Genomic DNA, 114560 nt, shown 5'->3' on the forward strand with positions numbered 1-114560 from the left:
GGAGGCGTACCAGCGGGCGATGTGCATCCCGTCGACCGCGCACTGCTCGATCGAGCCGTACCGGTGGATGGTGCGGTCCCTGGCCCGCCCGGACGGCATCCAGTTCAACCGCCGGATGAAGCGGCCGGTCCGGGTGCCCACCCTCCATCTGCACGGTTCGCTCGACCCGGTGATGCGCACGCGCAGCGCGGCCGGATCCGGGGAGTACGTCGAAGCGCCGTACCGTTGGCGGCTGTTCGACGGTCTGGGACACTTCCCGCACGAGGAGGACCCGGTGGCGTTCTCGACCGAACTCATCAACTGGCTGAAGGACCCCGAGCCCGACCGGTGAGTCGGCCGGGCCGCCCGCTATCCGAACGTGAACACCTGTTCCACGAACAGCCACTTGCCCGGCGCATAGGCCAATTGGGGGGCGTGGGGGCGGTTATCGACCTTGGGGCGGGGGCACACGTCGGGGTATGGGCTGGACGCACGACTACAGTGACGCAGCACGCAACCGCCGCTCGGCCTCGGGCCTGAGCTCCCACCAGAGGGGCGGCCCGCAACTGCAGGGCACCGATCCCCGGCTGGGCATTCCGCGCATCCTGCGCCGCCGGGCCCGCTGGGTCTCGGCCCGGCTGCGCCATCCTCGTCCCTGACCCCTGCGGGGCGACCCGCACAGGACCTCACACCACCGGCCCTGCCCGGCCTCAGAGCGCGCAGCTGTCGCTGTCCACCTGCTGGTTGGCCGTACGGCCCTTGGCGATGTCCTCCTCGACCTCGTCCGCGGTGAGGGCGTAGCCCGTCTCCGGGTCGTCGAGGGACTTCGCGAAGACCACGCCGTAGACCTTGCCTTCGGGCGTGAGCAGCGGGCCGCCGGAGTTGCCCTGACGGACGGTCGCGTACAGCGAGTAGACGTCACGGTGGACGGTGCCGCGCTTGTAGATGTCGGCGCCGTTGGCCGTGATGCGACCGCGCACGCGCGCGGGCCGGATGTCGTACGCGCCGTTCTCCGGGAAGCCCGCCACGATCGCGTCGTCGCTGCTGACGGCGTCCTTGGTGGTGAACTTCAGCGCGGGCGCCTTGAGGCTGGGCACGTCCAGTACGGCGATGTCGCGCTCCCAGTCGTAGAGGACGACCTTGGCGTCGTACTTGCGGCCCTCACCGCCGATCTGGACGGTGGGTTCGTCGACTCCACCGACCACGTGCGCGTTGGTCATGACCCGGCGCTCGCCGAAGACGAAGCCGGTGCCTTCGAGGACCTTGCCGCAACTCTGGGCGGTGCCCATGACCTTGACGATGGATCGCTTGGCGCGCTGGGCGACCGGGCTGCTCGCGAGCGCCGGGTCGGGGGGCTGGACCTCGGTGATCGGCTCGTTCGAGAACGGGCTGAAGACCTGCGGGAAGCCGTTCTGCGTGAGGACCGAGGAGAAGTCCGCGAACCAGGTGTCCGCCTGGGTGGGCAGGGCGCCGGCCACGCCCTGGAGCACCTTGGAGTTGCGGACCTCCTTGCCGAGCGTCGGCAGGGTCGTTCCGGCGAGTGCGGAACCGATCAGCCAGGCGACCAGGAGCATGGCGACGACGTTGACCAGGGCGCCGCCGGTGGCGTCCAGGGCTCGGGCCGGGGACCAAGTGATGTAGCGGCGCAGTTTGTTGCCGAGGTGGGTGGTCAGGGCCTGGCCGACGGAGGCGCAGACGATCACGATGACCACGGCGACGACCGCGGCGGCCGTGCTGACCTCGGAGTTGTCGGTCATCCAGTCCCAGATGAAGGGCAGGGCGTAGACCGCGACGAGACCGCCGCCGAGGAAGCCGATCACCGAGAGGATGCCGACGACGAAGCCCTGTCGGTAGCCCACGATCGCGAACCAGACAGCGGCGACCAGCAACAGGATGTCCAGCACGTTCACCGCTTCAAGCCTCGCCTCGTCACTACGCGATCACTACAGGCCGACCGGGGCACCGGTCCGCCGCGCGGCGACAGGGGGCCGCAACCGGCCCCAAAAGACGCAGCACGGCAGACACCCTGTCATGAGCGCCAGTCGAGCGGGACCTGCTTCTCGCGGTCCCACGGGCGTTCCCAGCCCGAGTAGTGCAGCAGACGGTCGATCACTCCGGCCGTGAAACCCCACACCAGGGCTGATTCGACCAGAAATGCCGGACCCGCGTAGCCGCGGGGGTGCACGGCGGTGGCTCTGTTGGCGGGATCCGTGAGATCCGCCACGGGGACGGTGAAGACGCGGGCGGTCTCGTTCGGATCGACCACCCGCACCGGGGTGGGGCGGCGCCACCAGCCCAGGACGGGGGTCACGACGAAGCCGCTGACCGGGATGTAGAGCTTGGGCAGCACACCGAAGAGCTGGACACCGGCGGGGTCGAGGCCGGTCTCCTCCTCGGCCTCGCGCAGGGCGGCGCGCAGCGGGCCGTCGGTCCCCGGGTCGCCGTCCTCGGGGTCGAGGGCGCCGCCCGGGAACGACGGCTGGCCCGCGTGCGATCTGAGCGAGCCGGCGCGCTCCATGAGCAGCAACTCGGGCCCTTCGGGGCCGTCACCGAACAGGATCAGGACCGCCGACTGCCGCCCCGAGCCGTTCTCCGGGGGCAGGAAGCGGCTCAGCTGGAGCGGCTCGACCGTCTCGGCGGCGCGCACCACCGGGTCCAGCCAGGTGGGCAGGCCGGTCTTGTCCAGGGCGACGGGCCCGGCCCACGCGTGGTGCCCCGTCTGGTGTCCGTTGTCGGTGTCCGTGCCGCCGTCCGTCCGGCTCGCGCGTGTCATAGCCACCCCCGTCGTTCTTCCGGTCCCAACGCCCGGAGGACCCCTGATCGTTCCACTTGGCCCCCGCGTCCCTCGTGTGGGTGCCGGCGGCCGGGGTGGGGAAGACACACGGCGGGCGCGGTGGGGTGTGGGTTCGGGTGGGCGGTGCAGGGTGTCATCCGGCGGCTCCGAGGGGCGGGGCCGGGATGCCGCCCGCGTCCAGGTAGGACTGCGGAGGCTTGAGACGCTGTCCGGGGAAGCCGCCCTTCTCGTACTTCAGGAGCTTCCTGGCCTTCTCCGGGTCCGTCTCGCCCTCGCCGAACGCCGGGCAGAGCGGAGCGATGGGGCATGCCCCGCAGGCCGGCTTGCGGGCGTGGCAGATGCGGCGGCCGTGGAAGATCACGTGGTGCGACAGCATCGTCCACTCGCTCTTGGGGAAGAGCGCGCCGATGGCCGCTTCGATCTTGTCCGGGTCGGTCGCCTCGGTCCATCGCCAGCGCCGTACGAGTCGCTGAAAGTGGGTGTCCACGGTGATGCCGGGCCTGCCGAACGCGTTGCCCAGCACCACGAAGGCCGTCTTGCGGCCGACGCCGGGCAGCTTGACGAGGTCTTCGAGACGGCCGGGAACCTCGCCCCCGTGGTTCTCCACCAGGGCCTTCGACAGCCCCATCACCGACTTCGTCTTGGCCCGGAAGAACCCGCAGGGCCGCAGGATCTCCTCGACCTCCTGCGGGTCGGCCGCGGCCAGGTCCTCGGGGGTGGGGTACTTCGCGAAGAGCGCCGGTGTCGTCTGGTTGACCCGCAGGTCGGTCGTCTGCGCGGACAGGACCGTCGCCACGATCAGCTGGAAGGAGTTCTCGAAGTCCAGCTCCGGGTGCGCGTACGGGTACACCTCGGCGAGCTCGCGGTTGATGCGACGGGCACGGCGGACGAGGGCGGTCCGGGACTCGGGCTTGGCCGCCGCGGGCGTCCTGCGGGCCGGGGCAGCCCCTTGCGTCTCGGCCGCCTTCTTCGCGCCTGTCGTCCTCGGGGCAGCGGCGGCCTTCTTCACCGGGGCCGCTCTTTTCACCGGGCCCGCTTTCGCCGGGGCCGTGGTCTTCCGGGCGGGGTTCTCCGCCGCTGATGGATCGGACACCTTCGTCGCCTTTGCCGTTTTGTTCGCTCCCGTGGGGCCCTGTTCGCCCACAGCGGAATCACGCCGCACAACCACCCGCCCAGCCCCCTCGGCCTGCGCTCTCACCGGCGATTTGGACACCCGGCCAGCCTAAAGCCCGGCACCGACATCCGCCCCGGGCCCAGAAGATCGGCCCCCAATTGGACCCCTGACGCTTACCCCGGGACATGTGTGCGGCATCCTTGTGACAGATCACACTGTTTGGACCGTCCGGCAAGATGGGGAACACGGTCCCCTGGTAGTACGGGGAGCAAGATCCCCTGAGCAGGTCGACAAGGAGAGAACTCGTGGACGACGTTCTGCGGCGCGCCCCGCTCTTCGCGGCGCTCGATGACGAGCAGGCCGCGGAGCTCCGCGCCTCCATGAGTGAGGTGACCCTCGCGCGCGGTGACGCTCTCTTCCACGAGGGCGACCCGGGTGACCGCCTGTACGTGGTCACCGAGGGCAAGGTGAAGCTGCACCGCGCGTCGCCCGACGGCCGCGAGAACATGCTGGCCGTGCTCGGCCCCGGTGAGCTGATCGGCGAGCTGTCGCTGTTCGACCCGGGCCCGCGCACCGCGACGGCCACCGCGCTGACCGAGGTCAAGCTCCTGGGCCTCGGCCACGGCGACCTCCAGCCCTGGCTGAACGCGCGGCCCGAGGTGGCGGCGGCGCTGCTGCGCGCGGTCGCGCGGCGTCTGCGCAAGACCAACGACCAGATGTCCGACCTGGTCTTCTCGGACGTGCCCGGGCGGGTCGCCCGTGCGCTCCTGGACCTCTCCCGCCGCTTCGGCGTGCAGTCGGAGGAAGGCATCCACGTGGTGCACGACCTCACGCAGGAGGAGCTGGCGCAGCTCGTCGGCGCCTCCCGGGAGACCGTGAACAAGGCGCTGGCGGACTTCGCGCAGCGCGGATGGCTGCGCCTGGAGGCTCGCGCGGTGATCCTGCTGGACGTGGAGCGACTGGCCAAGCGGTCTCGCTGACGCGGGGGTTGCGGTACGCCGGTGGGGTTCGTCTCGTTTCTCGGGACGGGCCCCGTTGTCGCGTTCAGGGACCCGGGGGCGCCCCCTCGAACCCCCCTGGACGCGCCTGGGAGGGGCCTGTGGGGCCTGAGAGGGTCCTGAGGTCCGGTGTGACGCCCCGGACGTCCGTGAAGCCCGGAGGCGGGCACTCAGGCTCGGGGATCGGCCAGACCAGGGGCACGTTCGATCAGGGCGCGCCATATTCGGTCAGATCAGGCCGTGTTCGGTGAGGTACTCCAGCTGTGCCCGTACCGAGAGTTCCGCGGCGGGCCACAGGGAGCGGTCGACGTCCGCGTAGACGTGGGCGACCACCTCGCCCGGAGTGCGGTAGCCGTTCTCGACGGCCGTCTCGACCTGGGCGAGCCGGTGGGCGCGGTGGGCGAGGTAGAACTCGACGGCGCCCTGGGCGTCCTCCAGGACGGGGCCGTGGCCGGGGAGGACGGTGTGGACGCCGTCGTCGACCGTGAGGGACCTGAGGCGGCGCAGGGAGTCGAGGTAGTCGCCGAGGCGGCCGTCGGGGTGGGCCACCACGGTCGTGCCGCGCCCGAGGACGGTGTCCCCGGTCAGGACGGCCCGGTCGGCCGGGATGTGGAAGCAGAGCGAGTCGGCGGTGTGGCCGGGGGTCGGGACGACACGGAGTTCGAGGCCGCCGAGCGAGACGACGTCGCCCGCGCCCAGTCCTTCGTCGCCGAGCCGCAGCGCCGGGTCCAGGGCCCGCACGTTCGTCCCGGTCAGCTCGGCGAAGCGGGCGGCGCCCTCCGCGTGGTCGGGGTGCCCGTGTGTGAGCAGGGTCAGCGCGATGCGTCGGCCGGCCTTCTCGGCCGTGTCGACGACGTTGCGCAGATGAGCGTCGTCCAGCGGACCGGGGTCGATCACGACGGCGAGCTCGGAGTCCGGTTCGGAGACGATCCAGGTGTTGGTGCCGTCCAGCGTCATCACTGAGGCGTTCGGCGCGAGCACGTTGACGGCACGCGCGGTGGCGGGGCCGGACAGGACACCGCCCCTGGGCTGGCCGGGAAGGGCTGCTGCGTCGGTCATGCGGAGGTGCCTTCCAGCGGGACGGTGGGAGTGTCACGGTGTCGGTCGCGGGCCCGTACGGCGCCCCGGCGGCCGCGCGGCGCTGCGGGGGACATGTGCGTAGACCCGGGCCCAGCGCCCGAGCGGCCCGGGAGGGCCGTCGCCGACGGGAGGGCTGTCGCCTGCGGGAGGGCTGTCGCCGCGGTCATGCGGGGTCTCCGGCGGCCGGAACGCGCTTGGTGAACTCGTCGTGGCCCGGCCAGAAGAGGACCACGTCGTCGTTCTCCAGGCGGGCCCGGGCGAGGACGGGTGTCAGGTCGCGTGCGGGTGCGGCGGCGAGCGCGGCGGCGGCCGAGTCGTACTCCGCGAGTCCGCGCAGGGTCGCGATGGTGGGCGGCATCATCATCAGCTCGCCCTTGTCGTAGCCGTCCGCCGCGTCCCGGGGGCGGATCCACACCGTGCGGTCGGCCTCCGTGGAGGCGTTGCGGGTGCGCTGGCCCTGTGGGAGGGCCGCCACGAAGAACCAGGTGTCGTAGCGGCGGGCCTCGAACTCGGGGGTGATCCAGCGCGCCCAGGCGCCGAGGAGATCGGAGCGCAGGACCAGTCCCCGGCGCTCCAGGAACTCGGCGAAGGACAGCTCCCTCGCGGCCACCGCCGCGCGGTCGGCCTCCCAGTCGTCGCCCGTGGTGTCGTCGATCACGGTGTCGGGGCTCGGCCCGGCGAGCAGGACGCCCGCCTCCTCGTACGTCTCCCGGACGGCCGCGCAGACGATCGCCTGCGCGTCGTTCTCGTCGACGCCGAGCCGGGACGCCCACCACGCGCGCGTGGGGCCCGCCCAGCGGATGTGCCGGTCGTCGTCGCGCGGGTCCACGCCGCCGCCCGGATACGCGTACGCGCCCCCGGCGAAGGCCATCGAGGCGCGTCTGCGCAGCATGTGCACGACCGGGGTGTCGGCCGTGTCCTTGAGCAGCATGACGGTGGCGGCCCGCCTGGGGATCGCCGGTGTCAGCGTGCCGGCCGCCAGTGCGCGGATACGGTCCGGCCACTCGGCTGGGTACCACTGCCCGTTTGCCATGGGCGGAGGCTAACTCGTCACGGGCTGATGTTCGAGTGAGCCTCCGCGATCCTGGCGGGCCTAGGCGGTGGCCAGCTCCACCTGGAGTTCCACCTCGACCGGCGCGTCCAGCGGCAGGACCGCCACGCCGACCGCGCTGCGCGCGTGGACGCCCTTGTCGCCGAAGACGGCACCCAGGAGTTCGCTCGCGCCGTTCAGTACGGCGGGCTGGCCGGTGAAGTCGGAGGCCGAGGCCACGAAGCCGACGACCTTCACCACGCGCGCGACGCGGTCCAGGTCGCCCGCCACCGACTTGACGGCGGCGAGGGCGTTCAGCGCGCAGGTGCGGGCGAGTTCCTTGGCCTCCTCGGGGGTGACCTCGGCGCCGACCTTGCCGGTGACGGGCAGCTTGCCGTCCACCATGGGCAGCTGCCCGGCGGTGTAGACGTACACCCCGCTGCGCACGGCCGGCTGGTACGCGGCGAGCGGCGGGACGACCTCGGGCAGCCTCAGCCCGAGTTCCGCGAGCTTCGCCTCGACGGCGCTCACGGCTTGGGCCGCTTCAGGTAGGCCACCAGCTGCTCGGGGTTGTTCGGCCCGGGCACGACCTGGACGAGCTCCCAGCCGTCCTCGCCCCAGGTGTCCAGAATCTGCTTCGTGGCGTGGACGAGCAGCGGCACGGTTGCGTATTCCCACTTGGTCATGTGGCCGACTTTATCCGCTGCCCGGCCGGCGTCCGGCACGGGTTCCGTCGCCGTCCGGGCACGGGTCGCGCGGGGGCCGACAGACGGCAGGGGCACAAGTTGTCCACAGCCTCCCGCGTATGCCGCGTGCGGACTGGTTAGGCTCGAATACGTGAGCAGGCTCCAGGTCGTCAGTGGCAAGGGCGGGACCGGAAAGACCACGGTCGCCGCCGCACTCGCGCTCGCCCTCGCGACCGAGGGGAAGCGCACCCTCCTGGTCGAGGTCGAGGGCAGACAGGGCATCGCACAGCTCTTCGAGGCGGAGGCACTGCCGTACGAGGAGCGGAAGATCGCGGTGGCCCCCGGGGGCGGGGAGGTGTACGCGCTGGCCATCGACCCCGAACTGGCCCTGTTGGACTACCTCCAGATGTTCTACAAGCTCGGCGGGGCGGGCCGGGCGCTGAAGAAGCTCGGCGCCATCGACTTCGCGACCACCATCGCGCCCGGCCTCCGGGACGTGCTGCTGACGGGCAAGGCCTGCGAGGCGGTGCGCCGCAAGGAGAAGAGCGGGCGGTTCACGTACGACTACGTGGTCATGGACGCGCCGCCCACCGGGCGCATCACCCGCTTCCTGAACGTCAACGACGAGGTGGCGGGTCTCGCGAAGATCGGCCCGATACACAATCAGGCCCAGGCCGTCATGCGGGTCCTGAAGTCCCCCGAGACGGCCGTGCACCTGGTGACGCTGCTGGAGGAGATGCCCGTCCAGGAGACGGCGGACGGCATCGCCGAGCTGCGGGCCGCGAAGCTGCCGGTGGGACGGATCATCGTCAACATGGTGCGGCCCGAAATGCTGGACGCCGACGAGCTGGAGTTCGCGCGCGCGGTGCCGCGTACGGCCGTCGCCAAGTCCCTGTCCACGGCGGGCCTGGGCGGCGCGCGGCGCGGCGGCAACGCCGAGCGGCTGGTGGAGCCGCTGCTCGCGCAGGCCGAGGAGTACGCCGAGCGGTACACGCTGGAGCACGAACAGCGGGGCGTCCTGGGTGAACTGGGCCTGCCGCTGCACGAACTGCCGCTGCTCGCCGAGGGTATGGACCTCGCGGGCCTGTACGAGCTCGCCACGGAACTGCGTCAGCAAGGGATCTCATGACTCCGGACCCGGCCGCCGCACGCGACGCGGCGCACGCCCACGCATCGGACCCCACTCACGCCCCGTCCCAGGGGCCCGACGGACATCGCGTGATCGACTCGACCCGGCCCCTGGCCGTCGATCCCCTGCTGGACGACCCGGGCACCCGCATCGTGGTGTGCTGCGGCGCGGGCGGTGTGGGCAAGACGACCACGGCGGCGGCCCTCGGACTGCGTGCCGCCGAGCGCGGCCGCAAGGTGGTCGTGCTGACCATCGACCCGGCCCGGCGGCTCGCCCAGTCCATGGGCATCGACTCGCTGGACAACACCCCGCGCCGGGTGAAGGGCGTCGACGGGGACGGCGAACTGCACGCCATGATGCTCGACATGAAGCGCACGTTCGACGAGATCGTCGAGGCGCACGCGGACCCCGACCGGGCGTCCGCGATCCTGAACAACCCCTTCTACCAGTCGCTCTCGGCGGGCTTCGCGGGCACGCAGGAGTACATGGCGATGGAGAAGCTGGGCCAGCTGCGGTCCCGGGACGAGTGGGACCTGATCATCGTCGACACGCCGCCGTCCCGTTCGGCACTGGACTTCCTGGACGCGCCGAAGCGGCTGGGGTCGTTCCTCGACGGCAAGCTGATCAGGGTGCTGCTGGCGCCCGCGAAGGTCGGCGGGCGGGCCGGGATGAAGTTCCTGAACGTCGGCATGTCGATGATGACGGGCGTCCTGGGCAAGCTGCTCGGCGGCCAACTGCTCAAGGACGTGCAGACGTTCGTGGCCGCCATGGACTCCATGTTCGGCGGTTTCCGTACGCGCGCCGATGCCACGTACAAGCTGCTCCAGGCGCCCGGCACGGCCTTCCTGGTGGTGGCGGCGCCGGAGCGGGACGCGCTGCGTGAGGCGGCGTACTTCGTGGAGCGGTTGGCGGCCGAGGACATGCCGCTGGCCGGGCTGGTGCTCAACCGTGTCCATGGCAGCGGCGCGGCCCAGCTGTCCGCCGAGCGCGCGCTCGCCGCCGCGGAAAATCTTGACGACCCCCGCATTGTGGATCAGATGGACGGGAAAGCAGTTCGTAACTCTCCCGACACGTACGACAGTTCAGCCAGCCCAGCCAGTTCAGCCAATCCGGCCAGTTCGGACAGTCCAGCCAGTCCAGTCAGTTCGGACTCTCCCGCAACGACCGGTCACCAGGACGGCTCCCCCGCCCCGGACCTGACGGTGGAACAACTCACGGTCGGCCTGCTGAGGCTGCATGCCGAGCGGATGCGTCTGCTCTCGCGCGAGCAGCGCACGCGTGACCGCTTCACCGCACTTCATCCCGAGGTGGCCGTGGCCGAAGTGGCCGCGCTGCCCGGAGATGTCCACGACCTGGCGGGTCTGCGGGACATCGGAGCCCGGCTCGCGGCCATAAGGCCGGAACTGCCCACCTCCGACGACTGACGGAAAGCCGACCTGACGGAAGGCCGATGAGCCGTCCGTGGCCCGCAGGCCGATGAACTGTCCGTTGCCCGAAGGCCGATCCACGTCTCGGGGCACCCGAGAGCCGGCACACCTGCCCGACGCGCCGACACCTCAAGGGCGCCCTCGACCGACGTGGCCCGGAAGGGGCCTCGCCCTCAGCTCACCGCCGCGTAGTTCTCGTACATCTCGTCATCGTCGAGCGGCAGAATCCCCGCGCCACGCTCGTACTCCGTGCGCGCGGTCTCAAGGAGCCGGCGCCATGAAGTGACAGTGGGTCGCCTGCGCAGCAGTGCGCGGCGCTCGCGCTCCGTCATTCCTCCCCACACGCCGAACTCGACGCGGTTGTCCAACGCGTCCGCCAGGCACTCCGTCCGCACCGGGCATCCGGTGCACACCGCCTTGGCCCTGTTCTGCGCTGCTCCTTGAACGAACAGTTCATCCGGATCGGTAGTGCGGCAGGCAGCCTGCGCACTCCAGTCGGTTACCCAGCCCATACCGGCGCCGTCCTCTCCCGAATCGAGGCTCCCCCACGGCGGCAGCGGCATATTCACCGCCGCCAGTTGAGGACGTTACGGAAGGTGGGCACAGCGCAACACCCCCTTCGGGCCCAATCTTGAATGGCCCGAACGGACTATGCGTAAGCGGCAGATCACCCGCGGGAGTGACCTGAGGACATACGTGACTATCCCGTCATAGCGGGATAGTTGACATGCGTCACAACGGACACCGAATGACACACGAGGTGGATTCGGACACGGCACCGGAAAAAAAATCGGAAGAACGTCAGAACGATTCGGGCTCGCTGGACGTACTTGATACAAGGGCCTATGGCTGTGACAGTTGAGAGCAGCTTAGGCCAAGGCCTGCGCGCGTGTCCGGCAAATGAGAACGTAGACAACTGCTCATGTTCTCTTCACGCCCCGGCGCCGGCCGCGTCCTGGGCGACAGATGTCACGATCCGGCACCCGTACCCCGCCGGACCCACCTGCTCCTTCGGAACGGTCATGGGTACGGATTAGGCTGCCTCCATGCCAAACAAGCGCTCGGGTGGTGGTCTGTCCGCCACGCAGCAGGCCGCCAAGTTCCTAGGTGTCAGCGTGCTCGCCGGTGCCGTCATGGCGGGCATCGCGCTGCCCGCGGTCGGCGCCCTGGGGCTGGCGGCCAAGGGTTCCGTCGAGGGGTTCGACGAGCTCCCCGCGAACCTCAAGCAGCCACCGCTGAGCCAGCGCACGACGATCCTCGACAGCAAGGGCGACTCGATCGCCACGGTGTACAGCCGCGACCGTACGGTGGTCGATCTCAAGGAGATCTCGCCGTACATGCAGCAGGCGATCATCGCCATCGAGGACGCCCGGTTCTACCAGCACGGCGCGGTCGACCTGAAGGGCGTCCTGCGCGCGCTGAACCGCAACGCGCGGGAGGGCGGCGTCGCCCAGGGCGCGTCCACGCTGACGCAGCAGCTGGTGAAGAACGTGGCGGTGGAGGAGGCCGGTGACGACCCGACGCTGGTCGCCCAGGCCACCCAGCAGACCCTCGGCCGGAAGATCAACGAGCTGAAGAAGGCGATCCAGCTCGAGGAGGAGCTCAGCAAGAAGAAGATCCTCGAGAACTACCTGAACATCACGTTCTTCGGCCAGCAGGCCTACGGCGTCGAGGCCGCCTCCCAGCGCTACTTCTCCAAGTCCGCCAAGGACCTGGACGTCGAGGAGGCCGCGCTCCTCGCCGGCATCGTGCAGTCGCCCAGCCGGTACGACCCGGTGAACGACCCGCAGGAGGCCACCAAGCGGCGCAACACCGTGCTGCAGCGCATGGCCGATGTCGGCGACATCTCGCAGACGGACGCCGACAAGGCCAAGGAGAAGCCGCTCGGCCTCGACATCAGCAAGCCGAAGAACGGCTGCATCACCGCCGTGAAGGGCGCGGGCTTCTTCTGCGACTACGTCCGCGAGATCTTCCTGAACGACCCGATCTTCGGCAAGACCAAGGAGAAGCGGGCCAAGATCTGGAACCAGGGCGGTCTGACGATCCGAACGACGATGGACCCGCAGGCCCAGAAGTCGGTCCAGGCCTCCGTCAAGGCACACGTCCGGCAGAAGGACGAGGTGGCCACCGCCGCCACCATCGTGGAGCCGGGCACCGGCAAGATCCTCGCCATGGGCCAGTCCAGGCCGTACGGCCTGGACACCAAGAAGAACGAGACGTCGATCAACCTCTCGGTCGACGAGTCGATGGGTGGCGGAGCGGGCTACCAGCCGGGGTCGACGTTCAAGCCGATCGTCGCCGCGGCGGCCATCGAGGACGGCATGTCCCCGGGGAAGATCTACTCCGCCCCGTACGAGATGGCGTACCCGAGCCCGATCTCCACCTGCGACGGCGGCACCTGGCGCAACGGCACCGGGAGTAACGCCGCGAAGCTCGAGAACGAGAGCGCGAGCGAGGTCGGCCCGTACTCGATGCAGAAGGCGACCGCGCTGTCGGTCAACACGTACTTCGTGCAGATGATCGCGGACATCGGCATCTGCCCGGTGACGAAGATGGCCAAGCAGATGGGCGTGGAGCGGGCCGACGGCCGCAAGATCGACCAGGCCCCGTCGATCGCGCTCGGCACGCAGGAGATGTCCCCGCTGACCATGGCGAACGCGTACGCCACCTTCGCCGCGCGCGGCATGTACTGCACGCCGGTCGCCATCGATTCGATCACCCAGCGGATCGGGGACAAGTCGAAGTCGCTGGAAGTTCCGAAGTCGACGTGTTCGCGTGCCATGTCGGAGAAGACGGCCGACACGATCAACACGCTGCTGGAGGGCGTGGTCGAGGACGGTACGGGCAGGGAGGCCGGTCTCAGCAGCCGGCCCAGCGCCGGTAAGACCGGTACGACCGACTTCCGGTACGCGGCCTGGTTCGTGGGCTACACCCCGAACATGGCCGGTGCCGTCTGGGTCGGCGACCCCGCGCACAAGCGCCGCATGGTGAACATCACCATCGGCGGCGAATGGCACGACAAGGTCTTCGGTGGCAAGGTCCCCGGCCCGATCTGGCGCGACATGATGTCCGGCGCGCTGGAGGGCAAGCCGACCCCCAGCTTCAACCGCGTCTTCATCCCCGACGAGCGGCCGGACCGCGGCCGCGGGGACGACGACGACGGCAATGGGAACGGAAACGGGAACGGCGACGACAACGGCAACGGTGACGGTGACGGCGACGACGACGGCTTCGTCGGCGGCACCGACGGCGGGACGACGTTCCCGAACCCGGGTTTCAGCATCCCGGAGAACTGGATCCAGGGTCAGTCCAACGGCGGGAACAACGGGAACGGCAACGGCGGCGGCGGCTTCGGGTGACGGGCGGCACGCGGGACGGGGCTGGGGTCAGCTGACGGCCATGGCTGTGGACCGGTAGATACGGCGGTGGGGGCGTCCCTGAAGAAGGGGCGCCCCCACCGCCGTCGTGTGGGAGGGCTGGAGGAAGCCGTTGGGGTGGGCTGGGTGGGCGGGGGCCGCTCGGGCCCCGGTGGGCCGGGCGGTCGACCGGAGGAGGCGGTGGGCCTGACCGTCGACCGGAGGCGGCTGGTGGGCCTGGCGGTCAGCTGAGCCGGAGGGCCGGGTGGGGCCGATCGGGCGCCGGAGGCCGGGCGGACGCCGGAGAGTAAGGCGGACGCCGGAGGGTCAGGTGGGCGCCGGAGGCCGGGCGGACGCCGGAGAGTAAGGCGGACGCCGGAAGGGTTGGGCGGGGGTTAGCGGAACCGGCGGGCCCACCGGACGTCTGTGGGCCCGGCAGTTGACGGCGGCGACCGACGTGAGCCGGTGGGGTGATCAGCCGCCCGCGAGCTGCTGCTTGACGATGGCGGCGACTCGGCCGCCCTCCGCGAGCCCGGCCACCTTCGGGTTGACGATCTTCATGACCTGGCCCATCGCGCGCGGCCCCTCGGCGCCGGCGGCCCGCACCTCCTCGACGGCCTGCACGACAATCTGCCGCAGCTCCTCGTCGGACAGCTGCTTGGGCAGGTACTCGGCGAGGAGCTCGCCCTCCGCCTTCTCCCGCTCGGCCGACTCGGTCCGACCACCCTGGGCGAAGGCATCCGCGGCCTCACGGCGCTTCTTCGCCTCCTTGGTGATCACCTTGAGCACCTCGTCGTCGGAGAGCTCACGCTTCTCCTTACCCGCGACCTCTTCCTTCGTGATCGCGGTGAGGGTCAGCCGGAGCGTCGAGGAGCGGAGCTCGTCGCGCTCCTTGATGGCGGCGTTGAGGTCTTCCTGCAGCTTCGACTTGAGCGTGGTCATGGCGTCGATTGTCGCAGGTGCGGCGCGAGAAGCGCGCCTCGTTTTCGCTGGTGCGTGCGGATCGGGTACGGAAGCCGGAGTGGGTTGTCCACAGGGCGAGTTGACGATCGGTGACGATCGGCGGTGGTGGGCGATGGTTATCCACAGGCGGGCGCTCGGGCTCGGCGGTGTCTGACACGATGGACACATGCGAGCGCGATACGGAGTACCTCTGGGGATCGCGGCGGTCGGTGCCGCCGGTGTGGTGTACGCGGCGGGTTTCGAGGCCCGCTCCTTCCGACTGCGGCGGGTGACGGTGCCGGTGCTGCCACCGGGCATGCGTCCGCTGCGCATACTCCAGGTGTCCGACATCCACATGGTGAGCGGGCAGCGCAAAAAGCAGCGTTGGCTGCGGTCCCTGGCCGGGCTGCGCCCCGACTTCGTGATCAACACCGGGGACAACCTCTCCGACCCCGAGGGCGTCCCCGAGGTGCTGGACGCGCTGGGCCCGCTGATGGAGTTCCCCGGCGCCTATGTCTTCGGCTCCAACGACTACTACGGCCCGAAGCTGCGCAACCCCGCGCGCTACCTCCTGGAGAAGGTCCAGGGCCGACACGGTCTGAACGGCAACAAGCCGGTGGTGGGCGCCATCCACAACCCGTGGGAGGACCTGCGGGACGGCTTCGACGGGGCGGGCTGGCTCAACCTCACCAACACCCGCGGCACGCTGAAGATCGAGGGCATGTCGGTCGAGCTGACCGGCCTGGACGACCCGCACATCAAGCGGGACCGGTACGCGCGGGTGGCCGGTGGTCCGTCGGACTCCGCCGACCTCTCCCTGGGCGTCGTCCACGCCCCCTACCTCCGCAGCCTCGACGCCTTCACCGCCGACGGATACCCCCTCATCCTCGCCGGCCACACGCATGGCGGACAGCTCTGCGTCCCCTTCTACGGCGCCCTCGTCACCAACTGCGATCTCGACACGGACCGCGTCAAGGGCCTCTCCACCCACACGGCCGACGGTCACACCGCCTACATGCACGTCTCCGCCGGCTGCGGCACGAACCGCTACACCCCGGTGAGGTTCGCGTGCCCGCCGGAGGCTTCGCTGCTGACATTGGTGGGACGGGAGGGGTAGCCCGGGGTTTGGGCCGCCCAGCCGAGGAACCACCTGGCAGGCGAGGAACCACCTGGTGGTGCTTGACGTGCAGAACACCTCTGGGCCTGACGCCACCCGTACGGATCGCCCCGGATAGCCCGTTTGGTCCGGTCGACTTAGCGTGAGCGCATGACCGCACCGATACCCAGGGACATCCCCGACCTGCCCGCGATCTCGGGCATCCCCGCTCCAGTGACGTCCGTCGTCCCGGCGACGGCGGTGGTGGCACCGTCACGACGCCCCCTCGCGGGGACGTTCCGCGCCCTGGTCGCACTGGCGGCGGCAGCGGCTGTGGTGACCGAGATGGTGCTGGGCAGCCCGCTGCGCGCACTCAGCCACTTCGCGGTCCAGAGCACGGTCCTGGTGGCACTGGTCTTCGCCGCCTCGGCCCGCCGCGACTGGTCGGCCCGCCGCCCCCTGCCGTCCGCGGTGACGGGCGGCACGGTCCTCTACGCCGTGATCACGGCGTTGGTGTACCACCTGCTCCTGGCGAACGACCCGGCGACGTTCTCCATGACGATGACGTCGACGGGCGCCCCGGTCACCCCCACCGGCTGGCTGGCCCTGACCAACCTCGCTTTCCACACGGTGATCCCCCTCGCGGTGGTGGCGGACTGGCTGCTGCTGACCCGCCCGTCCCCGCCGCGCCTGATCCAGGCGGCGTCCTGGCTGCTCTACCCGATGGTGTACCTGGCGTGCACGCTCGGCCGTGCGTCCCTGGTGACCACCGACTGGCCGGCCCCGTACCTCTACCCGTTCCTGGACGTCGACCGCCACGGCTACAAGGGCGCCCTCGGCAACGCCCTCCTCCTAGGCCTCGCCTTCTGCGCCGTCGCCCTCCTGCTCGTCGTCGTCGACCACCTCCGCCCCGACCCCGTACACCCCCGCCGAGGGCGCCCCGACCGCCCTGACCGCCACCCCGAAAACCGGATTTCGTCTCCGGCCACCGGTGGGCTAAAGTAAACGACGTCGCCGCGACAAGCAGCGACAATCGGGGTGTAGCGCAGCTTGGCAGCGCGCTTCGTTCGGGACGAAGAGGTCGTGGGTTCAAATCCCGCCACCCCGACAGTGAAACACCAGGTCAGGGCCGACTACTCATGTGAGTAGCCGGCCCTGATTTGTGTTGCGTGTCTAACTGCGTGACTAACGCTTCGGGTCGCGCTTGAAGATGCTGTTCATGACGACGGCGCAAGTCTGGATCTCGGGCCGAATCTGCTTCCGGTAGACCTCCTCGGTGACGCGTAGACAGCAGCGAGGGCTTGCCAACGGGACGGCGAAGCCGAAACTTCCGAGTCTTGATGTCCGAAGTCGGGACGCCCTTCAGGAAGACGTGATCCCAGGCGAGGGCCCTGAGGCCGGGACAAGGGTGTCGGCCGTCAGCCGAGCGGCCCCTTACCGGGCAAAGCTGCGCCGTCTTTGGGCCGTCCAAGGCCGATCAATATGTCTTGCCTCAACCATCGAGACTCCGACGACCTGTCTTCACGCAGGGCCGCCCGTGGACCACCAGGTCACAAGTCTGTTCGCCAGTTGGTCGACTTCTTGTGGCTGAGGGTCGAGAGCAAAGTGATCTTCCAGCTCGGACCCCAGGAACTCGCCAATCACTGCCGGTCCGGATCCCGCGTGCAGACGGGTGAGGAGGGGAGCGATGAGGCAGTCGTACTCGTCCTGGACCTGATCAGCGACGCCAATCGGATCCCACTCGTTGAGCAGGGAGCGCAGATTGCTGTGCACGTCTACGGGCTGCATGCCCTCATCCTGACATGGAGGCGGTCCAGCCAACTGGGGCTTCCGTGCGGGCCGTTCTGCGCCGAGGGAGCGAGACTGCCCATGGAAGCAGCCGTTGGTGGTCAGGCGGGGATCCAGTTGGGCCATTGGGGTGGGATGTTGCTTGTGGGGCAGAGGCCCGAGTCGGCGGGGTAGCCGTCCATCGTTCCTCGGGTTGCGAAGAGCCACCATGCCAGGGCCGTGGTCGCGATGACCACCAGCAGCGTCGGCAGTACGGCGCGGACCGTCCTTGGCGCGTGTAGCGACAGGCGTCGGCCGATGGCCCACGTCGCGAGGCCCACGAGTGCTTCGGTGCCCACCATGAGAGGGAGCAGGAAGTTGAGTTCGAAGCGGCCGCCTGCGTCGTAGCCCGCGTCGCAGTACGCGCGCGCCCAGACGGTCAGCGACCAGGCGACGCCACCCATCGTGGCTCCGAGGAATGCGGAACCCGCCCAGGGGAGGCAGGAGGTGGATCTCGGCTCAGCTGTGTGCACGACAGGACACGACAGTGGTTGTGCCGTGCGCGGTTCCCAGGTGGGGAGGGAGTGGGGGCGTGGGAGGTCGTGCCTCGTCGATGGTTGCTTTCGGCGGTGCGTGGCCGTCGTCGCCTGTCCGTTTGGGCCACGGTGCGGACGTTCTGGTCGCGCATGGCGGCGGGACAGCGATCTCCGGCCGGGTGCCGCGGGGGTGGGCCCGGCGCCCTGGGGCCCCGTGCCACTTGCCGTGCGGATGGCCCGGTAGCACCCATTCCTCGACTGCGCCTTGATGCCGCTTCGTTCGGCACCGGTCCCTCCCCACGTGGGGACCGGTGCCGAACGATGCGGGGGTGTCGATCCGCGCTTGGGGACGTGGATCGAGGGGGTTGTGGCTGGGGGCGTCGCTGAGGGTGGCCGGAAGCGTGCGGCATGATGGATCGGATTTGCGGGCGCTACGCCGGTGGGCCCTGAGGGCCGTGCACCGGCGTGGGCGGCTTGGGCCTGATCCTGCCAGTCGGGGGTGGTGGGAGAGGAGGGCTCCGGTGTCCGGTGACGGCATTTCCGCAGGTCAGACCAGCAAGGTGAGTTTTCCGGTCCGGATGTCCACGTAGCGGGGGAAGGTAAGGGGTAGATGCCTTGAGTCACGACTCAGAGGCACGCACGGCCTTCGCGGAACGTCTCGCGCTGTTGTACAAGGAAGCGGGCAATCCTCCCCTCAAGAGCGTCTCGGAGTCGGTCGTCCGACTCCAGCGGGTCGATGAGCGCGGGCGCCCCGTGCGGGTCTCGGCCCAGCGGATCAGTGACTGGCGACGGGCCCGGAACGTGCCCGCGCAGTTCGCCGCCCTCGCCGCCGTCCTGCAGGTGCTGATCCCCGAGGCCCGGCGGGCGCGGCCCGTTCCGGTGTCCAAGGGGCTGTACGACATGGCCCAGTGGCAGCGGCTCTGGGAGCGGGCCCTGGCCGATCCCGCCGGGGAGCGCCCGGCGGACTCCGCGTTCGGTACCTCGACCGCCGGGGCCTCCGCGTCCGGCGCCGCCATGGACGAGCAACCTCCCGGCGAGGGGTCGCCCCTCCCCGGTGGCGTCTGCCCCTACCGGGGGCTGGCCTCGTACCGACAGCAGGACGCCCGCTGGTTCTTCGGGCGGGAGCGGAGCACCGACGCGCTCGTCGAGCAGTTGCGCGCTGCGGGGCGCACCGGCGGCCTGGTGATGCTCGTGGGTGCCTCGGGCGCCGGGAAATCCTCCCTGCTCAATGCCGGGCTCGTGCCCGCCCTGCGCAGCGGCGCCCTGGAAGTCGACAGCGGCCAGGGGAGCGCGAGGCTCGGGAGCGCGGGGCCGGCCGGTGTGCGGAGGGGCGGCGAGGTGCTCCAACTCGTGCCGGGGGCCGATCCTGTCGGCGAGCTGACCCGGCACATACCCGAGCTGCGGCAGGTCGTGTCCGCCGCGTACGAGCCCGGTACGCCCATGTTCGCCGAGGCGGTACGGGAGGCCTTCGCCGCGTGGGCCCGGCGACGCGACAGCGAACGCCACGGCGGCGAGACCAGGGGCGGCGGCAGCCGGAGCGACGGCAGCGGCGGGGGTGCCCCAACCGGGGGCAGCACGACCGAGGACAGCACGAGCGGGAACAGCAGCGGCGGTGGCAGCACGATCGGGAGCGGCAAGACCGAGAGCGCCAGCGACAGCAGCCGCCGCAGCCGCAGCGGCGACTACAGCGCCGGCCCGGTCGACGGCAGTCTGCCCCAGGGCACCCCGCCCCCCACGCCCACCCCAGCCCTCGCCCTCACCTCGACCCCCAACCCCACCCGCCCCGTCCTGATCGTCGACCAGTTCGAAGAAACCTTCACGCTCTCCTCCGACGAGGCCGACCGGCGGACGTTCGTGCAGGTGCTCAGTGCGGCGTGCACGCCGGGGGCGCGGGGCGGGGCGGCGCCCGTGGTCGTCGTACTGGGTGTGCGGGCCGACTTCTACGAGCAGTGCCTCGGCTATCCGGAACTGGCGGACGCCCTGCAGCACCGGCACATGGTGCTGGGGCCGTTGACCACGGCGGAGCTGCGGGAGGCGGTGACCGGTCCGGCCAAGGCCGTGGGGCTGGAGCTGGAACCGGGGCTGGCGGAGCTGATCGTGCGCGAGGTGAGCGCGGACGGGCCGCGCGGGGCGCACGACGCGGGCGTGCTGCCGTTGCTGTCGCACGCCCTGCTCGTGACATGGCAGCGGCGGAAGGCGGGCCGGTTGACGCTGGCCGGTTATCGGGCGGCCGGCGGTATCCAGGGCGCGGTGGCGGCCACCGCCGAGCGGGCCTGGTCGGGGCTGGACCCGGCGGCCCGTTCGGCGGCTCGGCTGCTGTTGCTGCGGCTGGTCCGGCTGGGCGAGGACACCCAGGCCACCCGGCGCCGTGGCACCCGGCGGCAGCTCGCGGACGGCTCGGCGGACCCGGCCAAGACCGAGGAGTCGCTGGAGGCGATGGCCCGCGCCCGGCTGCTGACGCTGGACGCGGAGACCGTGGAGATCACCCACGAGGCGCTGCTGCACGCCTGGCCGCGCCTGCGGGGGTGGATCGACGAGGGCCGCAACGACCATCTGCTGCGGCAGCGGTTGGAGGAGGACGGCCGCGCGTGGGAGGACTCCGGGCGCGATTCCTCGCTGCTCTACCGGGGTTCGCGGCTCGAACAGGCGCACACCTGGGCCAAGTCCACCGTGGACGCCGGGGGTAGCGGCGGTAAGGGGGGCACCAGAGGTACCGGGGGCAAGGCAGGCACCGGAGAAGCGGCGAAGAGCGGCGCCGGGGGAAAGAACGGCACCGGCGACCCCAGAAACTCCGGCGGCACCCCCGCAGACCCCGGCGACCCCGGCGACTCCGGCGGCGTCTTCCTCACCCGTAGCGCCGTGGAATTCCTTGCCGCCTCCGTCCGGCTGCGCCGGCGTACCGTCCGGATCCGGCGGAGTGCCGTGGCGGCGCTGGTGGCGTTCGCCCTGGTGGCCGTCGGCTCGGCGGTGGTCGCCTGGCAGCAGCGCAACGACGCGGTGTTCGAGCAGGTGGTCGCCCAGGCCGATCGGGTCCAGTACTCGGATCCGTCGCTGTCGGCCCAGCTCGACCTGGTGGCGCACGATCTGCGGCCCGACGACGAGGGCACCGGCAACCGGCTCGTCTCCATCGTCAACGCGCCCCTGGCCACCCCGCTTCTCGGCCACGGCGGTGCCGTCTACCTCACCTCCTTCAGCCCCGACGGGAAGTACCTCGCCACCGCCAGCTACGACCGTTCCGTACGGCTGTGGGACGTGGCGGACCCGTCCCGGGCCAAGGCCCTGGGCAGGCCCCTCACCGGGCACACCAGCTGGGTGAGCAGCGCCGTCTTCGCGCCGGACGGCCGTACGCTCGCCAGCGCCGGTGACGACGGCACGATCCGTATGTGGGACGTACGGGACCCGCGTGCGCCGCGCGCGCTGGGCGCACCACTGGACGGGCACGACGGCACGATCTTTTTGATCGCCTTCAGCCCGGACGGGGAGACCCTGGCGTCCGTGGGCGAGGACCACACCGTACGGCTGTGGGACGTGAGCGACCCGGCGCACGTGACGGCGCTCGGCGAGCCGCTCACCGGGCACAGCGCTCCCGTACGCGCCGTCGCGTTCGGGCCCGACGGGAAGACGCTGGCGACCGGGGGCGACGACAACACGATCCGCCTGTGGGACGTGGCCGATCCGCGTGCGCCCCGCACGGTGGGCCCCGTGCTCAAGGGCCATACGAGCCTGGTGCACTCGCTGGCCTTCAGTCCGGACGGGCGGACGCTGGCCAGCGGCAGTTCGGACAACACCGTCCGGCTCTGGGACGTGGCCGAGCCGCGCCGGGCGCGTGCGCTGGGCGCGCCGCTCACCGGGCACACCGGCCCCATCTGGTCCGTGGCCTTCAGCCCGGACGGCAGCACGCTCGCCGCCGCCAGCGCGGACAGCACGGCGAGTCTGTGGAACGTGGCGGACCCCGCGTACCCGTCGCAGGTCGGCGAGCCGCTGGCCGGGGCGAGCGGGGAGATGTTCGCCCTGGGGTTCAGCCCGGACGGCCGGACCCTCGCCACCGGCAGCGGCGACAGCAAGGTGCGGCTGTGGTCGGTGCCGACCTCGGACATGGTCGGCCGGAACGGGGTGTTCCGGCCGGACGGGCGGGTGCTGGCCACCGCCGGGCGGGACGGGCGGATCCGGCTGTGGAACGTGGCGGAGCCCGGCCGGCCCGTGCTGTTGGGGAAGGCGTTCACGCTCAAGGACAGCGGCAACCGTTCCCTGTCGTTCTCCCCCGACGGGCGCATCCTCTCGATCGTGGCCGGGAACCGGGCGCTGTATCTGTGGGACGTCAGCGACCCGGCGCGCCCGCTCCTGCGGGGGTCGCCGCTGCCGCTGCGGATCCGGTACACGGACGCGCAGGCGTACAGCCCGGACGGGCGGGTCCTGGCCACCTCCTACGGCGACCACGACGTGCAGTTGTGGGACGTCCGCGACCCCTCCCGGGTGGTCCCGCTCGGCAAGCCCCTCACCGGGCACAAGGGCTACATCCTCGCCCTGGTCTTCAGCCCGGACGGCAGGACGCTCGCCAGCGGCAGCGCGGACGGCACCATCCGGCTGTGGGACGTGGCGGACCCGGCCCGGTCCCGGCGTCTCGACGGGCCGCTCACCGCTCACCGCGGCGCGGTCAGCGACCTCGTCTACAGTCCGGACGGCAGGACGCTGGCCAGTGGCGGTGGTGACGACACGGTCCGGCTCTGGGACGTCTCCGACCCGCGCGAGGCGACACGCCTGGGCGCCCCGCTCGTCGGCCACACCGAGGCGATCGTCTCGCTGACCTTCAGCCCGGACGGCGAGACCCTGGCCAGCGGCGGCAACGACAGCACCGTCCACCTCTGGGACGTGTCCAGCCCCGCCGAGGCCTCCCCCATCGGCCGGGCGATGAGCCCCAACGCCAAGACGGGCCAGTTCCTGTCCTTCAGCCCGGACAGCGACATGCTCGGGGTCTCCAGCGGCGCCGACACCGTACGGCTGTGGAACCTGGACGTCGACGACGCCGTACGGCACATCTGCTCGACGACGCGCGGGGTGCTCACGCGGGAGAAGTGGGACGAGTACTTGCCGCGGCTGTCGTACGAGCCGCCGTGCGAGGGTGCCTGACAGGCCGCTGAACAGGGAGTTCGCGGATATCCCCCGGTCGGTTCCGGCCATCCGCAGGGGACCGGGGGCGAGGTGGACGGGCCCGTGGACCCGCGTGATCCCGATCACAACTTGTCAACGCTATCGACCAGTCGGCTCCCGTCCCGCGAACAGCCTTGTTAGCCTTGGCCATAGCCCGGTCGCTGGTGCATCCCCCGTCGCCAGCGACCGGGCCCTTTCATGCCCTCGGCTTCATGCCCTCGGCGCGTTCCCCCGCCGCCTCCCCCCGCCTCCCCCGGTCTCAGCCGTTCCAGGCCTCGTCGTACGGGTCCTGCGGTGCCTTCACCGGCTTGGTCGCGGTGACGCTGAGATAGGGGACGGCGGTGCCGTTGAGGGGGTCCTCGGTCCGCTTCGGCGTGTAGGTGCCGGTGACCTCGATCCAGGTGTCCGGCTGGAGCACGGCGGGGAGTTCGCCGGTGAGGGCGATCTTGACGGGCTGGGCGTCCGCGGCACAGCAGTTGAGGGCCATGCGGACCAGGTACGGCGTGCCGGAGTCGTCGAAGGCGAGGAAGCCCGTGACCTTGAGCGGGCGGCCCGCGAGGGCGCGTCCCTTGTCGTAGACCGCGCGGCCCGCGTAGTCGGCGACGCTCAGGCGGAGGGTGCCGTCGGCGGGGAGCTTCGGATAGCCCCAGGGCTGTTCCTGGAGGGCCGTGCCGGTGCGCATCGCGGTGTAGGAGCCGGCGGCGGGCGGGGCGACCAGGACGAGGGCGAGGAGGGGGAGGACGAGGAGCCAGGAGACCCGGGGTTCGCGGTGGGGGTGCGGCTCGTCGGCATGGGCGCGCGACTCGTCGGGATGGGCGTGCGGTGCGTCGGCGGGGGCGTGCGGCTCGGCCTGGCGCTCCTGGGGGCGCGCCCGGCGTTCGTACCAGAGCGTGGCGACGGCGGCGGTGATGAGGACGATGCCCGCGCCGATGAGGAGGGGGCGCAGGCCGGCCTTGACGTAGCGGAGGTAGAGGTCGGTGAAGCCGGCGTGCAGCAGGGCTCCGCCGGTGAGGAAGAGGACAACCGTCTGGGCCTGGCGGTTCACAGCAGCACCGCCCCGACGAGGGCCGACACCAGGATCGCGAGGGCGAAGGTGGCGGGGGCGAAGCGGAGCGCGAAGGCGCGGCCGAAGGTGGCGGTCTGCATGGCGAAGAGTTTCAGGTCGATCATCGGACCGACGACCAGGAAGGCCAGCCGGGAGGTCAGGGAGAACTGGGTCAGGGAGGCCGCCACGAACGCGTCCGCCTCCGAACAGATCGACAGCAGTACGGCCAGGACGGCGAGAGCGACGATCGCGATCACCGGGTTGTCAGCGGCGGCGTTCAGCCAGGTCGCCGGGACGACCGCCTTGAGCGTGGCCGCCGCCATCGCGCCGACGACCAGGAAGCCGCCCGCGTGCATCACGTCGTGCCGCACCGAGCCCCAGAAGGCCGCGCCCTTGCCCTGGCCCTCGTAGGACGGCCGCTCCGGCGGACGCATCCACTCGCCGCGGCCCAGCCGTAGCCACAGCCAGCCCATCGCGCAGGCCACCAGCAGGCTCGCGACCAGCCTGGCCAGCACCATCTCGGGGTTTCCGGGGAAGGCCACGGCGGTCGCGGTCAGCACGATCGGGTTGATCGCGGGGGCGGAGAGGAGGAAGGCGAGCGCCGCCGCGGGCGTCACACCCCGGCGTACGAGGGCGCCCGCGACCGGCACGGAGGCGCACTCGCAGCCCGGCAGCACCACCCCGGCCACGCCCGCCGCCGGCACCGCGAGGGCGGGCCGCTTCGGCAGCGCGCGGACGAAGAACGACGCGGGCACGAACACCGCGATGGCCGCCGACAGCAGCACCCCGATGACCAGGAACGGCAGGGCCTGCACGACCACCGCGACGAACACGGTCATCCAGCTCTGCGTCACGGGCGCGGACAGCAGGCCCCGCAGCGGGGCCTGCGCCACCACCGCGAGGACCAGCAGCATGGTGAGCAGGAGGGGTGGGTCGAGATGCCGCCCGCGGTGGGGGGCTTCTTCCTTGGTTGTGGCCACGGGGGACGGTACCTCCGTAGGGAACGGCTGCGCTGAGCGGGCCTGTTCGACCCTTTCCTCCCATACGGCGCCCGGCCCGGGGTTGCTCACGGCCCCTGGACCGCATTTTTAGTAATGGGATCCATTTTCATGTAGCGTTCCGGTCCATCACCCTGTGGAGGAGGACCCCATGGCCGTACCCAAGCGGAAGATGTCCCGCAGCAACACCCGCCACCGTCGCGCCCAGTGGAAGGCGAGCACACCGCAGTTGGTGCCGTTCACGGTCGACGGCACCACGCATCTCGTACCGCAGCGGCTGCTGAAGGCGTACGAGCGCGGGCTCATCCACCCCGAGGGCTGAGGCCGTGACCACGCTCCGGGAGCGGCTGCCCGTCACCGTCCTGTCCGGGTTCCTCGGCGCGGGCAAGACCACCCTGCTCAACCATGTCCTCGGCAACCGTGAGGGGTTGCGGGTGGCGGTGATCGTCAACGACATGAGCGAGGTCAACATCGACGCCGCGCTCGTGCGCGGGGGCGAGGCGGCGCTGTCCCGCACCGAGGAGCGGCTCGTCGAGATGACCAACGGGTGCATCTGCTGCACCCTGCGCGACGATCTGCTGGAGGAGGTGGACCGGCTCGCGCGGGAGGGACGTTTCGACTACCTGCTGATCGAGAGCTCCGGGATTTCGGAACCCATGCCGGTCGCGGCCACGTTCGCCTTCGCGCGCGACGACGGGGCCACGCTCGGGGATCTCGCCCGGCTCGACACCATGGTCACGGTCGTCGACGCGGTGAACTTCCTGCCGGAGCTCGCGGGCGGGGACGAGTTGGTGGCGCGGGGGCTCGACCAGTACGAGGACGACGAGCGCACCGTGAGCGATCTGCTCATGGACCAGGTGGAGTTCGCCGACGTGATCGTGCTGAACAAGCTCGACCTCGTCGACACGGCGACCGCCGAGCGGCTCGCGGCGACCCTGGCGCGGCTCAATCCGGCGGCGCGGGTCGTGCCGGTCAGCCATGGGCGGGTGCGGGTCGAGGAGGTGCTCGGTACGGGGGCGTTCGATCTCGAGCGGGCCCAGCAGGCGCCGGGGTGGGTGCGGGAGCTGAACGGGGAGCATGTGCCGGAGACCGAGGAGTACGGCATCTCGTCGACGGTCTTCCGCGCCGAACGGCCCTTTCATCCCGGGCGGTTGTGGGAGTTCGTGACCGAGGGGCTCGACAGCGGTGCGTTCGGGCAGGTGCTGCGGTCCAAGGGGTTCTTCACGCTCGCCGGGCGGCCGGGGGTCGTCGGGCTGTGGTCCCAGGCGGGGTCGGTGGCCCGCTTCGAACCGACGGCGGCGCAGGATGAGGAGGCCCCGTTCGCGCAGGAGTTGGTGTTCATCGGGACGGGGTTGCGGGGGGATGCGCTGCGGGCGGCTCTCGCCGGGTGTCTGGTGACGGGGGACGAGGGCGAGTGCGAGGGCGAGGGCGGGTGTGGGGTGGCCCTGGATGATCCGTTCCCGGCTTGGGATGTGCACGGGGTTGTCTGCGGGTGAGGTCGTCCGCGGGCCGGTGGGGCTTCTCGCGCAGTTCCCCGCGCCCCTAAAAGACCAGGCCCCTGCGGGCCTGGAAGACCACGGTCCTGCGGGCCTGGAAAGCGACGGGGCTGCGGGGTGAAAAGCATGGGGCGCAGCCCCTGTTTTTCAGGGGCTGCGGGGAACTGCGCGAGAAGCCCCACCGGGGCGGCAGCCGACCGACGGCCAAAAAAACTACGCCTCCGCCCGTCTCCCCAGCAGCTCCGCCAGCCCCCGTCGCGTCGCCGCCAGCACCACGCGGTCCTCGGCCCGGAGGACGTATGTGGGTGGGAGGTCCCAGATCAGTCCCGAACCCGGCGGCGGCCCGGGCGCCCGTTCCGGACCCGGATCTCCGGACGCCGCCGTGTCGAGGGCCAGCACACGCCACGCCCCCGCCCGGAACGCCTCCGCGACGGTCCGCCCCTCCAGGCGCCGATGACCTCGGACCTCCACGGCCGCGAAGAGGAGCACTCGGCGCTCGACGGGGATCGCGCCCAGGATCTGGCGCCCCATCATCGCCCCGGCGAACGCGGGCGCGGCCAGGTGCGTGACACTGCGGCTGCGCGTGAGGGCGCCCGGGTGGGCGGCGCGCAGGGTGCGGTAGACGGCGGTGGCGAAGTCGTCGTCGTAGAGGCGCAGGACGACGCGCAGGTCGGGGCGTACGGAACGGGCGTACAGGCCGGCTTCGAGGTTCGTCGTGTCGGAGCTGGTGACCGCGAGGAGGGCGTGGGCGCGGTGGATCTTGGCGGCCTCCAGGACGCCCTCCTGGGTCACGTCGCCCAGGATGACCGGCACCCGTAGCCGCCGGGCTTCGGCCAGACCGCGCGCCTCGGGGTCCTCCTCGACGCAGACGACCGGGATGTGCAGCTCGCGCAGGCGGGCGAGCACACGGGTGCCGATCTTGCCGAGGCCGAGGAGGACGACGTGCCCGGACAGGCCGCGCGGCGGCTTGCGCAGGGCGGTGCCGCTGCGGAACGTGCCGAGGGCCTCCAGGACGGCGGCCAGGAGCACGGGCAGCAGGAGTAAGCCCATGAGGCCGGAGAGAAGCTGGAGGATCTGCCGGGAGTCGCTCTGGTCGGTCGCGGGGTCGGCGATCCCGAAGAGGTCCAGGAGGGTCGCGTACGTCGCCTGGAGCGGATGCTCCCCGGTGATCACCATCTGGGCGACGGCCAGGGCGAACACGCACCCGATCATCCCCGCGAGGGACCACCGCAGCCGCCGCGAGAGCAGCGACCCGAAGGCGCCGAGCGGACCGCCGCCGGAACGGCCGGGCGGCAGCGCGGGTCCCGCGTAGCGCACGGTGTCCAGGACGACGGTGCCGCGCCCGGTGGCCTCCGCCACCGCCCGCTCGTCGGGCAGGAGTTGGGGGCCGCGTTCCCCGCTGCCCTCGGAACCCTCGGTTCCGGCGGGGTCGTTGGTGGTGGCCGACAGCAGCGCGAGGGTGCACAGCCCTCCGGAGCTCTGGCCTCCCGAGCCCTGGCCCGCCGCGCCCTGACCCGCCCGGCCCGGCGGGCGTTCCACGGCCCTGAGCATCAGCCCGTCCGTCTGGACGACCTTGCTGGTTCCGGCCACGGCGGTCGCCGCCAGCGCGGGCGCGGCCGTGTCGGCGTCGGACAGGACGGTCGTCGAGGCGCCGAAGCCGTCGACCCCGTCGGCGGCGGTGCCTGCCGTCGCCAACGCCGAGGCCTGGTCGAGGAGTTCCTCGATGTGCTGGCCCAACCGGCGGTTGTAGAGCCGCAGGACGAGTCGCAGGCGCGGGTTGAGGCGGCGCGCGGTGAGGGCCGCGCGGATGTTGGTCTCGTCGTCGTCGTACACCAGGGCCAGCGCGGCGGCCCGCTCCACACCGGCCTCGGCGAGCACCGCCTCGGTGGCTTCCCCGGCCTCCAGGACCCGCTCACCGCCGTCCCGGGGGCTGTTCCTGCCGCCGCCCCGGTCGCCCCGGTCGCCTCTTTCCCCCCGGTCGCCCCGCTCTCCGGTTGCGCCGCCGGTCCGCTCCCCGGTCCCGCCGGTGCGGTCGCCGGTCCGGTCGCCGGGGGTCGGATCGCCGTTGCCCGCCGCCCTGTTGACGACCGCCGTCACTCGGTCGAGGAGCGCGGCGGCGGTGCGGGCGCGCCCGACGACGGGCCGCTGGGCGATCCTCGCGGTGGGCGGCACGACGAGGGTCACCTGCTCCCGGTACACGGTCCGCAGTTCGGCGGCGAGCCGGTGCGCCAGCCCGTCGTCCCCGCAGACGACCATGTGCGCGCCGGGGTCGGCAGGGCCCGGCTGTCGGCCTGGACCGTTACGGCTGTTGTGCTGCGAAGGGCTCCCCACGAGGCAGAAGACTGCCGCATGGACGCGGCCGGTTCCTCAGTGATCTGGATCACAGTTGCTGGTGTGAGTGCGACCACGGGTGGACATCCGTACTCAAGGGGGACGGGATGACGGCGGTGTCCGGATGCGAGGATGGGGCGCCATGACCGCAGGGTGGGGTACGCGCACGACGCGCGCCGCGATGTTCGCGGCCGTCTGTGTGCTGCTCGCGGCCCTGGGCCACGTGCTGATGTCCGGTGGTCATGTCCCCTGGTGGGCCCTGGCCGTCGGGGTCGCCGCGACCGGTGCGGTCGGCTGGTGCCTGGCCGGACGCGAGCGCGGCCTCCCGTTGATCACCTCCGTGGTGGTCGCCGCGCAGACGGCCCTCCACCGGGGCTTCGAACTGGCACAGCCGCCGGTCTCCGCGAGCACGGCCTCCGCGGGCACGGCCCCGGTGAGCGGTGCCACGGACGGCTCCATGAGCGGTGCCATGGACATGGGCTCCGCCCATATGAATCACACCGTCCACATGGGCCCTGCCGGTCACATGGACCATGTGGACCTCACCGGTTACCTCCTGGACGGCACGTCCGCGTCCTCGTCCGGCATGTTCGCCGCGCATCTGCTGGCCGCGCTGCTGTGCGGTCTCTGGCTGGCGCACGGCGAGCGCGCCGCCTTCGCCCTGCTGCGGGCCGTGGCCGGCTGGCTGGCCGCACCGTTGCGGCTGTCGCTCGCGCTGCCCGTCGCGGCGGAGCGACCGCGCCCCCGGGTACGGCGCGGCCATACGGACCGCGCGCCCCGTTCGCTCCTTCTCGTCCATGCGATCACCTCTCGGGGTCCGCCCGCCGGGACCGCTGTCAGCTGACGACAGCCGGTGACCCGGGGCAGCCACCACGGCTCGCTCCCCGGGCTTCGGCCGTACGCCGCCACCCGCGTGCCGTACGGCCGGCTTCCCACCCCCGCCGGACCACCAGACGCGTTCCCACGCATCGCGCACGTCCGCACGGCCCCGTACGCCTGCCTGCCCGGCCGCGCGCAGGGCGGCTGTGCGGAGAGCAGCCGCCCCGGAGGCGACTGTGCGGCCCTGTGCCTTCCACGTGCCCGCGTCGACGGACGGTCCTGGTCCCGGACGACCCTAGAAGGACACCAGGTGATCACCCTTACTCCCCCGCCCGCGTCGATCCCGCGAGCCTCCCGGGCCACGCCCGACGAGTCCATAACCGCCTGGGCGCTCGCCGCCCGAGGTGGTGACCCGGAGGCCGTCGAACGGTTCGTCGGCGCGCTCCACCGAGACGTCCAGCGGTTCGTCGCCCACCTCTGCGCGGACCCGCAGGCCGTGGACGACCTCGCGCAGGACACATTCCTGCGGGCCCTCGGCAGCCTGCACCGGTTCGAGGGCCGCTGCTCCGCCCGTACGTGGCTGCTGTCCATCGCCCGCCGGGCGGTGACCGACAGCTTCCGGTACGCGGCGGCCCGGCCCCGGCTGTCGGACGTACCGGACTGGCGGCTGGCTGTCGAGCATGCCCAGCCGCGCGGTCTGCCCGGCTTCGACGACGGCATCGCGCTCACCGATCTGCTGGGCGCGCTGCCCGAGGAACGGCGTGAGGCGTTCGTCCTCACACAGATGCTGGGGCTGTCCTACGAGGACGCGGCGGAGCTGGCCGGGTGTCCGGTAGGGACGGTGCGGTCACGGGTGGCACGGGCGCGGACCACGCTCGTGGAGTTGCTGGCGGCGGCGGAGGGGGCGTGTGAGGAGGGCGTGTTGGTGGCGGCTTGAGGTGGGTCCGTCCTGGTCCTCGCCCCCCGCCGCCCCTACCCGTCCCATCCCCAGGGGCTGCGCCCCTTCGACCCCCTGGGGTGTGTGGTCGGGCGGGTGCGCGGGGGGTCTCGCGCAGTTCCCCGCGCCCCTACGGGCGCGGGGGTGCCGGTGGTCTCAGGGGCGGCCTCCCAGATGGCGTTCGGCGAAGTCGAGTTCCAGGCGGAGTTGTTTGATGCGTTCGTCGACGACCAGGGAGCCGTGGCCGGCGTCGTAGCGGTAGACCTCGTGGACGGCGGAGCGGGCGGCGAGCCGGTCGACGTAGTTGTCGATCTGGCGGATGGGGCAGCGGGGGTCGTTGACACCGGCGGAGATGTAGACCGGGGCCTTCACCGCGTCGACGTAGGTCAGCGGCGACGAGGCCTCGAAGCGCTCGGGGACCTCCTCGGGCGTGCCGCCGAGGAGCGTGCGGTCCATCGCCTTGAGCGCCTCCATCTCGTCGTGGTACGCCGTGACGTAGTCCGCGACGGGCACCGCGGCGATGCCGAGCGCCCAGGCGTCCGGCTGGACGCCGAGGCCCAGCAGGGTGAGGTAACCGCCCCAGGAGCCGCCGGTGAGGATGAGGCGCTCGGGGTCGGCGAACCCGGAGTCCACCGCCCACTCCCGCACCGCCGCGATGTCCTCCAGCTCGATCAGGCCGACCCGGTGCTTGAGGGCATCGGTCCAGGCGCGGCCGTACCCGGTGGAGCCCCGGTAGTTGATGCGGATCACGGCGTACCCGTGGTCCAGCCAGGCGGCCGGGCCCGCAGCGAAGGAGTCGCTGTCGTGCCAGGTCGGGCCGCCGTGGATGTCGAACAGGGTGGCGTACGGGCCGGACACGCCGGGCGGACGCTGGACGAGCGCGTGGACGCGGCCGCCGGGGGTGTCCACCCAGACGTCCTCCACCGGCACCGACCCGGGCGACTTCATGCCCGGCGGGTCGAGGACCGCCTCGCCCGTCGTGGAGCGGACGACCGGCGGTACGGCGGCCGAGGACCACAGGTACTCGATGCTGCCGTCGGGGCGGGCCGTGGCCCCGGACACCGTGCCTCGCGGGGTCTCCACCCGCTCCAGGGCACGGGACGCCAGGTCGTAGCGGAAGAGCTCGACGCGGGCCTCGAAGCTGTGGGCGAGCAGCAGCGCGGAGCCGTCCGGATACCACTCGGCGCTCATGTCGCCCTGCAGCCGGTCGGCGAGGCCGAGGTCGGTCTCCTCGCCGGAGACCACGTCCCAGACGAGCGGCTCCCAGCGGCCGCCGCGCTGGTGGCCGACGAGCAGCCGGGTGTCGCCGACGACGGGGGCGAAGCCCAGCACGTCCAGGCCCAGCTCGACGGTGCCGGCCTTGGTGTCGTCGAGTTCGGCGACCGTCGTGCCGTCCGGCCGGAGGACACGCACCGCCGCGTGCATGGCGTCACCGTGCTCGGTGTGTTCGATCGCGATCAGCGAACCGTCGTGCGAGAGGTCTCCGACGCCGGCCGACTCACGGTGGCGGTAGATCTCGACGGGGGCCTCGCCCCGCCGGAACAGATGGATCGTGGAGCCGTCCTCGTCGGTGGAGCGGCCGACGATCGCCGTACGGCCGTCGCGGCCGATGGCCAGGCCCGCCGGGTACGACGGCTCCAGGCCCGGAACCGCCTCCTCGTCCGGGCCGCCGTGGAAGGGTTGGCGGCGCCAGACGCCGAACTCGTCCCCGTCCTTGTCGTCGAACCACCAGATCCACTCGCCGTCCGGCGAGAGCACACCGTCCGTCGTGCCGTTGGCCCTGTTCGTGGCCTGGCGCTGCTCGCCGGTGGCGCGGTCCCACGCGTAGAGCTCGTACGTGCCCGTGGCGTTGGAGACGAACAGCGAGCGGTGCGGCGCGTCCTCCGCCCAGTCCGGCAGGGACACCCTCGGTGCCCGGAACCTCTTCTCCCAGTCGGGCATGGAGCCGCTCTGCTGCTGCGGGGTGGACCCGTTGCTCTCAGTCATGGCCCCATATTGCCCCGACCGCACGACAATGTGCCGACGAGGTCCCCAGCCTGTGGATAACTTCGGCCGCCGCGGGTTCCGGGCCGGGCCGATTGTCAGTGGTCGGGTGCAGACTCGCCGCATGACCTCAACGACACCGGGGACGACCACGGGGACTACCGACAGAGCGACCTCGAGGACCGATCTCCGCGCGACCGTCGAGCGCTTCTGGGCCGGCGCCGAGCGGCGGGACTGGGCCGCGTTCGCCGAGACGCTGGCCTCGGACGTCGTGTACGAGCTGCCGCAGACGCGGGAGCGGATCCGCGGCCGGGAGCGGTACGTGGAGTTCAACCGGAAGTACCCGGGTGACTGGCACGCCCGGGTGGAGCGGATCGTCGCGGAGCCGCGAGAGCCTGGTCGGCCGGGGCAGGTGGTGAGCTGGACGCATGTCACGGTGGGGCTGGAGGAGATGTACGCGATCTCCTTCTTCACGGTGGACGAGGACGGCCTGATAGCCGCGGTCACCGACTTCTGGCCCGAGCCGTACGAGCCACCGGCCGGGCGTGAGCACCTCGTCGAGCGGTACTGAGGGGGCGACCCCGGGGCCGGGGGCCCCGCTCCGGCACCGTACGGTGGAGGGCGTGTACCGGTTCCTGCTGACGCCCCGATGGTGGGGGATCAACGTCTTCGTGCTGCTCGCCATCCCGTTCTGCGTGTTCATGGGGTCGTGGCAGCTGAGCCGGTTCGAGGACCGGATGCGGGACCACCGCGCGGCGACCGAGCGGATCGACCCGGCGGACCGGGCCCCGGCGCGCCCGCTGGACGAGCTGCTGCCCGTGGACAAGGAGACCTCCGGCGAACTGGCCACCGTGAGCGGGCGGTACGGCGAGCAACTCCTCGTGCCCAACCGTGAGGTGGACGGCAAGAGCGGGTTCTACGTGCTCACACTGCTGCGCACCGACGAGGGCAAGGCCCTGCCGGTCGTACGGGGCTGGCTGCCCGGCGCCGCGGACGCGGGCCGGGCCCCGGCGGCGCCCTCCGGCGAGGTCACCGTGACCGGTTCGCTGCAGGCGTCCGAGACCCCGGGGTCGAACGGGGTGCCCGTCCAGGGTGGGCTGCCCGCCGGGCAGACCTCGGCGATCAGCGCGGCGGCGCTGGTGAACCTCGTGCCGGAGGATCTGTACGACGCCTGGATCACCCTCGACAAGGGCGACTCGGGCATGAAGGCCGTCCCGGCGACCGCGCCGCAGGACACCGGGCTCGACCTCAAGGCCTTCCAGAACCTCGGCTACACCGGGGAGTGGTTCGTCTTCGCCGGCTTCGTCGTCTTCATGTGGTTCCGCCTGCTGCGCCGCGAGGTCGAGTTCATCCGCGACGCGGAACTGGGACTGCTGCCCGACACGGCCGAACCTGACGCCGACGAGCCGCCGGGCGGCGGCGACCACACCACCGAGCACCGCTCCCGCGAAGCCGAGCCGGCCCCGTAGGACCGCCGGGCCACGCGACCGCGCAACTGCTCCGCAGAGGCGTAGCCCCCCGCGCGCCGAGGCGAGCCATTCCGTCAGGTGCCCGTCGGCGGTTCTACCGTTCGTTCCCTCCGGAAGGCCCCGCCGCTCCCCGTCAGGTGGCTGCCAGCAGGCCCGTTCGGTAGATGACGCCGGCGCAGGCGTTGGAGACGGCTGTGGTGAAGCCGGCGATGCCGCCCTCGGTGGTGTGGGAGACGAGGACGCTGCCGTCGACGACGCCGTCCTCGGTGAAGAGCTGGGTGGAGACGGAGTTGGAGCCGTCGGTGGTGGTGCCGGGGGTCGCCTCGCCCGTCGGCGTCGGGTCCGGTGACGGATCCGTGCCGCCGGTGCCTCCGCCGGTCGTCCCGCCGGTGGTCGGGCAGGGCTCCGACGGCACCCACGCGAACCGCACCTCGTAGGCCGCTCCCGGCGCCAGCACCAGCTGGGTCAGGGACAGCGAGGGGTCGGGCAGGCCTGCCGCCGCGTCACCGGCGACATGGGTCGCCACGGTGATCTTCGACCCGTCCGCGGCACCCTGCGGGGTGGCGCTCACGGCGCCCCCGCCGGTGACCGTACAGCTCGTGCCGGAGATGTTGGAGACGCGGAACGAGCCGTAGACGGCTCCGCCGGAGTCCGGCGCGCCGACGCTCCCGCCCCCGCCGAGCTGGGCCGCCGTGCACAGGGTGGAGGCGGCAGCCGTCGGCATCGGCCGGGTGCCGCCCGTGGAGCTGCTGGTCTCGCCCTTGCCCTTGTCGCCCTTGTTCTTGTCCTTGTTCTTGCCGGGCGCCTTGGCCCCGCCGGAGGAGCTCCCCGACGAACCGTTCCCGCCGGTCTGACCCTTGGTCTGGCCCGTGGTCTCCTGCTTGTGCGAGCCGTTGCCCATGATGGAGGGGTTGACGTCGGAGCCGGTGGAGTTGGAGACGTGCACGAGGGCCGGGATCGCCGTGCCGATGAAGAGCGCGGCGGCGGCCATGCCGACGACGGCCTGGCGCTTGCGGGTCCGCCGCGCCGGTACCGCCCGCCGCAGATGGTCCAGGGTGCCGTCCCTGGGCTCGATCTCGGACACCGCCTGATGCAGCAGATTGCGCAGCGCCAGTTCGTCGGAGTCGAACCCGCCGATGCCCTTCGCGGCGGAGCCGTTCAGCTCGGTGCCCTTGCGCGCGGTGCCGTTCAGAGCCGGAAACTTCGCTGTCTGGCCGTTCGATGCCGAGGGGCTCGTACCCGTGTCGGCCGTGTCCGGGCCGGCCAAGTCCGGGTCTGCCGTGTCCGGGTCTGCCGTGTCCGCGTCGGCCGTGTCCGGGTCTGCCGTGTCCGCGTCGGCCGTGTCCGCGTCGGCCGAGTCCTGCGGAGCGTGGCCTTCGAGATCCTGGCCCTCGGGGTGGGGGCCTTGTTCTTCGGGGCCGTGATTCACAGTTCCGTTCCCAGGGTGCGATTGCGTTTCTTCGTGCTCCTCGAGCCCGCGCCCCCCGACGCGCCCGTCCTGACCGCGCTGTTCCGCGCGTTCGTCGCCGCGCTCCTCGGCGCGTTCGTCGTCGTCCCGGCGCCCCCAGGAGGCACGCCTCCGGGCACCGAGCTCGTCCCGGCCCTCACGGCCGCCCCGACCGTCGTGCCTGTCGGGTCCGTCGTGCCTGTCGGGTCCGTCGTGCCTGTCGGGTCCGTCGTGCCTGTCGGGTCCGTCCTTGCTGCCGTGCGTGCTCATGCGGGCGCCTCCATGGCGACGCGCAGTGCCGCGATACCCCGGGAGCCGTACGCCTTCACCGAGCCCAGCGATATGCCGAGCGTCTCGGCGACCTGGGCCTCGGTCATGTCGGCGAAGTAGCGCAGCACGAGGACCTCGCGCTGCCGCCGCTGGAGCCCCTTCATCGCCTTGATGAGGGAGTCGCGCTCCAGCTGGTCGTACGCGCCCTCCTCCGCGCTCGCCATGTCGGGCATCGGCTTCGACAGCAGCTTCAGGCCGAGGATGCGGCGGCGCAGGGCGGAGCGCGAGAGGTTCACGACCGTCTGGCGCAGATAGGCGAGCGTCTTCTCCGGGTCACGGACACGCTTGCGCGCCGAGTGCACCCGGATGAACGCCTCCTGCACGACGTCCTCGCAGGAGGCGGTGTCGTCGAGGAGGAGCGCCGCGAGACCCAGCAGCGACCGGTAGTGCGCGCGGTAGGTCTCGGTGAGGTGGTCGACCGTCGTACCGGAGGCCGGCACCGTCGACGTGTCGTCCGCGCCGTCGCGCTGGTTGGGTATGCGGGTCGGCCGCGCCGCGGGCATCGGCGCGATCACCGGCATGCCGCCGGCCGAACCGGGCATGCGGGGACGGCGGGGTGGACGGAGGGCGGTGCCCCTCGTCTGTACCGCGGTGAAATCGAGTACCTCTGCCACGCCTGTTGGACCCGCGTCCCCCCGTCGAGGTTGTACGGGACAGGCATCTCTTTTGCGTCAGACCGCACACGTCTCCGTAGGGAACGTGCGCGGGTCGGTACGGCGGACGCGTCCGTCGGCGCGCAGCGCGCAGCCATCGGTACGACCCACCGAACACCGGACAGCGCGTCGAACGCCCTCATGCGTACCAGCTCTTCCCCTATGCCCCAAGTGTTGGCGCCCAGCCCCGCCGAAGGGCGCCCGGTAAAGACGCTCCCCGTGCACCGCTCGGTTGCGGCGGACGGGGAGAAAAAACCCTCGATCACCGGGAGGCCTGAATCAACCCGGAGATCCAGCGACGGCGCGGCCGGAAATCCTCCGCGCGTGGTGCCGCCGACTCGAAGAACTTACACGCCACGACCGACAAGGGCCGAGGCGGTGGGGTTCCGGGGGTGCCGGGTGCGTGGTCGGTGCGGGTGCGTTGTCGGGTGCGGCTCCGGGGGGCTTCTCGCGCAGTTCCCCGCGCCCCTAAAAGACCACGCCCTGCGGGCCTGAAAGGCCATCCCCTGCAGGCCTGAAAGGCCACGGCCCTGCGGGCCTAAAAGACCAGTGCCTGCGGGCCTGAAAGACCATGGCCCTGCGGGCCTGAGAGGCGAAGGTCGGGTGGGCCCGAAAAGCACGGGGCGCAGCCCCTGCTTTTCAGGGGCGCGGGGAACTGCGCGAGAAGCCCCACCGGGCCGGCAGCCGCCGACGCACCCGCACCCCCGAGCTCACAGGCGCCCCCGCCAACCCCCTACGCCGCCTTCATCACCAGCTCCGCCACCTGCACCGCGTTCAAGGCGGAGCCCTTCCGCAGGTTGTCGCCGCAGACGAAGAGTTCCAGGGCCGTCGGATCGTCGAGGGCCCGCCGTACGCGCCCCACCCACGTGGGGTCCGTGCCGACCACGTCGGCCGGCGTCGGGAACTCCCCCGCGCCCGGATCGTCGTAGAGGACGACCCCGGGGGCGGTGGCGAGGATCTCCCGCGCCTTGGCGACGGTGACCTCGCCCTCGAAGCGAGCGTGCAGGGTGAGGGAGTGCGCGGTGACCACCGGCACCCGTACGCAGGTCACGGCCACCGGCAGCTTCGGCAGCCCGAGGATCTTGCGGGACTCGTCCCGAATCTTCATCTCCTCCGAGGACCAGCCGTCCGCGCGGAGGTCACCGGCCCACGGCACCACGTTGAGCGCCACCGGCTCCGGGAACGGCCCGGTGTCGTCGCCCACGGCCCGCCGTACGTCACCGGGGGTGGTCCCCAGTTCCGTACCGGCGACCAGGGAGATCTGCCGGCGCAGGATGTCCACGCCGGCCCGCCCCGCGCCGCTGACCGCCTGGTACGAGGAGGCCACCAGTGAGCGCAGCCCGAACTCGGCGTGCAGCGCGCCGAGCGCCACGATCATGGAGAGGGTCGTGCAGTGCGGGTTGGCGATGATCCCGCGCGGCCGGTTGCGGGCGGTGTGGGGGTTGACCTCGGGGACGACGAGGGGCACCTCCGGGTCCATCCGGAAGGCGCCCGAGTTGTCCACCACGACCGCGCCCTTGGCGGCCGCGATGGGCGCCCAGCGCTCCGCGATCTCGTCCGGCACGTCGAACAGCGCGACGTCGACCCCGTCGAAGACCTCCTCGGCGCCTTCGACCAGGGCCGTCACCTCGACCTGCTCCCCGCGCACGGCCAGCTTGCGGCCGGCCGAGCGCGGGGAGGCGATCAGACGGATCTCGCCCCAGATGTCCGCGCGGTGGGACAGGATCTGGAGCATGACGGTGCCGACGGCCCCGGTCGCGCCCACGACCGCCAGCGTCGGCCTGCCGGCGCGCCCGGCATCGACAGCCATCAACGACCGCCGCCTCCGTGGATGAGGGCCATCAGCGCCCGGTACCCCCGTAGACGACGGCCTCGTCGCTGTCGGAGTCGAGCCCGAAGGCGGTGTGCACGGCGCGCACGGCCTCGGGAACGTCGTCGGCGCGGGTGACGACCGAGATACGGATCTCGGAGGTCGAGATCAGCTCGATGTTCACACCCGCGTCGGACAGCGCCTCGAAGAAGGAGGCGGTGACGCCCGGGTTGGTCTTCATCCCCGCGCCGACCAGGGAGATCTTGCCGATCTGGTCGTCGTAGCGCAGCGAGTCGAAGCCGATGCCGGCCTTGTTCTTCTCCAGGGCGTCGATGGCCTTGCGGCCCTCGGTCTTGGGGAGGGTGAAGGAGATGTCCGTCAGGCCGGTCGTCACGGCGGAGACGTTCTGCACCACCATGTCGATGTTGACCTCGGCGTCCGCGATGGCGCGGAAGATCGCGGCGGCCTCGCCCGGCTTGTCCGGGACGCCGACGACCGTGACCTTGGCCTCGGAGACGTCGTGGGCGACTCCGGAGATGATGGCGTGCTCCACCTTGTGGTCCCCTTGCGACTCAGGCTTCTCGTTGCTGACCCAGGTGCCCGGCAGTCCGGAGAAGGACGAGCGGACGTGGATCGGGATGTTGTAGCGGCGGGCGTACTCGACACAGCGGTGCAGCAGCACCTTCGAACCGGACGCGGCCAGTTCGAGCATGTCCTCGGAGGAGATCCAGTCGATCTTCCGCGCCTTCTGCACGACCCGCGGGTCGGCGGTGAAGACGCCGTCGACGTCGGTGTAGATCTCACAGACCTCGGCGTCCAGCGCGGCGGCCAGCGCGACGGCGGTCGTGTCCGACCCACCGCGGCCGAGCGTGGTGATGTCCTTCTTGTCCGCGCTGACACCCTGGAACCCGGCGACGATGGCGATGTTGCCCTCGTCCAGCGCGGTCCGGATGCGGCCGGGCGTGACGTCGATGATCCGGGCTTTGTTGTGGACCGAGTCGGTGATGACGCCTGCCTGGCTGCCGGTGAACGACTGGGCCTCGTGGCCCAGGTTTTTGATCGCCATGGCCAGCAGCGCCATGGAGATACGCTCTCCGGCGGTCAGCAGCATGTCGAACTCACGCCCGGCAGGCATGGGTGACACCTGCTCGGCGAGATCGATCAGCTCGTCCGTCGTGTCGCCCATCGCGGAAACGACGACGACCACCTGGTGGCCGTTCTTCTTCGCTTCCACGATCCGCTTGGCGACGCGCTTGATGCCCTCGGCATCGGCTACGGAGGAGCCTCCGTACTTCTGCACGACAAGGCCCACGTGCGCTCCTCGCTCCGTTTCAGTCCCTTATCCGCACATGCGCACGCGCTCACACGTGCTGCGGCGGTCGGCTCAGTCTATCGAGCGGTCGAATATCGCTTCCCTGGTACCGCATGGTGAGATGTCCCGCTCACCCTTTGATCACCTGGGTTTTCTCCGGGCCTTCCACCGGTTTCACCCGGCTTCTCACCGCGGAGCCTCGACCGCTCCGGGAACGTCCCTGCCCAGGTCGCCGCCGAACAGTCGGCGCGGACGGCCAAAAGTGCCTGGGGTCACATCGCGGGGCCCCGCGACGACGGAACCCCAACTTTCAAGCACTAAGGTCATGGCCGTGCGCGTACTTCTGGTGGAAGACGACGAGCCGGTCGCCGAGTCCCTGCGACGAGGACTCCTGCGATACGGCTTCGAGGTGCAGTGGGTCAACACGGGCGGGGCGGCGCTGTCGTACGACGGCCCGTACGACGTCGTCCTCCTGGACCTCGGGCTGCCCGACACCGACGGCCTCGACGTCTGCAAAGCGCTGCGGGACCGCAGCCAGGTGCCGATCATCGTGATCAGCGCCCGCAGCGACGAGACGGACCGGGTGGTCGGGCTGGAGCTGGGCGCCGACGACTACGTCTCCAAGCCGTTCGGCGTCCGCGAGGTGATCGCCCGCATAAGGGCGGTGATGCGCCGCGTCCAGCCGCGCGCCGCCGACGCGCCCCCCGCCGGCCCCGACCGCTACGGCCCCCACCTGACCGTCGACCGCAAGGCCGCGCGCGTCCACCTCGACGGTACGGAGGTGTCGCTCGCGCCCAAGGAGTACGACCTCCTCGCCTTCCTCACCGAGGAGCCGGGCGCCCTGATGTCGCGCGAGCAGATCATGGAGGCGGTCTGGGACGCGAACTGGTTCGGCCCGACGAAGACGCTCGACGTCCATGTGGCCGCGCTGCGGCGCAAGCTCGCCGGGGCGATCACCATCGAGGCGGTACGGGGCGTGGGGTTCCGGCTCATCGTGAACGAGGGCGCGAGCGCAGTCGGCAGTGAGGGCCCGGGCACGTCATGATCCGTCAGCTCATCCGCAGCTACGTGCTCCTCGTGGCTGTGGCGATCGCCCTGTTCACCGTGCCCGTGGCGTTCACGCTCACGGATCAGCTGCGGGAGGACACCAGCGAGGCCGTGGAGCGCGAGGCCGAGACGATGGCCCGGCTGCTGGGTGTGGGCGACACGGCCTCCTGCGAGGCCCTGGCGCAGCTGGCCGGGGCGTACCCGAGCAAGGAGAAGGTCGAGGTCACCGCGACCGACAGGTGTGCGCCGGAGCGGCTGCGCGAACCGAAGGCGGACGCGGCGCTGGCCAAGGCTCTGGAGCACGGTGAGAACACGATCGACTGGGGCTCCGACTTCATCTGGGGCCGCAATCTGGTGGTCACCGTCCCCGCCTTCGAGCGTTCGCCGGACGGGAGGACCGACGCGGAGAAGGTCGTCGGCGCCGTCCGCGTCAAGTTCGCCACCGATGACCTCACGGCCCGGCTCTGGCAGATCTGGGGTTTCCGGGCGGGCCTGGCCGTACTCGTCCTCCTGGCCGCCGCGGGCATCGGTGTCTTCGCCGCCCGGCGCCTGACCGCCCCCCTCCGCCAGCTCAACGAGATGGCCAGCAAGATGAGCGACGGCGACCTGACGGCCCGCTCCCCTGTCACCGGTCCCCAGGAGACGCAGACCCTGGCGCGCACGCTGAACCAGGCAGGCGAACGCCTGGACACCCTGATCGCCTCGCAGCGCATCTTCGTCGCCGACGCCTCCCACCAACTCCGCACCCCCCTCACGGCGTTGCGGCTGTCGCTGGACAACATCGCGGACGGGGTGGACGACGAGTTCGTACGGGAGGACGTGGAGCAGGCGACGGCCGAGGTGGTCCGGATGAGCCGTCTGGTCAACGGTCTGCTGGTGCTGGCGCGGGCCGAGGCGAAGGTGACAGCGGCGGAACCGCTGTCCCTGCGGGACCTTATCCAGGAGCGCCTGGATGTGTGGAGACCGGCCGCCGACGAGCGCGGAGTCACCATCACGCTCAGGGGGAGTGCCGACGGCCGGCCGCTTGTGCTGGCCAGTCCCGGTCATCTGGACCAGGTCCTGGACAACGTGCTCTCCAACGCCCTGGAGGTCTCGCCGGACGGTGCGACGATCACGGTCTCGGTGGAGACCCGGGGCGACGAGGTGGTGCTGTCGGTGCTGGACGAGGGGCCCGGTATGTCGGACGCCGAGAAGTCCCGCGCCTTCGACCGCTTCTGGCGCGGTCAGGGCCTCACCGGGAAGTCCGGGTCGGGCCTCGGCCTCGCAGTCGTCAAGCAGCTCGTCACCGACGACAACGGGACCGTGGCCCTCAAGGACGCGCCCGGGGGCGGGTTGTGCGTCGCGCTCACGCTGCGCGCGGCGCGGCACGGGGGTGGCTGAGCCGGGGGGTGGCCCAGCCGGCCTTGGGGTGGCTGGGCCGGGGGGTATGGCCCAGCCACGACTGGGGATGGCTGCTGATCAGCCCTCGGGCATCGCCGACGAGTGGTGGTTCACGATCTTCCACACGCCGTTCCGCTTCTCGTACTCGTAGGTGTAGCGGGCGTCGACGCGCCGCTTCTCGCCGGTCTTGGGGTCGGTGAGGATGAAGTAGTAGGAGCCGGTGTCGATGGCGGAGTTGGCGTCCAGGACGTTGATGATCGTCTTGGTCTTCGTGCCGACCGGCTTGTTCTTCAGGAAGTGGTCGAAGTAGTCGACGAGGCCCGCGCGGTCCGTGCGGATCTTGTTGGAGACGGTCGGCAGGAGGACCGCGTCCTTCGCGTACCGGTCCGCGACCTTCTCGGAGCTACCGGTCTGCAGCGCCTTGTTCCAGCCGTCGAAGAGCGCCGCGATCTCCTTCTTGGAGGGCTTCTTCGGCGCGGCCTCGGCCCCGGCCATGCTGACACCGGCGGTGACCGTGCCGGCGGTGACCAGAGCGGTGGCGGTGACGATGGCGGCGCGTATCCGGTTCTTGCGGGTCATCGCGATCTCCCGTGCGAATGTGGGGTGTTACTGCCTCCGCTTCCTGTGCGGTGGAAGTGACTCAAGATTCGCGCGACGCCGGTTAGGGGCCGTGCAGGAGACGTACAGGGGGCGGCCAGGGCTCACCCAAAGCACGGAGGGTGACAGCAAGGTCACTCGGCGATACTGGCGAGCAGGGCTCGGGCCCGGCCGGTGAGGTCACGCAGCCGCACACTGACCGGCACGGACGCCAGGCGTGGTGTGGCACGCGTGGCTGCCGGGCGTGCAGCGGTTCGGGCTGGACTCGACGAACATGCGCAGGGTGACGTACGTCGGCATCCCGGCCCTCGACGGCAACACGTATCCGCTGCGCTGGTACTCCGAGCCGACGCCCCAAGTTCCGTACGTGGAACCGGAGTCACTGCTCACCGCTGTGACGACGGCGTTCCGTGGGGTAACCGACAGCCATGAGCGAAGTGCTGCTGACTGAGACTTTCCGTAGTGCGTCGGGGGCCGTGCGGTGGGGCACGATCGGGGAGGCCGGGCAGGAACCGGTCGTGCTCTGCCACGGCACCCCCTTCTCCTCCTACGTCTGGCGCGGCATCGCCCAGGCGCTGGCCGACACCGACCGGTACCAGGTGTACGTGTGGGACATGCCCGGGTACGGGGAGTCGGACATGCACACCGGTCAGGACGTGTCCCTGGCCGCGCAGGGACGGGTCTTCGCCGAGTTGCTGGCGCACTGGGGGCTGGACGAGCCCTTCGTGGTCGCGCACGACTTCGGTGGGGCGGTGTCCCTGCGGGCCCATCTGCTGCACGGGGCCCGCTACCGCGCGCTCGCCCTCGTCGACCCCGTGGCGCTCGCCCCGTGGGGTTCCCCCTCCTTCCGGCTGCTCGGCCGGCACGCGGAGGTGTTCGAGCAGCTGCCGCCCTCCCTGCACCGGGCCCTCGTACGGGAGTACGTCAGCTCCGCCAGCGGGCCGGGGCTGCACCCCACCGTGCTCGACCGGCTCGTCGAGCCGTGGCTCGGCGAGCACGGGCAGTCGGCCTTCTACCGGCAGATCGCCCAGGCGAACCAGGCCCACACCGACGAGATCCAGGACCGGTACGGGCAGATCGGCATCCCGGCGCTGGTGTGCTGGGGCGAGGACGACGGCTGGATCCCACTGGCGAAGGGACGCGAACTGGCCGACCGTATCCCGGGGGCGCGATTCGAGCCGATCTCGGGCGCGGGACACCTCGTCCAGGAGGACACCCCCGCCGAACTCACCGCCGTACTGATGGACTTCCTACAGGAACAGTCGGCCGACCAGTCGGACGGCTAGAGCGTTCCCAGCGCCGGGGCGAAGGCGATGAGGAGCGGGAGGAGGGCGAGGAGCGCGGCGGCGGTCGTGGTGGCCGCGCGGCGGGTGCGGTCCAGGCGGGGCGGGGGCTCCAGCAGGCGCTCCACCCGGTCGCCCAGCAGTCGGCGGGTGTTGGAGCAGCTCAACACGCCCCGGTGCTGGTTGAGTTCGATGAGGGCCAGGGCGGTGGTGAGGTGGCCGCAGCGACGGGAGGCCGTGTCGTCGGCGGCGAGTTCGACCAGGCGGTGGGTCTGGTCGGCGAAGTGGGCGAAGAGGGGGATGCGCGGGAAGCCCGTGGCGAGGGCGGTGGACAGGTGGAGCAGCCAGTCGTGGCGGGCGCGGGCGTGGCCGAGTTCATGGGCGAGCACGGCGTCCAGCTGACGGTCGCTCAGCTTGGCCAACGCGCCGGTGGTGACGACCAGTTGGGGCGGGGTGCCCGGCATGAGCCACGCGTCCGGGTACTCGTCCTCCAGGACCAGCAGCGGCCCGTTCGCCTGCGGCAGCCCGGCCGGGAGGTCGGGGGCGCGCTCCCGCAGATGCGCGCGGCGCAGCTGCCGCCGGCGCCGGGCCTCGACCAGCTCCCGCGCCAGCATCGCGCCGCTCCACGCCGCTCCGAGGGCCAGCGCCAGCGTCAGGACGGCCGTCCAGGGCGGGGCCGCCGTGAGGTCGTACGCGGCGGTCACGGCGGGGGGCGCGGGCGCGAAGGCATGCGTACGTACCGTCTCGAACACGGCCGCCGCCCCGAGCACGAGCGCCGCGAGACAGCTCAGCAGGGCCGCCGCCACCAGGCACTGCCACGCCCACAGCGCGACCACGGGTTCCCGCTCGGGCCACACGGACTTCACCAGGGCGCGGGGGCCCAGCACGGCGGCGGTCAGAGCCACGGCGACGAGGAGGAGCAGGAGAACGGTCACGTCATTGGTCCGGTTCCTGGTCGGGGGCGGGCGGGCCGTACACGGGACCGGCAGGTGGGACGCACCGATGGGTGGTGTCACGACCTCCACGGCCTCCGGGGCCGGGTGACACGCTACCGGTGAACGGCTCGCCTGCCATCCCCGAAGCCACCGGCTCCACACCGATCACGGGCCGGTCGACGCCGGTCAGGGGCCGGTCGACGCCGATCCGATGTCTCCGCCCGCCCCTCGCCTCGCCCGGAGGAGCCCGGCTACTTGACCTTCCTGCCCAGGCCCAGCGGGCCCGCGATCTCCTCCGCCATGACCTGGCCCGCCTCGAACTCCAGGGTCTCGTCGCCCATCAGTTCCTGGTCGGTGTCGAGGCCGTCCAGTTCGGCGAGGGGCTGGTTGAGGCGGACGTGGGCGACGAGGGACTGCAGGGCGCGCAGGGTCGCCGAGGCGGTGGAGCCCCAGTTGGAGAAGTAGGAGAACTGCCACCACCACAGGGCCTCGGTGGTGCGGCCCGCGCGGTAGTGGACCATGCCGTGGCGCAGGTCGGCGATGACGTCGGCGAGGTCGTCGGAGATCCGGGCCGGGACCGGCGCCTTGCGGGGCTCGTAGGGGTCGAAGACCTCGGAGTAGACGTCGACCGGGTCGAGCATCACGGCGAGGCGTTCGCGCAGCTCGTCCACGTCCGGCTCGAAACCCGGGTCGGGCTCGTAGCGCTCGTCCGGCACGATGTCCTCGTGCGCGCCGAGGCGACCGCCCGCCAGCAGCAGCTGGGAGACCTCCAGCAGGAGGAAGGGGACGGCCGAGTCCGGCTCGTCGCCCTTGGCGACCTCGGTGACGGCGACCAGGAAGCTCTCGATCTGGTCCGCGATCTGGACCGCGAAGTCGTCCGGGTCCAGGTCCGTCGCGTGCAGCGTGGCGTCAGACATCCAGCAATCGTCTCCCCTCGAAGGCGCGGCCGAGGGTCACCTCGTCCGCGTATTCCAGGTCGCCGCCCACCGGGAGGCCGCTGGCCAGGCGGGTGACCTTGAGGCCCATGGGTTTGATCATGCGGGCGAGGTACGTGGCCGTGGCCTCGCCCTCCAGATTCGGGTCCGTGGCGAGGATCAGCTCCGTCACCGTGCCGTCGGCCAGGCGGGCCAGCAGTTCTCGTATGCGCAGGTCGTCGGGGCCGACACCCTCGATCGGGCTGATCGCGCCGCCGAGGACGTGGTACTTGCCCCGGAACTCGCGGGTGCGCTCGATCGCGACGACGTCCTTCGGCTCCTCGACGACGCAGATGACGGACAGGTCGCGGCGCGGGTCGCGGCAGATGTTGCACAGCTCCTCCTGCGCCACGTTGCCGCAGGTCGCGCAGAAACGGACCTTCGCCTTCACTTCGAGGAGGGCCTGCGCGAGCCGCCGTACGTCCGTGGGCTCCGCCTGCAGGATGTGGAAGGCGATCCGCTGCGCGCTCTTGGGACCGACGCCGGGCAGCCGCCCCAGCTCGTCGATGAGGTCCTGGACCACGCCTTCGTACACGGACTGCCGTCCTTCCTGGTGTCTTTCAGTACGTACCGTAGTCGGCCGCCGCCGCTCCGAGGAAGGCGGTACCGGGCACGGATGGGCTCGCTCGGGGTTGCGGAGGAGTCCGGAGGGGGTTGCTGGAGGGAGCGGGGTCAGAAGGGCAGGCCCGGGATGCCCATGCCACCGCCGCCGAGGCCCTGGGCGAGGGGGCCCAGTTTCTGCTGCTGGAGGGTCTGGGCGTTCTCGTTGGCCGCCTGGACGGCCGCGACGATCAGGTCGGCGAGGGTCTCGGTGTCCTCCGGGTCCACCGCCTTGGGGTCGATCTTCAGGGCGCGCAGTTCGCCGGAGCCGTTGACAGTGGCCTGCACCAGGCCGCCGCCCGCCTGACCGTCGACCTCCGTGTGCGCGAGCTCCTCCTGGGCCCTCGCCAGGTCCTGCTGCATCTTCTGGGCCTGCTGGAGCAGCTGCTGCATGTTGGGCTGGCCACCACCGGGGATCACGTTCAGCTCCCTCGCACGAGTACTTGCGGAGGTCCGCGGGGACGGTTCTACGGACGCCCCCGTGGACGTTCTTGCGGTCGCAACGAGCCTACGTGGTCGGCACGGCCTCTGCCGCGCCACTCTTTCGAGTGAGTCGGCCGGGGATTCGTATATCCGATCAAGGGCATCTTCCAGGGGATAAGCGGCGAAAACACCATCTTCGCCACCCATTGGGCGGTAGGAAGGGTCCGGCCGCGTCAGGGTGTGGTGCGTGAGCGCCGTACGTACGTAGGGAGTGCCGGGTGAGCCAGCCGGAGATGCAGCCCGAGGGGGGACCCCAGGACGGGCGGGGTGAGGGGCCCGGGCTGTGGGCGGAGCCGTGGACGGCGGCGACCGGACCGTGGGTGGGGGATCTGGCCGGGCGGCCGTTCCCGCAGGGGGACTGGGGGGCGCCGGCGGAGCGGCTGGAGGAGTTGTACCACTGGGTCGAGCGGGCGGCGCTGGAGACCGCCGCGTGGTATCTCACGGACCGGGTGTGGAAACGGCTCGCGGCCCGGGTCTTGCGGATCGGGGCGGCCACGGGCGCGCTCGTCGGGGCGGCACTGCCGTTGCTCGACCTCACCGGGGCGGTGGGCGGGGTGGCTCCCTGGGGGTATCTCGCGCTGCTGACCTGTGTGGCGTGCGTGGCGGTGGATCGGTTCTTCGGTGTCACCTCCGGGTGGATGCGGGACGTCGCCACGGCCCAGGCGGTGCAGCGGCGGCTGCAGGTGCTGCGGTTCGACTGGGCGTCCGAGAGTGCGCGTGAGGTGCTGGGGCCGGCGGAGGGGACGGCCGGGGAGGCCGCCGAGCGGTGCCTCGGGGTGCTGCGGCGGTTCTCCGAGGACATCACGGAGTTGGTGCGGGCGGAGACGGCGGACTGGATGGTGGAGTTTCGGGCGGGGGCGGCGCCGGTGGGGTTGCGGGCGTTGGGGGGCGGTGCTCGGCCGGAGGGGGTGGTGAACGGGCGGGTGCCGTTGCCTCCGGGGGCTCGGCCTAACATGCCTCGGCAGCGGCCGCCGGAGGCTCGGTAGGGGTTTCTTCGCCCCCGCCGCCCCTACCCGTCCCATCCTGAAGGGGCTGCGCCCCTTTGAACCCCCAGGCGTCCGTCCGGTGGGGGCTGGTCGCGCAGTTCCCCGCGCCCCTGAAAAGCAGGGGCTGCGCCCCGTGCTTTCAGGCCCGCAGGGCCTGGCGCTTTTAGGGGCGCGGGGAACTGCGCGAGCGGCCACGGCCTACCCGCGGCCGCCTACGAAACCCGTACCCCCGAGTCGGTGGGCGCATGGCTCAGCCCGCCGTGTCCTCCCGCGCCCGCTCGTCGCACAGCCGTGCACCCGTCGCCGTCTCGCACGGCACGTGCCCGTGGTTGCGGATGACGCTCTGGGCAGTGCCGCGGCGGATGTGGGCGAGGAAGCTGTCGGCGAGGGAGTTGGCCAGGGGACGCAGGTAGGTGTAGGCGTACTCGGCGCCGTAGTACGGGTAGGTGGCGTCGCCCTTCTCCAGCGCCTCGACGGAGGCGGTGCGGCCGTCGAGGGCGAGGCGGCGCAGGCCGGGGCGGCGGGTCGTGAGGTTGAGTTCGCTGTAGCCGATGGCGCCGGGGAGCTCGGCGACCTTGGCGAGGATCTGCTCGGTGGAGTCGAGTTCGCAGCGGGTGACGCGGGCGGTCGAGAGGTCGTCCCGGCGGCAGTCGAGCGAGGTGCTGGCGACCTGCTCCCAGCCGCCCAGCACGGTCCGCTGGAACACCTGGCGGGTCCCGGAGTCGGCGTCCCGGCTGACGAGGACGACGGGGATGTCAGGGAGGGAGGGGTCCAACTGTCTCCAGCGGGTGATCTCGCCCCGGTAGACGCGCCGTACGTCATCGATCGTCAGGCTGTCTCCACGGGGACGGATGCCGTCGTTCACGACCAGGGTGAAGACGGACAACGCGACCCGGTGGCCGATGAGTTCGGCATCGGCGCTCGTGCTGGGGCCGTCGGAGAACGCGATGACCGCCGGTGAGCCCTTCTTGGACTCGGCGCCCAGCGTGGCGAGTTCGTTCACACCCGCCGAACTCCCCCGCGCGTCCACCCGGATCTCGGCGCCCGCGCAGTCCTTCTCGTACTCCTCCGCGAGCCCGCGCAGCACCGGCGCGAACGCGGTCGACCCAGTGAGCGTCAGCTCGCCCGTCGCGCACTCGATGGGCGGTGGGGTGTCGTCCCGTACGACGACGATCGCGGCCAGGGCGATCACGCACAGCGTCAGCATCACGGTGATCAGCCGGGCCGCGCGGCTGAACAACGGCGGCTTCTCGTCGGGCGTCGCGCTGCGGTTGGGGTGCACCTCGCCGTCCCGGATGCCGCCGATGAGCCGGATCGGACTGTCGACGTCACCGCCGGCGAGGAGCACGAGCAGCTTGAAGTGGTCGCCCCAGTTGAGCGGGACGCGGGGGATGCGGAGCACGCCGTCGCGGTAGCCGAAGCCGGCGGCCGGGGTGAAGTGGTCCATCAGATGGTCGGTGCCGGGCGGCTGGGTGACCGAGACGCCCCGGATGACGCGGCCGCTGAACACGGCGGTGAGGCCGTGCAGTTCACGTCCGGTGTAGTCGTTGTCGGCGATGCTCTGGGAGCCGTCGTTCTCGACGCGCAGCAGGACCAGGGTGGCGTCGGACATGTCCGGGGCCTCGTCGAACAGCCCGAGCCGGACGTTGGCCCGCCCCGAACGCACGTCGTGGCCTATGGGGTTGTCCATCTGCACCCGGTAGCCGATCCGCTTGCGTCTGGGCACCCTGCGCTCGTACCAGACCATCACGGCCGACGCCACGACACCGGCCACGGCGGTCGCCACCGCCACCACGTTCTCCGCGCTCAGCCAATCCTGCATCCGAGCCACTCCCCCGAGCCTCACGCTCCGCAGTCAAGCGGGGACACGGTACGGCCGGGTGCGGGAACGAGGCGCGGACAATCCGGGTACGGCGCCGGAAGTTCAGCGGAAATTCGCCGGGCGGCCCCGTCCGCTCAGTCGGCCTTCGCGTACGTCACCGACTTGCCCGTCGAGTCGACGCGGCGGAGTTGTCCGTCGGGCAGGAGGGTGACGGTGGTGGCGGCGCCGGGGGAACAGGACTCGGCCGGTTCACCGGTGGTGACGGTGGAGGGGCCGATGCTGAGCGGACCGCCGTCGTCCGGTTCGTCCGTCAGCGCCGCCTCGAACACGCAGTGGTACGTGCCGCCGCCTTCGAGCGGACCGTCCGCCGTGAGCGAGAGCACCGTGTCGCCGACCTCGCCCTGCTGGATGACGAGTTGACGGGTGTCCCCGCCGTCGGAGCCGTCGAGGGTGGCGTTCCAGGTGCCGAGGAAGTCCTCCGGGATCGTGCCGGCGTCGGGAGACTCGGTGGTCGGGTCCGGCGACGTCTCGGGGGTCGTGGGTCCGTCGGTCGTCGGCTCCAGCGTCTCGGGCGCGCTCGTCCTCGTACCGCCCTTCGCGTCGTTGTGCTCGCCGCCGTCGCCCCCTTTCTTCATCAGCGCGTACACCGAACCGCCCGCCCCGAGGGCGACCACCAGAGCGACGATGACCAGCAGCACGGACGAGCGCCGGCTTCCGCGCTCCGGGTCGGGGCGACCGCCGGGGCCCACGCCCGCCCCGGGGCCGTAGAGGGGCTCCGGCCCGTACGGCGGGGTCGCGCCCAGGCCCGCCCCGCCGGCACCTGCGGGCCCCTGCCCACCGGCGTACGGCCCCTGCCCGTACGCCCCGTACGACGCCTGGGGTCCGCTGTGCGGGTAGCCGTAAGCGGGGCCGGGGCCGGGGACCGCGCCGGGCTGCTGCCCGTAGCCGGGTGCGGATTGCTGGCCGTACCCACCGGCGGGCTGCTGGGTGTACGGCTGCGGGAAGCCGTACCCGGAGGGCGCGGGCGGCGTGTGCGGCGGGGCGCCCGGCGGAGGGGGCTGCGCTCCCGCCGACCCCGCGATCTGCGTCGGCATCCGGTCGAACGGCGCCCCCGGGGGAGGCGGTACGGCACCCCGGGGCGAGGCGGCGGGGTGCTCGACCGGGGAGCCGGGGGCACCGGGAGTCGTCGCCGGCTCCCCGGTCGCCCCGTCCGAGCCCGGGGCCCCGGAGCCACCGGAGCCACCGGAGCCACCGTACGGAGAATGGGGATCGCCCAGCGGATACACGGGCGGAGCCGACGGCGGCGGCCCCGCGGGACCGGCCGGAGGCGTGGACGCGGGACCGGCCGACGGCGGACCCTGGGCAGCGGCACCGGCCGCGATACCCGCGGCGGCGGCCCCCGACGGACTCACCGACGGAGGCGCCGAGGGCGGAGCGGCCGGCGGAGTCGAGGGCGGGGCCGAGGGCGGAGCCGGGAACTGGCCCGCCGCACCCGGGCTCTGCCCCGCTGCGGGCCCGGTCGAGGCCGAGGATGCCGTCGACCGACCGCCGCCCTCGGAACCTCCCGGCGCCTCGGGGCCGCCCCCCGCAGCCGCCGCACCCCCAGCGCTCCCCGGGTCCACCTCCCCACCAGGTTCTCCCGCGGCTCCCGAGCCCCCCGCAGCACCCGAGTCCGCTCCGGCACCCGGAACTCCCGTCGCCCCCGTCTCCTCCGGGTCCTCCGTGTCCAGCAAGCGCACCGCGTGCCGGCCCAGTTGGGCCACCAGGGCGCTCGGGAGCCACGGGTCGCGGGAGCGGCCGGCGAAGACCGTGTCCTCGGCGCCGGTGCGCTGGAGGATCTGGGCCAGGGTGGGGCGGGCGGCGGGGTCCTTGCGCAGGCAGTCGCGGACGAGGTCGTACAGCCCCTCCGGCACCCCCTCCAGATCCGGCTCCTCCTGGGCGATGCGGAACATCAGGGCGTGGACACCGGAGTTGGCCGCGCCGAACGGCAGGTTGCCGGTGGCCGCGTAGGCGAGGACGGAGCCGAGGCAGAAGACGTCGCAGGCGGGGGTGATGCGGTCACCGCGCACCTGCTCGGGCGCCATGAAACCCGGCGACCCGACGAGCGCGCCGGTGCGCGTCAGCCCGCCGTCCGTGACGGTCTCCAGCGCCCGCGCGATCCCGAAGTCGATGACGCGCGGCCCGTCGATGGTCACCAGCACGTTGGACGGCTTGAGGTCGCGGTGGATGAGCCCGGCCGCGTGGATGTCCTCCAGCGCGTGTGCGAGCCCCGCCGCGAGGATCCGTACCGAGCGCTCGGGCAGCGCCCCGTGGTCGCGGCCGACGACGGCATGGAGGGAGGGCCCGGCGACGTACCCGGTGGCGACCCACGGGATGCCGGCCTCGGTGTCCGCGTCCAGCACCGGCGCGGTCCAGTACCCGCCGACCTGCCGCGCGGCCCGCACCTCCTGCCGGAACCGCGCCCGGAACTCCTCCTGCTCCGCCAACTCCTGCCGGACCAGCTTGACGGCGACGGTACGGCCGCGCTCGGACCGGGCCAGGTACACGTTCCCCATGCCGCCGGCGCCCAGCCGCGCGAGCAGCCGGTACGCCCCGATCCGCTGTGGATCCCCAGGCCCGAGCTTCTCCATGGCCACCGTCCCCCTGATTCCCCGTGCCGCCCCGACGCGTCCGCGGACGCGTACGTATCCGTGTACATGTACGTACGGGTACGTCGCCTACGTCGGCAACCTCATCAACGTCGTCTACGTCGCGTACGTGCGCAACGGACCGATCGTAGTGCGGCCGTACGGGGAGGCGGATGGGGCGGTGTCTACGGTTCCGTAACAGCGTCCGGCGCCGCCGCGAGGTCGTCCAGGACGCCCGACAGCCGTTCGAGCGCCCGCACGGTCGCCGCGAACTCCTCCTCCCCCAGCGCCTGGGCGAGGCGAGCGGCCAGGTCCGCGTGGCCCGGGTCGATCCGCTCGATCGCCGCGCGGCCGGCGGGGGTCGGCGTGAGGAGCTTGGCGCGACGGTGGGCCGGGTTCGGCACGTACACGGCGAGCCCCCGGTCGACGAGGAGATCGGCGACCCGCTGGACGCTCTGCCGGGTGATGCCCATGGTCCGGGCGACCCCGGCGACGGGCAGCGGCTCGGGCAGCACCGCGCCGAGCACCTGCCACCAGGCGGCCGTGAGCCCCGCCGGGCGCGCCAGTTCGTCGGCGACGGAGAGGAACTGGCCGTTGAGGCGGAAGACGCCGAGGGCGGCGCGGCTGAGGAGGTCCTGCTGCGCTCGGCTCACCGTCCCGCCGCCTCCAGCACGGCGTACGCCTCCGCGTCGGAGTCGTGGAAGAGGCGGTACCAGGCGTCGAGGACCTCGCCCTCGTAGATGCCGAGGAGGCGGAGGACCTCGCGGGCGAAGGCGACGGGTTCGGTGGGACCGGCGGTGACGAGGAGCCCGGACGCGTCGGTGACGGCGTCCGCCTCCACGTACCGCTGGGCGCCCTCGTAGCCGGTGGCCGCCAGGTAGAAGGGGGCCGCGCTGGTGTGGGCGCGGTCGTCCAGCAGCCCTTCCCGGGCGAGCCCGGCGGTCGCGCCGCAGATCGCGGCGACGGGGACGCCGGCCGCGAGGAACTCGCGCGCCTTGCGGGCGAACGGGGCGAGTTCGTCGCCCGTGTCCCACAGATCGGCGCCGGTGAGGACGAGCAACGAGCTGTCCTCGGGCCGCAGCTGCCCCAGAACCTCGTCCGGCTGGATCCGCACCCCCGCGACGGTCCGCACGGCGTCGGTCCCCGCGGCGACCGTCCGGACCTCGTACCCACCCCGGGCGAGCCACGCGGTGGTGTGTCCCGTCTCCCAGTCGGCGTAGGTGTCGTACACGGCGAGATGAACAGGCTTCCGATTACTCATGACAGCATCCTGACATTACGACAGTTTACTGTCAATGGGAGGTGAGGTGAGGGACGGGCTGCGTGTCGGCTGCGGGTGAGTGGGGCTTCTCGCGCAGTTCCCACCGGACGGACAGCCGACGGTTCAAGCCGGGCGCAGCCCTCACGCGGGGCGACACACTGTCGCGCGTAACCGACCCCACACAGACACAAAGCCGATGTCCCCCGCCCACGCAACGCCCCTAGCCTCACCCCATGACCCCTCGCCCCAACCCCCAGGCCGGCGCCCAGGTGAAGGCCACGGACCGCGCACACGTGTTCCACTCCTGGTCCGCGCAGGAACTCATCGACCCCCTCCCCATCGCCGGCGCGGAGGGGTCCTACTTCTGGGACTACGACGGCAACCGCTACCTCGACTTCACCAGCGGCCTCGTCTACACCAACATCGGCTACCAGCACCCCAAGGTCGTCGCCGCCATCCAGCAGCAGGCCGCCACGATGACGACCTTCGCCCCGGCGTTCGCGATCGAGGCCCGCTCCGAGGCCGCCCGCCTCATCGCGGAACGCACCCCCGGCGACCTGGACAAGATCTTCTTCACCAACGGCGGCGCCGACGCGGTCGAGCACACCACCCGCATGGCCCGCCTGCACACCGGCCGCCCCAAGGTCCTCGCCGCGTACCGCTCGTACCACGGCGGCACCCAGCAGGCCGTGAACCTCACGGGCGACCCCCGCCGCTGGGCCTCCGACACCGGCACGGCGGGCGTGGTGCACTTCTGGGCCCCGTTCCTCTACCGCACCCGCTTCCACGCGGAGACGGAGGAGCAGGAGTGCGCCCGCGCGCTGGAGCACCTGGAGACGACGATCACCTTCGAGGGGCCGTCGACGATCGCCGCGATCATCCTGGAGACCGTCCCGGGCACGGCCGGGATCATGGTCCCGCCGCCGGGCTATCTGGCCGGGGTCAGGGAGCTGTGCGACAAGTACGGGATCGTGTTCGTCCTCGACGAGGTCATGGCCGGCTTCGGGCGGACCGGCACCTGGTTCGCGGCGGACCTCTTCGACGTCGTGCCGGACCTGATGACCTTCGCGAAGGGCGTGAACTCCGGCTACGTCCCCCTCGGCGGCGTCGCCATCTCCCCCGCGATCGCCGAGACCTTCGCCCGCCGCCCCTACCCCGGCGGCCTCACGTACTCCGGCCACCCGCTGGCCTGCGCCGCCGCCGTGGCGACGATCGGCGTCATGGCGGAGGAGGGCGTGGTCACGAACGCCGCCGCCCTCGGCGCCTCCCTCATCGGCCCGGCGCTGCGCGAACTGGCCGAGCGGCACCCCTCGGTGGGCGAGGTGCGCGGCACCGGCATGTTCTGGGCACTGGAGCTGGTGCGGAACAAGGAGACCCGCGAACCCCTCGTCCCCTACAACGCGACCGGCGAGGCCAACGCCCCCATGCTCGCCTTCGGCGCCGCCGCGAAGGCGAACGGCCTGTGGCCCTTCATCAACATGAACCGCACCCACGTGGTGCCCCCGTGCACCATCACGGAGGCCGAGGCCAAGGAGGGCCTCGCCGCCCTCGACGCGGCCCTGTCCGTGGCGGACGAACACACCGTGTGAGGCCGTGGCAGCCCTCGGTGCCGGGCAGAAGGGCGAAAACTCCTCCGCCGAACCCGAACGCGTAAGGTGACGTGCTCGTAAGAGAACTCGGAGAGCACGCACAGGATGCGTACGCGTACGCGGATGGGGGACCCAGACCACGATGCCCGGCACCGGCGGCGGCAATGGCGCCGTGACCCGCAGCACCCTGCGGCAGCAGCTCGCGGACGCGCTCCGTGACGAGGTGCTGGCCGGCAGACTCAAGCCCGGGCAGGAGTTCACGGTCAAGGAGATCGCCGAGCAGTACGGCGTCTCGGCGACGCCCGTGCGCGAGGCGCTGGTGGATCTGTCCGCGCAGGGGCTGCTGGACGCCGTGCAGCACCGGGGTTTCGAGGTCCACGCGTACTCGGTGGCCGACTACCGGAACATGGTCGAGGCCCGCATCCTGGTCACCGCCGGCATGTTCCGGCGGCTCGGCGACCGCGAGGTCGACCCCCGTACGGCCGCCGCGCTCGCCGGGATCAGACGACGCGGCGAGGAGGCGCGGCGGGCCGCGACCGCCGGGGACGTGGACATCCTCATCGGCTACGACCTGCGCTTCTGGCGTGAGTTGAGCGCCCTGTTCGGCAACCCGTACCTCACCGACTTCCTGCACCGGCTGCGCGTGCAGTCCTGGGCGTGCGCGGTCCAGTACCTGCGACAGGCGAGCCACGGGACGGACGACCTCAAGGGCCGACTGTGGGCCGACCACACCGATCTCGTCGACGCCCTCACCCGCCGGGACGGGCTGAGCGCGCAGGAGATCATCGCCGGTTACGACGAGCAGTCCCTGCGGCTGGTGGAACGACTGGCGGACGGATGAGCATCACCCCGAAGACGGGCGGCGGGCAGCTGAGCGTCGACCTCTCCGTGGTCGTCCCCGCCTACAACGAGCAGGACCGCCTCGCCCCCACCCTCGACGCGATCATCGGTCATCTCTCGGCCACCGAGGCCGCCGCCCGCTGGGAGATCATCGTCGTCGACGACGGGTCGACGGACGCGACGGCCGAGGTCGTGGCCGCCGTCACCGCCCGCGACGCACGGGTGCAGTTGGTCTCCGGCGGGGACCGCAACCGGGGCAAGGGCCACGCCCTGCGGCTCGGTGTCCTCGCCTCGCACGGCCGCCGGGTCCTGCTCACGGACGCCGATCTCTCCGCGCCCATCGACGAGTTGGAGCGGCTCGACAAGGCGCTCTCCGACGGCCACACAGCCGCGATTGGCTCACGCGAGGCGCCTGGCGCAAGCATCGAGCGCCATCAGCACCGGATGCGCGAGACGCTCGGCCGGGCTGGCAACTTCCTGATACGCGGCGTCGCGGTGCCCGGCATCCGCGACACCCAGTGCGGCTTCAAGCTGTTCGACGGCGACCGTGCCCGCGAGGCCTTCGCCGCGTCCCGACTCGACGGGTTCGGGATCGACGTGGAGATCCTGCGGTACTTCCACCGCAGCGGCTGGCCCGTCGCCGAGGTCCCCGTCCGCTGGTCCCACCAGCCCGGTTCGAAGATCCGCCCCAGCGACTACGCCCGGGTCCTCGGCGAACTCGCCGTCCTGCGGGCCCGTTCCGTCCGCCGGGCCGACGTCCTCGCGGTCCTGGGTTTCCTCCTGATGGCGGTGGCCCTCTACGGCGGCCGCTGGATCGATCCGAACGGCCGCTACCTCCCCGACTCCCTCCAGGACCAGAACCAGTGGGAGTGGTTCTTCGCGGTGACGGCCGACAACCTGGTCCACTTCCGCAACCCGCTCTTCACCACCTTCCAGGGCTTCCCCGACGGCGTGAACCTGATGGCCAACACGGTCATGCTGGGCCTGTCGGTGCCCTTCGCGCCTGTCACGCTCCTCCTCGGCCCGGCGGTCTCGCTCGCCCTGGTCATGACGCTGGGCCTCGCCGCCACGGCCGCCGCCTGGTACTGGCTGATCGTCAAACGGGTCGTACGGCACCGGGGCGCGGCCTTCGCCGGAGCGGCCCTCGCCGCGTTCGCGCCGCCGATGGTCAGCCACGCCAACGCGCACCCCAACTTCGTCGTCCTGTTCATGATCCCGCTGATCGTCGACCGGGCGCTGCGCCTGTGCACGGGCGCGCGGACCCGGCGGGACGGGATCGTCCTCGGCCTGATGGCCACCTACCAGATATTCCTCGGCGAGGAGCCCCTCCTCCTCGCCGCCATGGGCATGCTGCTGTTCGCCGGCGCCTACGGCCTGGTCCGCCGGGACGTGGCCCGCGACTCCTGGCGCCCGCTGCTGAAGGGCCTCGGCGTCGCGCTCCTCGTGGCCCTTCCCCTCGTCACCTTCCCGCTCTCCTGGCAGTTCTTCGGCCCGCAGAGCTACGGCAACATCGCGCACGGCGCGAACTCCGGCAACAGCCCGCTCGCGCTCCTCTCCTTCGCCGAACGTTCCCTCCTCGCGGGCGACCGCGACCGCGCGGACGCGCTCTCCCTCAACATCACCGAGCAGAACGCCTTCTACGGCTGGCCCCTGGTCCTGCTGGCCCTCGGCATCGTCGTACGGCTGTGGGAGCGCCCCCTGGTGAAGGCGCTGGCCTGGACGGCCTTATCCGCGGCCGTGCTCTCCCTCGGCCCCGAGATCCGCCTCCCGCAGACGGATCTCGTCCTGCCGGGCCCATGGGCGCTGCTGGCCGAGAAACCCCTCTTCGAGTCGGTCATCGAGGGCCGGGTGGCGATGATCTGCGCCCCGGTGCTGGGCATGCTGCTGGCGATCGCCTGCGCACGCCTCGCGGCGACCCCGGCCCTCGGCACGCGCTACGTCGGCTTCCTGGCGGTGACCCTCGCCCTGCTGCCGATCGTCCCGGCGCCGCTGAGGTCCGTGGAACGCGCCGAGGTCCCGGCGTTCATCACGGACGGCACGTGGCGGTCGTACGTCGACACCGGGGCCGGCGAGACCCTGGTGCCGGTGCCGCTGCCGGACCCGGGCAACGCGGAGGCGCTGCGCTGGCAGACCACGGCGGACTTCGGGTTCCGGATGCCCGGCGGCTACTTCAACGGCCCCTTCGGCGAGGACCGCGTCGGCATCTACGGCGCCGCCCCCCGCCACACCTCCAACCTGCTGCGTGACGTCCGCTACAGCGGCAAGGTCCCGGTGATCGGGGAGAACTGGCAGGCGCAGGCCCGCAGGGACTTCGCGTACTGGCACGCGGGCGCGCTGGTCCTGCGTCCGCAGCCGTACGACGATCAGTTGCGGGAGGCGGTGGACAAGCTCGTCGGCCGACCGGGGAGGTGGGTGGCCGGAGTGTGGGTATGGGACCTGCACGCAGGGGACTGAAGACGCGTCCAGCGACTACGCTTCCCTGACCACTGTGTGCCGTACGCGAACGTATCCCTACCGTGCGTGTGCGTGCCGGATGACCGAGGAGCTCTCTTTTGGCCTGTGACCTCTGGTTGGTCCCGCTCGTCGACGTGCTCTGCCACACGCCCGACAACCCCTTCGCCGAGGAACTCGCGCTCTACAACAAGCTGCTGGGCGAGGCCGGGCTGCCACCGGTACCGGTGTACCAGTACATGCCGGGGCTGACCGGGGAGGTCGCCCCCGTCGCGGGTTTCGACTACGACGCGCTGCATTTCCTGCGCCGCGCCTATCTGCTCCAGGTCTGCGGGCTCGCGGTGACGCCGGTGGACGCGCTGGGCGGCGACTACGAACAGCTCCTGGAGATGTTCGAGGGCACGGCCCAGCAGTCGCACCTGGTCTGGCACTACGACCACGCGGGCGCCTATGTCCCCGTCGACTTCCCGCAGCCTCTCTCCAGCGACGAGCTGCTCGCCGGGGGCGGCCCCCTGGGCTCCTCCCAGGGCCTGCTGAGGGAACTGGAGTTTGTCGCCCCGGCCATCGGCATCGACCCGGCGAACCCACCGGCGCCGCCCGAGGCACCGCTCGCGCCCACGGAGTTGGAGGAGCCGGCCGTCCCGGCGCCCTACGACCCGAGCCCGTTCGCCCGTGAACGGCACGTCTGGCTGGGCCTGCACGCGGCGACGACCCGCAGCCTGGCGCAGGGTTCGATGATCGTGTTCAGCTGAGGGCCTTCGCGCTCACAGTGCCTCAGTGTCCCAGTGCCGCGAGGCCCTTCTGCATGTCCTCCGCGTTCATGACCGGGGTGTACGTGACCTCGGCGCCCATTTCGAGGAAGAACGGCTCGGCGATGGCGGGCATCTGCGAGCTGTCCTGCATGTCGAAGACCAGGTAACAGGTGCGCTGCCCGCCGTCGGCGGTGAAGTACGCGGCCTCCGGCTTCACCTGCTCCATGGAGGCCTGCATCTGCTTCGCCAGCGTGCCGTTCCGAATGGCTTCGTTGGACTTCTCGGTGTCGAGCCGAGCCTTGAGCATCATGCGCATCGCAGTCACTTCCTCCGGTCGCCCGATATGCGCCATATGCACGATTGGCGCACTTCCCAGAATAGGCCCGGCCGGGCACGCCTGCGCGTGCCCGGCCGGTACGGACGCCTCGTGCGAGGAACGGGGGTGGCTAGATGAACGAGTTGATCTCGATCGTCTCGTCGCGGCCCGGGCCGACGCCGATCGCGGAGATCGGGGCGCCGGACATCTCCTCCAGTGCCTTGACGTACGCCTGGGCGTTCTTGGGCAGGTCGGAGAAGGACTTGGCCGAGGTGATGTCCTCGGACCAGCCCGGCAGGGTCTCGTAGACCGGCTTCGCGTGGTGGAAGTCGGACTGCGAGTACGGGAGTTCCTCGACACGCTTGCCGTCGATCTCGTAGGCGACGCAGACCGGGATCTGCTCCCAGCCCGTGAGGACGTCGAGCTTGGTGAGGAAGAAGTCCGTCAGGCCGTTCACGCGGGTCGCGTAGCGGGCGATGACCGCGTCGAACCAGCCGCAGCGGCGGTCGCGGCCGGTGGTCACACCCCGCTCGTGGCCGATGCGGCGCAACGCCTCGCCGTCCTCGTCGAACAGCTCGGTGGGGAACGGACCGGCGCCGACCCGGGTGGTGTACGCCTTGAGGATGCCGATGACCCGGCTGATCTTCGTCGGGCCCACGCCCGCGCCCGTGCAGGCGCCACCGGCGGTCGGGTTCGACGAGGTCACGAAGGGATACGTGCCGTGGTCGATGTCGAGGAGCGTGCCCTGGCCGCCCTCGAACAGGACGACCTTGTCCTCCTCCAGGGCCTGGTTCAGGACCAGCACCGTGTCGGCGACGAACGGGGCCAGCTTCTCGGCGTAGCCCAGCAGCTCCTCGACGACCTGGTCCACGGCGATCGCGCGGCGGTTGTAGAGCTTGGTGAGCAGCTGGTTCTTGACGTCGAGGGCCGCCTCGACCTTCTGCGTCAGGATCGACTCGTCGTACAGGTCCTGGACCCGGATGCCCACGCGGTTGATCTTGTCGGCGTAGGTCGGGCCGATGCCCCGCCCCGTCGTACCGATCTTGCGCTTACCGAGGAAACGTTCCGTGACCTTGTCCACGGTCACGTTGTACGGCGTGATGATGTGAGCGTTGCCGCTGATCAGGAGCTTGGACGTGTCGACGCCGCGCTCGTTCAGACCGCTCAGCTCGGAGAGCAGGACCGACGGGTCGACGACGACTCCGTTGCCGATGACCGGCGTGCAGCCGGGGGAGAGAATCCCGGAAGGGAGCAGGTGGAGGGCGTACTTCTGGTCACCCACGACTACCGTGTGGCCGGCGTTGTTGCCGCCCTGGTAGCGCACCACATAGTCGACGGACCCACCTAGCAGGTCCGTCGCCTTTCCCTTGCCTTCGTCACCCCACTGAGCACCGAGCAGCACAAGTGCGGGCACGCGCGTACACCCCTTCCGGGCGGGGCATGTCCAAGGTCGGGGGCGTACGCGATGGCTCATTACCGTCGCGTGCGCCGCGACCGTCGTTGGCCGCACACTGTGGACCCGGATGCCCCGGAATAGACGAAGCCCCTGGCGCAATAGCGCAAGGGGCTCTTGCACAAAGATGCTACCCGAGGAAGCGAGGCAGGACCGAGGTGGCGACTGACGACCAGCTCCTCGTGGTGATCGATCCTCTCGCCCGTCGCACGGACGGCGAGGCCGTACGGATCGCGAAAGACGTGCTCAGCGCGGGTGCGGCGAGCACGAAGGTGTGCCTTCCCGAAGGGCCCGAGGAATTCGCGCGGGCGCTCTCCCGGCGCGGTTCCCGGCGCCCGGTGGTGGTCGGCGACGACCGCGCGCTGCTGCGGGCGGTGGCTCATCTGCATCGCCGGCGGGAGCTGGGGGCGTGCGCTCTCTCCCTGGTTCCCGTGGGCTCCGCCCTGGGTCTCGCCCACTCCCTGGGTGTGCCCACCGGCGCGGTCGCGGCGGCCCGCGCCGCCCTCGACGGTGTCGAGCGGCGGCTGGATCTGCTCGTCGACGACAGCGACGGCGTGGTCCTGGGCGCCCTGCGCATCCCGGCCCTGCCGGGCGTGCCGCCACGGGACCCGCCGGGGGCGGGCGGGGCCACAACGGGCGGGCGGACCGCGGGTGGGGCGCGCGCAGGGGGCCCGGAGCCCGGCAGGAACGGGGACCCGGGATCCGGCAGGGAGGCGGACCCGGGGGCAGCCTCGCAAACGGGCTCGGGAACTGGTGGGGGTGCGGGAACGGGCGCGGGAACGGATGCGGGGGCGGGACCGGAGGCGGGCAGCGGCACGGGGTCGGGCCGGGGGTCGCGGTCCGGGGACGGATCGGCCGACGGGTGTGCGTCGCCGTCGTCCGGCCATCACTCCTGGCTGCGCGCCTGGCCGCAGTCCCTCGCCCGTACGTTGTCGACGCGGCCGGCGATACCCGCCCGGATGTCCCGTCCGCTGCGGCCCTCGCGCATACGGGTCGCCGCCGGGGGCGGGGCCGGGCCCGCGCGGCTGCGGGTGGAGGTGGACGGGGTGATCATCATCGACCTGGACCAGCCCGTGGAGGCCGTGTCCATCACGCCTTACGCCCACGGCGGCGCCGCCGTCGAGATCCGGCCGGTGTCGGTGGGCGCCGAGGCGGGCCCGCTGCACGCGACCGGCCACCGGGTGACCGTGTCCGGCGCGGACTTCCGCTACCGGGCGGATTCCCTGGTGGCGGGCCCGGTACGGACGCGGACGTGGACGGTACGGGAGGCGGCGTGGGGGCTGACGCTGCCGGGGTGAGGATCTGGAGGGGGCGCCCGGTGGGTGCCGGGCGCCCCCTGGGTCAGCGGGTCAGCGGGTCAGCGGGTCAGCGGGTCAGCGGGTCAGCGGGGCAGCAGCTCATCGCCCAGGTGTGGGAGTCGCCGTTGTCGTTCGCGGCGCCGTTGTAGCCGACCCAGGAGGAGTCCTCGTCGGCGATGTCGCTCTCCCACCAGCGGTCGTCGTCGGTCAGCCGCTGGGTCGCGGCCCTGATGACGTCGTCCGGGGAGAGCCGGGGCGGGGCGGGCGGCGGGGCGGTCGAGCAGGCGGTACCTGCCGTGAGGAGCAGCCCACAGACGAGGAGCGCGGCGAAGGGCGTGGCGGGAATGGGACGGGGGATGCCGGGTCGGCGCATGGGAGGGGGTTTCCGGAAACGGTCGTTCGGTCGACAGGGGCCAGCCACAGCGGACACGGCGACCTGCCCACCGCGCACACCGATATGCCCGTTTCCACCCGTACCGGCGAGCGCACGCGGGGCGCGTGTTGCCGACGTCGCGCCTTTCGCCGGAGGGCCGATGACGATATGCGCCGCGAGGCCCGTACGAGCACGCGACACGCCGCCGCGATCGCTTTTCGGCGATGAAGTTCACGCGGCAGGGCGCAGCGCCTTTTCCTGCACGGTCACGCACTTTTGAGGAGCCGTCAGGTATGGGCCACCGGGCGACCTGACGCGAAATCAGGGAACGGGGTACACCCCGGAGCCTCCAAGAGGGTGACGATATGTCAGCGCGCGCGGGTGTAGGCCGCACTCGGATTCGAAATACCAGCTCATTGCCATATTTTGACGGTACGTCAGGCACGCCGGTCGTCACTCGTCAGAGCGACAATTCATGCGGCCGTTCAGCCCCTTTTCCGACCCCACCTCGACCTCTCTCGAAATGACAGCCGAAATGGCCGTCATTACGTTCGTTCTCGTCGGCAGGTCCTGTCGACGAGAACGAAGAGAAGGGGAAGTGCATTGCGCACTCGTAAGATCACAGTGATCGCCGCCTCCGTCGGCGTGGCAGTCGCGGCCGCCACCGGTGTCACCTACGCCAGCTCCGCCCTGGAGTCGGCCCCCAAGTCCGCCTCGGCCATCACCGACGCCGCCCCGGCGCCGCGCGGCGGCAACGGCACGGGCACCAGCGCCGGCTCGAACGCGGCCACCGCCCCGGCCGACGCGGGTTCGTCGGACAACTACAACGGTCCCCGGAAGGGCAACGAAGGCCGCGTCGAGGGTCGGGGCGAAGGCCGTGGCGAGGGTCGCGGCGAGGGTCGCGGCGACCACCGTCGGGACGACGAGGGTCAGATCCAGATCAACGAACGCGTGTACGGCGCCGAGCCGGGGTCCTGCATCGCCGTGGTCAACGTGCGCGCCACGCAGGCGGGCGCCGACACCTTCAACATCCGCAACGACAGCGACAAGACCGTCGAATTCTTCAACGGGATCACCTGTGACAACGGGGCGCCCGTGGCCACGGTCGGCCCGCACAGCTCCAGCAGCGCGATCGAAGGGGACCGGGCGGGCAACCTCATCATCGGCAGCTTCCGCGTCTTCGAAAACGACCACCACTCGTGATAGCCGAGAGGGCAAGCGCACGCCCCGGAATACCCAGTATCGGAAGCCCCGGCTCGCCGTAATCGAGCCGGGGTTCCGGCACGGGGGTATCCCTACGGGATGACCTTGGCCATGTTAGTCAGCACGGCACGGCCGCCCCGGAGACGGCGCCGATAAAAGCGTGCCATCCGGTGCGCGAGATATGCAGGAGGGGGCCGCGGGGGTTCTTGCTGTCGCGGATGACTCGGCCGCCGGTGATTGTTGCGCCGACCTCGACGCAGTCACCTTGCTGTCCGGAGTACGAAGACTTCCGAAACGGGCCTATGAGCTCAGGAGTCACGACGCGTCGTCCTTGCTTCTCTGCAGTGCGCGCCGAATGAGCTGCGCGCTCGCGTCCGGTGTCAACGCGGCCGATCGTAGTTGGTCGAAGGCAAGGGTGTAAGCGGCGAGATCCTCGGGCGCTTCGAGGATCGACGTGCCCCGCAGGTTCTCCGGCCAGCGTTCCCGCACTCAAGGGAAGGACCTGAACGGTCACGTTCTTCCGCCGCCCGACCTCAAGGATCTGTTCGAGCTGCTCCCGGTGGATTTCGGCGCGCACCAAGGGGTGGATGACCACGGGCTCCCAAATGATGGCCGTGTACGCCGCTCCACCCTCCTGGATCTTCGCCTGCCGCGCCTCACGCACTTTGACCATCTGCCCGACGCGATCCGGCGCGACGTAACTGGGGCTGGCCGTGATGACGGCCTCCGCGTAGGCGGGCGTCTGCAACAAGCCCGGCACCAGCGCCTGCGCCCACACCCGGATGTGGGTCGCGTCGTCCTTCAGCGAGATGTGGTCGAGGTAGTCCGGGCGCAAGTGCGCCGCATGTTCGAGCCACCGACCCCGGTGCTTCGACCTCTTGGCCAAGTCCTCCAGCTTGCTGCGTACTTCCGGATCTTCCTCGCCGTAGGCATTCAGCAGCACGCGGATCTCCAGGATGCGCGCCGTGATGAGTCCGCTCTCTATGCGGCTGACGCGGGCCGGATCCACCCCGAGCACCTCGGCTGCCGCCAACTGGTCGAGCTTGGCGGCCTGTCGGTACCGCTTGAGCGCTGGTCGAGGTGTCGGACCCGGACAAGGGCAAGGTGCCGACCCAGCGGAGCGGGGACGTGGAACGGGACGGCGGGCGCGGCCTCGTACTCGTCGCCGCGCTCTCCGAGCGGTGGGGGCACGAGGCGCGGCCGTTCACCAAGTGCGTGTGGGCGTACTTCGTGCTGCCGGGGCGGGAAGGGTGAGCGCGGCGGCACTGAGCCCGTACCGCGGGCGGTGGCGGCGGTGGGCGGCCCGGGCGGAACGTTATCGGGCCATGTATGGCCGGTGGTTGCCGTTCCCGGCGCGCGAACCCTGCTGGGAAAGGCGGCCGATGAGAGCGGCGCCCGTGCGGGACGTACTCATGGATGGTCCATATGTGGGCGAAGAAGACGAGGGAGGCCTCGTGCGGGCGTATGTCACGGCGTACCTGAGTGAGGGGCGTACGGCATGACCGACGAAACGACGAACCGAGCAGGGGGCTCCGCCCCGCCCGCCGACCCCGTCCTGGCCACGTTCAGCGACTGGTTGGACCATGCCGTGGCCTGCGTGGACGCGTGCCGGAGGGACGGTGTGTCATGCCTGCACTCGATGCGGCTGGCCAAGCGGCACCGCGCGGCGAGGAAGGCGGCGGGAGCGGCGCGGCGGAACAGTACGGACTGAGCGCGTACGGCCCGCCGTCCGGTGCCCGTCGCCTCACCTCCCGATGGCGCGGGACAATAAAGCGTTGACAACAAGTTGTTTACCCTCGACGCTGGCTGCATGACGACGTCGTCGAACACTCCTCAACCCACCGACACCCCCGACCCCTTCACGCCGCCGAGCGCGGACGAGGCGCGGGCGCGGCGGGCCCCCGAGTCCCTGTTCCGTATCGCGGAGCGACACGCTGCGACGGACGGGCAGCGCCGGCGCCAGACCCATCCGCATGTGCTCGGGCCGCACGAGGCGATCCGGCTGGTGTCGTTCCTGCTCAGCGGCGCCGCGCTCCTCGACGACGGGGAGGAGGAGGTCGACCGCGCGGACATCACCGCCGCCCTCACCCTCATCCCCCTCGCCCGTGGCGAGATGGACGAACTGGAGGTCGGCCTGCTGGAGATGGCCCGGGGCAGGGGTATGACCTGGCCCGAGATCGCCTTCGGGCTGGGACTCCAGACCCCCCAGGCGGCACGGCAACGCTACGAACGCCTGGCCAGCCGTACGGAGAGGACGGACAGCCAGGACTTGTCCGGGTGATCGGAGGCAACGGCGCCCAACACCCGTGAATCTCGTTGTCGACCTCGCCGAGTGAGATAGAAGGGCGGCATGGATACCGCCGTACTCGAGCACATGCTGGACGAGACCTTCGATCACGCCGTCGTGCACCACGGATACACCAACTACATGCGCGACTACGAGGTCTTCGTCTACGCGGCAGCTGATCCCCGTACTGGCATCGCGCCGTCCCACCTGCGGTATCTCTTCCGGTATTGCGTCGAGGCCCGGTGCGAGACCTCAGTGCCGGCGGAGACCTGGCGGGTCTCCTTGGATGACCGGCTCATCGACCACGAAGCCGGTGCCGACCTCGACGGATACGTCTGGGGCGTGAAGTGGCACGCCCTGTACCCGGGAGCCAAACTCCTTCCCGAGTCGGAGGCGGCCCGCCGCTGGTCGGAGGCCCTCGGGATCGACTTTCACGAGGTGCTCATGGAAACCAACGCACACAACGTGACCTTGCTCTTCTCGGACCTTCAGGTGAGCGAGGTCCCGGTCGGACACGCACCCTTCGTCACGGAATAGGGATCAGGGTTCGCGTGACCTTGTGACTGCAGTCTGTCCGGGTGGGCACCGAGCCGTGGCCACCCGCTACGACAAGCGCCGGTACCTGGAGAACGGCCAGGTCCGCGCTGACATCTCCTCCGGTCGGTCGTCGGCCTCGTCCGTCAGTCCCGGCCGAATAGTTCGTCGCGGTGGGTGCGCCAGCGGTCCATCATCGCCTCGACCTCGGTCTCGATGAACTCGAAGAAGGCGAGGGTCTCGGAGAGTCGGCGGCCCGCCGGGCTGTCGGCCCCCAGGCTGGCGACCCCCTCGCGCAACGCCTCCTCCCAACGCTTGATGATGGCCTCGCGGTTGGTGAGGGCCTCGTACCACTGCTCGCTGTGGACGCGGTAGCGCTCGCGGCGCGAACCGGGCTCGCGTTCGCGTGAGACCAGGTGCACCTGGGCGAGGTAGCGGACCGCGCCGGAGACGGCGGCGGGGCTGATCCGCAGCTGTTCGCCCAGTTCGACCGAGGTCAGCGCGCCGGTGTCGGAGGCCAGGAGCGCGGCGAAGACCCGGGCCGGCATACGCGGCATCCCGGCCTCGACGAGCTGCGCCGCGAAGTGTTCGACGAACCGGGAGACCGACTCCGGGTCCCGCTCCGGCACGTCCACCTCGGCCTTCGACTCCACCATCCCTGGATCATCTCCCCTGGTCGGACAGCACTCCCAGCCTACCGGCGATTCATACGTTTCCTTAACTTCACAAATTTCTGAAGTAAGCGTACGTTCTGAAGCATGACGAAGGCCTACCCCGCCAATCCCGCCGTTCCCGCCCTGGAGGTCACCGGACTGCACAAGTCCTTCGGGCGCACCCACGCCCTGGCCGGCCTCGACCTGACCGTCGCGACCGGCGAGGTCCACGGCTTCCTCGGCCCCAACGGTGCCGGAAAGTCCACCGCCATCCGCGTCCTGCTCGGCCTGCTGCGCGCCGACTCGGGCGCCGCGCGGGTGCTGGGCCGCGACCCGTGGGCCGACGCGGTGGAGGTGCACCGCAGGATCGCGTACGTACCGGGTGACGTGACCTTGTGGCGAAATCTGTCCGGCGGCGAGGTCATCGACCTCTACGGACGGCTCCGGGGCGGGCTGGACGCCCGGCGTCGGGCCGACCTCGTCGAACGGTTCGAGCTCGACCCCACGAAGAAGGGGCGCACGTACTCCAAGGGCAACCGCCAGAAGGTCGCCCTCGTCGCCGCCTTCGCCTCCGACGTCGACCTCCTCATCCTGGACGAGCCGACCTCGGGCCTGGACCCCCTGATGGAGGAGGTCTTCCAGCGCTGTGTACGGGAGGAGCGCGACCGGGGCCGTACGGTGCTGCTGTCGTCCCACATCCTCAGCGAGGTCGAGGAGTTGTGCGACCGGGTGAGCATCATCCGCAAGGGCGTCACCGTCGAGAGCGGCTCGCTCGCCGACCTGCGCCATCTGACCCGGACCACCGTCACCGCCGAACTGGCCGGCCCCCCGAACGGCCTGGCGCACCTCCCCGGCGTCCACGACCTCGACGTCCAGGGCAACCGCGTCCGCCTCCAGGTCGACACCGCCGAACTCAACGCCGTCCTCCGCTCCCTGACCGAGTCCGGCGTACGGTCCCTGACCTCGACGCCGCCGACCCTCGAAGAGCTGTTTCTGCGGCACTACCAGGCGGAGGGGGCGGAAGAGGTGGCCGCGCGATGACCACGACCGCCAACAGTACGAGTGGCGCCGACAGCATGGGCGGCGCCGACACCACTCTCGCCGGGCCGCCCGCCGCACGGTCCCGCAGCGGGCGTCAACTCGCCGGTACGGGAACGCTGTTGCGGTTCGCCCTGCGCCGCGACCGCGTGATGGTGCCGGTCTGGGTCGCGGTGACCGGGCTGATGGTCCTCTCCATGCCGAACAGTCTCGACGCGCTCTACGGCACCGCCGCCGAACGCGCCGACCTCATGCGCCAGTTGGCCACCAACTCCTCGCTGCGCGCCCTGGTCGGCCCGGTCTTCGACGACTCCCTCGGCGCCCTGACCGCCTGGCGCGTCGGCGTCTACGCCGGTCTCCTCGCCGCCGTCATGAGCCTGCTCGTCGTCATCCGCCACACCCGCGACGAGGAGGAGAGCGGCCGCCAGGAGCTGATCGCCTCGGGCATGGTCGGCCGCCGGGCCTCGCTGACGGCCGCCCTGCTCACGGCGGCCGTCGCCAACGGTGGGCTCGCGCTGCTCGTCACGGTCGGGCTGGCCGGGCAGGGCGCGGCGGGGGCACTGGCCTTCGGGCTGGGGATCGCGGGCGTCGGGATGGTGTTCGCGACGATGGCGGCGGTCGTGGCGCAACTGACGGAGAGCGCGCGGCTGGCTCGGGGGCTGACGGCAGGTGTGCTGGGGGCGGCGTTCGTGCTGCGGGCGGCGGGCGACGCTTCCGAGAACGAAGGTTCGTCTTTCTTGACGTGGGTGTCGCCGCTGGGGTGGCTGGAAAACGAGCGTTCGTTCGCGGATGAGCGCTGGTGGGTGCTGCTGCTGTTTGTCGCGGCGGTGATGGTCCAGGGCGCGGTGGCGTACGGGCTCGCCGGGCGCCGCGACGTCGGCATGAGCTTCCTGCCGACCCGGCCGGGGCCGGCGAACGGCAGGCTGGGTACCGCCGGTGCGCTGGCCTGGCGGCTCCAGCGCGGCAGCGTCCTCGGCTGGAGCATCGGCTTCTTCCTCGCCGGCCTCGTCTACGGCGGGCTGACCGAGGGCACGGCCGAGTTCGTCGGCGACAACGAGGGGGCCCGCGAGATCTTCGAACGCATGGGCGGGCAGTCCGGTCTGACCAACGCGTTCCTCGCGTCGATGATCGGCATGCTCGGGCTGATCGCCGCGCTGTACATCGTCGGCGCGGTGCTCCGGCTGCACGGCGAGGAGACCTCCGGGCGCGCCGAACCGCTCCTCGCGAACCGGGTGAGCCGGGTCCGCTGGGCCGCCGGGCATCTGGTCGTCGCCTTCGGCGGAAGCGTCTGGATCATGCTCCTCGCCGGTCTCGGCTTCACCCTCGGCTACGGCAAGGAGGCCGGTCCGATCCTGGGCGCCTGCCTCGTCCAGGTCGCCGGGGTCTGGGTCGTCGGCGGCGCCGCCGTACTGCTCCACGGGCTCACTCCCCGGGCGGCGCCGGCGGCCTGGGTCCTCGCCGGCGCCGTCCTCCTCATCGGCTGGATCGGCCCCGCGCTCGACGCCCCCGACGTCCTCCTCGACCTCTCCCCCTTCGGCCACCTCCCGAAGCTGCCGGGCGCCGCGATGGCCTGGACACCGGTGCTGACCCTGACCGGGCTCGCGGTGGTATTGGTCGCGGGGGGTCTGGCGGGGTTGCGGCGACGGGATGTGAGCGGCTGAGGGGCGGGGGTGGCACGCGGCGCGGGCAGCGCGGCGGTGTGGGCGGCTGAGGGGCAGGGGCGGCGCGTGGTGCGAGGGCGCGCGCCGGTGGGCTGTTGCCCTCGGCCGGGACTGCGGCAGGCTGCGGGGCGGTTCGGGCCTGCGTGTCAGAGGCGGACCGCGTCGACGAGGGGGCCGGGGTGCCATGGCCGTGGCGGGTGCCGCCGTCGGCAGAACCGTGGCGGAGGGGGACGCGTCTTGCGGGGCGGCGGCCGACGGAGCGGGCCGGAGCGGAGCCGGGGCCGGGGCCAGGTGGGGCGAGGGGGGCGGGGTTGGATCGGCAGAGTGTTTTCGGGTGTGGTGGGTGTGCGTTGTCGGCGGTGGGTGCGGTGGCGGCGACCCTCGTCTGGGGGACGTCGGACCGGACGCGGCGGCATCTGGGCGGTGGCTTCGAGGGTGAGGACATGGACTACACCGTCCTCGCCACCGAACTCCCCTTCGTCGCCCTGGCCGGCGCCGCCCTCCCCGCCGCCGTCTGCCTACTGATCGCGCTCCTGCTGGCTCGACGACGGAGGTCGGGGGCCCGTGCCGGGCCAGAGTCCGGCACCGGGGCGCCCTCAGACCTCGACGGCTAGGCCGTCCAGGCCCCGGATCACGAAGTTCGGCTTGCGGGTCGGCTCGGTGGCGAGGGCGAGGGTCGGGGCCTGCTCCAGGAGGGCCGTCATCGAGGCCGCCAGTTCGATACGGGCGAGCGGCGCGCCGATGCAGTAGTGGATGCCCGCGCTGAACGAGATGTGCGGGTTCTCCCGGCGGGTGAGGTCCAGCTTCTCCGGGTCGGCGAACACGGCCGGGTCATGGTTCGCCGAGCCGAACAGCATCGCGATCTCCGCGCCCCGGGGGACCGTCGTCCCGTCGATCTCGATGTCGTCCAGCACCCAGCGCTCGAAGAGCTGGAGCGGGGTGTCGTACCGCATCAGCTCCTCCACCGCGGCCGGCACCAGCGAGTGGTCCGCGCGCAGGGCCGCCAGCTGCCCGGGGTTCCGGAACAACGCCCACCAGCCGTTCACCGTGGCGTTCACCGTTGCCTCGTGGCCCGCGTTCAGCAGCAGCACACAGGTCGAGATCATCTCCTGCTCGGTGAGCCGGTCGCCCTCGTCGTACGCGGCGATCAGACCCGAGATCAGGTCCTCGGCCGGCTCCGCCCTGCGGTGCGCGATCAGCTCCCGCAGGTACTCCGAGAACTCCACCGACGCCCGTACCGCCCGCTTCGCCGTCTCCTCCGACGGGCTCAGCTCGTACATCCCGCAGATGTCGGCCGACCAGGGCCGCAGCTGCGCCCGGTCCGACTCGGGGATGCCCAGCATCTCGGCGATCACCGCCACCGGCAGGGGTTCCGCGACGTCCGCCAGCAGGTCGCCCCCGCCGGCCTCCACCAGTCCGGCCACCAGCTCACCGGCCAGCTGCCGCACATACGGGTTCAGCTGCTCCACCGTGCGCGGGGTGAACGCCTTCGAGACCAGCCGCCGGATCCGGGTGTGGTCCGGGGGCTCCAGGTCGAGCATCCCGTGGTCGTTCAGGGTGTGGAACGGCTCGTGTTCCGCCGGCGGGGCGGTGCGGCCGAAGTCCTCGTGCGTGAACCGGTGCTGGTACGTCCGCCCGAGCCGCCGGTCCCGCAGCAGTGCCGATACGTCCGCGTGGTGCGGGACGAGCCACTGGTTCGTGGGCTCGAAGTACCGCACCCGGCCCGCGGCCCGCAGCTCCGCGTACGCCGGGTACGGGTCGGCCAGGAAGTCGGGGTCCCACGGGTCGAAAGCGAGGTCGGAAGCAGCTGCCATGGAGCGACGCTAGCCCGGTTCCCCCGTTCTGACCAGGGGTGTCCTGCCGACCAGGGTCGCTCAACCCGGCGTGACGAGTCTCGCCTCGTAGGCGAAGACCGCCGCCTGCGTCCGGTCGCGCAGGCCCAGCTTGACCAGGACCCGGCTCACATGGGTCTTGATCGTGGACTCGGCGACCACCAGACGCTCCGCGATCTCCAAGTTCGACAGGCCCTGGGCAATCAGGACCAGGACCTCCGTCTCGCGGTCCGTGAGTTCGCCGTACGCCAGCTGGGTGGCCGCCGAGGGGCGGGGGGCCTGGGCCAGCTTGGAGAACTCCGTGATCAGCCGCTTGGTGACGGACGGCGCGAGGAGGGCCTCCCCGGCGGCCACCACCCGTACCCCGTCGGCCAGTTGGCGGGCGGAGGCGTCCTTGAGGAGGAAGCCGGAGGCGCCCGCGCGCAGCGCCTGGTACACGTACTCGTCCAGGTCGAACGTCGTCAGCACCAGCACCTTCGCCCCGCCGTCCGACGCCACGATCTGCCGGGTGGCCTCGATGCCGTTCAGCTCGGGCATCCGGATGTCCATCAGGACGACGTCCGGCGACAGCTCCCGGACGCGGTCGACCGCGTCCCGGCCGTTCACCGCCTCGCCGACCACCTCGATGTCCGGCATCGCGCCGAGCAGCACGGAGAAGCCCTCGCGGACCATCATCTGGTCGTCGGCGATCAGCACGCGGATCGTCATGCGTCGGCCTCGCTCGCACCGGACACCGGCAGGAACACCGTCACCTCGTAGCCGCCGTCCTCCGTCTCGCCCGTCGTCATCTCGCCGTTCAGCATGGTGACGCGCTCCCGCATGCCGGTGAGGCCGTGACCCGTGCCGTGGGTGGACTTCACCAGGGTCACCTCGGGGGACGGACCGTTGACCACGCGCAGCCCGAGGCCGCCCAGGACATAGCCGATCTCCACCCGGGCCGACGCTCCCGGCGCGTGCCGCAGGGTGTTGCTGAGGGCCTCCTGCACGATGCGGTACGCCGACAGCTCCACGCCCTGCGGGAGTTCACGGACCGCGCCGGTGACCGCCTTGTCGACCGTGAGACCGGCCTCCCGCACATTGGCGAGCAGGTGGTCGAGGTCGGCGAGGGTGGGCTGGGGGGCGTCCGGGGCCTCGTAGTCCTCGGCGCGGACCACCCCGAGGACGCGGCGCAGCTCGGTGAGCGCGGCCACCGCGTTCTCCCGGATGGTGGCGAAGGCCTGCTCCAGCTCCGGCGGCGGGTTCTCCACGCGGTACGGCGCGGCCTCGGCCTGGATGGCGACCACGGACATGTGGTGGGCCACCACGTCGTGCAGCTCGCGGGCGATGGTGGTGCGCTCCTCCAGGAGGGTGCGCCGGGAGCGCTCGTGCTCGGTCACCGTCTGCTGGGCGGTCACCTCCCGCTGGGCCGACCGGCGTATGTTCACGACGGAAGCGGCCAGCAGTGCCATCGCGGAGATGACCAGGAACGGCCCTGTGTTCGACGAGTAGTGGCCCCCGCCGATGGTGCTTTCGAGGAGCATTCCGTACGCCGCGGTCAGGGCCCACATCCACGCGGCCGTGCGCGGCCGGGTGCGCAGCGCCACCACCGTCAGCACCACGAGATGGCAGGCGAAGCTACCGGCCACCCAGGGCCAGTCGCTCCACGAGTCGCTGAACGCCCCGGTGACGGCGGTGGCGGCCATGGACATCCAGAAGGCTCCGATGGGCCGGATCAGCGTCAGCAGCACCGGGCACAGCGCGAGGAGGGCGGACAGGATGATGGCGACCTCGCCGCCGCCCTGGCTGGCGGATGCCGAGATGGACAGCGACAGCAGACCGGCCGTCACCACCATCGCGTGCGGGGTCCACCGCGCGTACTCCCGTGAGTGGCCGGAGAGCCGGCTGGTGAGCAGGCCGTCCAACTTCAGGGGCGGCAGCGGTCGGTAGGCGAACGCGTCGTGGAACAGGTCCTGTCGCAGCCTGCGCCACGCGTCCATCGCCACCCGGAACTCCGGGCTGCTCGGCCTGCCCCCGCCGCGCGAGGGCATCGTCTGCGTCTGGGTCGTCTCGGTCACGGGGAAAACGGTAGGCGGAGGGCGGGTGCGCCGTCGTCAGCAGTGAGGAGGGTCTGTCCGGGTCCGTCTCAGGTACTACGGGCGGGTGCGGGGCCCCGCCGGACCCGTCGGGGCGGCTCTCACCAGGCCAGCTGGGCGATCTCCTCCACCACCACCGCGCAGGCGTCCGCCGCCGGGTCGATGAGGGGGAAGTGGCCCACGTCCTCCAGCAGGGTCAGGCCGACGACCTCGCCCGCCTTGGCCGCGGCGTCGGCGTACGCCTCGGCGACGGCCTGGGGGACGACGATGTCGGAGCGGCCCTGTACGAGGGTGGTGGCGATGCCGGTCGGGAGAAGGAGGGCCGGGTCGGCGTAGGGGCGGCGGTCGGTGAACTTGTCCTGGCCGCCGAGGAGTTGAGCGGGCGCGCCGCCGCAGACGTCGAGCTTCTCGGCCACGGCGAAGTCGGCGATGGGGGCGAGGGCGACGACGCCGCGCAGGGGGGCGGGGCGGGGGGTGCGCCACGGGGTGTCCGGCGGCAGTACGTGGCGGCCGGCGGCCCACAGGGCGAGGTGGCCGCCCGCGGAGTGGCCGGTGAGGACCGTGCGGCGGGGGTCCGCCTGGGGCAGGGCCTCGCGTACGAGGTCGGGGAGGGCGTCGAGGGCGGCGGCGATGTCGTCGAACGTCTCCGGCCAGCGGCCCGCGACGGGGGTGGGTGTGCCGGTGGGGCCGGTCTGGGCCGGGAGTGAACTGCCCCTTCTGTACTCGACGTTGGCCACCGCGAAACCGTGGCGGGCGAGGAAGTCCGCGAACGGGGTGATGTGGTGGCGGTCGTACGGGGCTCGCCATGCGCCGCCGTGCAGGATGACGACGAGGGGGGCGGTGGCTGTGGCCGCGTCGCCGGGGTCGGTGGGCGTGCGGGGGGCGTAGAAGTCGATCACCTGGTCCGGGTGGTCGCCGTAGGGGGCGGTGGCGTCGGGGGCGATCGGGGGGTGCGAGAAGGCGGATGCCTCTTCGGCGGCATCGCGGGCTGCGGCGTCGTCGTCCGGCATGCGGCAACCTCTCGGGGTGGACTGGATTTGGAAGGGTTTGGGTGGGCGGGTACCGGGGAATAGGCGCCTGCCGTTGGCGGGGACGGTATCAGGCCGGTGACGTGGGCGGACACGGGGATGTGACGGGGGGTCAGGGGGTCCGCCCCGGGGAGGGGGAGAGCGGGCGGGGTGGACTCCAGCGGGGTGGGATGGCGCCCGGGGTCGGGGCTGGGCGGGGGCGGGTTTCACTCACCGGCGCTCGCCGGGCGCCGCCTGCGCCCACCCTCCCCCACTCTCGGCTTCGCTCGAGCGGGAGGTGCCCCCATCGCCCCAGCGGCACGACTGCCCGCAGCCAATACAGGCTCCCCCTCCCCCCGCTCTACCCCACCCCCTCCAGCGTCTCCGCCAGTACCCGTGCTGCTCGTTCCACGTCCGTGAAGGTGACGTAGAGCGGGGTGAAGCCGAAGCGGAGGATGTCCGGGTGGCGGAAGTCGCCTATGACGTTCTGGGAGATGAGGCGCTTCATGATGTCGCCGGCGTCGTCGCAGCGGAGGGCGACCTGGCTGCCGCGTTCCGCGTGGGCGGTCGGCGTGAGGGACTCGACGCGGCCGTCGGGGACGTACGCCGCCACACAGCGCAGGAAGAAGTCCGTCAGGGCGAGGGACTTCGCGCGGACCGACTCGATCATCGCCGCGGCCTCACCGGCCGGGCACGCCTCACCCCCGCCGCCCCAGCCGTACCAGACGTCGAGCGCCGCCTCCAGAGCCAGCATCGACAGGATGTCCGGCGTGCCGACCCGCCCCCGTACCGCGCCCGGCGCTGGCTCGTGGGCCGGGCGCATGGCGAAGGGGGCGGCGTGGGAGGTCCAGCCGGGCAGAGGCGAGTCGAAGCGGGGCTGGAGGTCCCGGCGGACGTAGAGGTACGCCGGGGAGCCGGGGCCGCCGTTGAGGTACTTGTAGGTGCAGCCGACCGCCAGGTCGACCCTGTGTGCGTCGAGGCCGACGGGCAGCGCGCCCGCGCTGTGGCAGAGGTCCCAGACGGCGTAGGCGCCCACCTCGTGGATCGCCGCCGTCAGACCGGGGAGGTCGTGGAGGCGGCCCGTGCGGTAGTCCACGTGGTTGAGCAGGACCGCTGCCGTACGGTCGCTCAGCGCGGCCGGGACCTCCGCCGGGGTCACCGGACGGAGCGTGCGGCCGGTCATACGGGCCGCGGACTCGGCCATGTAGCCGTCGGTGGGGAACGTCGTCGCGTCGACCAGGATCTCGTCGCGCCGCCCCGCACCGTCCTCCTCGGCCATCCGTACCGCCGCCACGACCGCCTTGAAGACGTTGACGCTCGTGGAGTCGCCCACCACGATCTGGCCCGGCGCCGCGCCCACCAGCGGGGCGATACGGTCGCCTATGCGTTCGGGCGCGGTCCACCAGCCGCTCTCGTCCCAGGAACGGATGCGCAGCTCGCCCCACTCGCGGTACACGACGTCCGCGAGCCGGCCGGGAACCGACACCGGCAGCGCGCCGAGCGAGTTGCCGTCGAGGTACACCGCGTCGTCGAGAACGAAACGGCTGCGCAGGCACGCCAGTTCGTCGGCTTCGTCCAACTCCCTTGCTGCACCGATGAGTTCAGACATGGGAGCGCGCCGTCCACAGCTCGGGGAAGACGTTCTTGCGGGCGCGCTTCTCCAGCCAGGCCACCCCGGCGGAGCCGCCCGTGCCGGCCTTGGCGCCCATCGCGCGGCGCGTGGCGACGAGGTGGTCGTTGCGCCAGCGCCACACCAGTTCGGCGACATCGGTCAACGCCTCGCCGAGACGGGCGAGTTCATGGTCCGGGTCGCCGGAGTACAGCGCGGTCCACGCCTCCTCGACCTCGGGGGACGGCTCGTAGCGCTGGGAGACGTCACGGCGTACGACGGACTCGGGGATCGCGTGACCGCGCCGGGCCAGCAGCCGCAGGACCTCGTCGTAGAGGCTCGGCTCGTGCAGCGCCTTCTCCAACTCGGCGTGGACGCGCGGGGCGCCCCGGTGCGGGACGAGCATGGAGGCGGACTTCTCGCCGAGCAGGAACTCCATCCGGCGGTACATCGCCGACTGGAAGCCGGAGCCCTCTCCGAGGGCGGCGCGGTAGGAGTTGAACTGCGCGGGGGTGAGCTGGGAGAGCGGGCGCCAGGAGGCGTTCAGCGCCTCCAGTTCGCGCACGGAACGCTTCAGCGCGTCCCTGGCCCGCGCCACGTCGTCGTTCCGGATCGCGCTGGTCGCGGTCTCCCACTCGTGCACGATGACGGTGAACCACAACTCCATGACCTGGGTCGTCACCAGGAAGACCATCTCGCCGGGGTCGTCGGAGAGGGGATGCTGGAGGTGGGTGAGGACGTCCGCCTGGACGTAGTCCTCGTACGGCGTCGTGCCCTGGAAGTCGAGATGCGGAGTCTCGGGCTCCGAAGCCTCATGGGGCTGAGCCTGCTGGGACATCGCTGTCTCCTGATGTGTACTCCGGGTAGCGGTCCGCCCCTGCCGAATTCCGACACGGGGGCCCCGGTCCCCACCGGCATGTTCGGCGATAGCGCCGCGCACCGCAAGGTCCGCCTGGTCACACCGGGCGGACCTGCGGGAATGTGCCGCTGCGGGTCAGCTCAGCGTCTGCGCCGCCGTCGGCGAGGAGTCCTTCAGGAACTGGGAGCAGCGCTCATACTCCTCCTGCTCACCGATGTCACCCGCGGCGCGGGCGAGGGCGTGCAGGGCGCGCAGGAAGCCACGGTTGGGCTCGTGCTCCCACGGGACGGGGCCGTGGCCCTTCCAGCCGCTGCGGCGCAGGGCGTCCAGGCCGCGGTGGTAGCCCGTACGGGCGTAGGCGTACGACTCCACGACACTGCCCCGCTCGTAGGCCTCGTCGGCGAGCTGGGCCCAGGCGAGGGAGGAGGTGGGGTACTTGGCGGCGACGTCGGCCGGGGGTGCGCCGTTCGCGAGGAGTTCGCGGGGCTCCGGGTCGTCGGGGAGGTGCGTCGGGGGCGGGCCCCCGAGGAGGTTCTCGTGAATCGTCATGGGTTCCAGTCTGGCTCATGAGGGGGTGGGGAGTGGCACGGGCCGGGGGTAGTTCAGTGACCCGATCCGAGGTCGCCCGGTCCCCTGTCCCCCGCCTCCAGTGGCGGCGACACCACCCCGCAGTGCGTCCGGCACTCGGGATGGCGGCAGTCCGGCTGCGGCCGGCGGATCGTGGCGAAGGACAGCGCCGCGCCCACCACCAGCGTCGCCGCGCAGACGATCATCGCCGTGCCGAACGCGTCGTCGAACTGGCTCGCCGACCGGTACGACTCCGGTCCCATCCCCGCGATCAGCGGCAACGCGGCCACGGCGACCAGGCCGGCCGCGCGGGCCGCCGCGTTGTTGATGCCGCTCGCCAGGCCCGCGTGCTCGGTGTCCACGGAGGCCAGGACCGTCGCGGTCAGGGGCGCGACCAGGGTGACCATGCCCAGGCCGAGCACGAGCAGCGCGGGCAGGACGTCGAGGACGTACGACGCGTCCGGACCCACCCGCAGGGCCAGCAGCATGCCCGCCGCGCACAGCAGCGGGCCGACGGTGAGCGGGATCCGGGGGCCGATCCGTTCGCCGAGCGCGCCCGCGCGGGAGGAGAGCAGGAGCATCAGGACCGTGATGGGGAGCAGGGCCGTGCCCGCGCCCAGTGCGGAGTATCCCGACACCACCTGGAGCTGGAGCGCGGCGAGGAAGAAGAAGCCGCCGAAGGCCGCGTACACGCACAGCGTGACCAGGTTGACCGTCGTGAACTGGCGGGAGGCGAAGATCTCCGGCGGCATCATCGGGTCCGGGCGAGCTCGTTCGACGTACACGAAGGCGACGCCCGCCGCGACACCGGCGACGGCCGAGACGGTCACCACCACCGAGCCCTCCGCCGCCTCGATCAGGGCGTACGTCACCAGCGCCAGCGACGACGCGCCGAGGAACGCGCCGAGCACGTCGAAGCGGTTCTCGTGGGCCCGACCGTCCCCCGACTCGGGCACGTGCCGGGTGGCCACGGGCACACAGACCAGCGCGAGGGGGACGTTCAGCAGGAAGACCCAGCGCCAGCCGGGGCCGTCCACCAGCCAGCCGCCCAGGAACGGGCCGACGGCCGCGCCGATGCCGCCGAAGCCGGACCACAGGCCGACGGCCCGCGCCCGGTCGTCGGGGTGGAACGAGGCCTGGATGAGCGCGAGCGAGCCCGGGGTGAGCAGTGCCCCGCCCACGCCCTGCAGCGCGCGGGCCGCGATCAGGACGCCGACGTTCGGCGCGAGACCGCACAGCAGGGACGCCACGGCGAACCACACCACGCCGATCACGAACACCTTGCGCCGGCCGAAGCGGTCGCCGAGCGCGCCGCCCAGCAGGATCAGACCGGCGAGGGTGAGCATGTACGCGTTGACGGTCCACTGCAGGGCCGCGAGGTCCGCGTCCAGGTCGTCGCCCATCCGGGGCAGGGCGACATTGACGACCGTGGAGTCCAGCAGCGCCATGCTGGAGCCGAGGATCGTGGTGAACAGGATCCACTTGCCCTGGGGCGAGGCGAGCCGGATGTCGGGCATGGACCAGGTATACAGCCGCCCCCGCACGCACGGCGAGCCCGCCCCCGCACGCACGGCGAGCGCGTCCCGCACGCACGGCGAGCCCGGCGCCGTCGTGGCACCGGGCTCGCCGCACGCGACAGGACGTACGGGCTGGGCTTACTTGATCTTCTGGCCCGCCGAGCGCAGGTTCTGCGTCGCCTCGACGACACGCGCGGCCATGCTCGCCTCGGCCAGCTTGCCCCAGGTGCGGGGGTCGTAGGTCTTCTTGTTGCCGACCTCGCCGTCGACCTTCAGGACGCCGTCGTAGTTCTGGAACATGTGGGCCGCCACCGGACGCGTGAACGCGTACTGGGTGTCGGTGTCGATGTTCATCTTGACGACGCCGTTCTCCAGGGCCGTACGGATCTCGTCCTCCGTCGAGCCCGAGCCGCCGTGGAAGACGAAGTCGAACGGGGACTCCTTGCCGAAGCGGGCGGCCACGCCCTCGTTCAGCTCCTTGAGGAGGTCGGGGCGCAGGACGACGTTGCCCGGCTTGTAGACGCCGTGGACGTTGCCGAAGGACGCGGCGAGCAGGTAGCGGCCCTTCTCGCCGAGACCGAGCGCTTCGGCGGTGCGGATCGCGTCGTCGACCGTGGTGTAGAGGGAGTCGTTGATCTCGTGGGAGACGCCGTCCTCCTCGCCACCGGTCGGGGTGATCTCGACCTCCAGGATGATCTTCGCGGCGGCGGCGCGGGCGAGGAGCTCCTGGGCGATGGAGAGGTTGTCGGCGAGGGTCTCCGCCGAGCCGTCCCACATGTGGGACTGGAACAGCGGGTTGCGACCGGCCTTGACCCGCTCCTCCGACACGGCCAGCAGCGGACGTACGTACCCGTCGAGCTTGTCCTTCGGGCAGTGGTCGGTGTGCAGGGCGACCGTGACGGGGTACTTCTCGGCCACGATGTGCGCGAACTCGGCGAGGGCGACGGATCCCGTCACCATGTCCTTGCTGTACTGACCGCCCAGGAACTCGGCTCCGCCGGTCGAGATCTGGACGATGCCGTCGCTCTCCGCCTCCGCGAAGCCCCGCAGCGCGGCGTGCAGCGTCTGGGTCGAGGTCACGTTGATGGCCGGGTAGGCGAACTTGCCTGCCTTCGCCCGGTCGAGCATCTCGTTGTAGACCTCGGGGGTTGCGATGGGCATGGTCCGCTCCTTGTATGTGCGGGTGGCGTTGTGCTTACGGTCCCTGACCTAGGGTTGCGACGTCATCGTCGGCCCCATCCTTCCAGACGGGACCCGATGCTCCGGCCAGGGTGTCCGGAACTGGTCGGTAACCGCTGACCTTGGTGTTCTCGACCGTGCCGACAGTCGTACGAACGTCGGCCGGGACCTCAGTCGAGGCCCAACTCGTCCTTCGAGAACGCGAACCGGTACGGGACGCCGGCGCCCGCCTCGATCTTCTCGGCGGCGCCGGTGGCGCGGTCGACGATGGTGGCGACGGCGACGACCTCGGCGCCCGCCTCGCGGACGGCCTCGACGGCGGTGAGCGGGGAGCCACCGGTGGTGGAGGTGTCCTCGACGACGAGGACCCGACGGCCGCTGATGTCCGGCCCCTCCACCCGGCGCTGCATCCCGTGTGCCTTGGCCGCCTTGCGGACGACGAACGCGTCCAGCCTGCGGCCCCGGGCGGCGGCCGCGTGCAGCATCGCGCCGGCGACCGGGTCGGCGCCCATCGTGAGACCGCCGACCGCGTCGAAGTCGAGGTCGGCGGTCAGGTCGAGGAGCACCTGCCCGACCAGCGGGGCGGCCTCGCCGTCGAGGGTGACGCGGCGCAGGTCGACGTAGTAGTCCGCCTCCAGACCCGACGACAGGGTCACCTTGCCGTGCACCACGGCCTTGTCCTTGATCTGCTGCAGCAGGGATCCACGTACGTCCACGTCAGTCATGGCAGTCAGCTTAAGGGGGCCCTTATGTCCGCTTACAGGCGTGTCCGCTTACAGGCGACGCCAGGTCCAGCTCGTGGACGCCTCCAGCGGGTCGATGGGGGTGACCAGGCGGGGGTGCGTGTTGAGGCCGTTGGGCGGGCCGGTCTGCGGTTCGACGCACACGGCTTCGGCCTGCTCGTCGTAGACCACGACCCACTCCTCGCGCGAGGCCACCTTCAACTCCAGCCGGTCGGGCCAGGTGAGGGTGACGTCGACGCCGTCGGGCATGCCGAAGCAGTCGTCCCAGGGGCCGGGGCGGGGATCGACGCGGTTGCCGGTGGGGAGGTGGTCCGCGCCGCGCTCCTCCTGCCAGGCGGGCCGGAAGTCGATGCGTACGTCCTCGCCGCCGTCCGTCAGGGTGCGGTTGAACCAGGGGTGCCAGCCGACCTGCGCCGGGAAGGAGGAGTCGTGCGCCTCCACGGACATGGTGAGGGTGAGGGCGTCCGGGGTGAGGCTGAACACCTGGGTGACGCGGCCGGGGTAGGGCCAGGGCTCGACCAGGTCGTACGTGAGGACGGCCTCGGTGGCGTCGTGGCGGGCGACGCGCCAGGCGCCCTCACGGGTGGTGCCGTGGATGGCGTGGGGCGGGGCGTTGAGGGGCATCTGCTGCACGCTGCCGCCGCTGAGGAACTGTCCGTCGCGGACACGTCCGCACCACGGCACCATCGGGAAGCAGCCGAACCGCTCGCCCTGCCGCAGCAGTTCGACCCCACCGACCCGCAGCCCCGCGACCCGGCCACCGTTCCCCGGCGCCAACACGACCTCCGCGTCACCCGCGGCCAACCCGATCTCTTCACTACTCACCCCTCGACCCTACTGGTCGACCCCACGGGGGAGTTAGAGGACAGCCCCGGGGGGTGGGGGTGAGTGCCGACCGGGGGGCGGGGGTTGGGGCTGGAGCGGGACAGCCGGGGACGCGAGCACGGTGGCGGGAGTGGGGCCGGGCGCGGGGGCGTGTCGGGTCAGCGGCGTTTGCGTAGGGCTCGGCTGACGATGATGGCCGAGGCGACGGCCAAGGCCGCTGCCGGGGCCGCCCAGCGGAGCGTGGCGCTCGCGGAGACCGGTTCGGGCGCCGGGACGGGGGCGTACCGGCCGCGGGGCGGGGCGTGGTCGACCTCCTCCGCGCTGCGGCCGATCATCGTCCGGCGTGCGTGCGCCGCCTCGGCCGGTGGTTCCTCCCCGGCGACGAGGCCGCCCTCGCCGAAGGGGTCCAGCGCCGACGGCGGGACCTCGGTCTCGAAGACGGAGGCGGACGGCTCGTCCTCACCCGAAGTCGAAGCCGAAGGCGAAGCCGACGTCGAGGGTTCCTCGTCAGCGGCAGCCTCGGGCTCGGTGGGGGCCTGGGGTTCGGTCCTCGAGGGAGCCGTCGGTTTTGGTTCGGGGTCCGGTCCGGTCGGCAGGTTCTCCGCGAACCTGCTCAGCAGGCGGGTGGCGGCCGAGGTCACCTGGTCGGCGGGGAGTTCGGTGATGCGGCCGGTGGCCGTGGCCGTGCCGGAGCAGGCCAGCGTCGTGCCCTCGGCGCCCGGGAGAAGGCGGAGGGTGAGCGTGAGTTTCACGGTCCCGGAGCCCCGCGCCTCGGCGGCGTCCCCCTCCACGAGGTAGGAACCGTCCTCCTGGGGGGCCACACGCAGGGTGCCCCGGTAGGTGATGGTGTGCCCAGCGACCCGTACCTTCAGACGCCCCGCGACCGGCGGCGTACCCGCGTCCTGCTGGAGCCCGGGGACCGCTCGGGCCACCCGCTCAGGGTCGGCGAGCGCCTCCCGAAGGCGGCCGACGGGAACCGGAACGAACACCTCATGCTCCATGGCAGTGGAGCCTACCCACGAGGCACCGCACCGCACCCGTACATACGCGTTATCGCTCGTGTTCCGCCCACGCGGCCCCACACGCCCCCACCCCACCACCTACGGGGCACCCGCCCGGCCACCGCTCAGCCCCCGTACCTCGGGTGCACCAGCGTCGACGGCGGCAGGTCCCGCACCCCGCCGCCGGCGCTGAGCCGGGTGGCCCCGGCGCCGAGCGCCGGCGCTGGGCGACGGCCGCCGTCGGGTCGGGTCGCCAGGACGAAACCCCAGTCGTGGGGCGCACGGGAGGTGCGGGCCGTACGGTCGGGTCCGGTGACGAAACCGGGGTCGGCGGCGCTCACACCGTAGGGCGTGGTGCGCAGCCCGGCGGCGCGGACGGTCGCGTCGACCGTCCAGAACACCTGCCGCCGGGACGCCACCGGCCCGGCGTGCACCACCATGCGGCCGTCGACCGCGAGGACCTCACGGGCCAGCCCGTAGAACTCCTGCGAGTAGAGCTTCGTGCTCGCCGTGATCCCGGGGTCGGGAAGGTTCGAGATCACGACGTCGTACGGCTCGGCCGGCCGCGCGCCGCGCAGCCAGGCGAAGGAGTCCTCCGTGTGGACGCGGACCCGGGCGTCGTCGTGGGCGTGCCCGTTGAGCGCGGAGAGCGCCGTATCGGTGCGGGCCAGGCGCACCACACCCGGGTCGATCTCGACGATGTCCACCTGCCGTACGCCGTCGTGGCGGAGCACCTCGCGGGCGGCGAGGCCGTCACCGCCGCCGAGGACGAGGACGCGGGCGTGCGGTCCGGCGTCCATGGCGGGGTGGACGAGGGCCCGGTGGTAGCGCTGTTCGTCGCTGCCGCTGATCCGCAGCCGGCCGTCGAGGAAGAGGGAGAGCGGACGGCCGTCCCGGCCGCCGGTCAGGACGACCTCCTGCCGGCCGGTCTGCAACGCGACCCGTACGTCCTGGCCGTACACCGCGCGCCGGGCGGCGCGCTCGAAGTCGTCGACGTGTACGGCGGCGGTGGCGAGGAGGGCGAGGACGGCGAGGTTGGTGACCAGCAGCAGCCAGCGGGCGCGGCGGGTCAGGTCGCGGTGGAACAGGCCGAGGACGAGGGCACCGCCGACGAGGGCGTTGACCGTGCCGGTGAGCAGGGCGCCGGTCAACTGGCCCAGCCAGGGCAGCAGGAGGAAGGGGAAGGCGAGGCCGCCGACGAGCGCGCCCACGTAGTCGGCCGCGAACAGGTCGGCGACCGCGCCGCCCGCGTCCTGGCGGCGGATGCGCTGGATCAGCTCCATCAGCAGGGGGACCTCGGCGCCGATGAGCAGGCCGATGGCCAGGGAGAAGGCGACGAGGAGATAGCGGGAGCCGCTCGCCCACATACCGCCCCAGTCGCCGGTCCAGGCGAACGCCGCGTACAGCGCGAGGGCGCTGCAGCCGCCGACGAGGGCGAGGGCGGCCTCGATGGCGCCGAAACCGAGGGCCGCGCGGGGGCGGAGGCGTTTGGCGGCAAGGGAACCGATGCCCATGGCGAAGACCATGACGGAGAGGACCACGGAGGCCTGGGTGACGGAGTCGCCGATCAAGTACGAGGCGAGGGCGACGAGTTCGAGTTCGTACACGAGTCCGCAGGCGGCGCAGACGAAGACGCCGGCGAGGACGAGGAACCGGCCGATCCCCGGGCGGACCGGGAGCCACGCGTGGGCGCCGGGGCCGCCATGGCCGCCGGGACCGCCAGGACCGCCGGGGCCGCGCCAGGGGGGAGGGGCGCCGGGGGGTGCGGGGGCGTGCGGCTCGATCACTCCTGGCACGCTACCGTCACGGTCACGCTGCGCTGGGTCACCCACACGGGTGGTCTGCGACGCTTGGCCGGGTGCCTAATAGCTCGGGGGTTCGGGTGGTTGGGCGGCTGCGGGTGCGTGGGGCTTCTCGCGCAGTTCCCCGCGCCCCTGAAAAGCCGGGGCTACGCCCCATGCTTTCAGGCCCGCAGGGCCCTGAAGCTTTTAGGGGCGCGGGGAACTGCGCGAGAAGCCCTACCGGGCCCGCACCCGCCCACTCACCACAGCCACCCCACCCCTGACCACACCCACATACCCAAACCGCCCCCGCTCCCCCCACTCCGCCCCGAGTCACAACCGCACCGACACCCGCACCCCCACCCTCGTTCTCGTGGCCACCAGTTGCCCGTCCTGCGGATACGCGTGCCAGGTACGCCAGTGCACTTGTCCCTCGTACCGCTGCGCGAGCATCGCCGTGAAGGCGTGCGGGCTGCCGGGGAACACCCCGGCCAGCCCATGCGGATGGTCGGACACGAGCGCCAGCAGTTCCTGCGCACGCCCCGCGAAGGACCCCGGCGACAACACCTCGACGCGCGCGGCGAATTCGTACTCCCAGTCGCCCACACGTTTGGCCACCCCGAGCGGGAGAGGCGTGCTGGATCCCGGGATGCACGCGACCGTCTCCGAACAGTGGCTCCCCCGCTCCTCCTCCAGGAGCACCTGGTGGGACGCGCCGAGCAGCCTCAACTGCAGCTTCGCACCGTCGAGTTCGAGGTCGAGCGTGGCGAGCGCGGGCAGCGGCTCGCGCCCCAGGGCCCAGGCGAGGTCTGCCGCGCGCGTGTCGGTGTAGGCGGTGTTCAGGGTCGTGAGCATGGATCGGCTCCGCAGCGACGCAAAGAGAAAGAGAAGAGGAGTGGGTCCGGCGCACCCCGGTCGGCACCGGGAGTTGTGGCCCGGTCAGCCAGGTCGCGTGAGGACGACGTCCCGGTCGGTCCGGTCAGCCAGGTCAGGCCTGCCGGGAGGGACGTCCGGGGGCTGCGTTGGCGATTTATAGGGAATCATGAACTGTGGCGTAACCACAGCGTTTTTACCCAACTTGACGTGCTTTCCATCCCCCCGAGGGCAGCCCAGCTCAACTGTTCAACCAGGCGTACGCCCCGTCGGCCGACGCGCTCCCCGCGCGCCCACCGAGCCGGGCGCGCGAACTACGGGGAGCGCCTGCCGGACAACCGGGCCCACCCGGCGTACTCAGGCGTGAAGACGCACCACACCGGTGCGCCTGCCCCGTCACGGCGGAGCTACACACGCGAACTGCACACGCGCGAACTACACACGCGAGCGCCCGCCGGGAACTCCGTCCCGGCGGGCGCTCGTGTCGTGGAGCTCGGCTGCCCCGTGTCAGCTGCCTCCACCGCATCCGCCCCCGCCGCCGCAGGAGGACCCGCCACCGCAGGACGAGCCACTGCTGCTGCCGCACGAGGATCCACTGCCGCTGCCGCAGGACGAGCCCCCGCCGCCGGACGACGAACCGCGGTCGTCGTTCGACGAGGAGTGGGACGATCCCGAGTCGCCGACGGCCGCCGCCCCGATCACCCACCAGCTGTTGTCGGAGCCGCTGTTGCCGGCACCGCTGTCGCCCCGGCTGCTGCGGTACGCGCTGCCGCCCCGGCCGGCCGGCTGACGGCGCCGTGCAGCCGCGCGCGCCGCGTTCGCCCTGCCGCGGTTGACGGCCACGACGACCACCGTCACCACACAGACCACCGCCAGGATGATGCCGATCACCGCGATCGCGTTCATGACGTCACCCCTCCCCTCTTGTCCTGAGTCCCCCGAAGCGACCCCCCGTGGGTGCCTCGTTCACTTGTGTGTCGCGAGGATGCCCCCGCCGATGACCACGGTCACTGCGTGCGTGCGGTCAGCTGCCGCCGCCGCAGCCGCCTCCCCCACCGCAGGAGGACCCGCCGCCGCACGACGAGCCGCTCCCGCAGGACGAATTGCTGGACGCCGAACCGCTGGACGACGAACCCCCGCCCGCCCACCAGCTGCCGCGCCGGCCGCGTCGCCTGGAACTCCTGACGACCGCGACGACGATGGCCAGACCTATGACGCCGAGCACCAGGATGAAGCCGACTTCCGCCATGGCCCACCCTCCCCTCTTCCTTGCGCGTGTCCCCCGAAGCGACCCCCCGTGGGTGCCTCGCTCACTTGCGTGTCGCGGGGATGCCCCCGCCGATGACCGCTCAAAGCCGAGTTGAGCAAGTCCAGAGCTTCGTTCGCGGACGCGCGACCTCAGCTGCCCCCGCCGCAACCGCCGCCACCGCAGGAGGACCCGCCGCCGCACGACGAGCCACCGCCGCAGGAGAACCAACCGCCGCCCCCGTGGGACGACCTGTGGGACGACCCACCGTCCGCCCACCAACTGCGCCGACGCCTCCGCCGCGAGCCTCGGCCGAGCGACGACAGCACACCGATCAGGGCCACCGCGCCCAGGAAGAGAATGAAGAAGCCATCCATGACGGCACCCGCCTTTCGTTCCCCCGTGCAGACCCCCCGTGGGCCGTACGTGACGTGGGGATGCCCTGGCGTCTCATCGGTCAAAGCGGAGTTGAGCAAGTTCAGAGGGTTCTCTGCGGTCAACACCTCCTGACCTGTACGAACATGCAGGTCGGCGCCGCCCGAAACCCACCGGGCCGGCTGTGGGCCGGGGGTTTCGGCGCGACGGACGGGGGCCGCCTCCTGCCGCCGGGACCCCGACTTGCGATTCCGTGTGGCCACACGAACGCTGGATCCGAGGGGAGGGCCGTGAACGCCTGTCCGGGCGTTGGAGAAGGAGACGGATCACATGTCTGTTCGAAGCATGGCATCGGCGCGGCTCACGGACGGTCGTCCGCAGGTGTTCGCGGGGAGCAACCACGGGTTGTTCACCCGCTGGAAGGTCAGCGAGCACCCGGATGCCGACTGGACCGACTGGCAACAGTTCGACTTCGACCACGGCCGCGTGGTGTCACTCGCCGCGGCCCCGCTCACGGACGAACGGCCGCAGATCTTCGCCGTGTCCGAAGGCGGCGAGCTGTGGAGCACCTGGAAGGTGAGCACCGACCCGAGCGCCGCCTGGGCCGACTGGACGAAGTTCAACGGCCTGCCGGGATCGGCCCGCAGTGTGGGTGTGGCCACCCTGACGGACGGCCGCCCGCAGATCGTGGTCGGCACCGACAACGGTTCGGTGTCCTCGTGGAAGGTGAGTACCCACCCCGACGACGCCTGGTCCGAGTGGTCCTCCTTCGACGGTCCGCCCGCCTGATCCCGGGGCGGACGGCGCCCGGCCGGGCTTTCCCGGCCGGGCGGCGCATGGGACGGCACCTCCGCCGCCACACTCCGAACGCGGGTTGAGGAAGTCCGGAGCTTCGGCGCAGGATGACGGCCATGACCTCCAGCGCAAGCCCCGACCGCACCCCTCGTCCCGCGCTCAACCGGCGGCTCGCCGAGTTCGGGACGACGATCTTCGCCGAGATGTCGGCGCTCGCCCTGCAGACCGGCTCGATCAACCTCGGGCAGGGCTTCCCGGACACGGACGGCCCCGAGGAGATCCGCGAGGCCGCCGTACGGGCGCTGCGCGACGGCCGGGGCAATCAGTACCCGCCGGGTCCCGGTGTGCCCGAGCTGCGCGCCGCGATCGTCGACCACCAGCGGCGACGGTACGGACTGACGTTCGACCCGGATAGCGAGGTGCTGGTCACGGCCGGTGCCACGGAGGCCATCGCGGCGGCCCTGCTCGGGCTGCTGGAGCCGGGCGACGAGGTGGTGGCCCTGGAGCCGTACTACGACTCGTACGCGGCCTGCATCGCGATGGCGGGCGGCACGCGCGTACCGGTGACGCTGCGGCCGTCCGAGGGCTCGGGCGACGCGGGCGGGGACCGGCGGTTCCGGCTGGACCTGGACGAGCTGCGGGACGCGGTCACCGACCGGACGCGGCTGCTGCTGATCAACACACCGCACAACCCGACCGGCACGGTCCTCACCCGCGAGGAGCTGACGGCGATCGCCGAGCTGGCGGTGGAGCGGGACCTGCTGGTGGTGACGGACGAGGTCTACGAGCACCTGGTCTTCGACGACGCCGAGCATCTGCCGCTGGCGTCGTTCCCGGGGATGCGGGAGCGGACGGTCACCATCGGGTCCGCGGGCAAGACGTTCTCGTTCACCGGGTGGAAGGTGGGCTGGGTGACGGCCGCGCCCGCGCTGGTGACGGCGGTGCGCTCGGCGAAGCAGTACCTCACCTATGTGGCGTCGGGGCCGTTCCAGTACGCGGTCGCCGAGGCCCTCGCGCTGCCGGACAGCTACTTCGAGGCGTTCCGCGCGGACATGCTGGCCAAGCGGGACCTGCTGGCGGCGGGCCTGAAGGACGCCGGCTTCGGGGTGTTCCGCACGGCGGGCACGTACTTCCTCACCACCGACATCCGCCCGCTCGGCGAGACCGACGGCTTCGCCTTCTGCCGCGCCCTGCCCGAGCGCGCGGGGGTGGTGGCCATCCCCAACGCCGTCTTCTACGACCACCGCGAGGCCGGCGCCCCGTTCGTACGGTTCGCGTTCTGCAAGCGCCTCGACGTCCTCGCCGAGGCGACCGAGCGCCTGCGCAACCTGAGCTGACCCACCACCAGGGGCACCCGCTGTCACCGCCTCCGACCAGAGCTTCGCCCAGCGCCTGGACGGCCTCCGCGTTCCAGGCCGTCGTCGTCCCGGTCCGTGACAGCAAGGTCCCGCACGGTCCGGCGCTGTGCTTCGACGCGGCCTCCTGGGCCGTCTTCACAGGCGAGTCGAAGGCCGGGCAGCACCACCGCCGCTGAGGCGGCCGGGCCCCGGCCGCCGTCCGTCTTCCGGGCTCACCGAGCCCTTGTCCACGAGGGTCCGGCGGGCCGCTGACCTCCTGAAAGAACCGGGGGAAAGAAAAGGCGGCCCGGCGGTCTACGCCGTGCGGTACGACCGCATCGAGCGCACCTGGCCGTGAGGGGCCGGCGATGCCGGCCACATGTCACCTTGGATCACGGCGGATTGGTCGAACCACAAGACCTGTGGTTCCCGCGCCACCCTGCGTCGCAGCACCCTCGCCCCGGACGACGAGAGCCCGGCAGGAGCGCGCCGCTGTGGTGGCAGGCGCTTCGGCCGGGCTCTTGTGGGTCTGTCTGCGGGCTTGTCTGCGGGGCTGTCCGGCCGTCGTGGGCCAGGCCTCCCCTCGTCCCCGGGGTGGATGGCCACCGGGGGCCGCGGAGGGGTGCGGAGCGGTTACACGTCGCCCTGGTCGCCCTCGTCGTCCTTGGGCTTTTCGGCCTCGTCGACGTCCTCGGCCAGGCCGAGCTGCTCGACGAGCCACTTGTCGAACTCGATGGCCGCGCGTACCCAGCTCACCGTCGACGAGACGAAGTGCTCCAGGCTGACGCCGGTGCCGATCAGCAGCTGGGCCTCGCCGATGAGACGGACCGTGCCGTCGTCGTGGGTGTGGCTGTAGACCTTGGGCCACAGCGTGCGGCGGTTCCAGTCGTCGATGGTCTCCAGCAGGGCCGGCTTCTCGTCGATCTGGTGCGGGCGGTCGTAGAACGTACGCACCGAGAAGACCTGCTGGTCACCCTCGCCACGGAACATGAAGTACGTACGGAATTCCTCCCACGGCGCCGCGAGGTCACCCTCGTCGTCGACGACGTACTTCAGCTCCATCTGGTCCAGGAGCTGCTTCACGAGGTCCTGATCCGGGACCACGGGGCCGGGCGGCGGGCCGGGCTGCGGCTCGGGCTGGCCCCCGAAGTTCGGAATCGAGGACGGGTCGATGCTCACCGTGATTTTCCCTTCGTACGGATTCCGCCATCCTCCCCCATGCGGGGGCGGGAGTGGCAACCCCCGCCCCGCGTGGTTCGTCGCCCTTGGCCGGATCCGGGAGGGGATTCAGCTACGAGCGTGGCCGGGAACCTTTCGGGTACCCCCGGTCCATCACTTTCTGCCCTGCATGAGGAGAATCGGCGGGTGCGGCGCGGTCAGCCTTCCTCCATACGTGCCACCAGCCGCCATACGCCCGTCGACGGGTTCCGCATGTGGGCTTCACCGGTCGGATCGAGCTTCCGCGCATGCTCCACCGCATGGGCGCGACCTTCGCGGTAGACCGCGAAGTCGACCCGTGTCTTGTCGTATCCCGGCACATGTTTCTGGAGCAGTGGCAGCAGCTTCTTGTACGTCGCCACGTGCGCTGTCTGCGATGCGAAGTGCAGCAGCAGCCACAATTCGAAGCACGGGTTGGAGACCGCCACCATGATGCCCGCCTTGCGCGCGGCCGCGGCCGCCTCGGCGACATCCACGAACTGATCCACGTCGAAGACGCACCACACCTCGTCGAAGCTGCCCTTGCTGAGGCCGCGCTGTTTCTTGGCGTAGTCGACGAGCTGGGTCGGCGAGCAGGCCTTGCCGCGGACGACGACGGAGACGGCGGGGTTGCGGAGGTGTTCCCTCAGCCCCTGGAGGTACTGACGTTCGGTCTCCTTGCTGCCGCAGACGACGAGCATCGTCCGCGCGGACCTGCGGGTGGGGCCACGCCTGCGGCCCGACCCCTCACGCGGAAACGGCCTTGCCATGAGCCCCCCAGTACGCCCTGACCACGTCCTCCAGTGCCGTGTCCGGCAGGACGGGCACCGCGCCGTAGCTGCCGGCCAGATACCGGCGCTCGAAGTTCTCCCCCTTGCGGGGCTTGAAGTCGCTGAGCGGATACAGCTCGGACGCGCCGGTCTCCGCGCTCTTCTCGACGAACCAGATCTGGTCCCGGCGCAGGACCTCCTCGCCGAGCATGGTGCCGAGGAGTGTGGCGCTGTGCGTGGTGAAGATCAGCTGTGCGCCGCGGGGGTTGAGTTCCGGGCTCTGGAAGAGCTTCAGGAGCTTCGCGGTGAGGAGGGGATGCAGGCTGACGTCCACCTCGTCGATCCACAGCTGCTGGCCTTGGTGCACCGCCATCAACGCCCAGCTCATCAGGTTCAACCAGGTCTTGGTGCCCGCCGACTCGTCCTGCGCCGGGAGCAGGAACTCCTCGTCCCCCACGGTGTGCACGAACGCCATCTTCTTGCCAATGGCAGCCCTGGTGTCGGTCGACAAGTTCTCCCAGTCCTGGTGACGCCGGAGGATCTTGCTGATCGGGTCCTCGTCGCTGGTCTCGCGCACCCCCTGCACCCCGAGGTCGGCCGCCGTGAGCACGTCGGCCCCTCGTGCGAGTCCCGCCTCCTCGAAGACGGCGAGAACCCTGGCGAGCAAGGCACCTCCCTGAGTGATCGCGTGCCGAATGTCGTCCGAGACGACCGCGGCCCCCTTGATGGCCCGCCAAACCCTGCTCAGCTCCACGTGCGCGTTCTGCGCGGCGGCGGAGAGGTACAAGCTGTTCGGTCGCATCACGCGCTCGGCGGCGACCCGCTCACCGGACAGTGTCGTCCCGAAGGTCACGTCCATCGCCCGGCGTTCGAAGAGGACGCGCTTGCGGCCCCTGGGATAGGAGTAGAGCCACTCCTCCTCGACGCTGCGGTCCGAGACCGCGAACCCGTACACGTAGCGGACCTGGTCCACCAGCACGTCCACGGCGTACCTGGAGGGTTCGCGCCTGCTGTCGTGGTCCAGAAGGAACGGCCGCCGCTCGACAGGAGCATCGGGAAGCCACTGCGCCTGCGATTCCTCCACGGCTGCCAGGAAGAACCGGTACGCGTCCAGCACCGTCGACTTCCCCGACGCGTTCGCCCCGTAGATCGCCGCCACCGTCAGCGCGGGCCGCTCGTCCTCGTAGACGGGTACGAGATTCAGCTCCTGCGGCTCGCGCAGTGAGCCGTGATTGGCCACCCGGAAGCTGAGCAGCACGGCGGGTACACCTCACTTCCCGAGCTTGTGAACAAGTGATTCGCGCGATTGACCCTGTGTTCCCCATGCTAGTCCTCGTTCGCGAACGGATATAGGCCCGCCACCCACGAGGGTGACGGGCCTGCTTCGGCACAGGCGACTACAGCGTCTTGCCCGAAGTCTGCGCCGGTACCGGACCCACGATCAGGCCCTCTCCCTCGCCGAACGTGTCCACGCGGACCGTGTCGCCGTCCTTGATCTCGCCGGAGAGGATCTCCTTGGCGAGGCGGTCGCCGATGGCGGTCTGGACGAGGCGGCGCAGGGGGCGGGCGCCGTAGGCCGGATCGTTGCCCTCGTCGGCGAGCCAGGCCAGGGCCGCGGGGGTGATCTCCAGGGTGAGGCGGCGCTCGGCGAGACGCTTGGCGAGGCGGTCGATCTGGAGCTTCGCGATGCGCTCCAGCTCCGCCTTGTCCAGCGCGGAGAAGACGACCAGGTCGTCCAGGCGGTTGAGGAACTCCGGCTTGAAGGAGGCCCGCACCACGTCCATGACCTGCTGCTTCTTCACCACCTCGGTGGTGAGCGGGTCGACCAGGTACTGGCTGCCCAGGTTCGAGGTGAGGATCAGGATGGTGTTGCGGAAGTCGACCGTGCGGCCCTGGCCGTCGGTGAGGCGGCCGTCGTCGAGGACCTGGAGGAGGATGTCGAAGACCTCCGGGTGGGCCTTCTCCACCTCGTCGAGCAGGACCACGGAGTACGGGCGCCTGCGGACGGACTCCGTCAGCTGGCCGCCCTCCTCGTAGCCGATGTAGCCGGGGGGCGCGCCGACCAGCCGGGCCACGCTGTGCTTCTCGCTGTACTCCGACATGTCGATGCGGATCATGGCCCGCTCGTCGTCGAAGAGGAAGTCGGCCAGCGCCTTCGCCAGCTCCGTCTTGCCGACGCCCGTCGGGCCCAGGAAGACGAAGGAGCCGGTCGGGCGGTCCGGGTCGGCGATACCGGCCCGGCTGCGGCGTACGGCGTCGGACACCGCGCGTACGGCCTCGGTCTGGCCGATGAGGCGGCGGCCCAGCTCGTCCTCCATGCGGAGCAGCTTCTGGGTCTCGCCCTCCAGCAGCCGGCCCGCCGGGATGCCGGTCCAGGAGGCGACGACGTCCGCGATGTCGTCGGCGCCGACCTCGTCCTTGACCATGGTGTTCTTGGACGCGGCGGCCTCCTCCTCGGCCTCGGATGCCTCCTCCAACGCCCGCTCCAGCGTGGGGATCTCGCCGTAGAGGAGCTTGGAGGCGGTGTCGAAGTCGCCGTCGCGCTGGGCGCGTTCGGCCTGGCCGCGCAACTCGTCCAGTTTCTCCTTGAGTTCACCGACGGCGTTGAGGGACTGCTTCTCCTTCTCCCAGCGGGCGGTGAGGCCGCGCAGCTCCTCCTCCTTGTCGGCGAGGTCGCGGCGCAGGCGCTCCAGGCGCTCGCGGGAGGCGGCGTCGGTCTCCTTGTCGAGGGCCATCTCCTCCATGCGCAGCCGGTCCACGGACCGCTGGAGCTCGTCGATCTCGACGGGCGAGGAGTCGATCTCCATCCGGAGCCGTGAGGCGGACTCGTCGACGAGGTCGATGGCCTTGTCGGGGAGGAAGCGGGAGGTGATGTAGCGGTCGGAGAGGGTGGCGGCGGCGACCAGCGCCGCGTCCGCGATGACGACCTTGTGGTGGGCCTCGTAGCGGCCCTTGAGTCCGCGCAGGATGGCGATGGTGTCCTCGACGGTCGGCTCGGCGACCAGCACCTGCTGGAAGCGGCGCTCCAGCGCCGGGTCCTTCTCGATGCGCTCGCGGTACTCGTCGAGGGTGGTGGCGCCGACCATGCGCAGCTCACCGCGGGCCAGCATCGGCTTCAGCATGTTGCCGGCGTCCATCGCGGAGTCGCCGCCGGCGCCCGCGCCGACGACTGTGTGCAGCTCGTCGATGAAGGTGATGATCTGCCCGTCGGAGTCCTTGATCTCCGCGAGCACGGTCTTCAGTCGCTCCTCGAACTCGCCTCGGTACTTCGCGCCGGCGACCATCGCGCCCAGGTCGAGCGCGACCAGGCGCTTGTTCTTCAGCGACTCGGGCACGTCGCCCTTGACGATCCGCTGGGCGAGCCCCTCGACGACGGCGGTCTTGCCGACACCGGGCTCACCGATCAGCACCGGGTTGTTCTTCGTACGGCGGCTGAGCACCTGGACGACCCGCCGGATCTCCTGGTCCCGGCCGATGACGGGATCGAGCTTGCCCTCCCGCGCGGCGGCAGTGAAGTCGGTCCCGAACTTCTCCAGGGCCTTGTACTGGCCCTCCGGATCGGCGGTGGTCACCCGGCGTCCTCCCCTTGCCTTCTGGAACGCCTCCTGCAACTTCCTGGCGTTCGCCCCCTGCCGGGAGAGTACGTCCCCGGCCTGGCCGCCCTTCTCCGCGATCCCGATCAGGAGGTGCTCGGTGGAGACGTACTCGTCGCCCAGTTCCTTCGCCTTGGCCTGGGCCTCGGCGACGACGCTCAGCAGCTCGCGGTTGGGCTGGGGCGGCGAGACGGTGGAGCCGGTCACGCTGGGCAGGCCGGCCAGGATCTTCTCGGCGCCCGCGCGCACGGCCGCCTGATCGGCGTCGACGGCGGCGAGCAGGTCCGTGATGTTCTCGTTGTCCTGGCCCTGGAGCAGAGCCAGCAGCAGGTGGGCGGGGGTGAAGTCGGGGTGTCCCTCGGACACGGCCCGGTTGCTGGCCGCGTTGATCGCGTCCCGGCTCCTGTTGGTCAGCTCGGCGTCCACGTTCGCGTTTCCCTCCTTGCGTCAGCCGTTGCGTCGGTCGTCGGTGACAGTGACAGTGACAGTGACTTGGGCAACGTACACAAAGTTGAGTCTATTCCACTCAAGGTGGAGCCGGGAGTGTTCCCGCTAGATTCCAGGACGTGAGCACATACCGAGTGGATCCGGGTGATCCCGACGCCGCGTATCTCGCCTTCTGGCAGGAGCGCCATCTCTGCACCCTCACCACCCTCCGCGCCGACGGCAGCCCCCACGTGGTGCCGGTCGGGGTTACATACGAGCCCGGGGCGCGCCTCGCTCGGGTGATCACCAGCTCGACGAGCGCGAAGGCGCGGCATGTGCGCCTGGCCGGGGAGGAGGGCGCCCGGGTCGCCGTGTGCCAGATGGAGGGCAAGCGCTGGGCCACGCTGGAGGGGCGCGCGTTCGTCCGTACGGACCGCGAGCGGATCGCGGACGCCGAGCGGCGCTACGCCGAGCGGTACGGCAGGCAGCCGCGGGAGAACCCGCTGCGCGTGGTGATCGAGATCGAGCTGACGAGGGCGCTGGGGCGCGGCTGACGGGCGGCGGACGGACGGTGACCGCCCGCTTCCGGTTGGCCTTTTTCAGGACAGCTGAGCGGGCGGCGGGCCTGTGCCGATATCCGGGGACATCCTGAAATGTCCCCCGAACCTGCAGCGGCGTCACCGTGTTCAGGTCACGGTGACGCCGCTGCTGGGGGGAAGCGCCTGAGCGATTTGAAACGACGGGGGAATCGCTTCAGGCACTGCGGGGGGTGGCTGAGACGGCCGTGGAGGCCGGGGCCTCCGGCTCGGCGAGCCGGTGGTCGCGCTGGTCGAGATTGACGAAGACCATCCCGTACCGAACGGCACACCGTACTGGCTGCGGCGCGCCGCGCGGTCGCCGCAGACACCGGTACGCCCGGATGTCCTCGTCCTCGTCCCGGGTCACCACCACCGGTTCGCCGAACACGGTCACCATCAACGAGTCACCGCTGTGGGGGATGGCGGTGGCCAGGTCGATGAAGTGCCAGCCGGAGCGATAGGCGGTCGCCATCTCGCGCCGGAAGGAACGGTCGTCGGGAGGAGTCGTCATCGGTCAGCCCCAGCTACTGTCGGCCGGCAGCGCGGGCGTCACACCCCAGCTGCTGTCGCTCTCGTCGCTGGCAGCAGCGGAAATGTGCACCGAACCCCGGCTACCGTCGGTCCGGTCATCACCCTTCGCACCAGCAAGGCCACTCAGAGTCCCGAAGGCCACAACGGCGGAGAAGGCGGCGACAAGCACCGAGCGAAGCATTCTGTTACGCATAGTCGGCTTCGTCCTCACTTGAAGGTCCCCTCTTCCCCCGTCGGATACGACGATGGCGCATTCGGGCACGTCATGGCCACACAATCGATGCATCATGTTCCTGCATGTTCAGGACCCTGGGGGGTGGAGATTTGGTGATAAATGGGATTAACGCGACACATCCCCATGCGGTGACCGAACTGTGCGAGGAGGGCAGCCGTGTCTACTCCACCGCCCTGCGCGCAGGGCGCATAGCGCGCGTCGATGTCGAAGCCGCCCCCTGTCTGATGGAGTTCGGACTGCTGCACCCCGACATCGACGACGTGAATTGGCTACGTCCCGTTCCACCCTCGGTCGCACTGGCTCAACGGCTCAACCCCATCGAGCAGGAGATCACCGACCGCAGACGGCTCTCCATCCAGTTGGCCGACGCATTCGAGCCGTTCATGGCCATGAGCGCCCAGGCGACCGCCGCCACCCACGCGATCACGGTGCTGGAGGGGCTCGACCGCATCAACGCGGCCCTCGACCTGGCCACGGTCCAATGCCGGGTGGAAATGCTCACGGTGCAACCGAGCGGGCGTCGCCTCGAACACATCCTCAAACAAGGACTCGAACGCGACAGAGCCCTGACGGATCGAGGCGTGCGGATCCGGACCCTCTACCAGCACACGGCCCGGTACAGCCCCGAGACACAGGCCTACGTAGATCAGTTCTCCAACGACAAGGTGGAGTACCGCACCATCGACGAACTCGTCGAGAGACTCATCATCTGCGACGAGACCGTGGCCTTCATCCCGACTCGTGACGACCGGCAAGTGGCGCTGGAACTGCGCCATCCCGGCCTCGTCCGCTACCTGATCAAGGTCTTCGAGTTCATGTGGGGTCGCTCGATCCCACTGAACGCCGGCGCCCCCTATGAGACAGCGCCCGACGGCATCACGGACATCCAGCACTCCATCGCCAAGCTGCTCGTCGAAGGCCACGTGGACGAGGCCATAGCCCGCCGCCTGGGCATGAACGTCCGCACCTGCCGGGCCCACATTGCCAAGCTGGCGACGGCGTTGGGCAGCGGGAGCAGGGCGCAACTCGGCTATCTGATAGCGCAGTCGGGGATTTTGGAGCAGGAGAACTGAACAACATGGGACAGGGGTTGCACAACGTCACCGAGGGGCACGATCACGGGCCGGCGGAGCTGTGTGAGGCGGGTCTGGCCCTGTACGGGCGGGCGCTACGCGAAGAGAGGGTCCCGGTGGAGGACTCCGCTCACTCTCCCTGCCTGCTCCGCTTAGGGCTCCTGCGTCCGGATGACCACGATCCCCGGTGGCTACGTCCGCTGGCGCCGGCCCTGGCACTCCCTCGGCTGCTGCAAGAAAGCGCCCGGGACATCGCCAGGCGACGGCTCGAGGAGGCTCGACTGACAGAGGCGTTCGAACCGTTGCTGGCTCTCGACAGCCATTCCGCATCGGTTGCGGACGTTCCTGGCATCGGCCTGCTCACCGGCTTCGACCGGATCAACGAGGCTATCGGCCTGGCCATGGACGAAGCCCATGAAGAACTGCTCACCATCCAGCCCGGGGGCAGACGCTCCGCCGTGCGTCTGCGCGATGTGGGCCTCCCCCGCGAACAGCGGATGCTCGCCCGGGGCTGCCGCATCCGCACGCTCTACCAGGACACCACACGCCACGACCTCGAAGTCGTCGCCCACTTCGAACGGCTGGTGGGCGATGTCCAGGTCCGTACCCTCAGCGAGGTCACGAAGCGCCTTCTGATCGTCGACAGGGCCGTGGCCTTCGTCCCCGCCGGTGAGGACCGGACACACGCTCTGGAGATCCGCCACCCCGGCTTGGTCTCCTTCCTCGCCACGGTCTTCGACCGCTTCTGGAACCTGGCCACCCCCATGTACCCCGAAGCCGTCCGGATCCCGCCCACCGACGGCATCACCCCGCGCCAGCGCGCCATAGCCCATCTGCTCGTAGACGGCCACACCGACACCGTCATCGCCCAACGCCTCGGCCTCAACATCCGAACCGCCCGCACCCATATCGCCAGGCTCGCCGCCACCCTCGGCAGCGAGAGCCGCGCCCAACTCGGCTATCGCATAGCCGAGTCGGGCATTCTCAAGCAGGAGGACACGGACCAGTGAGCACGGAAGGACACCGGGCCCACACGGTGGACGACCCGTGCGAGGCCGGCGCTGACCGTGCGAGGCCGGCGCCGAGGTGTACGCGCGCGCCCTGCGGGAGGGACGGGTGCGCGATGCGGATGCCGAGGCCGTGCCCTGTCTGATCGATAACGGACTGCTGCACCCCGTGATCGGGGACCCGTCCTGGCTGGAGCCGGCAGCCCCAGCGACCGCCCTGCACAGACTGCTGCGCGACATCGAGGACAGGGTTGCTGAGGAACGGCGCCGTGAGGCGCGGTTGGTGACAGCCTTCGAGCCACCGCTGCGAATCGCGGAGCGGCTGACCGCCCCGGGGGGGCAGCCCCCTGTAATCAGCGCCCGTATCCGCACCCTCCATCCGCACACGCTCCGCCACGCTCCCATGGCCATCGCCCGCTACGAACAGTCGCGGGGCGACGTCAAGGCCCGCACCCTCGACGAAGTCACCCGAGTCACCCCTCGGCAACGCGCCATTGCCCGCCTCCTCGTCCTGGGTCACACCGACACCGCCATAGCAGACCGTCTCGGTCGCAACGTCCGTACCGCCCGCCTCGACATCGCCAGGCTCGCCGCCCAGCTCGGCAGTGAGAGCCGGGCGCAACTGGGCTATCTCATCGGGCAGTCGGGGATTCTGGAGCGGGGAGAGGAACCGTAGGGGAGGGCATGGCGGGAAGGTCGTCCGGGGCCGAGCGTGGGGGGCCGTCGAGGCCCGCCTCCGCGATGCGGACGCCCAGTTGCGTGCGGCTGGCTGCGCCGAGGCGTTCGGAGAGGCGGGCAATGTGGGCGCGGCAGGTGCGCACGCTGATGCCGAGCCGCTCCGCGACCACCGCGTCCTGGTGGCCCTCCGCCAGCAGCGCGGCGATGGACCGTTCCCGGTGGGTGATGCCGGCGACACCGGTCGAGGGGAGGGACGCGGCCAGCGGCACCCCGAGGCGCCACAGGCGTTCGAAGACCGTGACCAGGTACTCCACCAGCGCGGGGTGGCGGATCTCCAGGGCCATGGTGCGGTCGGAGTTCGCGGGGATGAAGGCGACCGTGCGGTCGAAGACGATGAGGCGTTCCACGACCTCGTCGAGGGTGCGGGCCTCCGCCGACTCCCCCATCAGCTCCATGTAGTTGTGCAGGCCCTGCCCGTGCCGGGCCACATGCGTGTACAGGTCCCGCATCCGCACACCCCGCCGGCACATCGCCAGCGCCCGGTGCAGCCCCTCGCGCAGCTCGTCCTCGCGCCGGATGCCGCCGGGCTGCACGGTCAGCACCTCGGTCGTACAGCGGTCGGTGGCCTCGTCGATCGCCGCGCGGATCCGGGACAGTCCGTCGAGCACCCGGATCGCCGTGCTCTCCGCCGCGTGCCGGGCCCGGGAGCCACCGAGGCCCGCGTACCACTCGACGGCGTCCACCGCCGCGCCCATCCGGGCCTGACTGGCGCTGACCTCGGCGTGGACACTGCGCAGCAGCCGGGTCATGACCTCCTGCGGCGAGGTGGGCACCAGCCAGCCCATGTCGTCGGGGTCGGGGTGCAGCAGGGCGAGTTCGAGCAGACAGGGAACGGGGTCGGCGTCCGCGCGCGGGACCCGGCCCCGCCGTACGGCTCGGGAGTACACGCGGTCCCCGGCCGCGCAGAGCCGGTCGGCACCGTGCGGATGCTCCTCGGTCGCGTGCCCGGCCATCGCCCAATTCACCCCCGGTTCCAGCCCCCCTCGCAGCGCAACTATGCGCGGCCCGCACCGGCTCCGCAACACGGCTGCGTCATGGTTATGCCCCCTTGGGAGGGGTTGTGTTCGTGTTTCTCCACCCCTCAGGCAGTGCGCTCTGCAACAAACTGAAGTCGACGACGGAAGCACCCCGCGCACGACTCGGTCCGGCACGCCCGCGCTGCGCCGGGTCCGTCACGCCCGCGCTGCGCCGGGCCTGTTGCGCCCCCGCGCGGCCGCACCGCGCATCCCCCGCCCGGCCGTACTTCAAACCCTCCGTTTCCGCAGGTCGTGGCCGTCTCCGCAAGACGGCGGAAACGCTCCGGTGATCGCGGCGTTACGGAGCGCGCTTACCGTCGGGCCATGGCGGACATATTTGACGCGTACGCGTTGGCCGACGCGTGGGACGAGATGTTCGAGCGGCCGGGTGAGGTCAGGGCCGCCTACGAACCGGTGCTGGCGGCGCTCCAGCCGATCGAGCCGGCCGAACTGCGGTTCAGGGCGGACCAGATGGCCCGCGCGTTCACCGACCGGGGCGTCACGTACGCCTTCGCGGGCGAGGAGAGACCCTGGCCGCTGGATCTGGTGCCGCGCATCCTGGACGCCCTGGAGTGGGATCTGATCCAGCGCGGAGTGGCCCAGCGTGTACGCGCGCTGGAGGCGTACCTCGCCGACGCGTACGGGCCCTGCCGGGCCTTCGAGGACGGCGTGGTGCCCTGGCGGCTGCTCCTCAACTCCGCCCATTTCCACCGGGCCGCGCACGGCGTGGAGCCCCCGGGAGGGGTCCGTATCCATGTCGCCGGCATCGACCTCGTACGGGACGAGGCGGGCGACTTCCGGGTGCTGGAGGACAACGTCCGGGTGCCGTCCGGGGTCTCGTATGTCATCGAGAACCGGCGCGCGATGACCCGGGTCTTCCCGTCGCTCTTCGCCGAGCAGCACGTGGTGCCGGTGGACGGGTACGCGCAGCGGCTGCTCGCCGCGCTGCGGGCCGCCGCGCCCGGCGGGATCGGCGACCCGCGCGTCGTCGTCCTCACCCCCGGCCCCAGCAACGCCGCCTACTTCGAACACGCCCTGCTGGCCCGGCTGATGGGCGTGCAGTTGGTGGAGGGACACGATCTCGTCTGCCGGGGCAATCGGGTGTGGATGCGGACGACCCGCGGGGAGATGCCGGTCCATGTCGTATACCGGCGCCTGGACGACGACTTCCTCGATCCCCTCCACTTCCGGCCCGACTCGGTGATCGGCTGCCCCGGCATCATGGGCGCCGCGATGGCGGGGAACGTGACGCTGGCGAACGCGGTCGGCAACGGCATCGCGGACGACAAGCTCCTCTACACCTACGTCCCGGACCTCATCCGCTACTACCTCTCCGAGGAACCGATTCTCCCGAATGTGGAGTCCTTCCGACCGGACGAGCCCGGACAGCTGGAGGCGGTCCTCGACCAGCTCGACCAGCTGGTGATCAAGCCGGTCGACGGGGCCGGCGGGCAGGGCATCGTCATCGGGCCGAAGGCGGACCGGGAGACGCTGGAGCGCACCCGGCAGGCCGTGGCGGCCGATCCGCGCGGCTGGATCGCGCAGCGGCCGGTCGCCCTGTCCACCTCCCCCACCCTCGCCGGTGAACGGATGGCCCCGCGCCACATCGACCTGCGGCCCTTCGCCGTCAACGACGGAAACGACGTGTGGGTCCTGCCGGGCGGGCTGACCCGGGTCGCCCTCCAGGAGGGCAACCTCATCGTCAACTCCAGCCAGGGCGGCGGCTCCAAGGACACCTGGGTGCTCACCGAGGGCCCCGCCGAGCAGCGCCCCGAGGAGCCCGGCGGCCCGCTCCCGCAGAAGGCACCGCGCCAGCTCGGACCCGACGGCAGGCATGTGGTCGCCCAGGAAGGGGCGCAGCAGCAGTGAACGACGTGATCCTCTCCCGGATAGCCGAGGCCCTGACCTGGACGGGACGGTACGTGGAACGGGCCGACGCGACCGGCCGCATCCTCGACGCCTACCTCCACCGCCTCCTCGAAGACCCCTGGCGCGACGAGGACGCGGCCTGCCGCTCGCTCTACGCGATCCTCGGCGTCGACGCGCCCGACCACCACTGCGACATGCAGCAGGTGCTGGACCGGCTGGCCTTCGACGCCCGCTCGACGGGGTCGATCGAGGGTGCGCTCGGGGCGGCGCGGCTGAACGCCCGCAGCGCCCGCGAGGCGGTGTCGTCGGAGATGTGGGAGTGCCTGAACTCCACCTGGCACGCGCTCGCCGACCAGCGCACGGCCGCGCGCCGCACGGGCGGCCCGTACGCGTATCTGGAGCTGGTACGGCGTCGCGCGGCGCTCTTCTTCGGGCTCGCGGACTCCACGATGAGCCGGGACGACAGCTGGCGTTTCGTGGTCCTCGGCCGCAGCCTGGAGCGGGTGGACATGACGGTGCGGCTGCTGTCGGTACGGGTGCTGGACGCGGCGCACGCGCCGGACTGGCCGACCCTGCTGAGCGCGAGCGGCGCCGACGAGGCGTACGCGCGGCTGCACGGCGGCTTCGGCGACAGCCCCAAGGTGGCGGAGTTCCTGCTCCTGGACCGCGACTTCCCGCGCTCGGCGCTGCACGCCCTCACCACGGCGGAGGAGTGCCTGTCGGCGCTCGGCCGCCCCCGCCAGGACCCGGCCCGGCGTCCGATCGGCGCCCTGCGCACCCACCTCGAATACCTCGACTCCGAGTCGCTGGAGGCCGGGCTGCCGGCGCTGCTGCGCGACCTCCAGCAGGCGTGCATGGCCTCGGCGGAGGCGGTCGCCGAGAAGTTCTTCCCGTACCAGGGCCCCGTCGAGTGGGCCCAGGAAGGCGCGTGAGCACGATGAACCCGCCCGCAACGGCTCCCCGGGCGACCCGGCGCCTGCGCATCCGGCACACCACCCGCGTCGCGTACGCCCAGCCCGCGGCCTCCTCCCACAACGAGGTCCGCATGACGCCGCTGACGCTGCCCGGCCAGACGACCCTGGACGCCCGGGTCCTGGTCAACCCCTCCACGCCCACCTGGTCGTACTGGGACTACTGGGGCACCCAGGTCACCGGCTTCGACCTCATCGAGCCGCACTCCGATCTGACGATCACCGCGACGAGCCTGGTGGAGACGTCCCCGCCCGAGCCGCTGCCGGACGCGCCGGATTGGGCGGAGATCCGCCGGGCGAGCGCCGACTCCCGGCTCCTGGAGTACCTGACGGCGACGGGCCGTACGACGCTGCCGCGGGACCTGGTGGACCGGGCCCGGGAGGCGTCGGAGGGGCTCTCCGCGCACGGGACGGCGGTGGCGGTCTCGGCCCTGGTCGCCGACCGTGTCGCGTACGTGCCGGGCGCGACCGGTGTGCACACCAGCGCGGCCGAGGCGTGGGAGCAGGGGGCCGGCGTCTGCCAGGACATCGCCCACCTCACCCTCGGCATGCTCCGCGCCCTCGGCCTGCCCACCCGCTATGTCTCCGGCTACCTCCACCCGGAACGCGAGGCCGAACTCCACCGCCCCGTCGCCGGCCAGAGCCACGCCTGGATCGAGTACTGGGCAGGCGACTGGACCGGCTACGACCCCACCAACCGCGTCCCCGCCGACGAGTCCCACGTCATCGTCGGCCGAGGCCGCGACTACGACGACGTGACCCCTCACAAGGGCATCTACCGGGGGGTGGCAGGAGGCCCTCCGGAGGTGACGATCGAGTTCACGCGGGTGGCTTGAGGGGGGACGGGGGCGGGTGCGTGGGGGCTGCGGGCGACCGCCGGAGGAGTGAGTGGCGGAGAGGCTCGACGAGGCGGCTCAGTACTCCTCCTCCGGCTCCTCGCGGGCGTAGTCGGTCAGGACGCAGCCGGCCTCGCCCTCGTCCTGTCGGTAGGTGCTCGGTATCTCGACGCCCGGATCGCAGACGAGGTAGAGCAGGCCCGCGTCGAGGAGGGTCTTGGCGGTCTCGTCGTCGTCGGCGTCGACGGCGAAGTTCATGCCGACCATCAGGCCGGCGTCATTCACGATGTCGGACTTCACCACGTCCTTCTGGAAGTCACCCATGCTGCCGAAGTGCACGAAGTCCATGTCGGTGTTCTCGCTGACGTCGCACTCGCCCGCGCTGTCGACCGCATAGCTGATCTCGGCACGGAATTCCTGCAGGTCGTCACCCACGTAGTAGTCGGTGTCCTCACACCCGACGTGCTCGTCCAGGAAGCCCGCGACCGCCGTCGCGTCCTTGGCCATGGGAAGCATCTCGCCGTCCCCACCACAGGCGGAGACCGTGAGGGTGAGCAGCAGGGCACAGGCGGACGCGGCCAGGACGGCAGGCGTACGGGGGGTGGGTGCGTGGGTGCGCAAGGAAGGTCCTCTGAGGATCTGAGTGAGCGGAGCGTGGGGGTGGGGGGGACGGCGCTCAGGAGACCGGCGAGGGCGTGGAGGCCCTGCCGGTGGGCCGCGTGGCGACAGGCGCCGTAGCGGCGCGGCCCGCGGCGGCGGTGCGCTCACGTGGCATGCGGGTGTTCCCGTTGCTCTGAGGCATGCGACAGTCGTCCCCCGTGATCACGACATGACAAGGCGTAACCCTAGACCATGGAGATCATCCGCCCGCCACAGTGGTGCGGCCCGGCGGGTCCACCGCGCGGCCGAGTGCCGACGGTGGCCCTGCCGGGCCGTGGGAGTGCGGGGGAGCCCCGCAGGGCTCGGTCGTTACTTCAGGTTGACCGCGTCGCACTCGGACTTGTAGGCGGCGGTGCAGATCTGCTTGACGGTGTAGATGTCGTCGGCGACGACCGTGTCCTGGATGTTGTTCTTGGTGAGCGCGACCGGGGGCACCAGCTGGGCCGGGATGTTCTTGGTGGTCGGTGAGTCGACGCTGTCCTTGGCGAGGGCGTCGAACTCGATGGAGCGGCCCTGGACCTTGGCGACGGCCATCTCGGCGGCGGCCGCCGCCTGCGTCGGGAACGACTTGTACACGGTCATGTACTGGTCGCCCGCGAGGATCCGCTGCACCGCGTCCAGGTCCGCGTCCTGCCCGGTGACCGGCGGCACCTTGGCCACACCGGCGGTCTTCAGCACGTCGATGACGGCGCCGGCGATACCGTCGTTGGCCGCGTAGACGGCGTCGATGTTGTCGACACCGAGCTTGGCGACCGCCTGCTCCATGTTGACCTTGGCGACCTTCGGGTCCCAGTCCTTGGTGTCGTACGACTCGGAGATCGTCACCTTGTCCTGGAGCTCGGAGAGCGCGCCGTCCTTGAACATGGCCGCGTTCGGGTCGGCGGGCGACCCGTTCATCATGACGATCTTGTTGGCGGCGCTGTCACCCAGGTTCTCGACCAGCGAGCGGCCCTGCACCTGCCCGACGAGCTCGTTGTCGAAGGAGACGTAGCCGTCGATCGGTCCCTCGGCCAGCCGGTCGTAGGCGATGACGGGGATACCCGCGTCGTCCGCCTTCTGCACGGCGGGCGCGACGGCCTTGGAGTCCACGGCGTCGACGATGATGATGTCGACCTTGTCCGCGACCATCTGCTCGATCTGGCTGTTCTGGGTCTCCGGGTCCTTGTCCGCGTTGGCGTACCGGGTCACGCCCTTGTTGTCGGTCAGCTCGGCGATCTTCTTCTTGATGTTCGGGTAGTCGAACTGCTCGTACCGCTTGGTCTCCTTGTCGGGGAACAGCACACCCACCGTGATGTCGTCGCCCTTCGTGGGGCTCGCCTCCGCGCTGTCGCCGATGTCCGAGACCCCGCAGGAGGCGAGGGAGACGGCCGCCGCCGAGGCGACGAGGGCGGTGGCGGTACGGCGCAGAGCGGCGGTACGACGACGTATACGGGTGCTGGGGGTGGTGCTGGTGGTACGGGCGTTCACATCAAGGGCCTTCCGGGCGTGGGTGCATCAAAGCGACCCAGGTGGCTGAAAGCCAACGCGGTGATCACCTCAGCGTCAAGGACCAATCACTTAACGAGATGACAACAGCCTTGTGTGGTCTCGGTGTGAAGAGGGTAAAGCAAGGGGCCCTCGGTGTCGCCGCGCGCCCTTTACCCAACGCGGGCCGACGGCTCCCGCGGGACGCCCTTGATCGCCAATGTCCGGCGTGCGGACCGGTGTTGGGGGAGCCGGGGTTGCGCGGAGGGCGGGGCGAGGGTGGCTGCGGAGGGCGGCAGGTCAGGGCGGTGGGTGCGTGGGGCGGGGGTGGGCGTGGTGGGGGGCTGGTGCGACGGGGATCACGACCGGCGTCCGCTGCGGTGGTCCGCTTCGCGCGGCGGCGGGGTGCGGGGGAGGGTGGCGGACCTCACGGGGAGGGGACGGGCCCCGGGGACGGGCTCCAGGGACGCACCTCGTGGGGGCCGTCCCCCTACCTTCCGTTACCTGCCGTCACCTGCCGCGCCGATTGGGGTCGGGGCCGGGCGGCCCCTGCGGGGGCGTCACCGCCCGACCGGAGGCCGGCCGGGGCCCCTGCCCCGGGGGCTGGGCCTGTCCCGGGATGGCGGGGCCGCCGGAGCGGGGCGTGCTGCGGGAGCGCGCGGCGGCGGCCGAGGGTGAGGGTGGGGGTGAGGGGGAGGTGCCGGGAGAGGTGGCCGTCGGCTGGGTCGCCTGCGGAGATGGCGGAGGTGTCGGCGGGGTCGGCGGTGTCGGCGGTGTCGGCGACGGTGCCGATGGTGGCGTGGAGGGCAGCTGGGCCGCGGCGGTCGGGGGCAGGAGGGGGCGGGCCTGGTCCTCGATGCGGGTGAGTCGGTCCGGCCATTCCGGGCCCAGGGCCCGGGCGCTCTCGCGCAGCCGCAGCTGCGTGGTGACGAAGGAGTCGCTCTCGGCCGCCGTCCATGGGCGGGCCCGTTCCGTGGCGAGGGCCTGGCGCAGCTCCGGCGGGCCGGCCCAGTTGCCGGTGCCGTCGAGGGAGTTGCTGTAACGGGGCTTGCTCTCGCCCCGCCGGTAGACGCTCGCGAGGTCGGCGAGGGCGCCCCGGTCGACACGGTCGGCGAGTTCGAGGATGCCGGCGTAGGACTCGTCGGCGTTGGACTGCACGGTCAGCCGCCCCTGCCCCCGGTCGGCGAGCTGCTCGAAGTACCGGTTGACGATGCCCTGGTTGCTCATCGCCTGCGGCACGCCCATGAAGAGGGCCTCGACGCGCGCGCCGGCGTCGCGGTAGGCCCGCATCTTCTCCTCCACGGCCGCCGCGTTCTGCGAGGTCTCCTGGATGATCGCGTGCAGGCCGTGCTCGCGGACGTACGCCTCGGCCTGGGCCATCCAGGCCCGACCGTCGGCGCGGGTGTAGGCGGCCATCAGGGTGTCGTCCTCGGCCATGAGCCGGGCGTACGCGGGGTGGTACGGCTTGTAGAGGTCGCTGTCGACGTCCGCGAAGCCGCCGTGCCGGTTGAGGGCGCCGGCGACCATCTCGGTGACCCGGCTCTTGCCGGCGCCGGGCTGGCCGACCAGGAACACCACGGTGGGCGTCTCCTGCCCGACGCGGCCCGCGAGGAGGTCGGGGACGATCCGCTCACGGAAGATCCGCCGGTTCTCGGCGTCGGAGAGCCGGTGCCGCTCCACTTCGGCGGGGTCGATCGCGCGCGTGGGTGGGCTGGGTGGACTGGGTGGACTGGGTGGGCCGGGCCGGGGTGATGACGCGCCGGGCTGCTGGGGAGAGGCCGGGTCGGTCACGTGAGGTCCGCCAGGACCTCACGGGCCAGCTGGGCGTAGCGCGAGCGGGCTGCGGCGATCTGCTCCCGGTCGGCCGAACGCAGCCGCTCCCGCTCCTTCGCCAGCCGCCCCTGCGCGGCGCGCGCGGCCTCGATGACGGCGGGGTCGGGGGCGTCCTTGGCCTCCTCGGCCGCGATCCTCGCGCTGTACGCGCCGACCGCGCCGTTCACGGCCTCGATCGCCGCCTCGTACGCCGCGGTCTCCTCGTTGGACCAGTCGTGCGGCTCCAGATCGTGGGTGACCGAAATGCCTTTGCCGCGTGCGGTGTTCCGTGGAGCGGGGTTCTGCGGAGTGTCCTGTGGGGTGTCCCGTGCGGTCATGCGTCCCTCCGGTGTCCCGGTGTCCAGTGGTCATTGTGGGGGACGGCGGACGAGGGCGACCGGGTTCCCGGGAGCTGGGAGACGGAAGACGGAAGACGGGGGCGGCGCAAGGGACACAGGTCCGCCCCCGGCGGCTCAGTCCTCGGGCGCCGCCCACGCCCGCAGCAGGGCCTCGCGCTGCTCGCGTCGCGGCGTGCCCTCGGCGGCGTGGGCGCGGCCCCAGCGCGCGAGGGTCTCGACGTCCGCCGTGCCCGCCACGAGGCGGTCCAGCAGGGCGACGGAGAGGTCGTACTCGGACTGCACGTATCCGCCGAGGGCCGCGGCCGACTGCGCGTTGAGCTCGACGGTCCTGTCGACGGTCTCCAGGTGCACCTCGAACGCGGCCGCGGCCTCCCCGTAGCCCGCGACGGCGTTGGTCACGAGGTCGACGGCCGTGGTGGCGAGCAGCCGGGCGCTGGACCGGATCCGTACGTACCGCACGGTGGCCGACCGGATCTCCGACCAGCCCCACACCGCGCTCTGCCCGGTCCCCAGCCCTTCCACCCAGTCCCGCGTCAGCCGCACCCCGGGCCCGAACCCCTCCGGCTGCGCCCCCACGTACACGCCACCGTCCTCGGCGATCCAGAACAGCCCGACCATGGCCATGAGTTCCTCCCCAACCGGCGACGTACGCGTTTCCCCTGGTGAGACGTCGCCCCACGGCAAACGGTTCAGCGGCCGAGGGCGGTCCGCAGCGTCACCCCGTGACGGACGCGCAGACGCCGTACCTCCCACACGGACAGGGCGGTCACGGTGAGGGGGCCGCCGAGGAGGAAGGAGTAGATCACGGCGGGCGGGGCGGCCACGTCGGGGGTGTCGGAGTAGCTGAGGGCGAAGAGCGACCAGACCAGCAGGGGCGACAGGAGAGCGGGCAGCAGTTCGTGCACGTCGGCGGTGCGGAAGCAGGTGTTCAGCGCCATGAACGTGACCAGCAGCGTGGTGACGAGGGAGACGAGCAGGACGATGACACAGGCGATGGCGCCCACGACCAGCAGTGCCAGCATGATCAGACCGGTGATCGCCGTGCCGGCCAGCTCACCGAAGAGCCCGAGCGTGAGATCGAACCGGCCGATGTCGGCGCTGGAGACGATGTCACCGCGCAGCCCCAGGACCGCGAGCCAGCACAGGCCGATCCCGCCGACGATGAGCCCGATCACGGTCAACGGCCCGACGAGGCGCCGCGTGTAGAGACCCCCCAGCGGTGGCCGTGCCGCGAGGATGAAGATCGTGACTCCGACGGCCCCGGCGCCCAGCATGATGGCGCAGCCCAGCGCCAGGTTCCCCAGCTTGTCCAGGACGAACTCCTCACGCCCCTTCCGCAGCGGATAGGCCATCACCAGCCACACGCCGGCCAGCAGCCCCAGCACCGTACGGGCGCGCTGGAGCCAGGTGATGACCGGGTCCCTGATGAGGTCGGGCCGGTTCGGAACGGTCAGCGCGAGCGCACCGCCCAAGGCGATGCCCACGACCTCCCCCATCAGCGCGCCCCGGGGTCGTACTTGCGCAGCGACTCCTGGACCTCGCGGGCGTACGGGCCCTCCCACCACGGGATGGTCTCGACGAGGACGGGCTTGGTGCCGGAGGCGAGGACGAGGGCGCGGCCCGGGGGCATGGCGCCCAGGTCGGAGACGCCGAGGACGCGTTGGCGGCTGACGGACTCGCTGACCGTGCGGTTGCCGCTCCAGCCGCCGAACTCCGACTCCCGGCTCGCCTGGTACTCGCGCTGGTCGTACTCACCGGCCAGCTCGCTGAGGTCGCCCAGGAAGCGGGTGTCGGAGACGCCGCCGCCGTAGACGCGGATGTTGGCGGCCGACCACAGCTTCTCCATGCCGCGCTCGCCCCACACCTCGATGCCCTGCGCCCAGGACTGGAGGATGGTCATGAGGATGATGCCGCGCGAGCCGTAGTGGGAGTACAGGTCGGGCAGGGTGCGCCAGCGGCAGACGTTCGCGGCCTCGTCGAGGACGCCGACGAGGGGCAGCGGGAGGCGGCCGCCGCGCTGGGTGGTGGCGTACTCCTCGGCCGCCTCGACGACGGCGACGGTGAGCGCGGTGACGAGCGGCCCGGCGGAGTCGCGGCCCTCGCGGGAGAGGGAGTACAGGGTGCCGCCGGTGCGGACGAAGGCGTGCGGGTCGAACTCGGGCGCGTTCGGGTCGGTCGGCGGGGTCACCCAGCGGTTGACCTCGGGGTTGATCAGGCAGGACGCCATCTGCTGGGCGACGCCGTAGATGCCGCTGCGCTGCTTGTCGGGGGCGGTGAGGACGCCGCTCAGGCCGTCGGCGGCCATGGTGTGGCCCGAGCCGCGCAGGATCCGCTCCGGGGTGTCGTCCTTGGGGTTGGACAGCCAGGTGTAGATCTGGGTGATCGGCATCTTGCCGCAGGCGGCGGCGAGGAGGAGGTTGGCGAGGAGGTCCTGGCCGGCCGGGTCGAAGAAGGCGTCCGTGGAGGCGTTGGCGTCCCGGGAGCCGCTGGCGAAGTGGTCGGCCATCTTGCGGGCCTTGGCCACGTCGGTGACGTACGACAGCGGGTTCCACCACCAGCTCGGCGTCTCGGCGGCGACCTGCTGCGGGTCGAAGACCCAGACGGGGCCGCGTGCGGAACGGGGGCCCCGGGTGGAGTCCACGATGTCCCGCTTGTTGGAGGTGACGAGGACCGCGCCGGGGCCGTCGAGGATGGCGGGGACGGCGCGTCGGGTCGTCTTGCCGGTCCGCGGGCCCCAGATGTCGACGTGCATGTCCTCGTACGAACCGAACAGCGGCTGACGGCCCTTGACGGACCGTCCGATGAAGACACCGGGGGTCTTCGCCTTCACGCCGAGCCGTTCGGCGATGGCGGCCGCGCCCTTCATGGTGAGCTTGCCCAACTCCTCGCCCTTGGCCAGGTGTTGAGCCGCCCCGTCCACCTTGGGCTTCTTCTTGAACCGCTGGACCACGCGGTACGCGGCGGTGCCCAGGATGCCGAGCAGCACGGCCTCACCGGCGGCCACGGCGCTGGCCGGGGACCCCGGCCAGCTGTAGTCGCCCTTGACCATGGCGACGAGGAACGTCAGCGGGTTCGAGGCCGGCGCGGGGGCGTCGGCGAAGGGCGCGCCGATCTTCGCCGCGAGCCAGGCCCCGACGACCCCCAGGAGCACGATCGCGACCACGATGACGATCTCGATCGTCCAGTCGTCCTCGGCGCGGGGCTTCTTCTGCTGTTCTGCGGTCACCCGCGGGTCCGTCCTTTCTGGGGGTGAGGGGCGACGACTGCGGTCGCCCCTGCGCGTTCCGCGTCTACTGCTTCTCTTCCGGGGCGAAGACGAAGAGGTCCGCTCCCGTCAGCACCGCATAACCGTCCGTGGTGAACTGGAGGGGCTCTGCGTCCCCGGTCAGTGGGACACCCTGGTACTCGACGAGGTCAGAGGCCAGGACCTTCTTGGTCTTCAGCTCCAGCGCGGTGATCCCCATGGTGTCGACGGAGGCGTAGAGGACGCCCCCGGCGGTGAGCCCCAGGGGCGTGATGGTGTGCTCGTCCGCCTCCTGCCGCCACAGCTCGGCGCCCGTCTCCGTGTTCCAGGCGACCGCGCCGCCACCGAACTGGGTGACCACGGTGCCGCCGTCCGGAGACAGGACGGTGCTGCCCCAGCCGCGGGAGAGCTCGTCGAGGTCCTGCTCAGGCCCTTCGGCGATCAGCCGGCCGGTCCCGAGATCGACGACGGTCAGGATCTCCTCGTCCACGTCGTCGCCCGGCTGTTCCCAGGCGAGGATGCCCTTGTCGTCGGTGAGCGGCAGGAGACGGGCCTCCAGGTCGCCGGAGTCCTCGACATCGGCGAGGGCGGCCGGGCGGTCGACGTCCCGGAGGTTCCACAACTCCTTGCCGGTGAGGCGGTCGCTGACGGACAGCCGGCTGCCGCTGCCGTCGATCACGGACCAGGTCGAGACGACGCGGTAGCCGAACCCGGCACCCAGCGGTGCCTGTTCGAGGCCCCGGTCACGGACCTCGACGGGAGTGCCGCCGCCGATGGGGGTGTACGTGTCTTTCTTGTACTCCTCCTTCGTGAGCAGATGGCCCGCCTCGACGGTCAGACGGGAGCCGTCCTCACCGCTGAGGGTGGAGCTGCCCAGCTCCTTCCCGGACGGCGCGTACATGGTGTACGTCGTGGTGATCGACGCCTTCTTCAGACCGTCGCCCTCGACCACGTCACCGGACACGACCAGCAGGGCCGGGGAGCCGTCCTTCCACTCGGAGACCTGCATGAACTGGTCCAGGGAAAGGTCGCGGTCGCCCTGCCACTCGGCCGGGACCGTGACGTCGACGGTCCGGCGGACCTCGCCGGTCGCGGGGTCGTAGAGGCGGGCCCGGAAGCGGCTGTCCGTCGCCTCGCCCTCGGAGTGCTCCGACAGGTCCTCGGTCAGGACGACGGCGTCCCCCAGCACACAGGTCTGCGCGTCGAAGTTGACGACCTCGGTCGCGGCGGCCTTGGCCGGGTCGTCGGCGCAGCCCTTGAGGCCGGCACCCTTCAGACTCCATGCCGGTTCCGCGGACAGGCCGGGCAGTTCGTCGCCCTCGTAGGCGGGGCTCGTCCCCTTCGTGGCGGAGGGGGATGCCTTGGGCTTCGCCCTGCCGGTCGCGTCCGTGTCCTGGGGGTCGCCGTCCCCGCCACAGGCGGTGAGAAGGCCGAGGGTCAGAACGGTTCCGACGACCAGACCCGTGCGTATCTTCATCAACTTCCTTGCTCATACGGTGATGGGGAGACCCGGGGCGGAATCCGAGGGCCGCCCCGGGCCCTATGCCTCGGCGTGGCCGTCGCCCTCGACCGGGTTCGTGCCGGCCGGGATCGGTACGCGGTAGACGCCCGTGATCTTGTCCTGGACGTCCCAGGTGCTGAAGGAGACGTTCTTGCCCGGGCGCGGGGCATGGATGATCTTCTTGCTCTTGGGGTCCCAGACGATGCCCACGTGCCCGGACAGGTTGTCGCCCTCCGGCCGGAAGAAGATCAGGTCGCCGGGTTGCGCCTCGGAGAGCGACACCTCGTACTTCTCCAGGCGGGGCTCCTGCACATAGGTGGTGCCACCGATGTCGATCTTCCCGCCGCTGGCCATGTAGTAGGCCCACTGCGTGAAGCTGGAACAGTCGAAGCTGGTGGGGTTCTGCCCCTGCAGCCGCGCCGCACCGAACACGTACGGGACGCCGATGCCACGCTGCGCCCAGCCGAGGACCGCGCGGATCACGGGGTCGTCGGAGTCGGGGAGAACACCGGAGACGCCGGCGCCGTCGGGGGCGACGGCCGTGCCGCTGCCGCCCTTGGCGCAGTCGGCGTACTCGGCGTCGCGGGGTTTGTCGTCGGAGTCCGAGCCGGGGACCGTGCCGTAGTCCGGTTTGGCGGTGACCCGCCCCGCCAGCCACTCCTCGGGGTCGACCATGCCGGGACCCTGGTCCTGGCCGCCGACGAACGGGTTGTCGACGCCCGGGACGAGGACCTCCCAGTGCAGGTGAGGGCCGGTGACGTTGCCGGTCGCGCCGACGGTGCCTATCTGCTGGCCGCGCTTGACGGAGTCGCCGACGGACACGTTGAACGAGGTCTGGTGGGCGTAGAGCGTGATGACACCACCCTCGTGCCGCAGCTTCGTCATGTTCCCGTACGCCCCGCCGGGA

The 114560-nt window shown here is 71.4% G+C and carries 107 protein-coding genes and 1 tRNA gene (2 of these 108 running past the window's edge); 44 read left to right on the plus strand and 64 right to left on the minus strand.

The genetic code is table 11. The annotated features are described in order from the left end of the window. On the plus strand, positions 1 to 331 hold the end of the coding sequence (locus PUR53_RS32655) for an alpha/beta fold hydrolase (protein ID WP_329899703.1). Its footprint begins 632 nt before the window's first position; 331 of the gene's 963 nt are visible here — the last part of the coding sequence; the start codon falls outside the window, past its left edge; it ends in the stop codon at positions 329 to 331. Positions 332 to 458: 127 nt separating this feature from the next. Then, the gene (locus PUR53_RS32660) at positions 459 to 638 is read left to right on the plus strand and encodes a hypothetical protein (protein WP_078853953.1); all 180 of its coding nucleotides are present in this window, start codon (positions 459 to 461) and stop codon (positions 636 to 638) included. Positions 639 to 689: 51 nt separating this feature from the next. Here the strand turns inward: PUR53_RS32660 and PUR53_RS32665 are convergent, their stop codons facing one another. The 3 genes from PUR53_RS32665 to nth form a co-directional block, all read right to left on the minus strand. Continuing rightward, the gene (locus PUR53_RS32665; RefSeq protein ID WP_329899702.1) at positions 690 to 1889 is read right to left on the minus strand and encodes a MarP family serine protease; all 1200 of its coding nucleotides are present in this window, start codon (positions 1887 to 1889) and stop codon (positions 690 to 692) included. Positions 1890 to 2008: 119 nt separating this feature from the next. After that, complete coding sequence (locus PUR53_RS32670) at positions 2009 to 2752, minus strand: NUDIX hydrolase (RefSeq protein WP_329899701.1); 744 nt, start codon at positions 2750 to 2752, stop codon at positions 2009 to 2011. Between the two features lie 154 nt (positions 2753 to 2906). Continuing rightward, on the minus strand, positions 2907 to 3935 hold the full coding sequence (gene nth, locus PUR53_RS32675) for an endonuclease III (protein WP_443078226.1): 1029 nt from the start codon (positions 3933 to 3935) through the stop codon (positions 2907 to 2909). Between the two features lie 257 nt (positions 3936 to 4192). On the opposite strand from nth, the gene PUR53_RS32680 reads away from it, so the two are divergent. After that, positions 4193 to 4867 (plus strand): Crp/Fnr family transcriptional regulator, encoded by a 675-nt coding sequence (locus PUR53_RS32680; protein ID WP_005476003.1) that lies wholly within the window; start codon positions 4193 to 4195, stop codon positions 4865 to 4867. Between the two features lie 246 nt (positions 4868 to 5113). On the opposite strand, the gene PUR53_RS32685 is transcribed toward PUR53_RS32680, so the two are convergent. The 4 genes from PUR53_RS32685 to PUR53_RS32700 all read right to left on the minus strand — a co-directional run bounded on the left by PUR53_RS32685 (position 5114) and on the right by PUR53_RS32700 (position 7681). Next, complete coding sequence (locus PUR53_RS32685) at positions 5114 to 5944, minus strand: MBL fold metallo-hydrolase (RefSeq protein WP_329910643.1); 831 nt, start codon at positions 5942 to 5944, stop codon at positions 5114 to 5116. Positions 5945 to 6128: 184 nt separating this feature from the next. After that, positions 6129 to 6998, minus strand: a complete 870-nt coding sequence (locus tag PUR53_RS32690; protein WP_329910645.1) for an NUDIX hydrolase — start codon at positions 6996 to 6998, stop codon at positions 6129 to 6131. Between the two features lie 60 nt (positions 6999 to 7058). Continuing rightward, complete coding sequence (locus PUR53_RS32695; protein ID WP_329899697.1) at positions 7059 to 7526, minus strand: RidA family protein; 468 nt, start codon at positions 7524 to 7526, stop codon at positions 7059 to 7061. Further along, positions 7523 to 7681, minus strand: a complete 159-nt coding sequence (locus tag PUR53_RS32700; protein WP_086785308.1) for a DUF4177 domain-containing protein — start codon at positions 7679 to 7681, stop codon at positions 7523 to 7525. The genes PUR53_RS32695 and PUR53_RS32700 overlap by 4 nt, the downstream gene beginning before the upstream one ends. 151 nt (positions 7682 to 7832) lie before the next feature. Between PUR53_RS32700 and PUR53_RS32705 the strand changes: the two genes are divergently transcribed. Then, positions 7833 to 8810 carry an ArsA family ATPase gene (locus tag PUR53_RS32705; protein ID WP_329899696.1) on the plus strand — a complete coding sequence of 326 codons (978 nt, stop codon included), beginning with the start codon at positions 7833 to 7835 and terminating at the stop codon, positions 8808 to 8810. Beyond that, the gene (locus PUR53_RS32710) at positions 8807 to 10234 is read left to right on the plus strand and encodes an ArsA family ATPase (protein ID WP_329899695.1); all 1428 of its coding nucleotides are present in this window, start codon (positions 8807 to 8809) and stop codon (positions 10232 to 10234) included. Before PUR53_RS32705 ends, PUR53_RS32710 begins: the two co-directional genes overlap by 4 nt. A gap of 176 nt (positions 10235 to 10410) precedes the next feature. Here PUR53_RS32710 and wblA read toward each other — a convergent pair whose 3' ends face one another. Beyond that, positions 10411 to 10749, minus strand: coding sequence for a transcriptional regulator WblA (gene wblA / locus PUR53_RS32715; protein WP_033524587.1), 339 nt, complete (start codon positions 10747 to 10749; stop codon positions 10411 to 10413). Positions 10750 to 11283: 534 nt separating this feature from the next. Between wblA and PUR53_RS32720 the strand changes: the two genes are divergently transcribed. Continuing rightward, entirely contained in the window at positions 11284 to 13596 is a 2313-nt protein-coding gene (locus PUR53_RS32720) for a transglycosylase domain-containing protein (protein ID WP_329910646.1), read from the plus strand. Between the two features lie 471 nt (positions 13597 to 14067). On the opposite strand, the gene PUR53_RS32725 is transcribed toward PUR53_RS32720, so the two are convergent. Then, positions 14068 to 14535 (minus strand): GatB/YqeY domain-containing protein, encoded by a 468-nt coding sequence (locus tag PUR53_RS32725; protein ID WP_329899693.1) that lies wholly within the window; start codon positions 14533 to 14535, stop codon positions 14068 to 14070. A gap of 187 nt (positions 14536 to 14722) precedes the next feature. Between PUR53_RS32725 and PUR53_RS32730 the strand changes: the two genes are divergently transcribed. The 3 genes from PUR53_RS32730 (at position 14723) to PUR53_RS32740 (ending at position 16739) form a co-directional block, all read left to right on the plus strand. Next, complete coding sequence (locus PUR53_RS32730) at positions 14723 to 15652, plus strand: metallophosphoesterase (protein WP_239756363.1); 930 nt, start codon at positions 14723 to 14725, stop codon at positions 15650 to 15652. Positions 15653 to 15802: 150 nt separating this feature from the next. Then, positions 15803 to 16636: a Pr6Pr family membrane protein gene (locus PUR53_RS32735; RefSeq protein ID WP_329899691.1), complete on the plus strand. Its 834-nt coding sequence runs from the start codon at positions 15803 to 15805 to the stop codon at positions 16634 to 16636. 29 nt (positions 16637 to 16665) lie between these two features. Beyond that, positions 16666 to 16739 (plus strand) — tRNA-Pro (locus PUR53_RS32740). A 413-nt stretch (positions 16740 to 17152) separates the two neighbouring features. Here the strand turns inward: PUR53_RS32740 and PUR53_RS32745 are convergent. Together PUR53_RS32745 and PUR53_RS32750 are read right to left on the minus strand one after the other, a co-directional pair. Continuing rightward, positions 17153 to 17419, minus strand: a complete 267-nt coding sequence (locus tag PUR53_RS32745; RefSeq protein ID WP_329899690.1) for a hypothetical protein — start codon at positions 17417 to 17419, stop codon at positions 17153 to 17155. A 101-nt stretch (positions 17420 to 17520) separates the two neighbouring features. After that, positions 17521 to 17862: a hypothetical protein gene (locus tag PUR53_RS32750; protein ID WP_329899689.1), complete on the minus strand. Its 342-nt coding sequence runs from the start codon at positions 17860 to 17862 to the stop codon at positions 17521 to 17523. Positions 17863 to 18549: 687 nt separating this feature from the next. Between PUR53_RS32750 and PUR53_RS32755 the strand changes: the two genes are divergently transcribed. Next, positions 18550 to 23061, plus strand: coding sequence for an nSTAND1 domain-containing NTPase (locus tag PUR53_RS32755; protein ID WP_329910647.1), 4512 nt, complete (start codon positions 18550 to 18552; stop codon positions 23059 to 23061). Between the two features lie 280 nt (positions 23062 to 23341). Here PUR53_RS32755 and PUR53_RS32760 read toward each other — a convergent pair whose 3' ends face one another. Next, complete coding sequence (locus PUR53_RS32760; protein WP_329899687.1) at positions 23342 to 24127, minus strand: TIGR03943 family putative permease subunit; 786 nt, start codon at positions 24125 to 24127, stop codon at positions 23342 to 23344. Then, the gene (locus PUR53_RS32765) at positions 24124 to 25107 is read right to left on the minus strand and encodes a permease (RefSeq protein WP_329899686.1); all 984 of its coding nucleotides are present in this window, start codon (positions 25105 to 25107) and stop codon (positions 24124 to 24126) included. The genes PUR53_RS32760 and PUR53_RS32765 overlap by 4 nt, the downstream gene beginning before the upstream one ends. Positions 25108 to 25276: 169 nt before the next feature. Here PUR53_RS32765 and rpmF point away from each other — a divergent pair, with 169 nt between their 5' ends. Further along, the gene (rpmF, locus tag PUR53_RS32770) at positions 25277 to 25447 is read left to right on the plus strand and encodes a 50S ribosomal protein L32 (RefSeq protein WP_033524576.1); all 171 of its coding nucleotides are present in this window, start codon (positions 25277 to 25279) and stop codon (positions 25445 to 25447) included. A 4-nt stretch (positions 25448 to 25451) separates the two neighbouring features. Then, the gene (locus PUR53_RS32775) at positions 25452 to 26621 is read left to right on the plus strand and encodes a GTP-binding protein (RefSeq protein ID WP_329910648.1); all 1170 of its coding nucleotides are present in this window, start codon (positions 25452 to 25454) and stop codon (positions 26619 to 26621) included. Positions 26622 to 26834: 213 nt separating this feature from the next. Here PUR53_RS32775 and PUR53_RS32780 read toward each other — a convergent pair whose 3' ends face one another. Then, positions 26835 to 28877, minus strand: a complete 2043-nt coding sequence (locus tag PUR53_RS32780) for an NAD-binding protein (protein WP_329910735.1) — start codon at positions 28875 to 28877, stop codon at positions 26835 to 26837. Positions 28878 to 29094: 217 nt separating this feature from the next. Between PUR53_RS32780 and PUR53_RS32785 the strand changes: the two genes are divergently transcribed. Both PUR53_RS32785 and PUR53_RS32790 read left to right on the plus strand, forming a co-directional pair. After that, positions 29095 to 29796: a hypothetical protein gene (locus PUR53_RS32785; RefSeq protein ID WP_329910650.1), complete on the plus strand. Its 702-nt coding sequence runs from the start codon at positions 29095 to 29097 to the stop codon at positions 29794 to 29796. 285 nt (positions 29797 to 30081) lie between these two features. Next, positions 30082 to 30708: a sigma-70 family RNA polymerase sigma factor gene (locus tag PUR53_RS32790; RefSeq protein WP_329899683.1), complete on the plus strand. Its 627-nt coding sequence runs from the start codon at positions 30082 to 30084 to the stop codon at positions 30706 to 30708. A gap of 156 nt (positions 30709 to 30864) precedes the next feature. Here the strand turns inward: PUR53_RS32790 and PUR53_RS32795 are convergent, their stop codons facing one another. Next, a complete protein-coding gene (locus PUR53_RS32795) occupies positions 30865 to 32694 on the minus strand; it encodes a S9 family peptidase (protein WP_329910652.1) in 1830 nt (609 codons plus the stop codon). 121 nt (positions 32695 to 32815) lie between these two features. Here PUR53_RS32795 and PUR53_RS32800 point away from each other — a divergent pair, with 121 nt between their 5' ends. Together PUR53_RS32800 and PUR53_RS32805 are read left to right on the plus strand one after the other, a co-directional pair. After that, positions 32816 to 33262: a nuclear transport factor 2 family protein gene (locus PUR53_RS32800; protein WP_329910653.1), complete on the plus strand. Its 447-nt coding sequence runs from the start codon at positions 32816 to 32818 to the stop codon at positions 33260 to 33262. A 52-nt stretch (positions 33263 to 33314) separates the two neighbouring features. Beyond that, entirely contained in the window at positions 33315 to 34160 is an 846-nt protein-coding gene (locus tag PUR53_RS32805; protein ID WP_329899680.1) for an SURF1 family protein, read from the plus strand. 133 nt (positions 34161 to 34293) lie between these two features. On the opposite strand, the gene PUR53_RS32810 is transcribed toward PUR53_RS32805, so the two are convergent. From PUR53_RS32810 to PUR53_RS32825, 4 genes are all read right to left on the minus strand, one after another. After that, positions 34294 to 35589 (minus strand): hypothetical protein, encoded by a 1296-nt coding sequence (locus PUR53_RS32810; RefSeq protein ID WP_329910654.1) that lies wholly within the window; start codon positions 35587 to 35589, stop codon positions 34294 to 34296. A gap of 284 nt (positions 35590 to 35873) precedes the next feature. Continuing rightward, on the minus strand, positions 35874 to 36479 hold the full coding sequence (locus PUR53_RS32815) for a SigE family RNA polymerase sigma factor (protein WP_319237198.1): 606 nt from the start codon (positions 36477 to 36479) through the stop codon (positions 35874 to 35876). 844 nt (positions 36480 to 37323) lie between these two features. Continuing rightward, a complete protein-coding gene (locus PUR53_RS32820; RefSeq protein WP_329899678.1) occupies positions 37324 to 38400 on the minus strand; it encodes an aspartate-semialdehyde dehydrogenase in 1077 nt (358 codons plus the stop codon). 31 nt (positions 38401 to 38431) lie between these two features. Beyond that, positions 38432 to 39712 (minus strand): aspartate kinase, encoded by a 1281-nt coding sequence (locus PUR53_RS32825; protein WP_329899677.1) that lies wholly within the window; start codon positions 39710 to 39712, stop codon positions 38432 to 38434. A 331-nt stretch (positions 39713 to 40043) separates the two neighbouring features. Here PUR53_RS32825 and PUR53_RS32830 point away from each other — a divergent pair, with 331 nt between their 5' ends. Continuing rightward, the gene (locus tag PUR53_RS32830) at positions 40044 to 40757 is read left to right on the plus strand and encodes a response regulator transcription factor (protein WP_329899676.1); all 714 of its coding nucleotides are present in this window, start codon (positions 40044 to 40046) and stop codon (positions 40755 to 40757) included. Then, positions 40754 to 42139, plus strand: coding sequence for a HAMP domain-containing sensor histidine kinase (locus tag PUR53_RS32835; protein ID WP_329910655.1), 1386 nt, complete (start codon positions 40754 to 40756; stop codon positions 42137 to 42139). Before PUR53_RS32830 ends, PUR53_RS32835 begins: the two co-directional genes overlap by 4 nt. 78 nt (positions 42140 to 42217) lie before the next feature. Here PUR53_RS32835 and PUR53_RS32840 read toward each other — a convergent pair whose 3' ends face one another. Further along, complete coding sequence (locus PUR53_RS32840; RefSeq protein ID WP_329910656.1) at positions 42218 to 42718, minus strand: SgcJ/EcaC family oxidoreductase; 501 nt, start codon at positions 42716 to 42718, stop codon at positions 42218 to 42220. 235 nt (positions 42719 to 42953) lie between these two features. On the opposite strand from PUR53_RS32840, the gene PUR53_RS32845 reads away from it, so the two are divergent. Further along, on the plus strand, positions 42954 to 43187 hold the full coding sequence (locus PUR53_RS32845) for a hypothetical protein (RefSeq protein WP_329910658.1): 234 nt from the start codon (positions 42954 to 42956) through the stop codon (positions 43185 to 43187). Next, positions 43165 to 44022 carry an alpha/beta fold hydrolase gene (locus tag PUR53_RS32850; RefSeq protein ID WP_329910660.1) on the plus strand — a complete coding sequence of 286 codons (858 nt, stop codon included), beginning with the start codon at positions 43165 to 43167 and terminating at the stop codon, positions 44020 to 44022. Before PUR53_RS32845 ends, PUR53_RS32850 begins: the two co-directional genes overlap by 23 nt. On the opposite strand, the gene PUR53_RS32855 is transcribed toward PUR53_RS32850, so the two are convergent. From PUR53_RS32855 to PUR53_RS32870, 4 genes are all read right to left on the minus strand, one after another. After that, positions 44019 to 44954 (minus strand): M56 family metallopeptidase, encoded by a 936-nt coding sequence (locus PUR53_RS32855; protein WP_329899672.1) that lies wholly within the window; start codon positions 44952 to 44954, stop codon positions 44019 to 44021. The two genes, PUR53_RS32850 and PUR53_RS32855, sit on opposite strands and share 4 nt — an antisense overlap. 251 nt (positions 44955 to 45205) lie before the next feature. Next, a complete protein-coding gene (locus PUR53_RS32860; RefSeq protein WP_329899671.1) occupies positions 45206 to 45871 on the minus strand; it encodes a DUF5063 domain-containing protein in 666 nt (221 codons plus the stop codon). Beyond that, positions 45864 to 46463 (minus strand): recombination mediator RecR, encoded by a 600-nt coding sequence (gene recR, locus PUR53_RS32865; protein WP_086804188.1) that lies wholly within the window; start codon positions 46461 to 46463, stop codon positions 45864 to 45866. The genes PUR53_RS32860 and recR overlap by 8 nt, the downstream gene beginning before the upstream one ends. Positions 46464 to 46600: 137 nt before the next feature. Next, positions 46601 to 46948 (minus strand): YbaB/EbfC family nucleoid-associated protein, encoded by a 348-nt coding sequence (locus tag PUR53_RS32870; RefSeq protein ID WP_239756322.1) that lies wholly within the window; start codon positions 46946 to 46948, stop codon positions 46601 to 46603. A 281-nt stretch (positions 46949 to 47229) separates the two neighbouring features. Between PUR53_RS32870 and PUR53_RS32875 the strand changes: the two genes are divergently transcribed. Beyond that, entirely contained in the window at positions 47230 to 47997 is a 768-nt protein-coding gene (locus PUR53_RS32875; protein ID WP_329910661.1) for an SLATT domain-containing protein, read from the plus strand. A 250-nt stretch (positions 47998 to 48247) separates the two neighbouring features. On the opposite strand, the gene PUR53_RS32880 is transcribed toward PUR53_RS32875, so the two are convergent. From PUR53_RS32880 to PUR53_RS32895, 4 genes are all read right to left on the minus strand, one after another. Further along, complete coding sequence (locus PUR53_RS32880; protein WP_329910662.1) at positions 48248 to 49819, minus strand: PstS family phosphate ABC transporter substrate-binding protein; 1572 nt, start codon at positions 49817 to 49819, stop codon at positions 48248 to 48250. A 134-nt stretch (positions 49820 to 49953) separates the two neighbouring features. Then, entirely contained in the window at positions 49954 to 52449 is a 2496-nt protein-coding gene (locus tag PUR53_RS32885; RefSeq protein WP_329910664.1) for a serine/threonine-protein kinase, read from the minus strand. 182 nt (positions 52450 to 52631) lie between these two features. Then, positions 52632 to 53099: a MarR family winged helix-turn-helix transcriptional regulator gene (locus PUR53_RS32890; RefSeq protein WP_329899667.1), complete on the minus strand. Its 468-nt coding sequence runs from the start codon at positions 53097 to 53099 to the stop codon at positions 52632 to 52634. Then, positions 53096 to 53707, minus strand: coding sequence for a DJ-1/PfpI family protein (locus tag PUR53_RS32895; protein ID WP_329910665.1), 612 nt, complete (start codon positions 53705 to 53707; stop codon positions 53096 to 53098). Before PUR53_RS32895 ends, PUR53_RS32890 begins: the two co-directional genes overlap by 4 nt. 233 nt (positions 53708 to 53940) lie before the next feature. Between PUR53_RS32895 and PUR53_RS32900 the strand changes: the two genes are divergently transcribed. The 4 genes from PUR53_RS32900 to PUR53_RS32915 all read left to right on the plus strand — a co-directional run bounded on the left by PUR53_RS32900 (position 53941) and on the right by PUR53_RS32915 (position 59339). Then, positions 53941 to 55296, plus strand: coding sequence for an aspartate aminotransferase family protein (locus PUR53_RS32900; protein ID WP_329910666.1), 1356 nt, complete (start codon positions 53941 to 53943; stop codon positions 55294 to 55296). A 142-nt stretch (positions 55297 to 55438) separates the two neighbouring features. Beyond that, on the plus strand, positions 55439 to 56137 hold the full coding sequence (locus tag PUR53_RS32905; RefSeq protein ID WP_239756316.1) for a GntR family transcriptional regulator: 699 nt from the start codon (positions 55439 to 55441) through the stop codon (positions 56135 to 56137). After that, complete coding sequence (locus PUR53_RS32910) at positions 56134 to 58590, plus strand: dolichyl-phosphate beta-glucosyltransferase (RefSeq protein WP_329910667.1); 2457 nt, start codon at positions 56134 to 56136, stop codon at positions 58588 to 58590. Before PUR53_RS32905 ends, PUR53_RS32910 begins: the two co-directional genes overlap by 4 nt. A 98-nt stretch (positions 58591 to 58688) precedes the next feature. Continuing rightward, positions 58689 to 59339, plus strand: coding sequence for a hypothetical protein (locus tag PUR53_RS32915; protein ID WP_239756314.1), 651 nt, complete (start codon positions 58689 to 58691; stop codon positions 59337 to 59339). 22 nt (positions 59340 to 59361) lie between these two features. Here PUR53_RS32915 and PUR53_RS32920 read toward each other — a convergent pair whose 3' ends face one another. Both PUR53_RS32920 and PUR53_RS32925 read right to left on the minus strand, forming a co-directional pair. Further along, a complete protein-coding gene (locus tag PUR53_RS32920) occupies positions 59362 to 59655 on the minus strand; it encodes a DUF3303 family protein (protein WP_060883869.1) in 294 nt (97 codons plus the stop codon). Positions 59656 to 59785: 130 nt separating this feature from the next. Continuing rightward, positions 59786 to 61069: an adenylosuccinate synthase gene (locus PUR53_RS32925; protein ID WP_329899663.1), complete on the minus strand. Its 1284-nt coding sequence runs from the start codon at positions 61067 to 61069 to the stop codon at positions 59786 to 59788. A 197-nt stretch (positions 61070 to 61266) separates the two neighbouring features. On the opposite strand from PUR53_RS32925, the gene PUR53_RS32930 reads away from it, so the two are divergent. Next, positions 61267 to 62406 carry a diacylglycerol kinase gene (locus PUR53_RS32930; RefSeq protein ID WP_329910668.1) on the plus strand — a complete coding sequence of 380 codons (1140 nt, stop codon included), beginning with the start codon at positions 61267 to 61269 and terminating at the stop codon, positions 62404 to 62406. Positions 62407 to 62473: 67 nt separating this feature from the next. On the opposite strand, the gene PUR53_RS32935 is transcribed toward PUR53_RS32930, so the two are convergent. Further along, the gene (locus tag PUR53_RS32935; protein WP_329910670.1) at positions 62474 to 62779 is read right to left on the minus strand and encodes a hypothetical protein; all 306 of its coding nucleotides are present in this window, start codon (positions 62777 to 62779) and stop codon (positions 62474 to 62476) included. A 603-nt stretch (positions 62780 to 63382) separates the two neighbouring features. Between PUR53_RS32935 and PUR53_RS32940 the strand changes: the two genes are divergently transcribed. Then, on the plus strand, positions 63383 to 63982 hold the full coding sequence (locus tag PUR53_RS32940; protein ID WP_329910672.1) for a hypothetical protein: 600 nt from the start codon (positions 63383 to 63385) through the stop codon (positions 63980 to 63982). Between the two features lie 118 nt (positions 63983 to 64100). Here PUR53_RS32940 and PUR53_RS32950 read toward each other — a convergent pair whose 3' ends face one another. Then, a complete protein-coding gene (locus PUR53_RS32950) occupies positions 64101 to 65015 on the minus strand; it encodes a DUF397 domain-containing protein (protein WP_443080387.1) in 915 nt (304 codons plus the stop codon). 47 nt (positions 65016 to 65062) lie between these two features. On the opposite strand from PUR53_RS32950, the gene PUR53_RS32955 reads away from it, so the two are divergent. The 4 genes from PUR53_RS32955 (at position 65063) to PUR53_RS32970 (ending at position 66806) form a co-directional block, all read left to right on the plus strand. Continuing rightward, the gene (locus PUR53_RS32955) at positions 65063 to 65236 is read left to right on the plus strand and encodes a hypothetical protein (RefSeq protein WP_329899659.1); all 174 of its coding nucleotides are present in this window, start codon (positions 65063 to 65065) and stop codon (positions 65234 to 65236) included. A gap of 244 nt (positions 65237 to 65480) precedes the next feature. Continuing rightward, the gene (locus PUR53_RS32960) at positions 65481 to 65693 is read left to right on the plus strand and encodes a hypothetical protein (protein ID WP_329899658.1); all 213 of its coding nucleotides are present in this window, start codon (positions 65481 to 65483) and stop codon (positions 65691 to 65693) included. A 99-nt stretch (positions 65694 to 65792) separates the two neighbouring features. Continuing rightward, positions 65793 to 66263 (plus strand): DNA-binding protein, encoded by a 471-nt coding sequence (locus PUR53_RS32965; protein ID WP_329910674.1) that lies wholly within the window; start codon positions 65793 to 65795, stop codon positions 66261 to 66263. A gap of 69 nt (positions 66264 to 66332) precedes the next feature. Next, positions 66333 to 66806, plus strand: a complete 474-nt coding sequence (locus PUR53_RS32970; protein ID WP_329899656.1) for a YxiG-like protein — start codon at positions 66333 to 66335, stop codon at positions 66804 to 66806. Between the two features lie 143 nt (positions 66807 to 66949). Here the strand turns inward: PUR53_RS32970 and PUR53_RS32975 are convergent, their stop codons facing one another. Continuing rightward, positions 66950 to 67459, minus strand: a complete 510-nt coding sequence (locus tag PUR53_RS32975; RefSeq protein ID WP_329899655.1) for a GbsR/MarR family transcriptional regulator — start codon at positions 67457 to 67459, stop codon at positions 66950 to 66952. A gap of 102 nt (positions 67460 to 67561) precedes the next feature. Here PUR53_RS32975 and PUR53_RS32980 point away from each other — a divergent pair, with 102 nt between their 5' ends. From PUR53_RS32980 to PUR53_RS32990, 3 genes are all read left to right on the plus strand, one after another. Then, positions 67562 to 68497: an ABC transporter ATP-binding protein gene (locus PUR53_RS32980; protein ID WP_329910675.1), complete on the plus strand. Its 936-nt coding sequence runs from the start codon at positions 67562 to 67564 to the stop codon at positions 68495 to 68497. Positions 68498 to 68532: 35 nt separating this feature from the next. Further along, positions 68533 to 70155 carry an ABC transporter permease gene (locus tag PUR53_RS32985; RefSeq protein ID WP_329899809.1) on the plus strand — a complete coding sequence of 541 codons (1623 nt, stop codon included), beginning with the start codon at positions 68533 to 68535 and terminating at the stop codon, positions 70153 to 70155. 368 nt (positions 70156 to 70523) lie between these two features. Beyond that, positions 70524 to 70769, plus strand: coding sequence for a hypothetical protein (locus PUR53_RS32990; protein WP_329899653.1), 246 nt, complete (start codon positions 70524 to 70526; stop codon positions 70767 to 70769). On the opposite strand, the gene PUR53_RS32995 is transcribed toward PUR53_RS32990, so the two are convergent. From PUR53_RS32995 to PUR53_RS33070, 16 genes are all read right to left on the minus strand, one after another. Next, positions 70752 to 71969 carry a cytochrome P450 gene (locus tag PUR53_RS32995; protein ID WP_329910677.1) on the minus strand — a complete coding sequence of 406 codons (1218 nt, stop codon included), beginning with the start codon at positions 71967 to 71969 and terminating at the stop codon, positions 70752 to 70754. The genes PUR53_RS32990 and PUR53_RS32995 overlap by 18 nt on opposite strands. A gap of 60 nt (positions 71970 to 72029) precedes the next feature. After that, complete coding sequence (locus PUR53_RS33000; RefSeq protein WP_329899651.1) at positions 72030 to 72695, minus strand: response regulator transcription factor; 666 nt, start codon at positions 72693 to 72695, stop codon at positions 72030 to 72032. Then, entirely contained in the window at positions 72692 to 74041 is a 1350-nt protein-coding gene (locus PUR53_RS33005; protein ID WP_329910679.1) for a sensor histidine kinase, read from the minus strand. Before PUR53_RS33005 ends, PUR53_RS33000 begins: the two co-directional genes overlap by 4 nt. 119 nt (positions 74042 to 74160) lie before the next feature. Further along, the gene (locus PUR53_RS33010; RefSeq protein WP_329910680.1) at positions 74161 to 75069 is read right to left on the minus strand and encodes an alpha/beta hydrolase; all 909 of its coding nucleotides are present in this window, start codon (positions 75067 to 75069) and stop codon (positions 74161 to 74163) included. Positions 75070 to 75427: 358 nt separating this feature from the next. Continuing rightward, entirely contained in the window at positions 75428 to 76675 is a 1248-nt protein-coding gene (kynU, locus tag PUR53_RS33015) for a kynureninase (protein ID WP_329899648.1), read from the minus strand. Beyond that, positions 76668 to 77513: a tryptophan 2,3-dioxygenase family protein gene (locus PUR53_RS33020; RefSeq protein ID WP_329899647.1), complete on the minus strand. Its 846-nt coding sequence runs from the start codon at positions 77511 to 77513 to the stop codon at positions 76668 to 76670. Before PUR53_RS33020 ends, kynU begins: the two co-directional genes overlap by 8 nt. Positions 77514 to 77669: 156 nt before the next feature. Further along, the gene (locus PUR53_RS33025) at positions 77670 to 78083 is read right to left on the minus strand and encodes a DUF3151 domain-containing protein (protein ID WP_329899646.1); all 414 of its coding nucleotides are present in this window, start codon (positions 78081 to 78083) and stop codon (positions 77670 to 77672) included. A 53-nt stretch (positions 78084 to 78136) separates the two neighbouring features. Then, the gene (locus tag PUR53_RS33030; protein ID WP_329910681.1) at positions 78137 to 79618 is read right to left on the minus strand and encodes an MFS transporter; all 1482 of its coding nucleotides are present in this window, start codon (positions 79616 to 79618) and stop codon (positions 78137 to 78139) included. Between the two features lie 138 nt (positions 79619 to 79756). Next, on the minus strand, positions 79757 to 80779 hold the full coding sequence (gene fbaA, locus PUR53_RS33035) for a class II fructose-bisphosphate aldolase (RefSeq protein ID WP_239756291.1): 1023 nt from the start codon (positions 80777 to 80779) through the stop codon (positions 79757 to 79759). Positions 80780 to 80967: 188 nt separating this feature from the next. Beyond that, positions 80968 to 81522: an orotate phosphoribosyltransferase gene (gene pyrE / locus PUR53_RS33040; RefSeq protein ID WP_239756290.1), complete on the minus strand. Its 555-nt coding sequence runs from the start codon at positions 81520 to 81522 to the stop codon at positions 80968 to 80970. Between the two features lie 48 nt (positions 81523 to 81570). Next, the gene (locus PUR53_RS33045) at positions 81571 to 82365 is read right to left on the minus strand and encodes an aldose epimerase family protein (protein WP_329910683.1); all 795 of its coding nucleotides are present in this window, start codon (positions 82363 to 82365) and stop codon (positions 81571 to 81573) included. 158 nt (positions 82366 to 82523) lie between these two features. Beyond that, positions 82524 to 83366, minus strand: coding sequence for an SRPBCC domain-containing protein (locus tag PUR53_RS33050; protein ID WP_329899643.1), 843 nt, complete (start codon positions 83364 to 83366; stop codon positions 82524 to 82526). A gap of 125 nt (positions 83367 to 83491) precedes the next feature. Beyond that, positions 83492 to 85153, minus strand: a complete 1662-nt coding sequence (locus tag PUR53_RS33055; RefSeq protein ID WP_329910684.1) for a polyamine aminopropyltransferase — start codon at positions 85151 to 85153, stop codon at positions 83492 to 83494. A 327-nt stretch (positions 85154 to 85480) separates the two neighbouring features. Next, entirely contained in the window at positions 85481 to 86002 is a 522-nt protein-coding gene (locus PUR53_RS33060) for a DUF2617 family protein (protein ID WP_329899641.1), read from the minus strand. A gap of 525 nt (positions 86003 to 86527) precedes the next feature. Then, positions 86528 to 86926, minus strand: coding sequence for a hypothetical protein (locus tag PUR53_RS33065; RefSeq protein ID WP_329899640.1), 399 nt, complete (start codon positions 86924 to 86926; stop codon positions 86528 to 86530). Positions 86927 to 87044: 118 nt separating this feature from the next. Next, positions 87045 to 87269, minus strand: coding sequence for a hypothetical protein (locus PUR53_RS33070; RefSeq protein WP_329910685.1), 225 nt, complete (start codon positions 87267 to 87269; stop codon positions 87045 to 87047). A gap of 702 nt (positions 87270 to 87971) precedes the next feature. Here PUR53_RS33070 and PUR53_RS33075 point away from each other — a divergent pair. The 3 genes from PUR53_RS33075 (at position 87972) to PUR53_RS33085 (ending at position 89970) form a co-directional block, all read left to right on the plus strand. Continuing rightward, on the plus strand, positions 87972 to 88430 hold the full coding sequence (locus PUR53_RS33075) for a hypothetical protein (RefSeq protein ID WP_329910687.1): 459 nt from the start codon (positions 87972 to 87974) through the stop codon (positions 88428 to 88430). A 113-nt stretch (positions 88431 to 88543) separates the two neighbouring features. Then, positions 88544 to 89773, plus strand: coding sequence for a pyridoxal phosphate-dependent aminotransferase (locus tag PUR53_RS33080; RefSeq protein WP_329899637.1), 1230 nt, complete (start codon positions 88544 to 88546; stop codon positions 89771 to 89773). Between the two features lie 20 nt (positions 89774 to 89793). Further along, a complete protein-coding gene (locus tag PUR53_RS33085) occupies positions 89794 to 89970 on the plus strand; it encodes a DUF397 domain-containing protein (RefSeq protein WP_329910736.1) in 177 nt (58 codons plus the stop codon). A 436-nt stretch (positions 89971 to 90406) separates the two neighbouring features. Here the strand turns inward: PUR53_RS33085 and PUR53_RS33090 are convergent, their stop codons facing one another. The 4 genes from PUR53_RS33090 to clpB all read right to left on the minus strand — a co-directional run bounded on the left by PUR53_RS33090 (position 90407) and on the right by clpB (position 95759). After that, entirely contained in the window at positions 90407 to 90952 is a 546-nt protein-coding gene (locus tag PUR53_RS33090) for a YbjN domain-containing protein (RefSeq protein WP_329899636.1), read from the minus strand. Between the two features lie 197 nt (positions 90953 to 91149). Continuing rightward, complete coding sequence (locus PUR53_RS33095) at positions 91150 to 91740, minus strand: RloB family protein (RefSeq protein WP_329910688.1); 591 nt, start codon at positions 91738 to 91740, stop codon at positions 91150 to 91152. Continuing rightward, a complete protein-coding gene (locus tag PUR53_RS33100) occupies positions 91718 to 92998 on the minus strand; it encodes an AAA family ATPase (protein WP_329910690.1) in 1281 nt (426 codons plus the stop codon). The genes PUR53_RS33095 and PUR53_RS33100 overlap by 23 nt, the downstream gene beginning before the upstream one ends. 139 nt (positions 92999 to 93137) lie before the next feature. Then, positions 93138 to 95759: an ATP-dependent chaperone ClpB gene (clpB, locus tag PUR53_RS33105; RefSeq protein WP_329899633.1), complete on the minus strand. Its 2622-nt coding sequence runs from the start codon at positions 95757 to 95759 to the stop codon at positions 93138 to 93140. Positions 95760 to 95899: 140 nt separating this feature from the next. Here clpB and PUR53_RS33110 point away from each other — a divergent pair, with 140 nt between their 5' ends. Next, positions 95900 to 96313, plus strand: a complete 414-nt coding sequence (locus tag PUR53_RS33110; RefSeq protein ID WP_329910691.1) for a pyridoxamine 5'-phosphate oxidase family protein — start codon at positions 95900 to 95902, stop codon at positions 96311 to 96313. A 199-nt stretch (positions 96314 to 96512) separates the two neighbouring features. Here PUR53_RS33110 and PUR53_RS33115 read toward each other — a convergent pair whose 3' ends face one another. After that, complete coding sequence (locus PUR53_RS33115) at positions 96513 to 96848, minus strand: hypothetical protein (RefSeq protein WP_329910692.1); 336 nt, start codon at positions 96846 to 96848, stop codon at positions 96513 to 96515. 317 nt (positions 96849 to 97165) lie between these two features. Between PUR53_RS33115 and PUR53_RS33120 the strand changes: the two genes are divergently transcribed. From PUR53_RS33120 to PUR53_RS33130, 3 genes are all read left to right on the plus strand, one after another. Continuing rightward, a complete protein-coding gene (locus tag PUR53_RS33120; RefSeq protein WP_329910693.1) occupies positions 97166 to 98176 on the plus strand; it encodes a helix-turn-helix transcriptional regulator in 1011 nt (336 codons plus the stop codon). A 5-nt stretch (positions 98177 to 98181) separates the two neighbouring features. Beyond that, positions 98182 to 99186, plus strand: a complete 1005-nt coding sequence (locus tag PUR53_RS33125) for a helix-turn-helix transcriptional regulator (RefSeq protein WP_329910695.1) — start codon at positions 98182 to 98184, stop codon at positions 99184 to 99186. 106 nt (positions 99187 to 99292) lie between these two features. Further along, positions 99293 to 99859, plus strand: a complete 567-nt coding sequence (locus tag PUR53_RS33130) for a helix-turn-helix transcriptional regulator (RefSeq protein ID WP_329910696.1) — start codon at positions 99293 to 99295, stop codon at positions 99857 to 99859. Here the strand turns inward: PUR53_RS33130 and PUR53_RS33135 are convergent. Continuing rightward, positions 99816 to 100874 carry a helix-turn-helix transcriptional regulator gene (locus PUR53_RS33135; RefSeq protein ID WP_329910698.1) on the minus strand — a complete coding sequence of 353 codons (1059 nt, stop codon included), beginning with the start codon at positions 100872 to 100874 and terminating at the stop codon, positions 99816 to 99818. The two genes, PUR53_RS33130 and PUR53_RS33135, sit on opposite strands and share 44 nt — an antisense overlap. 387 nt (positions 100875 to 101261) lie before the next feature. Here PUR53_RS33135 and PUR53_RS33140 point away from each other — a divergent pair, with 387 nt between their 5' ends. The 3 genes from PUR53_RS33140 to PUR53_RS33150 are packed head-to-tail and all read left to right on the plus strand — an operon-like array spanning position 101262 to position 104613. Continuing rightward, on the plus strand, positions 101262 to 102806 hold the full coding sequence (locus PUR53_RS33140) for a circularly permuted type 2 ATP-grasp protein (protein WP_329910699.1): 1545 nt from the start codon (positions 101262 to 101264) through the stop codon (positions 102804 to 102806). Then, the gene (locus PUR53_RS33145) at positions 102803 to 103738 is read left to right on the plus strand and encodes an alpha-E domain-containing protein (RefSeq protein ID WP_329899627.1); all 936 of its coding nucleotides are present in this window, start codon (positions 102803 to 102805) and stop codon (positions 103736 to 103738) included. The genes PUR53_RS33140 and PUR53_RS33145 overlap by 4 nt, the downstream gene beginning before the upstream one ends. 5 nt (positions 103739 to 103743) lie before the next feature. Next, a complete protein-coding gene (locus PUR53_RS33150; RefSeq protein WP_329910737.1) occupies positions 103744 to 104613 on the plus strand; it encodes a transglutaminase family protein in 870 nt (289 codons plus the stop codon). 78 nt (positions 104614 to 104691) lie between these two features. Here PUR53_RS33150 and PUR53_RS33155 read toward each other — a convergent pair whose 3' ends face one another. The 9 genes from PUR53_RS33155 to PUR53_RS33195 all read right to left on the minus strand — a co-directional run. Beyond that, complete coding sequence (locus tag PUR53_RS33155; RefSeq protein WP_329899626.1) at positions 104692 to 105234, minus strand: hypothetical protein; 543 nt, start codon at positions 105232 to 105234, stop codon at positions 104692 to 104694. Positions 105235 to 105582: 348 nt separating this feature from the next. After that, a complete protein-coding gene (locus tag PUR53_RS33160; RefSeq protein ID WP_329899625.1) occupies positions 105583 to 106740 on the minus strand; it encodes a sugar ABC transporter substrate-binding protein in 1158 nt (385 codons plus the stop codon). Between the two features lie 507 nt (positions 106741 to 107247). Further along, entirely contained in the window at positions 107248 to 108417 is a 1170-nt protein-coding gene (locus tag PUR53_RS33165; RefSeq protein ID WP_329910700.1) for a zeta toxin family protein, read from the minus strand. Positions 108418 to 108524: 107 nt separating this feature from the next. Beyond that, positions 108525 to 108887, minus strand: a complete 363-nt coding sequence (locus PUR53_RS33170; RefSeq protein WP_329899623.1) for a hypothetical protein — start codon at positions 108885 to 108887, stop codon at positions 108525 to 108527. A gap of 135 nt (positions 108888 to 109022) precedes the next feature. Further along, entirely contained in the window at positions 109023 to 109532 is a 510-nt protein-coding gene (locus PUR53_RS33175; RefSeq protein WP_329899622.1) for a hypothetical protein, read from the minus strand. A gap of 65 nt (positions 109533 to 109597) precedes the next feature. Then, positions 109598 to 110392, minus strand: coding sequence for a hypothetical protein (locus PUR53_RS33180; RefSeq protein WP_329910701.1), 795 nt, complete (start codon positions 110390 to 110392; stop codon positions 109598 to 109600). Between the two features lie 11 nt (positions 110393 to 110403). Further along, on the minus strand, positions 110404 to 112134 hold the full coding sequence (locus tag PUR53_RS33185) for a type IV secretory system conjugative DNA transfer family protein (RefSeq protein WP_329910703.1): 1731 nt from the start codon (positions 112132 to 112134) through the stop codon (positions 110404 to 110406). Positions 112135 to 112198: 64 nt separating this feature from the next. Further along, on the minus strand, positions 112199 to 113629 hold the full coding sequence (locus PUR53_RS33190; protein WP_329910704.1) for an outer membrane protein assembly factor BamB family protein: 1431 nt from the start codon (positions 113627 to 113629) through the stop codon (positions 112199 to 112201). A gap of 63 nt (positions 113630 to 113692) precedes the next feature. Then, on the minus strand, positions 113693 to 114560 hold the final stretch of the coding sequence (locus PUR53_RS33195) for a peptidoglycan DD-metalloendopeptidase family protein (RefSeq protein WP_329910706.1). The gene runs 1262 nt beyond the window's last position; only the last 868 of its 2130 coding nucleotides appear in the window; its start codon lies off the right edge, out of view — the gene reads right to left on this strand; it ends in the stop codon at positions 113693 to 113695.

The sequence above is a fragment of the Streptomyces sp. SP18BB07 genome, assembly GCF_036322545.1.
In the GTDB taxonomy this organism is placed as follows: Bacteria; Actinomycetota; Actinomycetes; order Streptomycetales; family Streptomycetaceae; genus Streptomyces; species Streptomyces deccanensis.

Bases quoted from the DNA above. Each gene is read 5' to 3' on its own strand.
- PUR53_RS32660 (WP_078853953.1), top strand. From the start codon at position 459: ATGGGCTGGACGCACGACTACAGTGACGCAGCACGCAACCGCCGCTCG.
- PUR53_RS32670 (WP_329899701.1), bottom strand. From the start codon at position 2,752: ATGACACGCGCGAGCCGGACGGACGGCGGCACGGACACCGACAACGGA.
- PUR53_RS32685 (WP_329910643.1), bottom strand. From the start codon at position 5,944: ATGACCGACGCAGCAGCCCTTCCCGGCCAGCCCAGGGGCGGTGTCCTG.
- PUR53_RS32690 (WP_329910645.1), bottom strand. From the start codon at position 6,998: ATGGCAAACGGGCAGTGGTACCCAGCCGAGTGGCCGGACCGTATCCGC.
- PUR53_RS32700 (WP_086785308.1), bottom strand. From the start codon at position 7,681: ATGACCAAGTGGGAATACGCAACCGTGCCGCTGCTCGTCCACGCCACG.
- PUR53_RS32710 (WP_329899695.1), top strand. From the start codon at position 8,807: ATGACTCCGGACCCGGCCGCCGCACGCGACGCGGCGCACGCCCACGCA.
- wblA (WP_033524587.1), bottom strand. From the start codon at position 10,749: ATGGGCTGGGTAACCGACTGGAGTGCGCAGGCTGCCTGCCGCACTACC.
- PUR53_RS32720 (WP_329910646.1), top strand. From the start codon at position 11,284: ATGCCAAACAAGCGCTCGGGTGGTGGTCTGTCCGCCACGCAGCAGGCC.
- PUR53_RS32725 (WP_329899693.1), bottom strand. From the start codon at position 14,535: ATGACCACGCTCAAGTCGAAGCTGCAGGAAGACCTCAACGCCGCCATC.
- PUR53_RS32730 (WP_239756363.1), top strand. From the start codon at position 14,723: ATGCGAGCGCGATACGGAGTACCTCTGGGGATCGCGGCGGTCGGTGCC.
- PUR53_RS32735 (WP_329899691.1), top strand. From the start codon at position 15,803: ATGACCGCACCGATACCCAGGGACATCCCCGACCTGCCCGCGATCTCG.
- PUR53_RS32745 (WP_329899690.1), bottom strand. From the start codon at position 17,419: ATGCAGCCCGTAGACGTGCACAGCAATCTGCGCTCCCTGCTCAACGAG.
- PUR53_RS32750 (WP_329899689.1), bottom strand. From the start codon at position 17,862: ATGGGTGGCGTCGCCTGGTCGCTGACCGTCTGGGCGCGCGCGTACTGC.
- rpmF (WP_033524576.1), top strand. From the start codon at position 25,277: ATGGCCGTACCCAAGCGGAAGATGTCCCGCAGCAACACCCGCCACCGT.
- PUR53_RS32780 (WP_329910735.1), bottom strand. From the start codon at position 28,877: ATGGTCGTCTGCGGGGACGACGGGCTGGCGCACCGGCTCGCCGCCGAA.
- PUR53_RS32785 (WP_329910650.1), top strand. From the start codon at position 29,095: ATGACCGCAGGGTGGGGTACGCGCACGACGCGCGCCGCGATGTTCGCG.
- PUR53_RS32795 (WP_329910652.1), bottom strand. From the start codon at position 32,694: ATGACTGAGAGCAACGGGTCCACCCCGCAGCAGCAGAGCGGCTCCATG.
- PUR53_RS32800 (WP_329910653.1), top strand. From the start codon at position 32,816: ATGACCTCAACGACACCGGGGACGACCACGGGGACTACCGACAGAGCG.
- PUR53_RS32815 (WP_319237198.1), bottom strand. From the start codon at position 36,479: ATGCCCGGTTCGGCCGGCGGCATGCCGGTGATCGCGCCGATGCCCGCG.
- PUR53_RS32820 (WP_329899678.1), bottom strand. From the start codon at position 38,400: ATGGCTGTCGATGCCGGGCGCGCCGGCAGGCCGACGCTGGCGGTCGTG.
- PUR53_RS32835 (WP_329910655.1), top strand. From the start codon at position 40,754: ATGATCCGTCAGCTCATCCGCAGCTACGTGCTCCTCGTGGCTGTGGCG.
- PUR53_RS32840 (WP_329910656.1), bottom strand. From the start codon at position 42,718: ATGACCCGCAAGAACCGGATACGCGCCGCCATCGTCACCGCCACCGCT.
- PUR53_RS32850 (WP_329910660.1), top strand. From the start codon at position 43,165: ATGAGCGAAGTGCTGCTGACTGAGACTTTCCGTAGTGCGTCGGGGGCC.
- PUR53_RS32860 (WP_329899671.1), bottom strand. From the start codon at position 45,871: ATGTCTGACGCCACGCTGCACGCGACGGACCTGGACCCGGACGACTTC.
- PUR53_RS32880 (WP_329910662.1), bottom strand. From the start codon at position 49,819: ATGCAGGATTGGCTGAGCGCGGAGAACGTGGTGGCGGTGGCGACCGCC.
- PUR53_RS32885 (WP_329910664.1), bottom strand. From the start codon at position 52,449: ATGGAGAAGCTCGGGCCTGGGGATCCACAGCGGATCGGGGCGTACCGG.
- PUR53_RS32895 (WP_329910665.1), bottom strand. From the start codon at position 53,707: ATGAGTAATCGGAAGCCTGTTCATCTCGCCGTGTACGACACCTACGCC.
- PUR53_RS32900 (WP_329910666.1), top strand. From the start codon at position 53,941: ATGACCCCTCGCCCCAACCCCCAGGCCGGCGCCCAGGTGAAGGCCACG.
- PUR53_RS32905 (WP_239756316.1), top strand. From the start codon at position 55,439: ATGCCCGGCACCGGCGGCGGCAATGGCGCCGTGACCCGCAGCACCCTG.
- PUR53_RS32910 (WP_329910667.1), top strand. From the start codon at position 56,134: ATGAGCATCACCCCGAAGACGGGCGGCGGGCAGCTGAGCGTCGACCTC.
- PUR53_RS32920 (WP_060883869.1), bottom strand. From the start codon at position 59,655: ATGCGCATGATGCTCAAGGCTCGGCTCGACACCGAGAAGTCCAACGAA.
- PUR53_RS32935 (WP_329910670.1), bottom strand. From the start codon at position 62,779: ATGCGCCGACCCGGCATCCCCCGTCCCATTCCCGCCACGCCCTTCGCC.
- PUR53_RS32960 (WP_329899658.1), top strand. From the start codon at position 65,481: ATGACCGACGAAACGACGAACCGAGCAGGGGGCTCCGCCCCGCCCGCC.
- PUR53_RS32965 (WP_329910674.1), top strand. From the start codon at position 65,793: ATGACGACGTCGTCGAACACTCCTCAACCCACCGACACCCCCGACCCC.
- PUR53_RS32970 (WP_329899656.1), top strand. From the start codon at position 66,333: ATGGATACCGCCGTACTCGAGCACATGCTGGACGAGACCTTCGATCAC.
- PUR53_RS32975 (WP_329899655.1), bottom strand. From the start codon at position 67,459: ATGGTGGAGTCGAAGGCCGAGGTGGACGTGCCGGAGCGGGACCCGGAG.
- PUR53_RS32980 (WP_329910675.1), top strand. From the start codon at position 67,562: ATGACGAAGGCCTACCCCGCCAATCCCGCCGTTCCCGCCCTGGAGGTC.
- PUR53_RS32985 (WP_329899809.1), top strand. From the start codon at position 68,533: ATGGGCGGCGCCGACACCACTCTCGCCGGGCCGCCCGCCGCACGGTCC.
- PUR53_RS32995 (WP_329910677.1), bottom strand. From the start codon at position 71,969: ATGGCAGCTGCTTCCGACCTCGCTTTCGACCCGTGGGACCCCGACTTC.
- PUR53_RS33000 (WP_329899651.1), bottom strand. From the start codon at position 72,695: ATGACGATCCGCGTGCTGATCGCCGACGACCAGATGATGGTCCGCGAG.
- PUR53_RS33010 (WP_329910680.1), bottom strand. From the start codon at position 75,069: ATGCCGGACGACGACGCCGCAGCCCGCGATGCCGCCGAAGAGGCATCC.
- kynU (WP_329899648.1), bottom strand. From the start codon at position 76,675: ATGTCTGAACTCATCGGTGCAGCAAGGGAGTTGGACGAAGCCGACGAA.
- PUR53_RS33020 (WP_329899647.1), bottom strand. From the start codon at position 77,513: ATGTCCCAGCAGGCTCAGCCCCATGAGGCTTCGGAGCCCGAGACTCCG.
- PUR53_RS33025 (WP_329899646.1), bottom strand. From the start codon at position 78,083: ATGACGATTCACGAGAACCTCCTCGGGGGCCCGCCCCCGACGCACCTC.
- PUR53_RS33030 (WP_329910681.1), bottom strand. From the start codon at position 79,618: ATGCCCGACATCCGGCTCGCCTCGCCCCAGGGCAAGTGGATCCTGTTC.
- fbaA (WP_239756291.1), bottom strand. From the start codon at position 80,779: ATGCCCATCGCAACCCCCGAGGTCTACAACGAGATGCTCGACCGGGCG.
- pyrE (WP_239756290.1), bottom strand. From the start codon at position 81,522: ATGACTGACGTGGACGTACGTGGATCCCTGCTGCAGCAGATCAAGGAC.
- PUR53_RS33050 (WP_329899643.1), bottom strand. From the start codon at position 83,366: ATGGAGCATGAGGTGTTCGTTCCGGTTCCCGTCGGCCGCCTTCGGGAG.
- PUR53_RS33060 (WP_329899641.1), bottom strand. From the start codon at position 86,002: ATGCTCACGACCCTGAACACCGCCTACACCGACACGCGCGCGGCAGAC.
- PUR53_RS33065 (WP_329899640.1), bottom strand. From the start codon at position 86,926: ATGAACGCGATCGCGGTGATCGGCATCATCCTGGCGGTGGTCTGTGTG.
- PUR53_RS33070 (WP_329910685.1), bottom strand. From the start codon at position 87,269: ATGGCGGAAGTCGGCTTCATCCTGGTGCTCGGCGTCATAGGTCTGGCC.
- PUR53_RS33075 (WP_329910687.1), top strand. From the start codon at position 87,972: ATGTCTGTTCGAAGCATGGCATCGGCGCGGCTCACGGACGGTCGTCCG.
- PUR53_RS33080 (WP_329899637.1), top strand. From the start codon at position 88,544: ATGACGGCCATGACCTCCAGCGCAAGCCCCGACCGCACCCCTCGTCCC.
- PUR53_RS33095 (WP_329910688.1), bottom strand. From the start codon at position 91,740: ATGGCAAGGCCGTTTCCGCGTGAGGGGTCGGGCCGCAGGCGTGGCCCC.
- PUR53_RS33115 (WP_329910692.1), bottom strand. From the start codon at position 96,848: ATGACGACTCCTCCCGACGACCGTTCCTTCCGGCGCGAGATGGCGACC.
- PUR53_RS33120 (WP_329910693.1), top strand. From the start codon at position 97,166: ATGTTCAGGACCCTGGGGGGTGGAGATTTGGTGATAAATGGGATTAAC.
- PUR53_RS33125 (WP_329910695.1), top strand. From the start codon at position 98,182: ATGGGACAGGGGTTGCACAACGTCACCGAGGGGCACGATCACGGGCCG.
- PUR53_RS33135 (WP_329910698.1), bottom strand. From the start codon at position 100,874: ATGGCCGGGCACGCGACCGAGGAGCATCCGCACGGTGCCGACCGGCTC.
- PUR53_RS33140 (WP_329910699.1), top strand. From the start codon at position 101,262: ATGGCGGACATATTTGACGCGTACGCGTTGGCCGACGCGTGGGACGAG.
- PUR53_RS33150 (WP_329910737.1), top strand. From the start codon at position 103,744: ATGAACCCGCCCGCAACGGCTCCCCGGGCGACCCGGCGCCTGCGCATC.
- PUR53_RS33170 (WP_329899623.1), bottom strand. From the start codon at position 108,887: ATGACCGCACGGGACACCCCACAGGACACTCCGCAGAACCCCGCTCCA.
- PUR53_RS33175 (WP_329899622.1), bottom strand. From the start codon at position 109,532: ATGGCCATGGTCGGGCTGTTCTGGATCGCCGAGGACGGTGGCGTGTAC.
- PUR53_RS33190 (WP_329910704.1), bottom strand. From the start codon at position 113,629: ATGAAGATACGCACGGGTCTGGTCGTCGGAACCGTTCTGACCCTCGGC.